We start from the raw sequence: 115,343 nt of genomic DNA on the forward strand, positions 1-115,343 counted from the left end.
CCCATTCGTGCTCAATATTGGCGATAGCCTTTGTTACAGCTTGGATGAGCTCATCGGTATTTATCGGCTTCAGCAGATAATTAGCAGCCTGATACTGAATTGCTTTTTGGGCATATTCAAACTCATCGTGACCAGACAAAATAATACATCTAATTTTACTGGAGAATCGCCGAATCTCCAAAATAAGCTCCAAACCATCCATCTCGGGCATACGAATATCGGTAATCATGATATCAACAGCGTATTTGGAAGCGATATCGAGAGCCTCCGCAGCCGAGTAAGCTCTATGCACTTCCTGGATGCCATAATCTTCCCAGGGAATTGTCAGCGCGAGACTATCAACAACCGATTTCTCGTCATCCACTATTAATAAACCGTACAAGCTAATTCCCCCTCTATAGACAAGCTGTTACAACACTTATTGTATTGTATGATGGCCGAACTATCATTTCAATGGATGCCGCCTTGGCTCACCTCAAATCTTAAGAAAACGATACAGATGTTCAGAAATACCTATGCGGATTACCGCTGCAAATGGCTTGCGAGGCATGAAAGCTTTCTTTGTATTCAGATTGCGTTATATCACATTAAGAAAGCGCTATTTCATGTCATTCAACGAGACAGTATTATTAAAAAGAGAACTAAAACAATATTATGCGGGACCTTACATAACCGTTTTGCATGTCAAGGATACCTGCCGATAGATGAAGGAGAGTCTGGATGATGAATCGTGATATCAAGCAAATCGTGAAACAGTTAACTTTAAACGAAAAGGCAACACTATGCTCAGGTAGCAGCTTTTGGACAACGCATGCTATAGAACGTTTGGATATTCCATCCATTATGATGACTGATGGTCCTCATGGATTACGCAAGCAAGCAGGTGATGCCGACCATTTGGGACTGAATGGAAGTGTTCCCTCCACTTGTTTTCCATCGGCGGTTGGGTTGGCCAGCTCCTGGAACCGGGATCTCGTTCAACTTGTCGGAGAAACAATTGGTAAAGAGGCGCAAGCGGAGGATGTCGCCATTCTGCTCGGCCCAGGGGCGAACATCAAGCGTTCCCCGTTATGCGGGCGCAACTTCGAATATTTCTCAGAGGACCCTTACCTGACGGGTGAACTGGCAGCATCTCATATTTCAGGTGTGCAAAGCCAGGGTGTGGGAACCTCACTTAAGCATTTTGCAGTGAACAATCAGGAGCATCGCCGAATGACTACCGATGCGGTGGTCGACGAGCGGACGTTAAGAGAAATCTATCTTACCGGGTTTGAGAAGGCGGTCAAGCAAGCGCAGCCATGGACAGTAATGTCTTCTTACAATAGAGTGAATGGAACGTATGCGTCGGAGAATGAATATTTGCTGAATACCATTCTGAAGGAAGAATGGGGACATGAGGGCTTTGTTGTGACAGACTGGTCCGCAGTGAATGAGATCGCAGCCAGCATCGCCGCGGGACTTGGACTGGAAATGCCTTCTTCCAACGGAGAAGGACCACGTAAAATTGTGGAGGCGGTGAATGGCGGCGAGTTATCCGAAGAAAAGCTTGATCAATCCGTGGAGAGGTTGTTAGCTGTTATTTTCAAGACGGCAGAGCATAAACGTCCAGAAGCAACCTTTGATTCTGAGCAGCATCATCAGATTGCCAGAGAGGTAGCAGGAGAAACAATGGTTTTGTTGAAAAACGAGGACGATATTCTTCCGCTGAGCAAGAATAGCCGCATTGCCGTTATCGGAGAGCTAGCTCAGAAGGTCAGATATCAGGGCGGCGGCAGTTCGCATATCCATCCTACTCAACTGGATAATCCTTATGAACAGATGGTTTTACTTGCTGAAGCGGATGCATCGGTGACTTATGCTGAGGGCTACAAGCTTGCTTCAGATGAAAGTGACCCGCTATTGATGAAGGAAGCCGTCGAGGCGGCCAAGGCAGCGGAAGTCGCTGTGCTGTTCATTGGTCTGCCTGACCGCTATGAATCGGAAGGATATGACCGGTCTCACATGGACATCCCCGCTAACCAATCGGCGCTAATCAAAGCCGTTGCCTCAGAGCAGCCTAACCTTGTTGTCGTATTAAGCAATGGATCACCGATTGTGATGCCATGGCTTGATGATGTGAAGGCAGTACTGGAGGCGTATCTGGGTGGTCAGGCAGCTGGAGGAGCCATGGCGGATCTGTTGTTCGGAGAAACCAACCCAAGCGGTAAGCTGGCGGAAACGTTCCCGCAATCGGTGCATCATAACCCTTCGGCTCTGTTTTTCCCCGGGGACGGAGATCGTGTGGAATACCGTGAAGGCATATATGTTGGTTATCGTTACTATGATCGTAAGGGTATTGAACCGTTGTTCCCGTTTGGTTACGGATTGAGCTATACACAGTTTGAATATACCGGTCTGAATCTGAACGATACACAGTTCAAGGATACGGATCGGGTTACGGTAACTGTTACGATTCGAAACACAGGCACTCGTTACGGTCAAGAGGTTGTGCAATTGTATGTGCGGGATCAGCAAACCGTAGTAAGTCGTCCGGACAAGGAATTGAAGGGATTTGCCAAAATCGGACTGGAGCCGGACGCTGAGGGCAGCGTTTCCTTCACACTGGATAAACGCAGCTTTGCCTATTATAATGTTGATTTGAAGGACTGGCATGTAGAGAGCGGTTCCTATGATATTTTGATTGGCTCATCCTCTCGTTCCATTCTCCTGCAACAGACGGTCAACGTGGAGTCCACAACAACCGGGCCAGTACCTACCTTTGACCGTAATACAACGCTGGGTGAGCTGCTCGCCAATCCAAAAACGATGGCTGTCATGAGTCAATTACAGGGACTGGTTCCAGAGGGAACGGAAGAGGCACAATCCGATGCGATATCCTCCGAAATGATTCAGGCAACCATGAAATACATGCCGCTTCGTTCGTTGATTCCGTTTACGGGAGGGGCTTTCACGGAGGAAACTCTTTCCCAGTTGCTTGCTGGATTAAATGCGGCTGTTCGTCAGTAAAATCAAACTTCTGCTTCAACTATAAAACGCTCAAAAACGCCTATAAGTCATGACTTATAGGCGTTTTCCATCTAAGGATGTTATAAGATGTATTCAGGATGTACACATCATCGAGAGGGCTGCTCCATCTGATCTCACAGCGGTCCTCATAGCACAGCTATCAGTTATATCTTAAAATCGGAACCGCTATTCAGGACTTGAGATGATCCAAAAATATGTTCTTGAGGATATTAAATTGCTCGGCTTCGTCCACTTTTGTTTGGAAGGCTTCAATGCCATTGAGCATCGCTGTTTTTTTGGAGAAGTTGCCAAAGACATTAATCATCGTGTTAATCGTTTCAACCACATTGGCATCGTTACGAACAGATCCATCCTTTTGACCAAGCTCAGCCAGCTCTGCACAAAGCATAATAATCTGTTGATAGTTAGAATGATACATCTCGATATCCTCCAACGGGGACTTGGACATTGCGACGTAACACTCAAACGCTTCTATTAATTTGGAGCTTTGCTGGCTTTCTACCTGCTGGAAAAAAACTAGCGAGTCGAAAAGGCGGCCAAGCTTGTCGTAGCAGGTGCCTTCACCTCTGATAATATCGGAGAATACCAGAACCTCGGACTGAACAATATCTGATGCTACGGCAACAATAAGCTGCTCTTTCCGCGGAAAGTAGCGGAAGATTGTTGCCACCCCCAGTATTGCCTCGTCCGCAATATCCTGCATGGTCGCTTGCTCGAAGCCTTTATTCAAAAAAGCAATTTTAGCTGCTTCAATTATAGCTGCTCGTCTTCTTGTTTTGAGGTCACTGCGCTCTTGTTGAAGCCTTTGACGGGGTTCTATTGTAAAAACCTCCTTGTTGGAATGAACTCAAACTATGCTATCAAACTAGACTCTTTTCTGTCAACGTAAGGATTCATTCTGCCAATTGGCGAGCGACCAGTTTAATCGGACACGCATGCCTCCAAGGGGACTCTGTTCAAACTGGATACCCGAATGGGTAGCGTCCTGAATGCGCAGACGCTCCGCAATATTCCAGAGTGCACATCCCATCGTGTCCACAGGCGGCTCGGATATTCTGGCCTTAAGTGCATTAATTTCTTCCTCCGTCATGCCTTTCCCGTCGTCGTCAACCACAATACAGAGCCCGTGTTCCGTGCGCTCAACGGTGATATGAATGGAACCGGAATCCCACTTGGCTTCTATGCCATGGATGATGCTGTTTTCCACCAAAGGCTGAATGAGTAGTTTGGGAATCGGGACAGATCTTAGCTCGTCCGGTAGCTCAATCTGATAAGAGAGACGGTCCATGCGTAAGCTCTGTATCTCAAGGTAATTGCGAACGATACCCAACTCTTTTTCCAAACAGGTCATCGGCTCGTCAAGGCGTGTGGTGTACCTGAAATATTCAGCCAAGTTCTGGGTCATGGCAGTAACCGCTTCCTCATTGCCCAATCTTGTCATATTATTAATGAAAAAGAGACAATTATATAAAAAGTGAGGATTAATCTGGGCTTGTAGCTGTTTCAGCACCGCTTCACGAGCTACGATTTTTTCCTTGTATACCTTTTCAATCAAATCCTCAATCTGTCCGGCCATGTCGTTGAATTGACCATATAAGTAATCAAATTCATTACCGCTCTGCCGCTGAATACGATAAGAGAAGTCGCCATGCTTCAAAAGACGAACACCTTTTAACAGAGCAAGTATGGGGATCTGTACCTTGCGGAAAAGAACAACAATAATCGTGACCCCCGCCATAAACAGCATGACACAGGCAGAGTAAAACCAGAATTGGGTCATTCGTATAGGCTGTAACGCTTTATCAAGAGGCATAAAATCAATTAAATACCAACCGAGCTGATGAGAGTACACATAATTGACAATGTACTGGGCTCCGTTAACCGAAACGGTTTCTGTACCGGAGGATGGTTGTAGATGACCGGTTAGCTCCTTCATGATGAGAGGGGTAATGGAATTAGCCTCTTTGCGAGTAATCAATTGCTCGTCCGGTTTATAGAATAACGTCTCATTCTCGCTCTGATGTGAGTTCTCAACTATATCCTCCAGATTGCTGCGCGGGAACTCCAACCGAATAATGATCTGTGGACTGACCTTGTATTTATAATATTTAGCTGTAGCTGCATCATAGTTCCAGCCTGATTTCAGTGAATCTACAGAGGGAGTCTTCATATCTAACTCCGAAGAAATGATCCATTGATTCAACAGAACCGAGTAGACCGATATTTTGTTATTCCATCCCTCGGACAAACTTTGCAAATTGACTCTCACAGCAACATTTTGAATCAACTGTACCTGCTCAAAGGAACTCATCACGTCAATGGATCGCAGCAGTGCAATAGAATTGTCCGTTTCCATGGAGATGGATAACATATTCAGCCGATTTATGCTCTGATCGAGTGAGTTAACGACAAACTGCACTCGATTGAGATTGTTGGTTTCAATATCCTTTTGAACGGTATCCAGACTGGATTGAACCGAGAAGGTATACATGACCAGGACGGCGACAAGCATAATCAGCGTGATGGCCACTATGTTCATAAAGGTCCTGTATTTCTTTTTCAACCCTTAACGCCTCCTGCCAACGATGTAAATTCACCTTATTGTAGGCTGGCATTGGATGAAATACAAGTGATTTGGAATGTAATATAGATGAAGGTTAAGAATGAATTATCTAATGTTGAAAAAGCGTTATTTCGACTGTATAACTGGCACGATATGATGAAGATGAATTAGATGAAGGAGTGCATTTCGCACATGAGTAGCAAAATATACCTGTTTCTTTCTGTTGCTTGTTTGATTCTGTTTACCGCCGCATGCAGTGGTAAAGCACAAGAGCCTATGCCTGTAAAAACAGGTGTGATCGTAACAACAGTCAAAATGAATGATCCAACCACCATCTACAAAAATGGCGAAACTGCTACCGATAATGTACATATCCGTTGGGCCAGAGAAACGCTTGGCGTGGATATTCGGACCCAATGGAGTGCTCCTGTCGATGACTATGATATGAAGCTTCGATTAATGCTCTCTGCTGACAATACGTTACCTGACGTGTTCTCATCCAATGTCATGGACACAGTCAATGGATTTATGATCTCAGGCAAACTGTTGGACGCTGGACAAGCCTTTGATCGATATGCATCATCCACTTGGAAAGCGGCTATGGCTGAAGTGCCAGAAGCATGGAAGCCTTTTGAGATTGACGGGAAACGGATGGCGATTCCGATCATTACGGAGCAAGCCTCGCAGTCCGTACTTTGGATTCGCAAGGATTGGCTAGATTATCTGAACCTGAAGGCACCAAGCAATCTTGACGAACTGGAAAGTGTAATGAAGGCCTTTACCTATGATGATCCAGACGGTGATGGCGTACAGAATACCTACGGTATTGATTTTGCAATCAAGGACCAGTATCTGGCCTCGCCTATCGGAGACATATCCTGGGTATTTGGTGCGTATGGAGCGATTCCAAGTATATGGAGCAAGAATGTACAGGGCAATCTCGTGTACGGAAGTATCCAGCCTCAGATCAAAACCGCACTGGCAAAACTGCAAGACTGGAAGAAAAAAGGATATGTGAGCAATAACATAGCTCTGCAGGACTTCAATCAGGTCAATAAAAATATCTTTGATGGCAAAGTTGGCATGGTAGCTGGTCCACGCTGGTTTGGAGATTATCCGCTGCAACAACTTAATGAAAAGGATCCGAAGGCTGAGTTTGTGCCTTATCCGATTCCTGCAGGAATGGACGGAACCACAGCGAGATTCAAAGGAAACTCTTACAGCGGGGCTTTAATGATCAGCGCAAACATTTCTGAAGAAGCCTTGCAGGCTTTTTTTAAGTATCAGAACTATCTGTATGAGGCTACGGTGACGAATAATCCGTTGTATCTGAGTGCCTATCAGAATGGATATGATTATGTACTGAACCCGGATGGTTCGGTGGATAGTGACAGCCGCGATATTCCCGGGGGGAAAGTGATAACGTTCAAATATACCCTCATGGGACAATATGCGAGTTACCCTTCCCGATTCAGAGCAGCTCTTCTGAAAATGGGCAAGCGAGAAGGGCTCAGCTCTCATGATCGCGCCATTTTGTTCAGTATGGGAATTGACCCTAAGGATGAGAAGCAGTATCCCATTATGAAGGCAAATGTTGTAGAGACCAGGCAGCGGCAGATTGATCGAGTCAATCTGTTTCAGGGGCCCCCGACAAAAACAATGCAAGCTCGAAACACTTATTTGCAAAAAATGGAACTGGACACCTTCAACTCCATTATTTATGGAGAGGAGCCACTCACCATTTTTGATGAGTTCGTGAAAAAATGGATGGATTCAGGCGGAAGAAAAATCACGGAAGAAGTGAATGAATGGTACCAATTGGCGCAGACTCGGCCTTAAAGCAGGATGGTTAAACGTTCCGAAAGGTAATCGACAAGGGGAGGTTTCATCGATGAACATTACTCATATGAAAACAAATCACATCACTAATCCGCTCGGTTTTGCGGTAACCAAGCCAACCTTTTCTTATACCGTTACGGATACGACAGCGACAACGCAGATCGCCGCACAGGTAGAAATTGCACTGGATGAATCTTTTACAGAACTTGTATTTGATAGTGGAATAACAGAGGATATTGATTCGCTCGCGTATTCTCCGGATCTGGAACTGGCTGCACGGACGCGTTACTTCTGGAGAGTTCGATTATGGAATGAGCTTGGGGAAAAGGCGACCAGTGAAACGGCCTGGTTTGAAACGGCTAAGCAGGATGAACCATGGACAGCAAAGTGGATTACACCTGAACTGGAACCGACGATTCATCCAGTCCTCCAGAAAACGTTCGAAGTCAAAGGTCCCATCGCCAAAGCACGGGCGTACATCTGTGGTTTGGGAGTATACGAATTGGAACTAAACGGAGTCAAGGCTGGGGATGAGTACTTGGCCCCTCATTATAATGCCTATCACAAATGGCTTCAGTATCAAACTTACGATATTACCGACCTGCTGCAAGAAGGGTCCAACGCGATAGATGTCCGTTTGGGGAATGGCTGGTATAAGGGACGGTTTGGTTTTGAAGGAGATACCACTGCCAATTTGTATGGTGATCATTTTGCATTGCTGTCCGAGCTGGTGATTACGTATACGGATGGAACAGAAGTTGTTGTCCCTTCAGATCTGTCCTGGCATGCCACCCGCTCGAATGTGGTGGATGGTAACATCTATGACGGAGAAATCTATGATGCCACGCTGGACGTGACTGAGATTTATCCAGTTCGGGAAAGTGAAATGGGGTATGAGCTTTTACAAGCAAGAAAAAGTCTTCCGGTCGTGATCAAGGAAACCTTGAAGCCGATCGAAATTTTGACCACGCCTGCGGGAGAAACGGTCATTGATATGGGCCAGAATATGGTAGGCTGGCTGCAATTCCGTACTACGGCACCAAGCGGAACGGTCATCCATTTGCAATATGGCGAAGTGTTGCAGAAAGGCAATTTCTACCGGGAGAACCTTCGCTCGGCTAAGGCGGAGTACATCTATACAGCAAACGGTGAAGAAGCTATTGTGCGTCCGTATTTCACATTTTACGGTTTCCGATATGTTAAGGTTGAAGGCTGGGCAGGCGAACTGGATCTGAATGACTTCACAGGCTGTGTGGTTTACTCGGATATGGAACGTACCGGGTATTTAGAAACCAGTCATGCTGGCGTGAATCGTTTGTTCGAAAATGCACTCTGGGGGCAAAAGGGAAACTTCCTAGATACCCCTACCGATTGTCCACAGCGCGATGAGCGCATGGGCTGGACAGGGGATGCACAGGTATTCTCCGGTACAGCAAATTACAATATGGATACGTATGCCTTTTTTAACAAGTATGGATATGATCTGTGGATGGAACAAGAGGATCGGAACGGTATGGTTCCGATGGTCATTCCGGTTGGACGTGTGCAGGGCGGAGGGTCCAGCGCCTGGGGAGATGCGGCAACCATTATTCCGTGGAACACGTATCTGCATTCCGGGGACCCATCCATTCTGGAGCAGCAGTTTGACAGCATGAAGACATGGGTAGATTACATCAAGCGTTCGGATGACGAATCCGGTAGTACACGTTTATGGGCGATAGGTTTTCACTTTGGTGACTGGCTTGCGCTAGATGGGGATGATCCGAACTCTCCAATGGGGGGAACAGATAATTACTTTATTGCCTCAGCCTACTATGCCTATTCTTCAGATATCGTAGCCAAGGCTGCCAAAGTACTTGGACATCATGATCTTGCCGCATCCTATGACCAGTTGGCGCAAGAGGTTAGAGCTGCAATTGTGAAGGAATACTTTACTGCGAATGGACGTCTGGCAGTAGATACACAGACCGCATACGCTATAGCGTTGTATATGGATCTCGTTCCTGAGCAACATAAAGCACGGATTGCAGAAGCTATTCGCTTGCGTGTACGCAAGGATCAGAACCACTTGAGAACTGGCTTTGTAGGTACGCCGTATTTGAACCGGGTTCTATCAGCATATGGAAGCAATGATATCGCCTATACGCTTCTGCTCAATGATGATTACCCAAGCTGGCTGTATGCGGTCAATATGGGAGCAACAACAATCTGGGAGCGTTGGAACTCCATTTTGCCAGATGGTACAATCAGTGAAAATGGTATGAACTCGCTTAATCACTATGCCTATGGTGCCGTTGTTGAATGGATGTATCGTCATATGGCGGGGATCAATCCAGTAGAGGATCGACCTGGCTTCCGCCATGCACTGCTGGCACCGATGCCTGATTTCAGAATCCAGTGGACTAAAGGTCGCATTGACACCGCTGCAGGAACTTATTGCAGTGAATGGAGGTTTGATGAAGCAGGTAAGCTGTATTTAAGCTTCTCTGTTCCATTTAATGCAACAGCAACGATCAAGCTGCCACGCGCCGTGGTTGATCAGGTGATGATGAACGGAATTACACTTTCGGATACAGGCCTGATTGTCGTTCAGGTTGAAGATGAAGTGATCATCGAAGTGGTGAGTGGCACGTATGATTTTATTTATGTACCATCCGTGCCATACAAACAAACGTTAAGCACCCGTACACCTCTGAATGTACTGCTTCGTAACGAGCATAGCCGGAGTATGCTGCACGAGCTTTCACCGGTGCTGGCTTCGCTGGACCCGGGGACAATTGGCCCGATGGGGGAAGCAAGCTTGCGTGATCTATCCACCTATCCTTCGTTCAGTACGCCAGAGGAAGAACTTGACCAGCTCGATCTCAAGCTGGAGACCATTCAAATCGTATAGAATAAATCATTGCTCGTAGATACGACGAAAACGAAACACGATGACGTTTCTTTAAATGCAAATCATCTCAAACCGATGGCCTGCTGAGGTGAGTAATATTCGCTGGGCTACCGAGGATGTCGAATTCGGTGGCAAGCACATCCGTAAGGGCGACATGCTCTTTGTTCCTCAGTCAACCGGGATGAGAATCAGTTCGCTGACCCGGATGCATTTGATATCACACGGAAGGCCAATAATCATAATACGAGAGGATAGCCCTACTTAACCGCGATTTCGCGGTTTTTTCTTTGTCTTTGACTAGCAATGGGCTTGAATTACGCTACACGATCTTTGTATCGCGTTATAGTCGATCGTCTCACTTGAAATCTACAATAGAAGTATCCTTTTGGCCATGTCAATCCACTCTACCTGTTGGATTCTTCACCCGAGCTGGCAAATACCAAAAAGCGGCCAGCGGTACTTGTGCTTCCAGGTGGAGGATATAGAGCTTGTTCTGATCGAGAAGCTGAACCCGTTTGCTACGGCATTTTTGGCTGAAGGTTATCAAGTCTTTATCCTGTGAAATTCACTCAATCAGCATGCTGTATTTCCAAAACCATTGAATGATACGGAGGAAGCGTTGACACTCAAGCGGGCCAACAGTGCGGACTGGATCCTCAAAAAGTAGCGGTATGCGGCTTCTCCGCAGGGGGCCATCTTGCTGCAGCTTTGGGGACGATGGGTTCCACTCGGCCTAATGCAATGATTCTTGGTTATCCTTGTATTCTGGAGGAGATGAGTGATATTTTTCCTGCGCCCGTTCCAGGCGTGGAACCTGTTAACCGAGGAAGAGCAGAAGCAGCTTAACGATGGGCTAAAGACTATTTCGGTGACATAACACTGGAGGAAACACAGCATAAACAGAATAAGTCCTTTAGCCATTTTCGGGCTCGTTCCTAATCTATTAAAATGACGAATTGCAAAAAAAGACACAAAATGATAGTATTTATATCAATATAATAGTAAAACTATCAAAATGAAATTTGGAGGAAACAACTATGACAACTTACAATGAAAACATTAAAATTTCGGAACTATTGAATAATGATGAAGCAACAACATTGCTTACCAAACATCTACCTGAATTCATTAACGAGCCATCATTCAAAATGGCTTCCCATTTTACGCTGGATCAACTCGCAGCCGTTCCACAGGTCGATCTGCCAGAAGACATTTTGTCCGCACTGAAAGCGGATCTTGCTAACGTAACCTTCGAATCTGCAGAGGCTCCTAAAGCGAGCAAAGCTGTGAATACCAACTCCGATTCGTTTGCAGGCAAAGTGATTACCATCACAGGCGCTGGTAGCGGTATTGGCCGAGCTAGTGCAGTGTTGATGGCATCGAGAGGAGCCAAGCTCGTTCTGGTGGATTACAATGTAACAACAGGGGAAGAGACACTTGCGCTTGTGAAGGAGCAGGATGGCGAGGGCATCTTTGTTCAAGCTGATGTATCCAAGGAAGAGGATGTAGAAAACTATATTCAAAAAGCAATTGAAACATTTGGTAAAATCGATGTCGCGTTCAACAATGCAGGAATCATTCAGAAGTTCCAGCCTTTCCATGAAACATCCCTGAACGATTTCTCCCGTATCATTGACGTCAACTTGAAGGGGATCTTCCTGGGGATGAAGCACGCTCTCAACGTGATGGTTCAACAAGGTTACGGTCATGTGATAAATACAGCATCAACCACGGCGCTTCGAGCTGAGCACAGTCTGGCCGCTTATACAGCGAGTAAACACGGTGTTGCCGGATTGACAAAAGCAGCAGCGATTGAGTACGTCAGAAAGGGCATTCGGGTAAATGCTATCTGCCCTGGGGGTGTAGCCACTTCGCTGACCGCAGCTGTTCCGCAAATGTTACAAGAAAGCGATTATATGCCCGAAGAATTCCCAAATATGAGAATTGGGCGTTTTGCGGAGCCAGAGGAGCTGGCTGAACTCGTAGCATTCCTGGCATCGGACGGCTCCAGTTATATGACAGGCTCTATCCTTGTAGCAGACGGTGGATTGACACTTTAAGGAGTAACAGCAAGTCTTTCGAACATGGTTCTAGCGATTTTAAAGCCGATTCCTGATCTATTTCGGTTCATTTTATTCATAAGAATCGTGCATAAAACAGATGGACCAAAAACTGATTCAGTATACCTGAGTCAGTTTTTTTGTCGTTCAAACAGCAGGAATACCTTCTGTTTGGATTGCGTTATTTGATCTTAACAATGCGCTATATCTGTTATATATGCCAGGACATAAAATGAAAGTATAGAAGAGGAAGAGAAATTCAACATGAAGAGTAACGGAGGCGAGTGTTATGGGAGTTGCAGTGAACGAGCAGCATATTAAAGTAGATAATACGCCGGCTCAGCCACCCCGGGAAATACCAACGAAAAAGTTAATTGGCGATTCAATGGGACAGTTCGGGTTAAACATTTCAAGTGGATTGTTGGGTTTGATCACGTATTATTATACGGATGTCGTTGGCGTGTCTGCCGCTGTAGTCGGTACGGTAATGCTGCTTACCAAAGTTTTGGATGCGTTTGCAGACATCGGTATGGGTGTACTGGTGGATCGGACCAAAACCAAGTATGGGCAAGCTCGTCCCTGGTTGTTATGGATGACCATTCCAATGTTCATCTCATTATTCTTAATGTTTTCCGTGCCGGATATAAGTTCTACAGGCAAAATTATATATGCGATTATTACGAATCTTGTATTCTACATTTTGGTGTTTACTCCAACCTCGATTCCATATAACAGTTTGATGGCGTTAACAACGCGTAACAGTTACGAGCGTTCCTTAATGGGTATTATCCGTTCAAGCAGCGGGTATCTGGCAGGTATGGTTGTTGCCGTTGCATTTGTTCCAATCGTTACAGCCATGGGCAATAGCAGAAGTGACTGGACGTTGCTCGCATCAATTTTTGCTGGTGTTGCAGCAATCGGGATTTTCATTTCATTCCTGTCCAATAGGGAAAAGTACAACAATGTTCAATTGGATGAGCTTGGCATGTTTCAGGATAAAACGCCGATTCGTGAAGGACTGAAATTACTCTTTGCCAATAAATACTGGGTATATATGTTCTTCGTAATGGCTCTCGCTAGCATTTTGTTTGCTCTGGGCGTGGCAGCAGGAAGTTATTATGCCAAATATATTTGGGGCAATGTAAGCCTGATCGGCATTATGGGTGCTATTGGTTTGATTCCGGTTATTATCGGATTTGCCTTGTCCGGACCATTCATCAAACGTTATGGCAAGCGAAATACAGCCCTCGGCGGTATATTAATCGGACTCCTCGGAGCAGCCGTTCGGTTAGTCGCTCCCGAGAGCATTACATTGGGTCTGATCTGTTCTATCTTCCAAACGCTTGGTACAATTCCGCTAATGGCAGTAGGTGGAGCAATGGTCACAGACACGATTGAATACGGCGAATGGAAATTTAACAAAAGACTTGTTGGTTTAACGAATAGTGTCATCGGTTTCGGTTCAAAAGTAGGCACAGCCATTGGCACAGCAATGATTGGATGGTTCCTCGCGCTAGGAGGATATGTCGAACAAGCTACAACCCAAGGAGAAGGAGCAAAGCAGGCCATCATCGCGTTGAATATATACGTCCCCATTGTTGTATTCATTCTTCTTGTAGTATTCCTTTACAAAAACAAGCTGGACAAGGAATATCCAACGATTATTAGAGAGCTTGAAGGTAGAAGAAAGGCATAACAAGATTTAAGTGTCCTTACACACAGCCAATCGCTTGTGTGTAAGGGCACTTTTAATTTGATGAAATTAGTTCAAAAAAGCTTGGTTGTTACGATGGCTGGCAGGTTTTGAAGAGTCTGTGTACCCGGGTAGAGCTGGCTTGCCGCTTCAAATTTGATTTTTGCAGTAATATTGGAAAAGTGATTCGTGAACCCTCTCAGCACCAGTTGGCCCTCTAGCCTGGCTAATGGAGCGCCCAGACAAAAGTGAGGTCCTTTGCCAAACGAGAGATGACGATTGCTGTTGGAGCGGGAAGGTTCGGGAAAATGTCTAGGGTCATTGTTGGCTGCACCCAGCCAGGTTAATATAACATCTCCTTTTTTCATAGGCACGCCAAGGATGTCTGTATCCTCTACTACCACACGATCAAGTGTCGTGGGAAAACGATACCTTAACGATTCTTCAACAGTATTCTCTATCAGTTCTGGATCTGCGGCAATATCCTGATAGATTCCGGGTTGATCATACATAAAACTGTAGAACAGGCTGTTTATCATGTTAGTCGTTGTTTCGTTCCCAGCAGCAAGGAGGCCCAAGCTAAAGGTAACAACCTCTTCATCGGTTAGTTGATCCCCATCCAGCTCGGCAAGTGTGAGATCGGAAATAATGTCCTCGGCAGGATGCTTTCTCTTCTGCTGAACAATGGGGAGCAAAAATTCGTTAAATTCTTGCATAGCCGCATACTTCGCATTCATCTGCTCCTGCTCATTACCTGTGGCATTGGGGAAAAATAACATGTCAGACCAGGCTTTGATCTGTGCCCGGTGTTGCCTCTCTACCCCAAGTAGATCGGCAATGACAGTAACAGGAAGTGGAACCCCTAGGTCTCGAACAATGTCCACATCATCTTTCGTCTTCATCTCAAGCATTAACTCATCAACGATAGCCGCGATTTGAGGCTCCCAGGTTTTTAACTGACGTGGGGTGAAGGCACTAGAGACTAACTTTCTAATATCACGTTGAACAGGGGGATCAACAGAATTGATGTTCACTCGGGTAATTACCGGTGGAACCGGGGATACACTCCGTTTACGAACACTGGAGAACCGTTTCCAGTCTGTTAGAACGGAATTGACATCATCATAACGATACAGATTCCATACTTGCTGCTTCTCGTCAAAATAGATGGGATGATTCTCCAGCATGTACTCATAATAAGCATATGGATTCCAAAGTTCTTCAGGTGTCTCTAAATTAGATACCTGATGAATAACGATCGATCTGTTATCAGTCTGCATGTCTCCTCGCCATCCTTTAATGTAGTTTGTGGAAATCTCCAAATAATGATAGCCAAACTATCATTATTTGTTTTAAAGGTACCATAAATCACACTTATTTAGCAATTAAATGAAATGTTTTACTGAATATCAATTATTTAGAGATACTCTTAGGGTCACAGATGAAGAAACATTTTCATATCAAAATGCAGAAAAATGTCGAATAAAGTGATTGCTAACAAATTTATTGTGTGATATTATGATCCAGTAAACGTTTACATCTACAACGAATTAAATATTAGCAGTGTTTGGCTGTTACTGGTAAAGCAGGCATGACCAAAATGATTTGCATTTTCCTTATGTGAGTAGGGGAAGGCATATCGTTTTGGTCTTTTTTATATCCAAATTCAGAAATGAGGCATTGGTATGGATTATCGCAAGTTGGGACAAGAGATTACGGAATTGGTTGGGAAGAAGGATAATATCGCTCGGCTTACGCACTGCGCAACCCGACTACGATTCGAACTGCACGATATCTCCAAAGCGGAGACAGAAAAACTCAAAGCACTTCCAGGTGTCATTACCGTTGTGAACAATGGTGGACAATATCAGGTCGTTGTGGGCAATGAGGTGCAGCAGGTCTACCGAGTTATCACTCAGCAGATGGGTTCTGCTACCCGAAGTGCGGAATCCAAATCGGATTCTGGCAAAAATAACGGACCAAAACAAAAACAGAGCTGGATCTCCAGATTCATCAGCGTGATCTCAACAACATTTACTCCGGTAATTCCGGCAATCATTGGCGCGGGTATGATCAAAGCGATATTAGCCGTACTTGTGCTGACAGGCCTTGTAACGACGGAAAGCCAAAACTACTATATTCTTAATACCATTGCGGACGCGGCTTTTTATTTCATGCCTATTCTGCTGGCTTATGGAGCTTCCATTAAATTTGAAACTAGTCCCATTCTGGCGATGACAGTTGCCGGCGTGTTGTTACACCCGGGATGGAGCGCCATGATGGCGGAAGGAAAAGATGTGTTTTTCATCGGTGTTCCAGTTCGACTAACCGATTACGCGGGCTCCGTGCTGCCGATTATTATCGTCGTTTGGCTCATGTCCTATATTGAACGTTTCGCGGATCGGGTATCGCCTTCAATGATCAAATTTTTCACGAAACCAATGCTTGTACTATTGATTACAGCACCACTTGCATTGGTGGCGATTGGACCTTTCGGAACGTACCTGAATGATCTGGTTGCCATGGGTGCAGAAGCGATTAATGCCAGAGCCAGTTGGCTGATTCCTTTGTTAATGGGAACTTTGCAACCATTCCTGATCGTAACAGGCACTGCATGGGCGATGACACCGATTGCAACTAGCCAACTAACCAAAAATGGATATGAAATGATCAACGGCCCGGGAATGCTCGCGTCCAATATTGCTCAAGGTGGGGCCACCCTTGCTGTAGCATTAAAAACAAAAAACAAAAAACTGAAACAGCTCGCTGCTTCATCCGGTTTCACCGCCGTACTGGGCATCACGGAACCATCCTTGTACGGAGTAACTTTGAAACTGAAGAAACCCTTAATTGCCGCAATGATTGGTGGTGGTGTAGCAGGGATATATGCTGGTCTGACCGGATTAGTACGTTATGCCTTCGTTTCTCCGGGTCTTGCCGCGTTACCTGCCTTCATTGGAAGCAATCCGATGAACATCGTTCATGCCATTGTGACTTGTCTGATCGCTTTTATCGTTACTTTTGCTCTGACATGGATCATTGGTTTTGAGGATCCAGTGGATGATGAAGAAGAAGGCAATACCAACGTTAACGATGACAAGACACTTTCCGGGCTGTCTTTTCAAGACAACACTCTAAGCACGCAGTCAGTTGCAACAACAAATGCGAATGGACCAACCCAAAATGAATTACGCCCACTTACGATCGCAAGTCCGATGCAAGGGGAATTAGTCCATCTAGACCGTGTACCAGACGATGTCTTCTCTTTGGGATTACTGGGTAAGGGCGCTGCTATCATTCCTGCCAAAGGAGAACTGTATGCTCCGATCGCAGGTGAAGTTACGGCTTTCATGGACTCCAAACATGCGGTGAAATTAAATGGTTACGATGGAGAAGAGGTGCTCATTCATATTGGAGTGGATACCGTAAACCTGAAGGGGCGACACTTCGACTCTTCCATTAAAGTAGGGGATCGCGTAAAACGGGGGGACTTGTTGATCCGCTTTGATATCGACGCCATCAAGGCAGAAGGCTACGAAGTCATAACCCCGATCATTATCGCCAATTCGGATCGTTTCCCGGACATTAAGCTGGAGAAGCAGAGTCCTGTGGAGGTTGGAGCGACGATTATCCACCTTTCGTAACAAGCTTAATATGGTCCGTCATATATCTTAATCAACATTAAAATGAAGGAGTGTTTGAGATGTTATATCAACACACCAAACCATTCCCCAATGAATTTCTGTGGGGAGGCTCTACCTCGGCCTACCAAGTCGAGGGAGCCTGGAACGAAGATGGCAAAGGCCTGTCCGTCATCGATATGTGTGATCATCCGGCTGGAACCGCCGATTTCACGGTTGCGAGCGATCACTATCACCGATTCAGAGAAGACGTGAAGCTTTTTGCAGAGCTGGGCCTCAAAGCATATCGTTTTTCGATTGCATGGACTCGAATCTTGCCTTCAGGCACAGGGCCTGTTAATGAAAAGGGACTCGATTTTTATCACCAATTAATTGACGAATTGCTGCTCCATGGTATTGAGCCCATTGTGACCATGTATCATTTCGACTTACCCTACGAGCTTGAGAAAACCGGAGGATGGAACAACCGGGGGACGATTGATGCCTTTGTGGAGTACGGGCGTATCTTGTTTGAGCATTACGGGCATAAAGTGAAATATTGGTTGACCATTAATGAGCAGAATACAATGATTCTCCATCCCGGTGCTATTGGTACACCAAAAGGCGGACGTCTGCCTTCCAGTAAGGAACTGTATCAGCAAAATCATCACATGTTTGTGGCTCAAGGCAGAACGATGCGACTATTTCATGATATGCTCCCGCAAGGCAAGATTGGTCCTGCATTAAACATGACCTCCATGTACCAGGCAACCTCCAGACCAGCAGATGCAATCGCTGCACATAACTGGGAGACAATTCGTGGATGGGGTTTTCTCGACTTATCGGTGTGGGGACGGTATAATCCATTATTCTGGAGTTATGTACAGGAACGCGGCATCGAGCCGGTTATTGAGCAGGGTGACATGGAAGATATCCAGTCTGGCAGCCCCGATCTGGTAGCAATCAACTACTACTCGACGGCAACCATTGCCGCCAGTATGGGAGATGCGTCGGATGTTACAGCTCGTGCGGGTGATCAGCAAATTATGCTTGGTGAGCAGGGAGTCTACCGAGCCGCGGAGAATCCTTATACCGAAAAAACAAAATATGGCTGGGTCATCGATCCGATTGGCCTAAGGTTAACATTGCGTAAGGTATGTGAACGATATGGTCTCCCGATTCTAATTACGGAAAATGGTATAGGAGCCCCAGATATACTCGAGGCAGATTACACGATTAACGACACGTACCGGATTGATTTTATTGAGAAACATCTGGAACAGATCAGACTGGCTCTGACGGATGGTGTGGATGTGATTGGTTATTGCCCTTGGTCCGTTATTGACGTGGTAAGCACCCATCAGGGTTATGGGAAACGCTACGGCATGATCTATGTAAACCGTGGTGAACAGGATCTGAAAGACTTGAAGCGTTTGAAGAAGAAAAGCTTCTCGTGGTATCAAGAGGTCATTAAACAAAATGGCAGATGTATCGGAAATTCGGATCAGGCGGTCACGAAAGAATAAAGGATCGTGATGAATGCATGAAAGTAATCAAAATATTAAATAACAGCTTGCTTCTGACCAAAGATGAACAGGGGCAAGAGATGATTGTCATGGGAAAAGGGTTGGCGTTCAAAGGCAAAGTTGGCGAGCGACTGGATGAAGAACACATCCAAAAACGATTCATTCTGCAAAATAATCCGTCTGCGCAGGCTTACGTACGAACCATCGAAAACATGCCGGAAAAACATGTGAATGTCATAAATAAACTGATTACCAATGCAAAAGAAAAGTTGTCTCTTGACGACCAAATCTTCTTTACGCTTATGGATCACTTGTCATTTGCCATTGAACGATGGAAAAAAGGTGTAGCACTACAGAATCGCATGTTATGGGAGATCCAGAGGTTTCACCCTGTTGAATTCGAACTTGGCCTTGAAGCCGTTCAGTTGCTGAATCTAGAACTGGGGGTTGAACTGCCGGAAGAAGAAGCAGGGAATATCGCTTTTCATTTCGTGAATGCCCAAACGCATGAACAGAATATGGAGCGCACGATGCAATCCGTTAAGATGTTAAAAGATATTTTTAATCTGATACAATACACCCTTGATATGCAATTGAACAAAAATTCCATCCATTATGTGAGACTTGTCACACACCTGCAATTCTTCATCCAGCGTTTACAAGAAGGGCGTCTGGGCAATTCGGCGAAAGATTTTATATTTCAGCACATGGTGAAGGAGCATCCGCTTGAATACAAATGCGCGGAGATGATCAAAACCTACGTGCAGAATATGCTGGACATCTCCATATCGAACGAGGAATTATTATATTTGATGATTCACATTGCTCGAATTGTCCAGGAGGAACAGGGTGATGATGGACGATTATAAAGCAAAGTTAAAGTTGTATTCCCTTAACTCTTTTTCGGGAAAGATATTTTCTAACTATGACCGTTTTCTCGTATTTTATCGGGAAACGGTCTTTTATTTTTGCAAATATGTAGCGGCTTTTTGATATTCCATGATTAACGAACTTCTGATTCCTAAAATCATAATTACCAATTGATAACATTTTATTATAATTATTGTAAATTCGTTATATGTAAGCGCTATCTAAAGAGCTATAATCTATTTATCTGGATGTTAATCCGTTCAGAAATACTTAGACCAGATCAAGAGGAGGAATTGTATGAAACGGTTAGGTCAATGGAATATAACAGCCTTGGTTCTTGTGCTCGTACTTGCCATGCTTCCATTTTCGAATGTCTCACATGCAGCCAAGGCAGTTACGGAAGTGGAAGGAGGCCATTTGAGTACAAACTTTGAAGACGGTACACTTCAGGGATGGACTCCACGTACAGGTAACGAAAGGCTGACAGTGACACAGCAGGAGGCACACGAAGGTCAGTCCAGTATGCTGATCGCCAACCGTGAGCGTTCCTATCATGGACCGATGTTATCCATGAAGGATCTGCTTGAGCGTAACCAAGAGTACGAAATTACGGCATATGTAAGACTTACCCAGGAGCCCATCACGGATCAAACACTACAGCTCACCACATATAAAAAAACAACTGCTGAAAGCTGGAACCCGATCGGTAGCGTGAAAATTGCCAAAGCAGAGTGGAATACATGGCACAAGATCACCGGAAAATTTCAGTATAGCGATGATCCCACTGAATTGAATTTGTTCATCGAAACACCCTACATCTCTGAAGGTAGCGTAGATACGTTATCGTTCTATGTGGATGATGTATCATTTACTCTGGCCGAGCAACTGGAGATTGAAGAAGGTATTCGGTCTCTGGAGGACCTGTATCAAGATGATTTCCCCATTGGTGCAGCGGTGTATCGCTGGCAGTTGGAAGGCGCATATGGACAACTTCTCACAAAGCACTTTAACAGCTTGACCGCAACCTATGAGATGAAACCGAAGTACATGTCTCCTTCCGAGGGTGTTTATGAGTTCGAGGCAGCCGATCAATATGTTCAGTTCGCCGAGGAGCATGGTATGGGCGTACGCGCACATGCGTTGTTGTGGCATATTGATGCAGCAGAGTGGATGTTCAAAGATCCTCAGGGTAACCCTGCGAGTCGAGAATTACTGCTTGCCCGGATTCAGGATTACGTTGAAACCGTCATGACCCGATACAAAGGTAAGATCTATGCCTGGGATGTGGTAAACGAGGCGATTGCGGATAGCAATGGTGATGCCAACGGTTTACGTAAAAGTCCCTTTTATGAACTAATCGGTCCGGATTACATTGAGAAAACCTATGAATTCGCTCGTGCAGCAGATCCGAATGCCAAATTATATTACAACGAATACTTCACGGAAGTCCCTGAGAAAAGAGAGCATATGTTTCAGTTGGTCAAACGACTGAAAGATAAGGGGCTTATCGATGGTGTGGGTTTGCAATCCCACTATAACCTGGAATCCCCTCCCATCAAGGAAATTGAAAAAACGATCAACATGTTCGCCGAACTTGGATTGGATATTCAGATCACGGAACTGGATGTGGATAGCGGAATTCCATTTGGTGAAGAGATGTCGGATGAAGTTGCGGTAAAACAGGCGTATCGATATAAGGAACTGTTGGATTTGTACCAAAAACACAAAGATCACATCTCTTCAGTTACCTTATGGGGACTCCAAGATGAGAAGTCTTACAACAACCAGGCTATGCTGTTTGATTCAGCCCTGAAGGCCAAAAAAGCATACTGGGGGCTCGTGGATGAATCAGGCTTGCCTGTTTTGACACAGAGAGCCGTCTCACTTTCGGGTAAACCGGATATCAAAAAACATTCACAAGATCCACTCTGGAACAAAGCGGTGTCTACTCCACTGAAGGGCGACTCTTCGGGATCAGCCAGTTTCCGCACCTTATGGGATCAAAGTAACCTGTATATCCTTGTGGATGTTCAGGATGCGAAGGCAGATGTGAACGACAGAGTAGATATCTTTGTTGATCTCAATAATGGCAAGACCACTTCATATGAAGCAGATGACCGACACGTAATCATTAAGCGGTCGGGCAAAGCTGAGGGCGTGGAGCAGCGTTCATATCGTGTACGCGAGACCAAAGCAGGATATCAGGTTGAATTGTCCATTCCGTGGGGTGGTATCCAAGTCGGATCAGAATATGAAGCCGGATTGGATATCCGTGTGACTGATGGCGGTTCAAGTGGGACACAACCTTATAATCCAATGTACTGGAATGATCGAACACAATCTCAGGAACAGGATACAAGCAAATACGGCGTGATTCAGCTTGCCCCTATGCCCAAATCTGCACAAGCTGTACAAGGGATTGTTCAGATTGATGGGAAGAAAGACACATCATGGAATAAGGCTGTACCATTTGAAGTAAAACGGTTGAATGAGAACGAAGGTGCAGAGGCAGTCGCTCGGGCAATGTGGACAGGTGAGTATCTATACCTGCTGATCGACGTCACTGATCCAAACATCATCACAGATAACATCAACCCATGGGATCAGGATTCGGTTGAGATTTTCCTGGACGAGAATCACCAGCGCACACCGTATTTTCAATATGATGATGCCCAGTTCAGAATCAGTGCAGACAATGTGGGAACCTTTGCAGGGGGTGCCTCACCCGGACGCCTTGTAAGTGCTGTGAAGAAAACAAATAAAGGATATCTCGTAGAAGCCAGAATCCAGTTGCAATCACTGACGCCCAAAGCAGGAAATGTTCTCGGTTTCGATCTTCAAATTAACGACAACCAGGGCGGAGGTAAACAGAACGTAGCCAAATGGAATGATACGACCAATGAGAGCTGGAGAAACACTTCGCAGTACGGAATACTCACTTTTGTCGGAAAGAACAAGCTCGGTCATTAAACCATCGACAATAATTGTAAGAATAGAAACCATCATAACAGTGGATAAAACTCAACCATTGTTGTGATGGTTTTCATCATTTAAAGACGTCACTCAAGCTGATGAGGCGTGATACAATCTGTCTTGACTGTATTAAACAGCCCTTGATATACTAAATGGATGTTATTTTATTCTTTTATGCGGATAAGAAAGTAATCAACTACATACAACCGTTTGCGAGGGAGCCTTAACCGGCTGAGAGGGTGTTAAACCGACCTTACCTGATTTGGATAATGCCAACGTAGGGATGCAACGATGAAACACTGTACTTGGGTAGCTCATGCGAACCCTCTTGTTTTAGTGTATTTGTCTGCGAAACATCCTATGGATGTTTCGTTTTTTTGTTTTTAAATACGTACATTATGAATTGGAGGAACATATGTTGACTATTTCAGAGAGACTATATCGGGCGGCACAGCCTGTGTGGAAGGAATGTCTTGAGCATCCCTTTGTGAAAGGGATCGGAGATGGTTCCTTACCGGTTGAACAATTTCGTTATTATTTGTTGCAAGACTACTTGTACCTGTTCGATTATGCCCGCGTATTTGCACTAGGTATCGTCAAGTCGCACGACCCCAAATTGATGCAGTTTTTTAGTAAAAATGTAGATAACATCCTGAATGGCGAAATGAAAATTCATCGATCTTATATGGAACGACTAGAGATTACAGAGGATCATGTTTTTCAGGTAAAACCTGCACTGAAAAATGCAGCCTATACTAACTATATGCTCTCTGTTTCCCATGCGGGTGGTATAGCAGAAGTACTTGTATCCATTCTGGCCTGTTCATGGAGCTATGCAGAGATTGGTCAAGTCCTTGCTCAAAAGCCAGGTGCAGCTGATCATCCTTTTTATGGAGATTGGATCACAGGATATGCTTCCTCTGAATACAACAGCAACAATCAATCCCTTGTGACGTTAACGGATAAGTTATTAGAAGGCTGTAGCGAGGGAACGTACCAACGGATGGAAGATATTTTCGTGATGTGCAGTCGCTTTGAGCTTGATTTTTGGGAGATGTCATGGAGGCTGGAGCTTTGAGTTCAATGGTAGTTAATTCAATTTAGAGAGCAGCGTCCATAAACAATAAGAGGGCATAAAAGTTCGTATTGAAGAGGGAGGTTATCCCCCCTTGCTTCATACGAGCTTTCGTTTGTTACCTTTTGTTTCTCTCGTGGAGCTGCAACGATACCGAAAAAAGGGCGTCAGGACGGAATGTTCATAGCAGTTTGAATATTTTTCAGATCGAGCTGAATTTGCTCTGCAATATGGTAAGGGTGGTATAAGCCATGCTGCACCATGTAATTTGATATCTTTTCATGAGAGTCTATGGCTTCATCGAGCTGTTTCATCAAAATTTGTTTGATTTCGGGGGTGGCACATTCGGTCACAGCCATGGCGTAGTTTCTGACGCTGCTCTTGGCGTTCATCAAAAAATCCATTGCAATCACGTCATCGGTCAGCGTATTAAGACCAGTCATGTGTTCTAATATTGGGTTCATTTTTTTATCTCCTATACAGTCGCTTTAGACAGCACTCCACCGAGCTCCTGAAGCTGCTGTTGTGATAATATCGCATCTTGTTTCAAAATTTGTTTGAGCTCCGGGTCGGTTACCAGAGCTTGCATCGTCTTACATTTAGTCATGCAAACCGTCTTGAACGCAGCTATTTCATGCACCTCGAGCATCTCATGCAAAGCGTAAGTGGAATTCATTCAGATTGTCCTCCCGTGTATCTACTCATATTTAAGGCTTTAAGATGACTTTAATGCAATCGTCCGTTTTTGTATCGAACACTTCATAGCCCCGCTTGGCCTCGCTGAGCGGAATGACGTGCGTAACAATGTCCCCAGGGTTCACTTTGCCAGACGTCACCAACTCGTACATGTATGGCATGTAGTGAATGACCGGAGCTTGTCCGGAACGGATATTCACGTTTCGCTGCATGATGTCACCGAGTGGGAATCCGTTATAACGTCCGCCGTATACCCCAGTGACTTGAATGGTACCACCTTTGCGGACAGCCTGAGATGCAATGATAAATGCGCTCATGGTGCCGCCTTGCAGTTTCATACCGCTGGCTAGAAATTCAAGATCGCTCATCTTGCCGTCCATTCCTACCGCATCAATCACAACATCGGCGCCGCCTTTGGTCATTTCTTTGAGAGTGTTCCCAATATTCTTATCCTGTTCGAAGTTTACGATTTCCACATTGTTCGTTCGCTTTGCATGCTTTAAGCGGTAATCGACATAGTCGACGGCTATGACCCGCTTAGCACCTTTCAGCCAGCAGAACTTCTGGGCCAGGAGTCCGACCGGACCGCAGCCGAGCACGATGACTGTATCACCATTCTTAACGCCGGCGTTATCTACGCTCCAGAATGCTGTCGTCATGGCATCGGCGATCAAACTTAGCTTTTCGTCCGGTTGTTCGCAGTTCTCAGGGATCTTAAAATGGGTAAAATTAGCAAATGGGACCCGTAAATACTCGGCTTGCCCGCCGGGATATCCGCCGGTCGTTCCGGAGTAGCCGAAATAAGCGCCCATATCCCCGTGCTCGTTGGAATTGTCACATTGGCTTTCCAGCTGATTTTTGCAAAAAAAGCATTCTCCGCATGCGATGTTAAACGGAATGATCACACGGTCGCCTTTTTTTACCTTGGTCACGCCAGGACCTACTTCTTCTACGATCCCCATCGGCTCATGTCCGATGACATAGTTCTCCTGAAGGTTAGGGATCATCCCGTGAATCAGATGAAGGTCAGAACCGCAAATGGCGGTACTGGTGATCTTTACGATCATATCGTCCGGTTTCACAATCTTCGCATCCGGCACCTCTTTGACCACAACATTTTTAACCCCTTGATACGTTACCGCCTTCATGCTTTATGTCCTCCAATATGCTCATCTGGGGTCCGATCAAACATCCCTTTACGTGACGTATCTCCCGGGAACAGATTCATCTGCCCGATCATCACCGTATTTTTCGCCGAAAGCTGATCGAGTTGGTACTGTTCGTTCAGCTCATAAGGATGAAACCATTTTTTGCGAATCATGAGCTCCGAGATTTCTTGGTGCATTGCAATCCCCTGCTTAAGATGAGTATGCAGCAGGGCTCTTACATCCGGTGAAGCCGTTTCCGTCAGGGCGATGGACATATTACGTACCCCCTCCTTGGCACGAAGAAGGAAGTCCATGGCAAAAGTCATATCTGCCATTTCCGGCATATTCAATGAATTAATCGGATCTAAATAATCGGTATTCATCTGAGTTCCCCTTAATGTGTTATAGGTGTCGGATTATTCGGAACGGGTGCTTGAAAAGGAGCTCTTGCGTAGATTGCTTGCAGCTCAGCGATCTGTTGTATGGATTGAATTACGTCTTTCTGCATTAATGCTTTTAGCTCTTGGTCAAAGACCAGGCCTTGCATAAGTTTCGACTTAGCGATGCAGAGCGTTTTGAAGTTTAACGCTTCATGCAGTTCCATCGATTCGTGCGGCGCTAGCGTTGGATTAGCCATTCAGAAATGATCCCCTCCTTTTTCATCAAGATTAGATTTTCCAATGCATCGGATCTTATACTAATATGGATCACCGGAGAGGTAAGTTCCGAATATTCCCATCAGTCGCAGGGATATAAACAAAATCTCAATCCCATACTTATTTCTGTCTAAATGAATGATTTTACTGAAGGAAGGAGAAGTCACGGTGCCCAATAAAAACAAAATTGATCTAGCAACCGAAAACGCAAGAAAACCGGCAGAAGATGCACTTAACTCGAGTGGTAGTAATACGCTAGAGCAGCATGCATCTAACGCGGTTTCTGAGGTGCAGACGGCTTTAAATCAGGCAATAAGCTTGTTAAGTGAATCTAATGCAACAAATTCACAAGCGTTGGAGATCGCCAGGCAGCAATTGACCCGAGCAGAGGAATTTTTAGATCAAGCGCTAACTTCAGCAAACGCATTACGTCTGCCGGACCAACAATAAAACGGTTTTGGTACAGATAAGCTTGGCAGAGTTTTGGAAGCATTTTTCCTAGAACACATATAGTTAACGTCAACATGCTTCGGCTTACGCCGAAGTTTTTTAGTATTTTTAGATGTATCGGACAATTTCAAAATCGAGGTTAAAAAAGAATGATTAAGGGCCAGGCATTAGAAAAAGTCTTGAACATAGTTATAGGTAATATCTATTCAACTATGTTGAGGAGGACATCATACAGCCTATGTTACCTATGGAAGAATATTTTGGTAAGTTGGAACTCGTTCATTCCTTTTACGGGGCTATGCCTACAGGCGTTAGTGTATCCGAAACCGGGCGTATCTTTATTTGCTTTCCGAAATGGGGAGATGACGTAAGATTTACGGTAGCGGAAATTGTTGAGGGTGAGATGCAACCTTATCCTAATGTAGAAACAAATTTGATCAACCCATTAAATATTGTTATGTCCTTCATCAGTGTTCAAAGTGTTGTTGCAGATGGAAGGGGGACCCTGTGGGTACTGGACACGGCTGCACCAAATTTTTCTGAGCCAATTAAAGGAGGGGCAAAATTAGTCGCGGTAGATTTAGAAACAAATACAATAAGAAAAGTATATACATTTGCAGATGATGTCGTCTTGCCGACAACGTATCTGAATGATGTCCGATTTGACTTTCGTGTAGGAGAAGCAGGTTACGCATATATAACGGATTCTTCTTCCAATGGTCCAGGTGCTATTATCGTCGTAAATTTAGAAAACGGAAATGCGTATAGACGGTTGCATGGAGCAAGCTCAACCTCACCCGATCCATATTTTGTGCCAAAAGTGGAAGGTAAAATTTTGATGAATCGAAACGCGGATGGTTCGACATCTCCGTTTCGATTGGCCTCTGATGGTATAGCCATTTCCCCAGATGGAAAAATGTTATTCTATTGTCCATTAACCAGTCGCCAGCTATACTCGATCTCAACAGAATCGTTAAGAGACAGAACGATACCGGATTTTAAGTTAAGTGATCTTGTGCAGTATTGGGGAGAGAAGGGTGCATCTGATGGGATGATCACGGACGCAAAAGGAAACGTTTATGCTGGAGATTATGAAAACGATAGTATTCGAAAGATATTGCCAAATGGAATCATGGAAACCATCGCTCATGATCCCCGAGTTTTATGGCCAGATACGTTTTCTATTGGTCCGGATCAATACTTATATGTAATTGTGAACCAATTACATAGGCAGGCGAGATTTCATTATGGAAGAGACCTGCGACAAAAACCTTATAGTTTACTACGTATAAAAGTTGATGAATTACCGGCTCCTACCTTTTGATATACATCCCACTTTACGCGTACAATCGTGTCAGCCCCAAAAGACATAATTAAACAATTTAACAACAAGCCCTGATATAATAAGCAAATAGCAACTATCTATTTTCTATGGAGGTGAGGCTATTGAAAACAATCGGGGTAGGATTCTTACATGCACGGCTCTATGCAAAGCCAGTGAAGGATATGGCAATGCTTTGCATAGAGCCCAGGAATAATCACATTGCCAACGACGAATCGTAATATTCTACGAACTGGCTTTGCACCTTATTGATCTATTAAATAAGGAGTGAGGCCCATGAAATATTCAAAAGCCGAGTCTATTTTTCCGGAAGAATTGTTACGGATCATTCAAAAATACGTTCAAGGGGAATTGGTTTATATCCCAAAGCCCAAAGAGGCACACCTAAAATGGGGCGAGAAAACAGAGAGCAAGAGCAGGGTCTCTGCTCGAAACGCTGAGATTAAATCCTTATTCCACAATGGAGTCAGAATAGAGGAGTTGGCGGGTCGGTATTTCTTGTCCTGCGAAAGCATAAAGAAAATAGTCTATACAAAGAACTAATGAAATCCGCTAACTCGTCGTTTCGACGGTTTAGCGGATTTTGTGCAAAGATGACTTAAATCAACTTATGCATAGTAACCGTACCTCTAAGTCGATAGACTCAAGTTAAGGTTGTTGTGATGAAGGACGGCCGGATCATACAAAGAGGTGTAACGAATGAACGAAATCATAAAGAAGAAGCTGCTGGACAAAAATGAACTGCTCATTAACATGGTGATTGAACGCGTAAAAAGAGATTTTCTAGAGGATATCGCCATTATTGGGCTTACTGGTTCATTTAGCACCGGTGACTTTCACGAGAAGAGCGATCTTGATTTAATTATCATTAATAATACAGAAAAGGGATGGGAAATATCCGACTGCTTCATCTTGGACGACGTTGGATATGACATCTATTGCACGCCATGGGATTCAAGACTGCAAGAGCAATCCACCTTGGAGAGTCCCAACGTATCAAGCCTAACCGAGCTCAAAGTACTCTACTATGCTAAGCCTGAGGATTTGGAGAAATTGAACAACTTCCAGCAAAAAGCTCTTGATGCACTTGCAAAACCGATAGGAGAAGCGTGTCTTAATCGAGCAAATAAATGGATCGACCTGGCTAAGCAAGCATACAGCGATACGATGCTTAGTGAAGATATCGGTTCAGTGCGATATGCATCTGCTGAGGTTCTGTATAATCTAGTCAATGCCTTGGTGAGTATGAATAACACGTGCATCAAACGAGGGATCAAGCGATATTTGGAAGAGATACGTTCGTTTCGCTATGTTCCGGATAATCTCGAATCCTTATACATGTCAATCATCGAAGCTCATACCATTGAAGATATTCGAATAACATCTTTTAATATGTTGAATAGCGTTACGAGGTTACATAGCACAATGTGTGATAACTTCATTGTTAAACCGGCTCCGACCTTTGATAATCTGAGGGGAACATATGAAGAATTGTGGTGCAACTACCGCAATAAAATTTTGAACAGTGTTATAACGAACAATGCTTCCTACGTCTTTCTTTCGGCCTTTGGAGCACATGGGTATCTTGATGAAATGGCTGTAGAGAAAGGAACTCAGAAATTTGATCTTATGCAGTACTTTGATGCAAGCAATCTACCAGTTATAAAAGAGAAGTTCCTTGAAGTGATGGACGAATATCTAGACGAGTATAATAAGGTCGGCAGAGAAGTCGAACGTTTTACAACCTACGAGCAACTATATGCCCATTATATGAATCACTGACCTTACATTCATTTATAAGTCCGCGGAGACGGGACTGTAATTGAAGGTAAAACAACGTTAGAGGTTGCGAAGTCAGCAGGGGATAAAGAGGTTGAAATTATTAAATGAAGAAGTTAGGTGCAACTCTAGTAGTTCCAATCAGGGTATTCGAAGCACCTAATGCGAAAGCCAACAGAATTAAAACCAACAGTTGTAGCAACTAAAAAAATATTAATCGTTAATTTATTGACCTCAGCTCGCTTTACCGGCTGAGGTTTTTTCATATGCATTGAAAAAAAAAACAGATTACCACATGCATTCTCACCGAATAAAAGAATCCCGATCCCGATTTACCCTCATTCTCAAACATGATGAGGCTTAGTATACACATTGCCGGTCGTATGATTTTTCGATTACAGGACAAGATATTAACCTTATCACCATTTTATTACTTTGATAAAGGAGAAGACCATGGTTGAAAAATACGAGCCTCAAATGAAAAATCATCAAAAGTCTACATGGCTTGATGATTTAAAACAGATATTAAACCATATGGAAGATGCCGAAATCATTGAGCACAAAATAGGTACGAGTGCTTCAGTCCATCTTTTATTTATAAAAACGTTAATAGATCAAGAGCGTTTAAACGAGGCGATTATTCAGCCACTTCATCAATCAGGCGGAAATTCGCTTTCTTCATGCATAATCAATTCTGATGTTTCAGAAGTTATATCGATCGAAGATGCTGGGCAAAAAATAATGCAAGGATATATTCTTCTATACGATTCAGTCAACGATCAATGGCTAGGCATACAGTTGGAAAATCCTCTTGGCCGGGCAATTGAACCTTCCCAAACGGAAACTGTTATATATGGAGCGAAAGATAGCTTCAGCGAACAAATCGATAATAACATTACAATGTTGCGCAGACGTTTGCCTATAACGACATTAAAAACGGAAAGCTTCACTATCGGATCACTGAGTAAAACAAAAGTTGTGTTAATGTACATAGACGGAATAATTAATCCGGAATTTGTTTCGATTGCAAGAGAGAAAATTGAAAGTGTGGATTTCGATCAGTTTTTAGACTCCGCACAGCTTGCAGCTTTTATTGAAGATCATAACCATACGGTCTTTCCCCAGTTTCTACAAACGGATCGGCCGGATGCCTGCGCCTTCGCCTTAGGTGAGGGTAAGCTGACTTTATTAGTCTCCAATTCACCGTTTGCTTTAATTTGTCCCATTACATTATTCCATCTATTCCAATCACCAGAAGACTACTTCCTTCGTTGGCCGGTAGCCAGTTTTTTACGTTTAATGAGGTATGGAAGTTTTATTATTTCTTTGACGATGATTCCTTTTTATGTTGCGTTAACGACATTTCATTACCAAATGGTTCCGCTGCCGATTCTCTTCGTATTATTGGAATCGAGAAGCAAATTGCCCTTTACTCCGTTTGTGGAAGGAATTTTCATGATCGTAACGCTGGAAATCATCAAAGAAGCAAGTTTGCGAATGCCGACCAAAACCAGTCAAACTCTAGGGGTTATCGGTGGTATTGTCATTGGACAAGCGGCTGTAGAGGCAGGCTTTGCAAGTAAAGTATTAATTGTTTTGATGGGTATATCCGCTATTGCTTTCTTTTTAGTTCCCAACTATCAAATGACAAAATCCATGGTTCTGTTGCAAGTGTTTCTTCTTATCCTTGCATCGGTTCTTGGGCTGCCAGGAATCGTGGTCGGGCTAATCGGGATTCTTGCGCATCTCCATGCACTAACGTCATTAGGTCAACCTTATCTGGCACCTCTTTCTCCTTTTTACGGGAAGGATTGGATTGACCTCTTTATTCGCGGGCCTTTGATTTGGATGAAAACGCGTCCGAGTAATCTAAAACCATTACAGAAATGGCGACAGGAGAAGATGAAGAAATGAAGACTCTATCCTTATTCAAGCAAACCTCCACCCTTGGTAGCATCCATTTCCTTTTATTGGTTAATCGTACGCAAATGCATTATTTTGTTCTAATCATGCCCGTTTATTTGGTCCATTCCTATATGGTTTGGGGTATTGTCGCCTTGGGGCTGCTGTCTCAACTTAATTTGATGATGCTGTCCAGATGGTTTTCTTCCAGTTATGCAGCCAAAGGCTATCAAGGATTTGTACAGCTTTTTGGAAAACGAACGGTTCACATTTTCGCGATACTTGGTTTTTTGATAATACTGTTGAAAATTTCAATCATCACTCTGGGTTACGTTGAAATGCTCCATAGTTTTATTTATCCATCAATGAATAAAACGTGGCTGATCCTCGTTATTCTATCAATCAGTTTATTTGTGGCTTCACATGGCATGGAGAAAACATTGCGTTTTGTCGTTATCGCCTTTCTATGCGGGGCGTGGATCTTACTCATGTTTATTCCTTTTTTCTTTTCATCGATTTCAGATTACCGCGATTTGTATCCTCTAATCCCCACCGAATGGTCAGGGCAATCATGGCAGAGTTTGTTGTTTATATGGTCGGCATTTTCCGGTCCAGTGTATTTGGCCTTTATTGTTCCATGGATAAGCTCCAACACAAAAATAACCAAATATCTTGTCATGGGCAACATGCTGACGATTTTGGAATTTTCATTATTGTTCATAGCTTCGGTATTGTTCTATGGTTCCAACTTCTTAAGCAAGATCAACTTTCCGGTAGCATACATGGGGAGCTATCTTCAAACGAGCGGTTTAGAACGAATCGAGTACATTCTTATCTCTTTCCATATGTTTAATTACGTATTTGACATTTCAATTCTGTTGTTGTGTTTTTATGGAGCTGGAAGAGTTTTTATGAAAAAAATGAATTCAAGTACAACCCTGACTGGATTATTGTCGAGTTGGTTCGTCATTTTGATAAGTATCATCATAATGGATCAATGGTTATGGCAAACGGTTCCGGGTCAAACGATGTTACTGAACCTTCAAATCTGGCTAGGAGCATTCATTTATTTGCTTGTTCCTGCGATCCTTTTCACTGTGGTTAAACGAAAGGAGAGTATGCAGGCATGATACCATACAAGTATTATGGTTTATTGGCAATTGTAAGCCTTATGTGGATAACCGGCTGCTCTGCTCCATATGTCGAAAACAATCTGATCGAAGAGATCGCTCCGGTCGTTTTCTGGTCGGTTGACAAGGGGACGGAGGGAAAGTTTAAAATCAGCACTTTAGTACCACCACTCATCAAAGAAAAAAAACGATTTCTCTCCAAGGAAGTTGATCTGATAAAGCAGGGAGGCAAGGAGTTTAATTTAATTTATTATCGGGAACTAAAACAGGGGCAGCTGCGAATATTATTAATCAATGAGAAACTGGCAAAAGAAGAAGGTATTGAAAAGCTGATCAATACGATATTGGTAGATCCCGATATTTCAATGCGTGTCTATTTAGTGGTTGTTAGAGGGGATTTTGATGAATACATAAAAAATCAATTGACGAAGCAAGAAAACCAAGATTATTTTCTTTATCGGATGTTAAGGCATTACGAGAAGCATAACCAGGGTGAAATGAGCATTGTCAATATTCATCAATTTATGAAGAAGTTATATTCTCCTCTTAAGGATCCGATTCTTCCCGTTTTTCAAGCGGATAAGAACAATTTCAATTACGTTGGAACGGCCTTGTTCCGAAATGACAAAGAAACAATGGTCACTCAAGACGTAAGCGATGAAATTTTTCAACTTCTGGATAACGATCATTTCTTAAAAGTCTTGGCCATTCCAAAGTTATCGATCAGTTTAGGACGTGTTCGATCCAATATTCGCATGAAACTATCGAGTGACTATTCATCCTTGTCTTTACATGTGGGACTGAAAGGAAGAATTGAGGAATATCAGGGAGATAAGAATATTCAAAACGAGGAAGAATTGGAACATTTAATTCATGAGATTGAGGTATACCTTGAGGAACAAACGTCAGAATTATTAAAAAGTATGCAACGGTTGAAAGTGGATCCCTTAGAGGTCGGAACACATTCACTTAAGCCTTTTTCTAAACCAATAACGGAAGAGCAATGGTTGAAATATTGGGAAAATATGAAGATTAATGTTGACTTCGACATCAAAATACAGCCTTTGATTAATGTTGAACGGCTGTCGTGATTCAAAAGATGCCCCCCAGATGATCAAATACATCATTGTGGGGGCATCTTTTTTGTTCAAATCATGTACAAAGAGAGCTTATTACTGCAGCCCGTGGCGGACAAGCCATTTGGATATCTTTAGAAAATGGAAAGTCTGACGATTTTATCGTCAACAATAACAAAATGATAATTCAATAATAGTGGATCGGGTAGACCAGTCTTATCGTAGGTACCATCCAACTCGCATGTTAACACAATTTCATCACCTATTTTTTTGGCTTTTGTTGGCTTTAACGTTACATTCGCCGCGAAATGGTTTTGATCACTCCATTCCCGAATCGCCTGTTTCCCATTTCGCTTTTTCCCTTCATCCAACACGACAGCATTTTCTGAGAAACAATCTATAAATACTACCGGGTCTGGCTTGTTAGATGCAGTAATGTATTTGCCAATTACAGACGGTAAATGATTGAGGTCCATATTGTTCTCTCCCTTTATTCATTAATTTTTAGACGGTAGGGATAGTTCCCCCATCAATGACATATTCACTACCTGTAATAGATGCTGCTCGGTCTGAGACCAGAAATGCGAGCAGTTCAGCGACTTCTTCAGGAAATCCTGGCCGGCCAATTGGAATACCTCCGAGTGAAGTCATAAGTTGTTCGAGCGCACTTTCTCGACTTCCGGTTTCCATTGCGATCCGATCAATTAATGCGTCAGCTGCTTCTGTCTGAATAAACCCGGGAGACAATGTATTGATGCGAATTCCTTGAGGGGAAAATTCATTCGATAATCCCTTGCTATAATTAGTCAGCGCGGCTTTGGCAGATGCATAAGCCAGTGTAGTTTCATATAAAGGCAAACGTCTCTGAATGGAAGTAAAATGAAGAATAACGCCTGAATTATTTTCTAACATAAGTGGAATTAAACCACGATCTAGTCGAACTGCTGCGAGTAAATTCCAATTTAATGTATGAAGCCAATCCTCATCACTCAATACAAGTGCGCCTCCTGGTGGTGTCGTTGATCCACCTACGCAATGGACAATAATATCGATACCTCCAAGTTGCTCTTTTACTGCTGTAATTATGTGCTCTACACCTTCAGGTGTGGCGACATCTGCTTGAACAAATTTGACCGAATTGGGTAAGTCAGCAGATAGGGAACGGGCAGTAGTAAGAACTGTAGCTCCGCCGTTTGCAAGTCTTTTTACAACTGCTTGCCCCATTCCCTTTGTTCCTCCGGTTACAAGCACCCTTTTACCTTTAAATTCTGATAGAGAGAACTCAAATTCTTTATGCATAACTATTCCTCCTAGTGATGGTATTTAATGATTAATTTGAAATTGCTCTGTCTCTAAACCATAATGTGTTGTTCGAGAGGAGCTAGAACTAATACTACACTTGCTACTTTCATAACGTCCAATTTATTATAATAATAAAAATGATGAATATTATTTATATATAGAGGGGTGTCTCAATGGAACTTACACAATTAGAATACTTTATGACCGTTGCACGGCTTGAACATATGACCTTGGCTTCCAAAAAACTCGGTATCACTCAGCCCGCTTTAAGTCATGCAATTGCCAAGCTTGAAAACGAAATAGGAGCTCCTTTATTTGAACGAAATGGACGAAATATTAAGCTGAACCGAAACGGTACTATGTTCTCTAAATGGATTGGTAGAGCCCTACATAATATTGAAAATGGTCTAAAGGAAATCGAAGAGTGGTCCAACCCGGATACTGGTGTGATTACGTTGTCTTATCTAAACATTCTCGGTGTTGAATTAATCCCTAGCCTAATTCGAAGTTATCAATTGAAGTATCCCAAAGTTCGGTTCGAATTGACACAAGGGAACTTAGGAGATATTGATGCACATCTGGAGCAAGGATTTTCGGATATTATGATTACATCGAGGGAATCTACTTTGGATAATCATCACTGGAAGACGATTCAAAATGTTCCTTTATACATTGTTGTTCCCTCTCAACATCGTTATGCAGATTGTAGCGCTCTTAGTTTGGCAGAGCTATCTGGCGAGCCTTTTATTGGATTGAAAAACAACTGTGGATTAAAAGCAACGATTTTATCCCGGTTCCAACATACCGGATTTTTTCTTGCTTCTGCTTATGAAGCGGAGGACCTAATCACTGTAGCCGGTTTTATTAAGTCAGGTCTAGGTGTATCAGTACTGCCTAAGACGCTGGGGTTGATGTTAGATGAATTGGTCTGGATCCCTATCATTGATGAAGGATGGTACTGGGAAATAGGATTAAAGTGGAGAGATGATCATAATATTTCCCCAGCTGCGAAAAGGTTTATTGAATATGTGGATACTTTATATCAAGGAGAATGACCGCCAAATTTTTTAGTTTTGAAAAGAAATTCTTCTGAGAAAACAATCATACTTTATTGTATTTGAACACAAGGAAAAATGATTGGCAGTACGTTATAATACAATCAACAGGTAGATTACCCAACAAAAAAGTGAAATATTGTAATATCTAGTCACACTCGGCTCATCATAGTTCTTTGAGCCGCTTATTACAACATAATAGATATCGGAGGTATGATTATGGTTAAGAAGAAAATTTCCACAGCCCTCAGCGCAGCTTTAATCGTTTCTATGCTGGCTACCGGCGTAATAATCACTATCCAAAGTAACACAACGTTAGAGGTGGCGAAGTCAGCAGGGGATAAAAAGGTTGAAGTTGTTAAAGCATAAAGAGACGTTAAATTTATTTAGAACATGTCATGAATAAAAATATACTCCTATTGAAGTCGCTATTTTAGCGGCTTTTTTGTTTTATCGGTAAAATTGGGTTTAATACTAACGATATTTTGTTGAACAAGTAAAGAGAAGTTTAGATATAACCATTTTTACATTTGTAAACCATTAGGTTTAAAGCATTAAAAAAATGATTAGATCAACTTAAATAAAAATTTTTATTTTCTATAATCAGTCATAAATTGTGCAAATGTAAACTAAAACAGATATATACATAAAAAATAGTGTTCATTTAAACAAAAATACTTTGACAAATGAAAACGAGTGGATTATTTTGTTAATAAGGAATGCATATTTCTTCTTTTAGATTCTAAGTAGCTTAAGGGAGCGTGAATAAAATTAAAAAAGTACATCTATCAGGTGAAAATAGTATCAGCAAAGATCCAGAACACTTTATTTATAAAAATGAATACAGACCGCAAATACATTATTCCCCTAAGGGAAATTGGATTAACGATCCTAACGGAATGGTTTATTACGAAGGAGAATATCACCTTTTCTACCAATATACTCCTCATGATACGCAGCCTGACTTCGGCAGAATGCATTGGGGGCATGCAGTAAGTAATGATTTAATACATTGGGATGAACTTCCACCAGCCATCTCGCCTGGGGAAGATGGCGCGATCTTTTCGGGAAGTGCGGTAGTCGATAAGAACAATACCAGTGGATTCTTCAACGAAGCAGGATCAGGATTGGTAGCTATTTATACTAATAACGATAACAGCGCTCAACCCGGTAAACCGCAGGTTCAAAGCATCGCTTACAGCAAGGACAAAGGTAGAACCTGGACAAAATATGAAGGTAACCCTGTTTTATTCCCCACGGATACGCTAGACTTTCGAGACCCAAAAGTATTCTGGCATGAAGAATCTTCAAACTGGGTAATGGTTCTGGCTGTAAGCGACCGTGTAGAATTTTACACATCTTCAAATCTTAAGGATTGGTCTTTTGCAAGCGGTTTCGGTTCTGATATTCCTGGCATCCATCGTGGAATATTTGAATGTCCTGATGTTTTTAAAATCCAAGTGGATGAGAACCCCAATACCACGAAATGGATTCTGACACTAAGTGTCGGAGATAGAAATGGCGTAAATCCAAACGATTCAGAACCACCCGCAGGCGGTTCTGGCATGATGTATTTTATAGGTCACTTTGATGGTAAGGTTTTTACACTAGATGAAACATTGGAATCATTCGAAACAATCCAATGGATAGATTACGGATCTGACTTTTACGCGGCCGTGACCTGGGATGGTATCCCGAATGAGGATGGGCGAAAGATTTGGGTCGGCTGGATGAATAATTGGCGTTACGCTTCCACTCTTCCTTCTAAAGAATGGCGTGGCCATATGTCAATTCCAAGAGAGATTCAACTTAGGACGTATTCGGAAGGACTTCGCTTAATTCAAGCACCCATAACTGAGTTAAATCAACTTAGAAGATCAATTCTGTCTCTACAAGACATTACAATTAAACCGGATATGAACGTTTTGTCTGCTGTTTCTGCTGCAAAGATGGAAATTATTGCGGAATTCGAAATTGGTAATGCAATAGAATTTGGGTTCAAGGTGCGAAAGTCTACCTCTTCCAACCAAGAGACAGTCATCGGATATAATGTCTTGAATGAGGAGTTGTTTGTCGATCGGACGAAGTCAAACACTGTTGATTTTCATCCCGATTTTGCTGCAAAACACAAGGCCCTCATGAAGCCAGAGCATAAACGGATACGATTGAGCATCTATGTTGATTGGTCAAGCATAGAGATCTTTGGCAACAACGGGACAACTATCATTTCAGACACGATTTTCCCCGACTTGGAAAGTAGAGGACTGGAACTCTATGCCATTGGTGGAGAACTAAAAGTCATGTCGCTTCAAATCAATGATCTCGTAAGCATTTGGGAAAATCAACCGGACTGAACTGGGTGTCCAAAACCAATTTAGGGCTAAGTGGACTTTTACCCGTTTCCGCGGGGCAATAACTTTACAATATTATTAGAAAAGAGGGTATGGAATGAAAGATAAATCTAAATATGCAATATGTCTTCTGATGGCAACCGGATTAGCTCTGACTTCAAACGGTATTTTTACATCTAAATCAATTGCGGCTAGTGCTGTACTCGCTGATCAGGAAACAAATAAACAGGCAAAGGAGGAGCTTGATATTTTTGAAAGCGCATCCAAATTAAATACCAATTTGATAGGCTGGCAAGTGAAAGGAAAAGGGGGATTAGAGGATACTTCAGAAGGAATCCTGCTAACTTCACAGCCTAAAGAAAATGTAATGGCCATCTCAGAGACGGTGTCCGAAGATTTTATCTATGAAGCTGATGTCATGATCAGGGATACGAAGGCAGACGCAACATTGTTGTTTCGTTCTAATGAGGATGGCTTTAGCTCGTACATGTTGCAAATTGTTCCGGACGCAGGTCTGATTCGGTTAAGAGATGCAAGAAATGGAGATGGGAAATTAAAGGAGGAGCGTAAAGTTTCTGTTGAAATGGGGCCAATCTATCATCTCAAAGTGAAAGCAGTGGGTTCCTCGCTAAAAGTATATTGGGGCAATCAATACAAACCATTAATTGATGTTCAAGACATTTCGTATCAAAGCGGAAAGCTTGGACTCCATGTATGGGATGGATCCGCCTTGTTTTCGAACATCGTGGTGAGCGATCTGAAAGGTAATTTGGGTACGGTGCTTTCTAGCAAGGGAACATGGCAGCCTGATATCAACGGAAAAAGAGGGGCGGTAGAACAGGAGAGCAAAGCACAGCAAGTCTATAATAAAAATGCGACTGATATGGTCTATGAAGGGAATATTACCCTTCGTCCTGATTCTATTGCAGCTCTCGCATTTCGATCTTCAAGCGATGGAGCTGAAGGATATGAAGCTACTCTTACGAAGGAAGGAGATCAGGTCCGTGTAAGTTTGACGAATACAAAAGGGACCGTAATTGCAAGTTCGCAACGTACTTATCCGAGTCAGATGGGAGCCAAACATCATGTGGAAATCAAGGCAAAGGGAGATCGAATTCAGGTCTTCCTGGACGGATACACTACGGCCGCGATTGACGTGAAAGATTCAACCTACAGGAGTGGAAGTACTGGAATCGTCGTAAAAAAGGGGACGGCTTACTTCCAGGATACTTATGTGACGGAACTGAGCCAATATTACAATGAGATATATCGTCCACAATATCACTACACGCCAATACGTGGTTCAGCGAGTGATCCGAATGGACTTGTCTACTTCGAAGGAGAATATCATCTCTTCCATCAGGATGGAGGAACATGGGCGCATGCGGTAAGTAAAGATATGCTGAACTGGAAACGACTTCCGATTGCACTTCCCTGGAATGATCACGGACATGTCTGGTCTGGGTCGGCTGTTGCGGATATGACAAATGCATCTGGTTTATTCGGAGATTCAGGAGGTAAGGGCCTTATTGCATACTATACTTCCTTTAATCCGGATAGCCCGAATGGGAACCAGCGTATAGGTCTGGCATACAGTAAAGACCAAGGTCGTACTTGGGAGTATTCGAAGGAACGCCCGATTGTGATTGAGAACCCGGGTAAGAGCGGAAATGAAGCTGGGAATTGGGATTTCCGAGATCCGAAAGTGATCCGTGATGATGAGAATAACCGCTGGGTTATGGTTGTATCCGGAGGAGATCATATTCGTTTCTACACGTCAACGAATTTACTTGACTGGACATTGACAGATAATTGGGGATATGGGGATTACGTCCGCGGAGGAGTATGGGAATGCCCTGATCTGTTCCAGCTTCCGGTAGACGGAACATCACAGAAGAAGTGGGTTATGATGATCAGTACAGGAGCGAATCCCAAAACAGGCGGATCAGATGCCGAGTATTTTATCGGTCATTTAACAGCTGATGGTAAATTCGTGAACGATAATCCGGCAGGTAAGGTGTTAAGAACAGATTTTGGTAAAGAATTTTACGCTTCGATGTCTTTCGCTAATATGCCTGATCATCGCACAGTGATGATGGCGTGGATGACGAATTGGGACTATCCGTTCGCTTTCCCAACGTCCAATTGGAAAGGTGAACTAACCATTCCGAGAGAAGTATCATTGGTAACAACCAAAGATGGAATTCGGATGGCGCAAAGTCCAATCAAAGAATTGGAATCACTGCGAAAACCGTTGTACTCTGCTTCTAACAAGTCGGTGAGTCCTTCTTCCGGGAATCTGCTAAAAGGTATTATTTCAGGTGCTTACGAAATTGAAGCTGAAATTGAAATCCCTGAAACCAGTACAGCGACCGAGTTTGGCTTTAACATTCGTGAGGGTGCAAATCAGAAGACAGTCGTGGGTTATAAGGCAAGCGATAGTCGTATGTTTGTGGACCGAACTGCATCCGGTGAAACGGATTTTTCTAACCTTTTCAGCAAGAAACATGAAGCGGCTACGCAAATGGAGAATAATCGGATCAAGATGCGTATTCTTGTGGATGAGTCTTCTGTTGAAGCCTTTGGTAACGACGGCAAAGTTGTCTTCTCAGATGTTATATTTCCGGATCCTGCGAGTAGAGCGATGAGTTTTTACGTGAAAGGTGGGAATGTGAACGTTATTTCCCTGAAAGTGCATCAACTTGACTCTGTCTGGAATGGGGACATTCCTTCAAAAGCTCAAATAAAGATGGATACAACCGTTCGGGAATTGGGGGTAGGCGAGTCGGATACACTGCAGGCGATGGTCGAGTATGGTCCGGGTTTAGGCGTTCAACCGCTGAAGTGGAATTCCAGTAATAACGAAGTAATAGCCATAGACTTGGTAGATAATTCACAAGCAGTTATTAAGGCAAAAAAAGAAGGGGAGTCCACAGTCACCGTATCTACTCCGAATGGCAAAACTTCCACTAGTGTACTCGTTAAAGTCTCAGGTGGCGAGTTCCGGACAAACCTGAGTGGATGGGCTAAAGATCTGTCTGCTGCTTCATGGTTAGTTAGTGAACATGGGATTCGTGGTAAATATTTTAGCGATGCGAATTATATTGCCAAAGAGAAGGCTGGGAATTTTACGTATGAAGCAGACATGATGCTCGGTGAAACAGGGGGGGCAGGTTCTATTTTGTTCAGGGCTAGCGAAGATGGTCGAAGTGGTTATTATCTGAATCTAGACCCTAACATGAAGGCAATCCGTCTGTTCTACAAAATCAATGGAGCATTTGAAGAACGGCAGGTTCTTGCAAAAGTACCAACGTTCATTCAGCCAGGTCATACGTATAAGGTGAAAATAGAAGCGAATGGTCCGCATATTATAGTTCACGTGGACAGTCAAAAAGTCATAGATATCATGGATGGTACTTTTGCAGAAGGTCACTTTGGACTCCATGTATTTGGCGGCTCCGCATCTTATCAGAACGTCAATGTGAGCAACGGTGAACCTGCAAACCTCACCAAGTCCAGCCTTGTAAATGCCGCAACGCAGAAATCCATTTACACAGCTAACCTTGTCAACGGGGAGCCGGTTACCTTGCAAGATGCAAGTGCAGCCTCCACCCAGAAGTGGGTATTTGTTCCGACAGGCGACGAAGCAGGATCGTATTCGATTCGTACTACGGCCGGTCAGACGCTTGATCTGGATATAGGGCAAAACAAACTTCAGCTGTATCATTACTTAGGATATAACAACCAGCGTTGGGTCCTTCACCAGAACAAAGACGGATCCGTTCATATTACTTCAGCTCATCATCAAGTAGCATTAGAAGTATCGGAAGATGGGACCGAACTCTTCCTGAGTGAACTGAATCCATCACTTGATCGACAAAAATGGATATTAGCGAAATAATCAAGATATATTCCATGATGGCGTATCTCATAGATATTCCAATTATATTGGTTGGGATAGACTCAAAGGGGACGACAACTGGAGGTTTTTATCAAAGCACACACGGCCATCCAACAAAGGATGGCCTTTTGGGTTTGAAAGACAGACTCATTCTATACGTACAAAAAGATGTACTATGTTCATTTAAATTGCCCTCTTTGCAAACGAAACGATTACGCTTAAGATTGGCTCACAACCAAATATTTTCACTCCTATAGTTAGCAAGCTAAATAATAAACTTAAGAGGGCAAGGAGTAACGGAGCGCTGACTTCTATCCGAATCAAGAGAGTCGGAAGAAAGGGCATAAATTATTGGCTAAGGAATTAGGTGTTCTACAAGGAAAGTAAGTGAACTCGTGAAAAGGAGATCATTCAATTATGGAAGAAAGAAAGCTTAAACTAGGAGGAATTATTGATGGCGTGGGATGGAATTACACGGGTTGGAGACACCCTCATATTCCAGCAGATGCCAGTGAAAATATTGAGTATTACGTACAGAAAGCCATACAACTTGAACAAGGAAAGTTCGATCTGATCTTTTTGGCAGACGTAAGTCATATCGGACCTGGCATGATCCCGCACTATCTAAGCATGTTTGAGGGTGTATCCATTCTATCTGCATTGAGTATGGTGACTCATTCCATTGGTTTAACCGCAACGATAGCGACTTCATACGCTGATCCCTTTACGGTTGCTAGGCAAATCGCTTCCCTTGATAAGATTAGCAAAGGCAGAGCAGGGTGGAATGCAATTACCTCCAATCCTGGAGGATTAGCCAATTACAGTCAGTCCCATCTGAAGAAAGCAGATCTTTATCCCATGAAAAAAGAGTTTTTGGAGATTGTTGAAGGACTTTGGGACTCGTATGAAGATGATGCCTTTATACGTGATAAGGAACGTGGGATATTTTATGACCCGCTTAAAATGCATCCGCTAGATTATACCGGGAATTACTTTTCCGTGGAGGGTCCCTTAAACATCAGTCGATCGAGGCAAGGAAGACCAGTGGTCTTTCAAGCGGGCACCTCACCGGAGTTCATGGATATTGCTGCACAGCATGCCGAAGTCATCATGGCACCAGGACATGATTTGGAATATCTCAAGGCATTCACTAATGAACTTAAACGTAAAGTTCAAAATCAAGGGCGTTCACCATATGACCTGTTGATGATGCCTTCTCACAACCCGATCGTTGGTAGAACGGAACAAGAAGCCCTGGAAAAGCTAAGGGAAATTGAATCATGGATGCCTAAAAGTTATCGAATGCCGAAACCTGGATTGATAGGATCGGCAGAGCAGGTTGCCGAACAAATCGAACATTGGTATCGAGAAGGCATCATGGATATCTTGCTGATTAGACAAGATCATCCGGCAGGATTTAAGGACTTTATCCAATTGGTTGTTCCTATCTTGCAAGATAGAGGCATATTCCGTAAGGAATATGAGGACGACACACTTCGGGGAAATTTAGGTCTACCTTACCCAGAAAATAAATACACGAAGTAATAATATAAAATTCGTTTAACAAGAGGAGAACAGATAAAATGACTAACAGAGTATGTGAAATATTAGATATTAAAAAGCCAATTATACAAGGACCAATGTCTTGGGTTACTAATGCCGAATTGGTTGCAGCAATAAGCAATGCAGGTGGATTAGGATTTCTAGGTCCAAATGCCGGTCAGGTTGATATAACCCGCTCACCCGAAATAAGTGCGGAAAGAATGAGAACTGAAATACAAAAAACCAAATCTTTAACGAATAAGCCATTTGGCATTCCATTGATCGTGAATCGTGATTTAGCTTACACATGGCCACTTATAGAAACAGTTATTGACGAGAAAGTTCCTGTTGTTCTGGTGAATGATATACTGGATGAAAGAATCTTTAAACCATTAAAAGAAAACAATATTAAAATTGTTTATAGACCCCTTACGCCTACTATTGAAAATGCAAAAGCTGCAGAACAATTTGGAATCGATGTTTATGTAGCGACTGGATTTGATGAAGGGGGTACGGTTCCAGAACGAGTTATTGGAACATTTTCGATTGTTCCCATGATTGTAGATGCTATAAATATTCCTGTAATGGCAGCTGGTGGTATTGGAGACGTTAGAGGAGTGCGTGCCGCATTTGCTTTAGGCGCTGAAGGTGTGTTTGCTGGCAGTGTGTTTATTCCAACAAAAGAAAATCCAGCAGCAGAAAAGGTGAAACAAATGATTGTAGATGCTACAGCAGAAGATTTACTAATGTTCCGTACTTTACCAGCATACTATCGTTCTTTACCTACTAAATTGGCGAATAAACTAGTCGATATGGATAAACAAGGTGCCAGTCGTGAAGAAACAGCAAAATTGATGCGTGGATCAATTGGAATGCGGATCGGAATGCTAGAAGGCAATACAGACGATGGCTATATTACTGTCGGCACAGGAATTACACCAATTAAAGAGATTAGAACTGTAAAAGCAGTCATCGATGATTTAATGCAAGATTTTAAATAATTGCCTTGATAGACTTACCCTCACCAAGCAGCCGATCATATGATCGGTTGCTTGGTTTATTATTAGTTAGAAAAACTCGATATGAAATAACTCTGACCTACTACGAACCAATCGGACCCTCTCGATCCCATATAAAATGTTTCATTGACTATTCAAAAAGAGAAGAGTAGATTTGGCTTTATGTAAAAAGGAAATAGTACAATATTAATCATATGTGAATTTCATCCATCATTATCGGAACTACATATAGGAAAGAGGCCCGTGCTATGCGCTTTATCCGAGTACTAAATGACATCAGACTTAAAAGTAAGCTATCATTGATCTTTATAACCGTGGCCGTACTCCCACTTTTAATAAGTGGTATCTATCTAACAAGCAAGCTGAAGGAAGTCATGATCCTGAATGCCGCTGAACAAGCAACCAATAACGTGGAGCGTGTACAGAAAAGGACCGAGGAAGTTATCAATGTAGCTATTGATATTTCCTATCAACTCTCCAATGATAACCGAATGAAGTCCATAGCAAGCCGCAATTATGAAAGTTATAACGAAGTTATCCAAACCTATCGTCAATATACTGACATTCGGGATTATATGCGGCTGTATAAGGAAATAAAATCAATTCGGTTATATACGTCTAATTCAACAATGCTTAATAATTGGGAATTTATGCAGCCAGACGACCAAACGAAACAGTCTGAGTGGTATAGAGCCGCCTTGAGTCAAAAGGGGCTTGCAGGTTGGGACTATATTCAGGATGAGCGTGATCATAGACATTATCTAAGTCTGGTTCGAAAAATCAATCTGGATGAGTTGAAAAATGAAAGTGTTTTGGTGATTAATGTGAATTCTGATTTGCTAAACTCTATCCTATCCCAAGAGACTTTCTCAACGATGATCGTGGATGACAACAACAATATTGTGGCAGCCAACCGCCCTGATCTCTACGGTAAAAACCTTGCCTCTGTGCATGCCGGGAGTAATATGTTGTCTCAAACGGAGGGTAGCTACGAAGCTGTTATGGATGGGAAAAATTCGAAGGTGGTTATAGCAAACATAACTCCACAGAATAGTTGGAATGGACTACGTATCATTTCCGTTTTTACCGTGTCTGAGATTCTACATGATGCAAACGCTATCATACGATTGGCTACATTTGTTATAGGTGGATGTCTAATCATCGCAGTTTTGCTTGTTTATGTTTCGGCATCATTTATTGCGAGAAGATTGCTTCGACTTAGTAAGCACATGTCCCGAGTAGGTACGGTGTCCTGGGATACTTATCTTGACCTCGATGGAAAAGATGAAATCGGCCAACTCTCCAGACAATTCAATGATCTGGTTCATCGAATCAGTGAACTAATGTTGGAAGTGGAAGAGAGTAACCAGCAGAAACAGACACTATTACAAAAACAAAATGATATTAAATTTAAGATGTTAGCGAGCCAGGTCAATCCCCACTTCCTGTTTAATACACTTGAGTCCATTCGAATGGAAGCACATCTTCGCCGGGAAGAGGGTTTAGCCCAAGCTGTATGGCAGCTTAGCGTGTTGATCCGAAATAGTTTAGAGGTCGGAAGTCGCCAGATCCCACTTTCAGATGAGTTAAACATGGTTCGTTGTTACTTGGAACTTCAAAAATTCCGGTACGAAGACCGACTTCAATACATTATGGAAATCGACCCAGCAAGCGAACACATTGAAATCCCCCCACTTATCATTCAACCTTTGGTTGAGAACTCGATACTCCATGGGTTGGATCGCAAAGAGGGTCCAACGTTGATCACTGTTCGAACGAAGGTTAACGATCAGGGGACGTTATTTGTAGAAATCCATGATGATGGTGCGGGTATACCTCCAAAGAAAATGAATGAGATAAAAAAACAGTTAATGAACTCCGATGAAGCCGGGGATCGTATTGGGCTACGTAACGTGAACGACCGATTAGAACTTACCTACGGTACACGTTCAAGGCTTTCAATTGAAAGCACAGAGGGCAGAGGCACCTGCTTCACATTTTGTATTCCGAAGGAAGGAGGGGAACCTGATGTTCTCCGTGATCATTGTTGATGATGAACCCAAACTACGTTTGGGGTTACAAACGTTAATACCTTGGAGGGAATTGGGATTTGAAGTGATTGGAACGGCAGCTGGTGGAAATGAGGCTCTCCGAATATTCGAAGAAACGATTCCCGACGTATTGTTGGTTGATATACGTATGCCAGGCATGGACGGATTGGAACTCCTTCAGCAGATCCGTCACCGTGGCTGGATCAGTCATGTCATTATACTCAGTGGTTACGCCGATTTTGAGTACGCGCGGCAAGCTCTTCAATTCGGTGTTGAAGCATATCTGCTCAAACCTGTAAACAAGGAAGAACTATCAGCATCACTTCAAAAGATTCATGAACAGCTCTCAAACGTGCAGAAAAAAAATATGTTACAAAAAACGAATACACCGGAATGGATACTTTATTCTCTACTAACCGGTAATCATGCTTCAGAGGATTCCATTTTGAGTAAGTGGTCAGACTCATTTGAAATCAGCTGGACTACGTATCAGATCGTTTTAATCGGGTTCTCAGGTTCAGATCCAGAAGAAAGCGAACAAATTCAGAATTTCAAAAATGTAGTCAGCAGAACCTACACTTCGGAACGTCAAGGGTTCGTTTTATATTTTGCACCATACATTGTTTTATTGCTAAGTAACTCTCCTGTTAGCGAATTGGGATGGACCGAGCTTCACAAGAATCTCCAGCTCTTATCAGGTGAGCTTCGATTTGAAATGGACATAGCAGTAGGGCAGCCCGTGCGGTCTCTTGAGGAAGTTGTTCATTCGTTTAGAACAGCAAAATCCCTTTTGGAGCGTAGTTTTTTCTATGACAGAGGAAGGCTTCTCACTGAGGAAACACCAGAAAGCTATCGACAGGAAACTGTCCATTCTTCAGTATTATCTATGTCAAATAAGGAGGAAGAAGCTTTCAGGTTGCATTATCTGGTCGATGTTGGGCATGCAAGTGCAATCTCGTCATTTTTGAACGAAATAGCATTACAACAAGTAGCTAATCAGGCTGATGAAAAGGAGATCCGTGACCGTTTCTTCTATCTTGCTAATGAAACAGTTCGAAAAATTCATTCCCGTGTCTGGTCTTTAAGCGATTATCCAGGAGACCCGGCCCAATTCCTTGCTGAAGTATATCATTCCCGATATATTCAGGATCTCGTCGACCGTATTTCTGTTGTTATGGAGAGGCTCGCTCGATGCGCAGATTACAATAGTAAAGACAATGAAATGAAGCGATTGCTGGATTATATAGATCGGCACTATGGGGATAACCTAAGATTAGAAATGCTTGCCGTATTGTTTAACTACAGTAGTTCCTATCTGGGCCAACTCTTCAAAAGTTACACAGGGGAATATTTCAACGCCTATCTTGATCGGATACGGATTCAGAAAGCGAAAGAATTACTGGCTCAGGATATGAAGGTTTACGAAGTGGCTGAAAGGGTAGGATATTCAAACGTCAATTATTTCTACACCAAATTCAAGAAACTAGAAGGGGAGTCACCTTCTTTTTATCAAAAAAAAGAATAACCTTAAACCATGCTCCTCTACGAACGGAAGTAACGAACAGTAGGGGAGTTTTTTAATTCCCTTATGAAAAGGTATGTATTTTCTGAAAATACAAAGGATTTTAGAATGAAAGGATTTAAGATTTGTGATATGTCCCAGAGCCTCCTCAGCCAATATAGTTGATACGAAAGGAGGGACCATAACAATTGAAAGCGATAACAGGAATGTAATGAATGGAGGGGAGGCATAAAATGAAGACTAAATCAGGTTCAATGATAAGGTATGCAGCGTCAAATAAAACCTATTTAATGTTAGGATCGGCCTTTTTCTTTTTGGGCATCATCATGTCGAGTTTCACTCATTCCAGGGTGGAAGCAGCCATTACGGTACCCGGATTTGTTGTTGAACCTAATCAAACACAAGCATTAATAGTAACATTTAAAGATGCTCAGCTAGAAGGGTACGGGATTGAGAAACGGGACGGGACAACTGCCAAAGCAATGGACAAGTTATATGATGGCAAAGGTTACATTTCTTATTTTTTTGAAGAAGATAATTCAGCTAAAGGAAGCGCTGCATTCAAGGTTGAAGCACCGGAAGATGGCCTGTATGAGTTGAGCTTGGGATATTACATTCCAGAAGGAAATGGGGACAAAACAACCTCTATTCAAGTGAATGGTTCAGGTGCTGGTGAATTGATGCTTAATGCTCCCAACCCAGGGCAGGTCCGTGCTGAAAAAAAGGTGACCAAAGTGCTTCTGAACCAAGGCAGTAACTCCATCCAAATCTTACGGGGGTGGGGATACTATGGTATTGAGTACATCAAGCTCAAACGTATAGAGCCCAACGTATCCAAACAGGATATAAAGATGGATACCTTAAGTAATTCCAAAGCAACTCCCCAAGCCAAAGCACTCTTGGATTTTATGACCAGCCAATATGGAAAGAAGATAATTTCAGGACAGCAGACACTGGAAGATGCGAAGTGGATCTACAAGCAGACAGGAAAATCCCCTGCGCTGGTTTCCAGTGATTTGATGGATTATTCTCCATCCCGTGTTGAAAATGGAAGTACCTCAAACGAGGTGGAGAAGATGATTGAATGGTACGAACGCGGAGGAATAGTATCATTAAGCTGGCATTGGAATGCGCCGAAGGGAATAGGCGGCAACGAACCGGGCCACGAATGGTGGCGAGGTTTTAATACCGAGTTTACAACCTTCGATGTAGAATATGCCCTGAATCATCCGGAATCGGAAGATTACAAGCTTTTAATTCGAGACATTGATGCCATCGCTGTTCAGTTGAAGCGGCTACAGGATCATAACATTCCCGTACTTTGGAGACCACTGCACGAAGCAGAGGGCGGCTGGTTTTGGTGGGGAGCCAAAGGGCCCGAACCTGCCAAAAAATTATATAGACTAATGTACCAACGCTTGACCGATCACCATCAGTTAAACAATCTCATTTGGGTTTGGAACTCTGTGAAGGAGGAGTGGTACCCGGGCGATGATATGGTCGACATTGTAAGTATCGACGTTTACAATCCAGCGGGCGATCATAGCCCTAACATTGCCATGTATGATGAACTCTTGTTTTTGGGCAAGCACAAAAAGCTTGTAGCGCTTGCAGAAAACGGGCCTATTCCGGATCCTGATCTGCTCCAGACTTACGGCGCACATTGGAACTTTTTCAATACCTGGACTGGAGATTATCTGCGCGACGGAAAAACGAATACAAAGGAATATTTGAAAAAGGTATACAATCATGACAACGTAATCACGCTAGATGAACTTCCCGAAGGATTGTATGGTAGTCCCTAAATCGAAAAGGGATACATTTTATTATTGAGCAGGAACAATCTAGTTTAACAGGAGTGAATCATGTAATGGCTATTTATATTAACGAGTCACAGCATATTTTTCATCTGCAATCCCGCGTAACCAGTTATGTTATTCAAATCATAGACGGCTATCCTTTACTGGTATATTGGGGACAAAGATTGTCCGAGAAAGGAAACCTTGAAAAACTTGTACCAGGTCTGGAAAAAACGGAGCTAGGCTCCATGCCTCATGAATATCCGCAATATGGAACAGGTGACTTCAGATCGCCTGCCTATCAAGTTCTACTTGAAGACGGGAGCCGCATTACAGAGCTACGCTTCAAAGGGTACTCAACCGGCGCTGGTAAACCAGCACTTGATGGTCTGCCGTATGTGTATACGGAAACAGACCATGAAGCAGATACCTTGGAGCTGGAACTGGAGGATGCGTACGCAGGAATCACCGTTCTTCTGAAATATTGTATCTTCAGGGATGGTGCTATTACCAGGTCAGTTCACTTTAAGAACAACGGTCACAGCACGATCAAACTTTTACGTGCGCTTAGTGCCAATGTTGATTTGTATGGCAAGAGCCATTATGAATTGTTATACCTCGCGGGTCATTGGGCTCGAGAGGCGCATCTTCAACGCAGGCCCCTGGGCCCAGGAGGTACTAGTCTTGGGAGCAAACGTGGAATGAGCAGTCATCAGCACAATCCTTTTGCGGCTGTCGTTAGCCCGGGAGCCGATGAGGATCATGGGGAGGTTTTTGCTGTAAATCTGGTGTATAGCGGTAATTTCCATGCCGAAGCGGAAGTGGATGCTTTTGGTGTTGTTCGTTTGGGCATTGGCCTGAATCCATTTGATTTTGGTTGGCTACTTCCTCCTGGCGAATCCTTCCAAACTCCTGAGGCTGTATTGGTATATTCAAATGAAGGGATCGGAGGCATGTCCCGAATCTATCATCGACTCTACCGGAACCGTTTATGCCGCGGCGTGCATAGGGACAAGGAGCGACCGATTCTTGTGAACAATTGGGAGGCAACTTATTTTAATTTCACTGCAGAAAAGATTGAAGCGATTGCCGAGACAGGCTCTCATCTGGGGATTGAACTGTTGGTGCTTGATGACGGCTGGTTCGGCAAACGTGACAGCGACAATAGTTCGCTCGGAGACTGGGTTGAAGATCGGAGAAAGCTTCCTAACGGCTTGCGTGATTTGGCAGAGCGGATTGAACGCCAAGGCTTGCAATTCGGATTATGGTTTGAACCTGAAATGATCTCACCCGAAAGTGATCTGTACCGGAAGCACCCCGACTGGTGCCTGCACGTTGAAGGCCGTCGCCGGACGGAAGCCCGCTGGCAATTGGTATTGGATCTTTCACGGCCGGAAGTCCGTGATTATTTGTATGATGCACTGGCTGAAATCTTCACCAACGTACCTGTTTCTTACGTAAAATGGGACATGAACCGCGCGTTGACCGAAATTGGTTCCGCAACGGCTTTACCCGAGAATCAACAGGAGATTGCACATCGGTACGTGCTTGGGCTCTATGAACTTTTAAATAAACTGACGACTGCATTTCCGGAAATCTTATTCGAAAGTTGTTCCAGCGGTGGAGGTCGGTTTGATCCCGGAATGCTCTACTACATGCCGCAGACTTGGACAAGTGACAACACGGATGCCGTGGAACGCTTAAAAATACAATACGGGACCAGTTTGGTATATCCCGTCAGTACCATCGGAGCTCATGTCTCCGCCGTGCCGAACCATCAAGTTCACCGCGATACCTCGCTTAAATTCAGAGGGGACGTTGCGATGTCGGGAAACTTTGGCTATGAACTTGATCTGACCAAATTCACGGATGCCGAAAAAATCCAGGTGAAAGAACAGGTTGCCATGTACAAAGAACATCGTTCTCTCATACAACAGGGGGATCTATTTAGACTTCGGAGCCCTTTCCAAGGCAATGAAACTTCCTGGATGTTCGTTTCGGACAATCGATGCGAAGCTATCGTATTTTACTTTCGAGTTTTAGCCAAGCCCAATCCTGCTGCTGATGTACTTCAGCTCAAAGGATTGGATCATTCGTATACTTATGAAGTGACTGGAGAGAGTGGAGAGAGTGGATACATGGGAACTTTCGGCGGGGATCGTTTAATGCAAGCAGGCTTGATCATCCCTCCCCTTACAGGAGATTATACCAGTGCATGGTTCAAGTTGAGCGCCACTCAATAAATATGGCGATAATAAAAATCCCCTGCATTGGTTTAATGCAGGGGATTTTTATTATACCAACTTATGAAAACAAAATTGTCTTTTCTGAAAATAGTATAGATTATTGAATGAAATCCTACTGGATCTCCGATATGTCGCCAATATAACAATCGTTTTATGATGAAAGAGGAAAGGGGGGGATGAAATGAAAGCGATAACAGAAGAGAGAAGGTTCCGCACACGCAAACACAAAAATTCGCAAAAGTGGAAAGTCTTTAAGAATCAAAAATATCTGTACATGATGTCATTTCCGTTTGTGATTTGGGTGTTTGTATTTCAGTATTTGCCTCTGTGGGGATGGACGATGGCATTTCAAAACTACAGACCAGGCAAAGGTTTTTTCGATCAAAAATGGGTTGGATTCGATCATTTCCAAGCACTGTTTCAGGATGAGCATTTCTATTTGGTGCTAAGAAATACACTGGCAATGAGCCTTATGGGGCTTGTGGCTGGGTTCGTGTTTCCTGTATTGTTCGCAGTGGTTCTAAACGAGGTACGGGTTCAGTTTATGAAGCGTTTCGTACAGACTGTTTCTTACCTGCCTCACTTCGTGTCTTGGGTCGTGGCCGCCGGGATCGTCATCAAAATGCTGTCAACTGACGGAGGCGCGATAAACGACTTGCTCTTGGGGCTGAATTTGATTGACCAACCGATACAATTTATGGCCAAGGGTCAACTGTTCTGGGGAATAGTGACCGGAGCCGATGTTTGGAAGGAGACAGGGTGGAACGCCATTATCTATTTGGCTGCCATTTCGGGGATTGGTCCTGAACTGTATGAGGCAGCAAGGGTAGACGGCGCCAGTCGTATGAGACAAATATGGCATATTACACTCCCAGGCATCAGGCCAACAATCATCGTACTGTTTATTATGTCGATTGGCCACCTCGTAGGAATCGGATTTGAAAAGCAATTCTTGCTTGGTAATCACATGGTTAGCGATTATTCCGAAGTGTTGGATCTGTATGCGTTGAACTACGGTTTATCCATGGGGAGATATTCTTTTGGTACCGCTATTAGTATCTTTAACTCGGTCATCAGCGTGATTTTGCTGTTCGTCGTGAATGGACTCTTTAAAAAATTCGCTAACGAAAGCATTATGTAAGGAGGAGGAACAGACATGGAAGCATCCGAGCCGACAACTTCTTCCGTCACACCCAAACGACCGAAGATAGGCGCAAAATCTCCCCAAGACTTGATATTTGACACCTTTGTTTATGTTTTCATTGGAGTCGTTACGATTGCGACGCTATATCCCTTTTTGAATGTGCTCGCCATTTCATTCAACGATTCCGTAGATACTGTTCGAGGCGGTATTTCTATTTTCCCTAGACAATTCACTCTTGAAAATTATAAGCTCATCTTTAGTTATGAGGGGTTGATCACGGGATTCAAAATATCGGTGCTTCGTACTCTAATAGGAACCCTGGCAGGTCTAGTAAGCGGTTCGATGGTTGCTTATACACTTGCTCGTAGAGAGTTTCAGGGAAGACGATTTGTTTCCGTATTTCTGGCGATCACAATGTATGTGTCGGGCGGTTTGATTCCTAGTTTTATCTTGATCAAGAATCTGGATCTGATCAATACGTTCGCAGTGTATATTTTGCCAGGACTCGTAAGCGCCTTCAATATATTCATCATCCGTTCGTTCATTGATGGAATTCCTTATGCTTTGCAAGAATCGGCCAAGCTTGATGGGGCAAACGATTTCACCATTTACTGGCGTGTCATACTACCGCTCACCAAGCCTGCTCTTGCAACCGTAGCCTTGTTCCTTGCTGTCGGGCAATGGAATTCCTGGTTTGATACGTACCTTTATAATGGTTCCAATGACTCCCTGACCACCTTGCAGTATGAGCTCATGAAAGTGCTTCAGAGTACCACCACAAACTCGAACAATATACGTGGGGAAAACATGTCTCAATTGATGTCGCAAGTGTCTCCTGACGCTGTCAAAATGGCGATTACCATCATCGCAACTGTGCCTATTCTCATTGTGTACCCATTCTTGCAAAAGTACTTTGTAAAAGGCATGACACTAGGTGCGGTCAAAAGCTGATGAGACTCTAACCGTAAATGACTTTGTATCCTTAAATTATCTGAAACATGGGGAGTGTTGTTTTTATGAGAAAGCGAACCCGAAAAACAGCAGTAACACTACTTTCAGCTGGTCTGTTGCTCAGTCAGCTCGCAGCCTGCAGTGGAAGTGGTGGTGGGGAATCAGCAAGTCAAGATGGCTCAAATCCTATCACACTTACTTATTTTTCAGAGGATGGAAGTCCTAACTGGAACAATATGAATGACCGTATAGGAAAAGTCATCACAGAGAAAACAGGTGTCGTTTTGGATGCTGAATTCGCAGTGGGGGACCCTGTGCAAAAGGTATCCATCATGGCTGCCACTGGTGAAGTTCCCGATCTCATAGCTGCAAAGGCTGATCTTGGCAAGTTAGTGGATGTAGGTGCAGTTCTCGATCTGACGGACCTGATTGAAGAACATGCGCCTAATATTAAAAAGATGCTTGGCGATAAGATTGTTCGTGCCAAATATAGTTTGGAGGATCAAGCCATCTATGCCATTCCAACTTGGTCTGCTATCGATGAACGTAAATTCAAAGCCGACGGTGGCTTCCAACTTCAACATCGTGTTGTAAAAGAAGCTGGTTATCCTGAAATTCGTACGGTAAAGGACTACGAGAAGGTCCTTACAGACTATATAGCTAAACACCCAACAGATGATAACGGTAACAAAAATATCGGACTAACCATTAATGCGGATGACTGGCATATGTATCAAGTGACGAACATGGGATTTTTTACGACAGGTGCACCGGATGATGGAGAGTACTATGTGGACCAAGAAACTTTTGATGTAACTTATCATTTCCGCCGTCCAGAGGAAAGAGAATATTTCCGCTGGCTGAACCATATGAACGATATAGGTTTATTGGATAAGGAAAGCTTTGTCCAAAAGACGGATCAATTCAAATCCAAGGTTTCATCTGGACGTGTGCTTGGCCTGATCGACCCTGCATGGGACTATGGTGATGCTCAACAGGCATTGAAGGCTGCAGGGAAATTTGACCAGACTTACGGTCATTATCCAGTAACGTTGTCTAAAGAGTACAAGGATACTAATTTCTGGTCCGCTGGGTTTGACGGAGGATATGGGATCGCGATTTCCAGTGAGTGCAAAGATCCTGTGGCTGCAATCAAATTTTTGGATTACCTGGCTTCGGAAGAAGGACAGATTCTGATGAACTGGGGGATCGAAGGACAAGATTACGTTGTAGAGAATGGAAAAAGAACTGTACCGAAGGATGTTCAAGAAAAGATGGACAACGAAGGTAGTGCTTACATGAAGGAATCGGGTCTCGGCCTGTATTGGAACCTATCGGTTCATTATGGTGACGGAATTAAGGACTCAACAGGCAATTATTATACGAAAACGAACAGTGACCTTTTAACGGCGACCTACAGTGCACCCGAAAAAGATGCTTTGGCCGCTTACAAAGTCGAGCACTGGAGAGATCTTTTTCCAAAAGAAGAAGAGTTTCCTGAAAGAAAAGCCGGGGCGGTTTACAATATTGCTTTGCCAAGCGATAGCCAGGCGACAATATTAATGGCCAAAATGAAGGATATCACATGGAAACGAATTCCCGAAGCTGTAATGGCCAATCCAGAAAATTTTGATAAAGTCTGGGATGAGTACATGGCGGAATTGGAAAAGGCTGGAGTGGAAGAGATGGAAGAGGCTTTTGGTCAATATGTGAAAGACCGTGTTAAACTGTGGAGCGGTCAATAAGCATTCAATTGAGAATAGACAGAAAGGCAGGATACGATGAAATCGATACCTTGCAATCCTAATGCATCGGAAGAAGTACGTTCTGTGCTCAACTATTTCCACGAGATTCAAGGGACTGGCATCATTACGGGACAGCACACACAAACCATGGCGCAAGAGGAATTAAACTACATCTATCAAGTAACAGGGAAGTGGCCGGCACTATGCGGATTCGAGCTTCTTGGGTATTCTCCAAACATTAATTATGAGGATAGCGGCGAAGAGTGTTTGCTGGAAGTCGCTGAAAACCAGGATACGCTGCAAAAAGCCTGGGAGTGGACGGAGAACAACAGAGGCTTGCTTACGTTCACATGGCATTGGTTTTCACCGCTTGGCGGACGGGATAAAAGCTTCTATTCGGAGCATACAAATTTTAACGTAAGTAAAGCGATTACGGAAGGAACCAAAGAATATGAAGCCCTGTTGTCCGATATGGACCATATGGCCAATATTCTCCGGGAATTTTGCAACAAACGCATTCCGATCTTGTGGAGACCATTTCATGAAGCGGAAGGCACTTGGTTCTGGTGGGGCAGTAAAGGCCCGGAAATCGCAAAACAATTGTACCGTATCATGTATGAGAGGTATACCCATTATCATAATCTAAATAATTTAATTTGGGTGTGGAACTCACCGTTGGTCGAAGGTTACGTTGGGGATGACGTGGTTGACATTATTTCCAGGGATATGTACCCCCCAGCTCACAAACATACGGATTTACGGAAGGAATATGAGGAACTGGTTGGTGTTACACGAACTCCAAAACTTGCTGCTATCGGGGAGATTGGTCCAATTCCGAGTATTAGAAGCTTGTCCACCTCGCGCATCCCGTGGCTGTGGTTTATGACTTGGTCCCAGGACTTTGGTAGGACGGAGAAGTTTACGACAAAAGAGGAGCTGCGCAGTGCATATCACTGTAACTATGCTATAACATTGGACAAACTACCAAAGCTATATTAAATATTCAAAAACACCTCTTGGCAGCCGATCAGGCGTGAAACGAAGGAAAAGGACCGCATGTTTAAGTGTGTGTCGTGAGACTAACGAAAAATAAGGGCGGAGTATATCCGCCCTTATTTTATTTTTACGGCTTTAGCCAGTTGGCAAACAAGAGCTACAGCCTGGACACACAAAGTGGATGTGCAAATACCACATTGTATTCACCCCGAAGTATAGACAGAAAGAAATCTATAATCAAGTCAGAAAAGATTTAATCGAAATTTTCAAAACGTTTATGCAAGTACAAGGGAGTAGAAATTATAGAAGGTCATATGATGCCCGATCATGTCCACATGCTGGTAGCGATTCCAACGAAGATTGCAGTCTCAATAAAAGATATTCAGTTCAACGCAGGTCTCTGTCTTTGTTTGTAGAGTTGTTGCAATGCCAGAGAATAAAGTTGATAAGCATTATCATTCATGATATATTGTTCACTAGTAAACTAAATATAAGGGTTTATTTAGAAAAACCCTACTATTTAAATGATATTTTTGTTTACAAGTAAATAAGGAGCGATCAAAGAATGATCTCAAAAGATCGAACAAAACAGTTGCTTTATGACCAATTTATCCGTTTTTTACATGTGTATGAGAACCACAAGGATACAGAAATCGAGCATTTCCTAAGTATCGCCCAGCGAGAAAGTATCGAGAAAATCCCTCAGCATTTGACCGCGGTTCATATGATAGATTGCATAGGCAAGCATGAGCCTATTAACAACACGGGTATTGCCGAGGCGATGAATTTGTCCAAAGCAAGTATCACCAAAATTGGCAACAAACTGCTGGAGGAAGGATTCGTCAAACGGACGAAAATGAACGACAACAAAAAGGAAAGTTATTTCCGGTTGTCACCGCAGGGCAAAAAAATCTTTGAACTGCATGAACGTCTTCATATACATGAGGCTGAGCGCTTCTATCGTACTCTCGACAAATACTCGGAAACGGAGCTAAAAGTAATCCATCAATTTCTTCAAGACAGCAGTATGAATATTGAATCCAGATAGAACAAAGGAGAGTGAAGCATTTGAGTCTGGCGGAATTGATCAGGGAGCGCAGGAGTATTCGTAAATGTAACTCTACGCCGGTGGACCAGGAGTTAATTGTAGCATTACTGCGTAAGGCTATAAGGCTTCAACCGTCTGTTGAGTCTGGCTCGTGGCGTGTAGTATATGCCGGAACTCCAGAAGCACGCAAACGGTTGGTAGACTGCATGCTGGAACAGATGTCACAAAGCAAGCTCGGCAAGTTGATTCCAGGGAAACTTCTGGATGTTTTTAAAAAGAGATTTACCGATATTCCTGCGCACGTCATTGTTATGTCGACTGTAGGACCGGATCGTCTGACCAATGACCGCAATTATGCGGCTGCCTGCTGGGTGATGCAGAGCTTCCAACTGTTGGGCTGGGAACGAGGGTTAGGAATGTTATGGGATACAGAGTCCATGATTCAGCATGAAGCGTTCTTCAATGGAATTGGCTTACGTGAGGATGAACGATTTGTTGGTATTCTTCATATAGGATATTACGACAAAGCGCCAAGAAGTCGGAAAAGAACACCAGCCGAGCAGAAATGGACCGTATTGCGAGGACAGTCTACATAGAAGAGGAGGGTATAAAATGAAATTGTCAGATCTGGAAGGAGTCATGGGCGGTCCGAGTGAGTTTTTGGAACAACCGGTATCGCACGACCTCATCCTTGAATTGCTTAATCATGCCGTATGGGCGCCAAATGATGGACTCCGAGAGCCGTGGCGATTTATCTTTGCCGATAACCGGTATGGGGACATCATGCAGGGATTACAGGAGCCTGCCCCTGCATATCTTCTGGTCTTGGTGAAGGAAGAGGCGGATCAATATAAGCGGGAAGAGGACTTTGCAGCTGTCTGCTGCCTAATTCAGAATTTCCGCTTGCTGGCTCATGAGCAAAGTCTGGGTGTGCGCTGTACCTTGCATGACTGGATGTACGACCCAAGCCGTACTGAAATGTTTGGTGTACTGAATAACGAGCGCATTGCTGCGGTTCTGGAATTGGGATACGGTGCAAATCAGTGGAAAGGGAATACAGAGTTGCCTGAGACTCAACTTCATTTTGAACTGCTGTAGGGTGGCGATCAATTTTTATTGCACCAAAACATCATAACTGATTGAGCTTGCTTTCAGGCTCCTCACCATTTTCTACACGTTTTATATTCTTTATAAAGAAATCATATCTTGTTTTATGAAATTTCCGACCATCAGGCATTCCCGCTGTATGTGGAGTAAGTATCACATTACCCTGATTCCGGAGCTCACTGTCAATAGGAAGCGGTTCAGATTCAAACACATCCAGGCATGCGCCTGAAATATCCCCGTTTTTTAATGCATCAATCAAATCTCTTTCGTTGACAATGCCGCCGCGGGCTGTATTGATAAAAAGAGCAGTATTTTTCATTTTTTTGAATGCCGCTTTGTTAATTAGCTGTTTGGTTTGTTCATTCAAGGGTACATGTACACTAACTATGTCCGATGTGCTTACAAGAGTATCAAAATCCGTCTTTTTCACAAAATCGTCCGATTGTACAGTGGCATTTCTCGCATACGCCAGTACATTCATATCAAAAACCCTGCAAAACGCAGCTACTTTTTTTCCAATTGCACCCAAACCGATAATTCCAATCGTTTTTCCCTTCAATTCACTCCCTGTATAGTCCAATTGATTTTCATCCATCTTATTTTTCATGAAAGTATCAAGAGACGGTATGTTTTTATAATAAGACAATAACAGTGCCATGACGTGCTCGGCCACTGCCTGTGCATTCACTCCTGCAGCATTGGCCACCCAAATGCCGAGCTGTGTACAGGCAGGGACATCCACATTATCAAATCCTGCACCCGTCTGTACCAATTTCAATTTTTTTGCGTTAGAAAGCAGGCTATGGTCCACTTTAATATGTTCAGGAATGATTACCTGGCAATCTTCAATATGATGCAGCATTTCTTTTCCGGGCGGAACAATTACAACGTTCCAGTCTTGCGGAAAACTCCCTGCAATATTGGATTTTGAGGTCTCGCTAAAATTGCCAACGATGAGAATTTTCATTGCTAAACCACCTTTCATAAGCTACCATTCTTCAAATAAAACCGTTGATGCTCGTCATTTTATCCTTTTAATACAATTTTATCAAGAAGATTTCATTACGTTCTATTGAACCGGAATGGAAAAGAATCTTGATAAACAATATACTAGCTATATAGTTTTTTTGTTGAGGAGAATATCAAATGGATGAAATCGATGAGTCAAAACAAATTGTATTACAAATCGGCGGTGCATTAAAAAAGTATAGAAAAGAAAAAAACATGACCTTAGACGACTTATCAGAATTAACGGGTGTAAGCAAACTTACTCTGGGGAATATCGAACGTGGTGAGACAAATCCAACTTTGGCTATCATATGGAAAATTTCAAAAGGAATATCTTTACCGCTATTGGCTTTGTTCACATCAGAGAAACCCGTTAGTTTGTATCGAGCAGGGGAGGGACTGCGGTTTTCTAATGATGAAAAAAATTGGGTCATTGAACCCGTCTTTAAAAGCAACGATATTGAAATGTGTCGGGCATACTTACAGCCTAATAGCTCGTATTACCCTGAAGGTCATCATGTGAATACAACTGAAATTGCGACAGTAATGACGGGTTCCATCGAGTTACAAGTTAATGGAGAGATGTACACATTGAATCAATATGATACGATCAGTTTTCGTGCAGATTATCCCCACGCTTATACCAATCATACGAATAACGAAACAGTGCTCCATATATCCTTAAAATATGGTTTCTAGTCGTCGAAAATCCACTTATTAAATGCAACTCCGAATTCCATGACGGGAATTCAGAGTTGTATTTTTTTATTCAATTTTAGTATGTTATAAAATAATTATTGTTTATAAAAGTATCTTATACTATACTTTCATTATTCGCGCGGATGTTATAACAAAGTTTTTCAGCCAACAAGAAGCAAATATAAGACGTAGGAATTCAGGAAGGAGAAATGAAGAATGCCGAATAAACAAAATAAAAAATTCGTGCCATCCTCTGTAGCGCTGATCATTCTCGGCATTATTGTTATTGCAGCTAATTTACGTACTCCCTTAACCTCAGTTGGTCCTTTAGTAGGTTTTATAAGGGATGACGTTCATATTTCAAATACATTAGCAGGCCTGATCACAACGGTACCCTTGCTTGCCTTTGCTGTGTTATCACCTCTTGTACCAAAATTAGGACGGAGGTATGGGGTTGAGCGTATCATTTTGATTGCCCTAATCTTTCTGACTGTTGGTATTGTAATACGATCTTTATCTGGCGCAGTTAATCTGTTTATTGGAACAGCAGTTCTTGGATTCGCCATTGCCATATGTAATGTATTATTGCCAAGTATAATCAAAAGGGATTTTCCAAATAAAATTGGTTCCATGACAGGGGTTTACTCCATTTCAATGAATTTATGTGGAGCAATCGCATCGGGAATCAGTGTACCGCTAGCCATGAACGCAGGGCTAAAATGGCAGGGAGCATTGGGAATATGGGGGATTCTAAGCTTTGTATCAATCCTCTGTTGGTTACCCCAATTAAGAAATCAAACAAAACAAACCGCCAAGACGAGTCAACAAATGGCAAGCAACGATGTGAATGTTTGGCGATCCCCGCTTGCTTGGCAAGTAACCTTGTTCATGGGTATACAGTCTATGGTTTTCTATGTATTGATCGCATGGTTGCCTGAAATTTTAAAGCAGCAAGGAATTGACTCCAACCAATCTGGATGGTACCTCTCGATCATGCAGTTAGCGATGCTTCCATTTACCTTTATTGTCCCTGTTATTGCCGGGCGTATGTCTAACCAACGTTTGTTAGTGGTTATCACAACCATTTTGCTTTTGACGGGGACGCTCGGACTTCTTTACGGAAGTTCTAATGTCATTCTGTTGTGGATCGTCATACTCGGAATTGGTGGAGGTTTCGCCTTTAGTTTGGCCATGATGTTTTTCGGGTTACGCACTGATAATGCGCATCAAGCAGCGGAACTATCTGGCATGGCCCAATCGATCGGATATCTTCTTGCCGCAATCGGTCCAGCCCTTATAGGATATCTGCACGATGCAACAAATAGTTGGAACCTGCCACTTTTCATTCTTCTTGGGGCTTCCGTGTTACTATTTATAGTTGGTATAGGAGCAGCAAGTAATCGTGTTGTAGGTAGTCGAAATGGTTACGAATTGCCACGGAAAGGATGATAACTATGTTTGACAAAATTATGGTGGCCATTGATAAATCTGAAATAACGAACAAACTCCTTGATGCAACCGTTGAAATAACCCAAAATAAACAAACTCAAGTTACCTTGGTTAATGTCAGCCAGGATTATGTGTCAAATGGCATGACATATGTACCAGAGAATTTTTTGGAAGACATACTGAACGAAATGGAGAAAGCCAGTTTGGAACAGTTGCATCAAGCCAAATCTAAATTAAAGTCTGCGGGGATTAACCCGGAAACTGTTCATCTTAAGGGAGATCCTGGGCATGAAATATTGAATTATGCAAAGGATACCGAGCAGCAACTTATTATTATCGGAAGCCGTGGGCTTAGGGGCGTTAAGGAAATGATGCTTGGAAGTGTCAGCCACAAGGTTTCACAGCTATCAAGTTGTCCAGTCCTCATTGTACATTAACTCCTTCGGGAACTGGGGAACGTTCATAGTATGAATAAGTGTTAGAAATCATTCCGCCTGGGGTTCAAACAGAATTCATGACAGATCCCAAAAACTCAATACATGAAACAAACAAAAACCCGCAACGACGCGGGCTTTTGTTTGTTTTTAACATCAAGTATACATTACCTGCCGGGAATTTCATTCAGCGAGTGTTCTTGTTCCTCCAGCAGTCGTTTCAGTTTTTGGCGCTGCCGTTTTTCTTTCTGACGGCGCTCTCTGTCCTCAGCTTGCAGAGCCTTGAGCAGGGAGAAACACATACCAATAAGAACAACAGCGAACGGCAGTGCGGCCACAATGGAGGCCGTCTGTAGACCGTTCAACCCCCCGCTGATCAGTAGGACTACCGCGATGGCGGACTGCATGATTCCCCAGGTTAATTTCACTCTCGTACTCGGGTCCAGCTTGCCATCTGAAGACAGCATACCCAGCACAAAGGTAGCCGAATCAGCCGACGTAATAAAGAAGGTTATGATCAGGAGTGTAGCGATAAATGCTATGATCGTACCCAAAGGAAGCTGCTCCAGTGTAAGGAATAAAGCGGTTGTTGTATCTTGTTTGACGGCCTCCGCCAAATGGGCGGCATTAAACAATTCGAGGTGAAGTCCTGTTCCACCGAAAACGGAGAACCAGATAAATCCGAACAGGCTTGGAAAAACCATGACGTAAATTACAAACTCCTTTATGGTTCTTCCTCGGGATACCCTTGCGATAAACGTGCCAACAAAGGGAGCCCATGCGATCCACCATGCCCAGTAAAATAACGTCCATGCTCCAATCCAGGTTTCTCTTGAGAACGGTGTCAGTCTCAAACTCATGTTAATAATATTCTGCATGTAACTGCCCAATGTTGTCGTGAATGTGTCAAATATAAAAGAAGTCGGTCCAGTCACCAATACAAACACCATCAATAGCACAGCTATAACCAGATTGGTGTTGCTCAGAATCTTAATACCTTTATCCAGACCGGAGGTTGCCGAGATCAAAAACAGTACGGTAACAATTGAGATAATGACAATCTGGGACAGCGTCGAGTTTGGAATACCGAATAAGTAATTCAGACCCCCACCGATCTGAAGCGCACCCAATCCAAGAGAGGTTGCAACACCGAAGATCGTTGCAATGACTGCAAGAATATCAATGATCTTACCAAGCCAGCCTGCAGCAAGACGTTCACCGATCAGCGGAATAAAGGTGGAACTGATCAGTCCTTTGTAGCCTTTCCGGAACTGGAAGTAAGCGAGCGCCAAGCCGATGACGGTATAGATAGCCCAAGGATGAAGCCCCCAGTGGAAAAAGGAATAACGCATTGAAAGTCTTGCTGCTTGCGTTGTTTCGGGTACCGCGCCCTCCGGTGCAGATAAATAGTGGGACAGCGGTTCAGCAACTCCCCAGAAAACCAGCCCAATGCCCATACCAGCGCTAAACAGCATGGACAGCCAGGAAACCGTAGAATATTCCGGCTCATCATCGTCATCCCCCAGCCTAATACCGCCAAATCGGCTGAACGCAAGATAGAAAGCAAAGATCAGGAAGAACAGTGTCGCTAGCAAATAAAACCAGCCAAAATTCTGAATAGAGAAGTTGTAGGCAACATTAGCCACATCCGCCAGCTGAGCAGGAGCGACGGCTCCCCATATTGCAAACAGTACAACGATGATAATTGTGATTGTAAATACCATGATGAGACCCTCCGTTATGTAAGCTTAGCCAACTGTTCCTTAGTATGTGCTAGTCCGACTTGTAATATTTCGGAAAGCTAGCTGTTGATAAATTAAAACAAACCGCCGTGTAATGAAACACCCGTCGGTTTATTCGTTCCCTTTTTAGATGGGGCATTGTGATAAGCCGCTGATGCGCTATCCATTTTTTCTGTTAAGATTTAGAAGTATATTAAGCATACATCTAAAGTTAGGTTCTTGTTTAGCTATGCTCATTTTAGAGTAAAATGAGAGGGGGATTCCAACGAGAATTCAACTCCAAAATAAGGTTATTATAATGAAAAAGATTCTGTAGATATGATAGGGTGATAGGGATGACATTGGAGAATGCTACGTTTATCGACTGTACTTTTTATAAATGTAGATTCAATGACCGGGTTTTACAAGCGGCGAATATCGTCAATTGCTCCTTTACCGGCAAGCTAGTGGATATTACGTTTGAGGGAAATGGCCAACAAAAGTTAATTGCCAATTTTGAAAACTGCATCCTTGACGATGTTCGTTTTGTGAACTGTGACCTGACGCAATGTATTCCGCCAAAATCCAAAAACCATGTGTATGTTGAACAGGTATCCGCACGTGTGAAAAATGCTCTGACGAAGATAGATGATGACCCTAATCTATCTGACGATGATCGGAAAGTACTGGTACGCAGTCTCCGCAAGCTTGAGCCTATGGAACAATATATTTTTAACACAGCGCATATGAAGAAACTATATGGTGATGTTTTTGTTGAACGATTTTTCAGTAGTCTGGATTGTAACATTGCGTAAATTTAAAAATGGATTGAAGTGAAAGGAAGGGGGCCGCTTTTGGTGACAAAAGTTGCCCTCTTTAATTTCCTCTTGATTAATCTTATTTCCCGCTGGCCCTATCCAAATCAGTTGCCAGATAAATGGAATTCCAGTAATTCAAAATCGATGAAATATCATCAATGGAGGTACGCATTGCAATGTAACCGTCGGGACGAATCAATATGAGTTCTTTATTTGTTACATCGTAAATTCGATAGGCATTACCTGCTGTGTCTATTATACCTTCCGCCGCCCCCTCCACGTGGGATGGCAGGATATAATGCATATGGAGTTCATTGTTGGTGAAGTTCTTCAGCGAAGGATCGATGCTGCTTGCAAAAGCCAAAAGCGTCCAGTGTGGGCCTCGCAATAGGTCAAAGAGACTTCCTGCAAATCCGGTGCCTTGCAGGCCCGTAGCATTAGGAGCACGATCCCCAGGAAATGAACGGGTAGCATTTGTTCGAGCAGAACGACGGATAAGCGAACTTGAGCGATAGGAAATGAGTAGCCCGCTCGTCAGATCGTCGGATATGGTGCTCAAAGTTTGGGACAACCCTCCGCCTTCAGTCGCCGTTCCTATGACCACTCCCATCTTCTTCGTGCTGTCCTCAAGAACAGATTGAGCCACTGGGCGGCGCTCCTCATCGTACGTGTCGAGTAAGGCGGTGTCCGCTCCCCGCATCACAGCCGCCAGCTTCCAGCCAAGATTGTACGCGTCCTGCATCCCCGTATTCATGCCTTGACCACCGGCCGGCGAATGAACATGAGCAGCATCGCCGGCAAGGAAGACCCGGCCGTTGCGGTAACATTCGACCATACGAACGTTGACCCGATAGATGGACAGCCAGGAAGCATCCGTGAGCCGAACACGGGCTGCCCCGGCGCGACGGTCAAACATGGCTTGATACGCCTCTAGCGACGGCTGCTCTGGTTCTTCGATGTCTTCCGGAATTGTAGCCTGCAGTTGCCAAATATCGGATTTTGGCAGCGGCGTCACCCCGACCATCCCCTCCGAAGAAGTCCAGATATGGATATGGTCACGATCTAACCCTTCCAATCGTACATCGCCAAGATACCATCGCTCATGATCGTGTGTTTCCCCAACCAACGGTAAGTGAATAAATTTGCGGATATTGCTTTTGCCTCCGTCAGCGCCGACTACATAACGAGCGCGAATTTGCTCTTCTCCTTGTGGTGTATTCACGGTTATCGTTACACCATCCTCATCCTGAACAAGACTTATGGCTTCCATGCCCAACTCAACTTGACCGTCAAGCACTGCATATCGGTCGCGCAATGCTTTTTCCACATCATATTGAGCAATCCAGACCGGATCACGATAGGGTGTTTCAAGTTCGGGGCTGGCTGCAACGGTAATAGCCGGCTTGTCCACACTCCTGCCATCTGCGGTATAATAACGAACAGGCAGATCCACAACACCTGTGTCCATAATGTAGTGGACGGCCTCCAAATCATCGACGACTTCAAGCGAGCGAGGCTGTATTCCTTTGGCGCGAGAAGCAACGTTAAATAAGGAGCTTCGTTCAATAATACGATGGTTGATGTTTCGACGGGCCAGATCACAGGCAAGTGTAAGCCCTGTAGGTCCTGCCCCGACAATAAGAACATCAACAAAAGACGGCTTGCTATTCATGAATAGAATCCTCCTTGTTCATTGATTTGATATGCTACATTTGCTATACTACACCGTGCAGTGTAGTTTGTAAACAGAACGGAACTCTAATTAATTTCTGATGGTATACCTATAAGGGGGCAACGTAAGAATGGATCATACGGAAAACAAGAAAATCCGCAAAGGCTCTTCAGACAAAAGAGCTAAAATTATGGCGGCAGCACGAGACCTGTTTCTTTCCGATGGGTTTGATCGATCCAGCGTTGATGCGGTCGCAGCTAAAGCGGGAGTTTCCAAACGGACAGTTTATGATTATTATGGCGACAAACAAAATCTACTGCTTGCCGTTGTTGAAGAATCCAGTTTGGCGGTTCTGGACATGATTGAGCAAGGGATTTCAGATCACCTCTTGGAATTCGAGGATATGAAGCAGGCGCTCATCTTATTTTGCGAACAAATCGTAGCTTCTGCGAACGGTTCGTCCGATTACATGGCTTTGATCCGTCTGGTTACGGTGGAAGCCGCTAACCTGCCAGACTCGTTTTTTGAAAGGCTGGATAACGCAACTGAAGAGGGGATTATCAGGAGGTTTACAGAGTTTGGACAAACCGGATTGCTCCATGTGCCCGATCCTGAAATGGCTACAAAGCACTTCGCTGCATTAACGTTTTTATTGGTATTTAATCAACCTAGAAAAACAGAGGCATTCGAAGAGGAACAAACCAAACGTATCATCACTGAAGGCGTACGCGTCTTTCTTAGTGCTTATGGACCTCGTACCGTTTAAAACGAAAATCAACCATCATACTGATTGCGATTTTGTTCAAAAAATAAAAAAGGACCGTAAATGTTCATCTTCCATCGATGAATGCTTTCGGTCCTTTTGTGTTTATCCTTAATGAACGACGGTATAGTTCCCGTCTCTCTTGGTTAACGTCTTCGGAAGGCTCCGCCGCGTGCCAGAGCGAAGAAGATGAGCAGAGCAATAATCGAGCCAACGATGGCGGGAATAATATGAAATCCGCCAATCACCGGCCCCCTTGGTCCCAGCAATTCCGTTCCTAACCAGGAACCGATAAAACCCGCAATAATGTTTCCAAGTACACCGCCCGGTACGTCCCGCCCAATCAAGTTGCCGCTTAACCAGCCAATAAGTCCACCAACAATGAGTACCCAGAGCAGATCCATGGATTGTTCTTCTTTCTTCGGGGTTATTACAGGTTATGTAGGGTTCGTTTGAATATACCTCATCTTCCTGCGGGTGGAGGAATCTAAATCGCCTGTGCTAAGATGGGTTAATAGTTGATTAAAGCTGGTGAAAACAGGGCTAGATAGGGGTGTACAGTTGAAGAAAATCCTAGTCATTGATGATGAAATCGCAATTCGAGATTTAATTGAGCTGGTGCTAAGGCGAGAAAACTACGATGTGCAGACCGCAGAGGACGGCAAAACGGGCTTGCAGCTGCTCGACTCTTTTCAACCCGATATAGTGGTACTTGATCTGATGCTGCCAGACTGCTCCGGATATGACTTGTGTAAGGAAATTACCGGGAAACGTGCCGTTCCTGTGATCATGCTCTCTGCCAAAAACGAGGTGATTGACAAGGTATTGGGACTCGAGCTAGGGGCGGAAGATTACATGACCAAACCCTTTGACAACCGTGAATTGCTCGCTCGGATCAAGGTCATTCTGAGAAGAAACGAGAGCAAGGAAGAATCAAGTGAAGGAACAGAGGTGAAATCTACACGCATCATTCATGAAGAGCTGACATTTGATCTGGAAAGCCGCAGGGTGCTGAAAAACGGTGTACCCGTGTCTTTAACGGCTAAAGAGTTTAAAATTCTGGAAACGTTACTCAAAAGGCCAGACAAAATCTTTACCCGGGATGAGCTGTTGCAGATCGGATGGGGATATGATTTTATGGGAGACAGTCGCAGTGTGGATATGACCATCATGCGGTTACGGAAGAAGCTGGAGGATAACGCGGACGAACCGAAGTATGTCAGGACGATCTATGGATTTGGCTATCAACTTGGAGGTGGCGAGGCCTGAAGTATGCAACCCGGTTACTGCTGAATTATTTATTTTTCTCCGTGCTGTCCTTTGGCATCATCATTTTTGCGGTGAATAAAGCCATCGATTACTACAGCTTCATTACCATTGAGAAACAGATGATGGAGAAAGCGGATCTGTCCGAGTTGTCCTTCCGTGAGGTGTTGTCGCAACATAGGTCATCTTCAGGAGAGCCCCAGACCAAGGAAATTGTCAGACTTGCTCTAGAGAAGCTGAAAGCTTCAGGCAAGGAAGTACGTATCTATGACAGCTCCAAGCAGTTGCTGGGCCTGGCTGTGGATGGCATCATCATTAATGATGCCAAACCGCTTATTTTTGACAAAAATATAGAGAAAGCCCTGAGCGGCAGTTATACCTACACCGTCACGGAAGATCATCTGCTTTATTTTGCGACGCCCATTCAGGATCAATTCTACGAAAACGCTTATGTGTATGAGTTCGTGGAGGATATTTCCTACTTTTATGCGATTATGGATCAAATCCGTTATATCCTGTTTGTCGGCGCAGGCGGATTTATTATACTGATTACGTTATCCAGTCTGTGGATTGCCCGCAACACAACCAAGCCGATTAAACTGTTGCTTAGCGCTGCGCAAAGTTTCTCTAGACAGGAGTTTCGTAGAGTTCATCTAAACCGGAAGGATGAGCTGGGCATGCTGGCAGATGGGCTGGATTCCATGGGGCGGCAGCTTCATGATTACATTCAGTATCAGAAACAATTTGTCTCCAACGTATCTCACGAGTTAAAAACACCCTTGGCAGCCATTCGTGGTTTCTCTCAATACTTGGTTGAAGGGGAGACTGAGAACAAGGAGCTGCAAAAAATCTATGCTCATCTGCTGCAGGAATCGGATCGGCTGACACGCTTGATTAATGAACTGTTGTTGTTATCCCGATTCGACAAGGCTGGTTCTAACGAACTGGAAGTCGAGACAACGGAAATGAATGAACTTATTCAGGAAGTCACAATGAATATGGGAGCCAAGGCTAAGGATAAAGGTATCGAGATCAGAGTCAGTCAAGTGGAGGAAGAACCAGATGATGAGGGTACGACAAAAGTTTACGCCAACGTGAATCCAATGCTGATGTCCCATGCGATCGCGAACCTTGTGGACAATGCCATCAAATATTCAGGCAGTCCATCGCTAATCGAATTGAAGTTGGAACATACGCCAAGTGAGGTAGTTATACGGATACGTGATCAAGGGATCGGTATCTCGGGCGAGGAGCTGGAGCGAGTGCAGGAACGTTTTTACCGGGCCAAAAATGCTAGCACAGCGAACGGTTCAGGTCTTGGGCTTTCTATTTGCAAGGAGATTGTCGAGCGGTTTAATGGTTATATTGACATGGAAAGTCAAATCGGGGAAGGAACAACCGTTACGATTGTGTTGCCCCGTGCGGAAACACAATCGTAAATAATTAACGTTACAAGATTGGTACATTTCTGTTATGAGACTAACAAATGTTTTATTTATAATCACTTCATAAGAACAAATCACACATTTATGGAGGGATCATGATGAAATTGATAAACAAAGCAACAGGTGTTATCGTACTAGGTGCTCTACTAACGGTGGCATTAGCGGGCTGTCAGTCCAATGATGCTACGCCCCCAGCAACCGGACAGAACACAGCGAATGAACAGAGCAAAGGCGAAGGAGCAACCAATTCTCCTGCGCCTGCTTCCGAAAGTTCGGAAGAAAAGGGTACTGAAGCTATTAAAGAAGGTTCGATGGAGAAGGAAGGTAATGTGGTGCTGAAGGAGCTTGCTTTTGTCTATAATGAGCACACCATCGCGATTTCGGATACAGCGAATGAAGATCAGATGGAACAGATGCTGGGCAAACCGGATAACCTGAAATCTCATACGTACAGTGCCGACGATGGAACCAACATGGATACGTTAATCGGCTTTACAGAAAAGGTCTATACGTATCCTGGTCTGGAGATTAAAACAATCAGTATACCGGAGGGGAAACAAGACTCCATCTTTCATATCGAAATCACAGATCCTAAGTACACGACAGTGCGAAACATTAAAACAGGAGATAGTCTGGATACACTCAAAAACGCCTACCCTGAGGGGAAACTACTTGGTGATGGAGCCCCTAATGAGGAAGATGACTACCGTTACGAACCATCCAATTATGTGGATGTAATGTCGTTTCATATCAAGGATGCCAAGGTGGAGAGCATTCAGATCTACAGCCTTCTGGACTAATATTTAGTCGAAGGACAAGAACATAGTTCTATTGAAGTCGCTAATTTAGCGGCTTTTTTATTTTATCGGTACAATAGGATGCCATGGCATACACAGGGTAGGATCTGATACCAGTAAAGAAAACGTAACGATTGTCCTAAGTATACGATTGTATAACAAAGCGAAAGGGTCATCCCTCATAGGATGGCTCTAAAACTTGCTGTTACAGACAACACGGAGGACAGTATCATAAACGAAGAAGGTCGGTTGAACAAAAGGGAAACAATAGTTCCATGAAACCAAAGGAGACCGCCGATCAACAGGAGCGGTGGCTTTATTCGACTACAGGGCAGTAAAGTTTAGTTATAATCAACTTTTATCACCATAAAATAAAGTTCATTTGGTAAAATTGTGAAGTAAAAATCACATTAACTGGAGTGGATACTATGCTTTCTGAAGAAGATTATGCGAAGGTGGCGAAAGAAGCTTTACATCAATACCCAATCTATTGGGAAAAACTTGTGTATCTCGGAAAGAGTGATAATGTTACATTTCAAGTTCAGACCAACGATGATCATCAAAAGTTTCTTATCAAAATCCATATCTCAACAATTTCCATTCAATCAAAAGGGAATATCGCATCAGAGCTTATTTGGCTTGAAGCTTTGGTTAAAGATACAAATCTCGTCGTACCTGCACCTGTTAGAAATCTTCAAGGTGATCTGGTAACAGAAATCTCAACTGATCTTAGCGAAAATACAATCATGGTGACTATCCATCATTGGATTCATGGAAGCGTACTCCAAAGAGAGCCAACAAGTAATGAAACTGAAAATTTAGCTCTCTTAATGGCGGCTCTACATAAACATTCTATGCATTGGAATGCACCTGAAGGCTTTAATAGACCAATATACAATTCTGATCATTTATATTCATCACTTAATCAATTAAAACGGTTAGTAAATTTAGAGCTTATCTCAAGTGAAGTGTTTGTTCATGTGGAAGAGTCAGCACATAAAATAGCAAATGTGATACAAAATTATAAACGTTTGCCAAGTAACTGGGGAGTTATTCATTCTGACCTTCATGAGAGTAACTATGTATTTTATGACGATACTCCTCAACCTATAGATTTTCGAATTGTGGCTATGGCTTTTATTTATTTGATATGGCTGAAACATTTTTGCATCTTTCATCTGATAATAGGAAAGTATTTATTTCATCGTATAGCAAAGTAAATCAACTGGAAGAGAATTATGTCGAGTTATTAGAAGCATTTTTTATTTGGTCAATCATTAGGACTTTCGCATTCCATTCTCTAAATCCAAATGAACAACAATCCTTAGCGGCAAATTTTCCATCAGTTATTGAAAACTATTTTAGGAAATATCTTAAAGGAGAAAAATTTTTGTTAAACTAAGGAGCAGGAATACAATAAATGGAGGGGTAGGATTGAACAAGTATGTGTTACATATAGTAGCAAGTGTAATTTGCATATTGTTACCTGCTGTTGGTCTCTTATATGTTTTGTGGGATAGCCACCAAATCAAAATAGGTCCTGTAGGAGACGGAAAACCGAATTATCCTTCAATATCTCAATGGATATCTATTGGCTCTTCTTTTATTCTTGGAGTAGTTAATTTGCCTCTTTCCATAATTCGATATAGACAAAAGGCTGAAGAAGATATTAAAAGTTAACGCTTGTTGCGCTAACGTAGAAATTATAATTGAATATACGACGAAAATGAAGCTGCCTGTGTCGGCAGCTTTCATTACGTTAACGAGTAGGGTAGATGAATTTTGTGAGTATACTTCAGGTATGCGAACGATAAAAACATAAATATTTTTCAAATAGGATGTAAAATGTATCAGTTCTTGACTGCATGGTCAATAACTGATACATTATTCCCATGAGCAGACCAAGAGAATTTGATGTCGATCGTGTATTACACCAGTCTATGGAAGTGTTCTGGAATCAAGGCTTCAAAGCAACTTCTTATGAGGACCTTACGCGTACTACAGGAGTCAAAAAACAAAGTTTGTACTGTGTTTTTAAAGACAAGCGATCGTTGTTCCTGAAGGCGCTGGCACTTTACCGTGAACAGGTTATAGCGAAACTGAAACAGATTGAAGCCCTGGATTCGTCTCCCGTTGATAAACTGGATACCTTACGATATTCCCTTTTAGACGATGAAACTAGCTGCCAAGGATGTCTAATTGTGAATGCATCACTCGAATTCGGAACAGATGACGAGCAGGTCACACGCGAAGCTGAGCTCATGGCAGAAGAGATTCAACTGGTATTAGAGAAGATCATAAGTAGTGGCCAGAATCAACAGTTAATTTCCAACCGGTATACGAGTATAGAGCTTGCATCTTATCTAAATAACACCATTCTTGGTGTGAGAGTTATGGAGAAATCAGGTTCATCCCGTGAACAGATCGAGACGGTTCTGCGTACTTCATTTGGCATGATCATGTCTTGATCTTTTTTTTGTGAAATTCTTGACTACGAAGTCAAAAATAATTGAAGGCGGATTAATACACCACGAAACCTTGAAGGAGGTGGGGCTTTTCGATAAAAATCGTGTATTGATTCATTTGGAAATAACGTCTAGTTGTTAACCAGGCTGGTTGCTGTTTAACATCCCCTAGGTCAATTTATATAAAACGAAATATGTGGAGGTTATTATGAATTATTCTCAATCCGTAGAAGCATTGTTCCAACCTATAGAGTTAGGTCACTTGAAGTTATCCAATCGGATCGTGATGGCGCCGATGACGCGTCAATTTTCTCCGGACGGTATCCCGGGTTCGAATGTTGCGGGCTATTACCGCCGTAGAGCAGAGAACGCAGTGGGACTTATTGTAACAGAAGGGACAATAATTAATCATCCGGATGCATCCAATCAAGCCAATGTGCCGCACTTTTATGGCGAAGCTGCAATGAATGGTTGGGCACATGTTGTATCTGAAGTACATGAAGCTGGCGGTCGAATTATTCCACAGATTTGGCATATGGGAGCCAAAGGTCATGTTAATGATTATTCGGAAGCTGAGATTGCTACAATCGTTCAGGAATTCGCAAAAGCAGCCTCAGAAGCGAAACGCGTTGGGTTCGATGGTGTTGAAATCCATGGAGCACACGGCTATCTGATCGACCAATTCCTGTATGAGAAAACCAACTCTCGTACAGATCGTTACGGTGGAGATATGATGGCTCGCACACGTTTTGCAGTTGAAGTGATTGAGGCTTGCCGTAAAGTAGTGGGATCGGAATTCCCTATTGTACTGCGTTTGTCTCAGTGGAAGACAGATGATTATCAGGCTAAATTGGCTGAAACACCGGAATTACTAGAGCAGCTTCTTGCACCGTTGGTTCAAGCTGGAGTCGATATTTTCCACTGTTCCACACGCCGTTTCTGGGAGCCGGAATTCGAAGGGTCTGATCTGAATTTTGCTGGATGGACCAAAAAATTGACTGGTAAACCGACAATTACTGTTGGATCGATTGGTCTTGATGGTGACTTTACAAGTCTGTTCACAGAAGGTAAAGGCGCAAGTAACGTCGGTATCGAGGGATTGGTACAACGACTTCAGAATGATGAGTTTGATCTGGTTGCTGTAGGCCGTGCTCTTCTAGTCGACCCTGAATGGGTTAAGAAAATTCAAGAAGGACGTATTGATGATCTGGTTCCATTCACAAGAGAGGCGATGACTGTACTTACTTAATTGCAGTTATAATCATTAAGAATATGTATTAATTAAACACACCTTCAAGAGAATGAAACCTTGTCGTAAGATAGGGAGATCATCTTGGAGGTGTGTTTGTAATGCCAACCAGAGTAAGTTATCCGGTGGAATTAAAGATGAAAGACATAGAAATGAGACTGGCAGAGGTACCGGTATCGAAATGGAGAATTGCACTGCTTAGAGCAGAACAGGGAATCTTGATAGGCCTGACAGACATCCAATGCAAGTGACGATCTATTCATTAGTGCTAAGCGACAACAAGTGTTTTAGATTGTCATCAATCAATTGATTATCGGCACTGTTGATTCCACGACCGGCAAAATGGCCCCAGATCGATTGGATTGGTTTCAAGACAGCATTAGGTATACGCTTAGCTTCATATTCATTATCGTCCGCTGTGCAGAAGAGATCCGTGCTTCCCGGCATGATACAGGCAAGTGCTTTTATGCTCTGAAGTGCTTTATCAAAGTCTCCGTTATAGGAGGGGTTTGCACTGATATCAGCATGTTGACCTGTCCATAACATGGCCAGAACATTATGCGGATCCATATTCATAAAGCTATTTTCCCAGACACCAGCTACAAAATCCTCCAATGTGTCAAATCCCATCTCACGGTAAAGCTCTTCTCTATAAAATGCATGTGATAGTCCCCATCCCGCATAGACCCGACCAACGGCACGCATGTCTGTAGGACTTAGTTGGTTTAATTTACTTGAGTCAAAACCGACTGCAGATAGCAGTGAAGCTTTCACGCCTTCCAGGACCACAAATGTGTGTGGCCAAGGTTTGGCGATGCCTCCGAAAGGCGCGATTCGTTCGACCATCTCCGGGTAACTTGCCCCACATTGAAATGCCTGAATGCCGCCCATTGACCACCCGACGACGAGAGCAATCTTTTCAATACCGAATTTTTCGGTCAGCAGTTGGTGCTGGAATCGAACGTTGTCATAGATGGTTACCTGTGGAAAGTTAGCCCGATCGAATGGAGGAGGCGTGTTACTGGGAGAGGAAGAGAGTCCATTGCCCAGCAAATTGGGAACGATAATAAAATATTTCTCTGGATCCAGTGCCATCCCACTGCCAATGAGCCATTCATTTTGAACATGCTGATCTCCAAAAGCCGTTGGATACACAACAACATTATCTTTCTGTTCATTTAATTTTCCGTAAGTTTGATAAGCGAGATAAGCGTTTGGTAACGTCATTCCTGATTGTAAGATGACATCACCCAAGTTAAAAATTTCATAATCCATCGTATAATTGCTCCCTTCAAAATGAAAAACCACATGTTCACTGTGATCTCTTGTACTCAGTATAGAGCTGTGATACTCTCAATAAAAGTGAATAGAATTCAAGATAGTATTCAATAAAATTGAAAGATGAAGGAGGGATCATCGGATGGAATTGCGTCAACTGAATACGTTTTGCACCGTTGCAACAACATTGAATTTCACGCGGGCAGCAGAAGCGCTGAGCTACGTTCCTTCCAACGTCACGATGCAAATCAAAGCATTGGAAGACGAGCTAGGTGTTCGCCTCTTCGATCGGTTAGGCAAGCAACTCGCGCTCACAACTGCGGGTAAACGCTTTTTAACACACGCCCAAGGCGTTCTTGAAAAAATGGACGAAGCTCGCAGTGCTGTCCTTGATAATGAAAAACTAAGTGGTACCTTAACGATAAGTGCAAATGAGGTTATTTGCTCCTATCGGCTTCCACCTGTCTTCCAACGGTTTCGTTCGCAGCATCCGGGAGTTCGTTTAATCTTCCGCTCAGTTCCGAATCAAGAGCTCAAGCAAGCGCTCTTTGAGGGAACCACAGATATGGTTTATATGTTGGATGAACCCATTCGCTCGAGTGGACTTTCCGTGGAACCTTTGCTGGAAGAACATTTCCGATTGTTAGCTGCTCCAGATCACCCACTCGCCAAACGAACTGTGCTGCAATTGGAAGATTTTCATGATGAAGTGTTCCTGACAAATGAGAAGGGTTGTCCCTATCGAACGATGTTTGATCGATCATTTGAGAAAGAGGGCATTGATAGTATTACATATTTAGAGTTTCAAAGTGCTGAAGCCATTAAACAATGTGCAATTTCAGGCATCGGTATTGCCTTTCTTCCTGAGATCGTCGTGGAATCTGAAGTTGAACGTGGAGAACTTGTTGTCCTCCCATGGCAAATTCCGGACTTGCAGGTATATACACAGATGTTGTGGCATAAAGACAAGTGGCTTTCACCAATCATGTTATCTTTTATAGAAGCAACCAGGAAAGTTTTTGGTTCACAGAATGAGACTAAAACCGTATAGCTTATGTATGAGACATCAAACTGTTGAGCACAGTAAAACGCTGTTGAAAGTGGGTAGACATTATATGATTCCATTAGTATACGACCAGATTAACCATTGGGGAAAAGATGATGAATTTTTCCTTGCATTGTTAAAGAGATTACAAGTAGAATCTATAGCTGACCTGGGCTGTGGAACAGGAAGATGGACTACTCATCTTGTTCCGTGCGGTTATAAAATTACCGCTATAGATCCCAATGAAGAAGCGATTGAAATGGCGCGAGGTAAAGATAATTCCGGAAATGTGAATTGGATTATAGGTGATAGTGCGGATTTGCAAACCAATACCTATGATGCGGTAATTATGACAGCTAATGTTGCACAGGTATTTCTTACAGATGACAGTTGGAAACGAGTAATCTCAGACGTATTCCGATCCCTAAAAATCGGGGGTCACTTTATTTTTGATACAAGAAACCCTTTGGTAAAAGTATGGGAAGAATGGGAGAAGGACAAAACTCCTGACTTCGCTAAAGATAGACTAAGCGGAGATCCTTTAGAAATTTATACAGAATATGAAGGGTTTGAGGGAGATATTTACACTTTCTATGAAATAGTAAAAAATACCAAAACAGAAAAAGTGTTAGTTCATGAAAAAATGCAGCTGAGGTTTCGAAATCAAGAAGAACTTGATGAGTCACTGAAACAAATTGGTTTTTCAAAAATTAAAACATATGGTGATTGGGAATTTAAACAAGCAAATTCTGAGAATAGATCGTTTATTTTTCATTGTGTAAAATAGCACTTAGTAAAAAAATGTCGAGGGACCAGAACAGATTGAACACAATTCTTATTCCTAAAATAACTACAAACATTGTTCATTCAAATCCATTCAGTGAAATTTGTTCATATATGATGAACTGCAGTATGATGGGGGAAGGCAATGCTGATAATTACCATATAATCAATGCCATGTATAGAGTGTAATTTTATATAGGTCTAAAGCTTTTGGACCCGGCTATACAACATCATACTTCCTTGAAGGGGGACATCTGTTTTGGATGAGCAGTTTCTAGATTTATTGGCCGAGAAATATGATACGGAAGAAAAAATCATAACAGAGATCATCAACCTTGAAGCGATCTCCAATCTCCCAAAGGGAACCGAACATTTTGTCAGTGATTTGCATGGGGAGTTCCACGCTTTTCAGCATGTACTAAGAAACGGTTCGGGTACCGTCAAAGAGAAAATCAAAGAATTATTCCGGGAGGTTTGGACAGATCAAGAAATCAATGATTTTGCGGCGTTAGTTTATTACCCGGAAGAAAAAATACAGCTGGTTATAGGGGAACTGAGCAATAAACAGGCTTTGAACCAGTGGTATAGACTAACAATTGAACACATGCTTAAGCTTATTTCTTATGCCTCTTCCAAGTATACACGCTCAAAATTGCGTAAAGCTCTGCCGGAGCAATATGTATATATTGTAGAAGAGCTTTTATACAAGACGGATTCGACCAACAATAAGAATCCTTATTACGAGGAAATATATCGGCAAGTTATATCCTTGGGCCAGGCGGACAATCTCATTATCGGACTTGCTTATACGACACAGCGCCTGGTCGTTGACCATCTTCATGTGGTTGGAGATATCTATGACCGTGGGCCGTACCCCGATAAAATTATGGATACGCTGATCAACTACCATTCTGTAGACATACAGTGGGGGAACCATGATGTCCTCTGGATCGGAGCCTACGCAGGTTCCCTGGTCTGCCTTGCGAATATTATTCGGATCTGCGCCAGATACGATAATCTGGACATCATTGAAGATGTATACGGAATCAATCTGCGCCCACTGCTAAACCTGGCGGAGAAATATTATGAAGACAATCCATCCTTCAGACCTAAGCTACAGGCTGGCCATAATGTATCGGAGCAGGAAATTCTGCAGATTACCAAAATTCACCAAGCCATTGCCATGATTCAGTTTAAACTTGAAATCCCGATTATCAAGAGACGCCCATACTTTAATATGTCTGAAAGACTTTTGCTGGAGCAGATTGATTACGACAACAATGAAATCAACATCTGCGGTAAAACGTACCACCTGGAAAACACCTGTTTCGCAACCGTAAATCCGCAGAAACCTGAACAATTGCTTGAGGAAGAACGCCAGGTGATGGAAAAGCTGCTGTTTTCCGTTCAGCATTCCGAAAAGATGGCCAGACATATGAATTTTCTCATGAAAAAGGGCAGCCTTTATTTAAAATACAACGGGAATTTGTTAATCCACGGCTGTATTCCTTTGGATGAAGAAGGAAATATGGAAGAACTGCAGATTGAAGACAAGACATATGCGGGCCGTCAATTGCTTGATGTTTTTGAAGATTATCTACGTTACGCCTTTGCGCATCCGGAAGAGACAGAAGATCTGGCGACGGATATGGTATGGTACATCTGGACAGGGGAATGCTCCTCGCTCTTTGGAAAGAGAGAAATGACCACTTTTGAACGGTATTTTATCCAAGATAAAGAAGCACATAAGGAGAGAAAGAATCCGTACTACCATTTACGTGAAAATGAAGTGATCTGTCGAAAAATCTTGCAGGAGTTTGATTTGAATCCAGATCATGGACATGTCATTAACGGGCACACGCCAGTCAAAGAAATTAGTGGAGAGAACCCTGTAAAAGCAAACGGAAAAATGATCGTAATTGACGGCGGTTTTTCCAAAGCCTATCAATCCACAACGGGCATTGCCGGATATACCTTGTTGTACAATTCCTTTGGCATGCAACTTGTCGCCCATAAGAAATTTAACTCAAAAGAAGATGTCTTATGTAACGGAACGGACGTGTTATCTCTAAAAAGATTGGTGGACAAAGAACTGGCACGGAAACTGGTGAGGGAAACCAATGTCGGTGATCAGCTGTTACAGAAAATCTCAAATTTGAAGGATCTATTAGACTATCGCGACATGAAATGAAACGATTGCTAAAAATACACATCTGGATCAACCGTTTGAGTGCAATATGACGTAGACGCTCGTATTGGGCAGGGAAGTAATAATACCCAGCCTGTACGAGCCTTTCTTTTGTAGCAGTGCGATCTAACAACGTAGAGGAAATGTAAATTTGCCTTCAATTTGTGGAGAGGAGGAAGATATGGACTACAATTCACCGAAGGAAACAGTGTTTGAGACGAAACGGTTCCGTAACTGTACCATAACGGCAGGTCGTCGTCATACCGTTGCTCTTAAATCTGACGGAACAGTAATAGCTGTGGGTGATCATAAATACGGTCAATGTAAGGTAAACGATTGGTGCCATATTGTCGCAGTTGCTGCTGGTAATGTTCATATGGCTACGAACACCGGTAATGCACATACCGTTGGTCTTAAATCTGATGGTACGGTAACAGCTATAGGTTGGAATAAGCATGACCAATGCAATGTAAGCGAATGGCGCGATATAGTAGCCATTTCGGCAGGTTGGTGCCGTACGGTTGGGGTTAAATCAGATGGCACCGTGGTTGCGGTGGGGCGAAATAATGAAGGGGAATGCAACGTGAGCAGCTGGCATAATATTGTATCGGTCACGGCGGGTGACTGGCATACAGTCGGTCTAAAATTAGACGGAACGGTAACAGCCGTTGGGAACAATAAGTATAACCAATGTAGCGTAAACGACTGGAGCGACATATTGGCTGTTTCGGCGGGATGTGCCCATACGATTGGACTGAAATCGGATGGTACGGTGGTTGCTGTGGGTGATAATGATTGTGGACAATGTGATGTAAATGGATGGAGTAGCATCCAACAATAAATAAGGGAATTTTATATCGAGAGACAAGATCATGACCCCATTGAAGTCGCTATTTTAGCGGCTTTTTTATTTTATCGGTACAAGTTTTCCCAAGTCGAGGACATGAACATGGTCCGATTACCGATCAGCATACAGATAATCGGTTCTTCTCTCCATAAATTCATTGAGCTAACGAGAAAGATAGTTCATATAGGGTGGAGGGGTATAAAAAGATGTTGACTAAATATAGGGTAGGGGGGTATATTATTTAACAAGAGGTCAACGAGACCTGAGGAACTGGCCTCGAGAGTACAGCCCATCGTTTAGGTCAAACTAAACCAAAAAATTACCCACAAGAAGGGACGAAATAAGATGAAAAACATTGTATTGAACGTACAAGGTATGAGCTACCAACATTGTGTAAACTCCATCGAAGGTGCTCTGAAAGAAATTGGAGTGAGTGGCAAGGTGAATCTCAGTGATGATTCGGTTGAAGCGACGTATGATGAAAATCAAGTTTCCTTGGAGCAAATTAAAGAAGTTATTGAAGAACAAGGCTACGAAGTAGCGTAAGTAATGGACGATGAGAGGAGTGAGTTATTGTGGCAACAACAGCGGCTCAGACGAAACAGTCGAGTATACAAATTACAGGTATGACCTGTGCAGCTTGTGCAAACAAAATCGAAAAAGGCCTCGGCAAAATGGACGGGGTAACATCAGCGAATGTTAACTTCGCTTTGGAAAAAGCAAGTGTAACGTATGATCCCACGAAAGTGGAAATGAAAGAACTTGAGGAAAAAATCAAAAAACTTGGATATGGTTCCGTTTCAGAGGTTGCGCAATTCAATCTTGAAGGCATGACCTGTGCAGCATGTGCGAACAAAATTGAAAAAGGGCTGAATAAGCTGCCCGGCGTGACTAACGCTACAGTAAACTTCGCCATGGAAACGGCCCGAGTTGAATTTTCTCCTGGTGAAGTTTCCATCGAAGACATGAAAAACAGGGTGAATAAACTGGGTTATACGGCGATCGTCAAACAAGACGGTACCAGTAATGGTGCAAGTGACCATCGTGCTAAAGAACTGAGTAATCAAAAACGAAAATTACTGATTTCGGCGATTCTTTCCTTGCCTCTGTTGTGGACTATGGTAGGTCACTTCTCGTTCACTTCATGGATCTATGTGCCGGAATTGTTTATGAATCCGTGGTTCCAACTAATCCTGGCTACACCAGTACAATTTTATATTGGTAGACAGTTCTATATGGGTGCGTATAAGGCTCTCCGAAACAGGAGTGCCAACATGGATGTGTTGGTATCACTTGGTACCTCTGCAGCCTACTTCTATAGTTTGTATTTAACCATTCAATGGTCGAGTATGGTTGAAGGGATGCCTCATGGTCCATCCCTCTATTATGAAACGAGTGCGGTACTTATTACATTGGTTCTTATGGGTAAATTGTTTGAATCACTTGCGAAAGGCCGAACATCAGAGGCAATTAAATCACTGATGAGTCTGCAGGCGAAGACGGCATTAGTAGTTCGGGATGGCAAAGAACTTACCATTCCAGTGGATGAAGTCATTGTAGGAGATGTTGTCCTTATTCGCCCAGGCGATAAAGTTCCTGTAGACGGAGAGGTGTTGGAAGGGAGCTCATCTGTAGATGAATCCATGCTTACGGGTGAAAGCCTTCCAGTAGAGAAAAAAGTCGGAGATGCTGTGATTGGAGCTACGATTAATAAAAACGGTATTCTTCGGATCAAAGCAACCAAAGTAGGTAAAGAAACTGCTCTTGCACAAATTATTAAGGTTGTTGAAGAAGCTCAGGGATCAAAAGCACCAATTCAGCGGGTAGCCGATGTGATCTCGGGCATATTCGTCCCGATCGTTGTAGGGATTGCAATAGTTGCTTTTGTGGTTTGGTACTTCTGGGTTACACCAGGTGATTTTGCAGGTTCGTTAGAAAAAGCAATTGCGATTCTTGTTATCGCATGTCCTTGTGCGCTTGGACTTGCAACCCCAACATCCATTATGGCAGGGTCTGGTCGTTCGGCTGAACTAGGGGTGTTGTTCAAAGGCGGGGAGCATCTGGAGCAGACGCATAAAATTGATGCGATCCTTCTGGATAAAACGGGTACTGTTACAAAAGGTAAACCTGAAATGACTGACGTCGTTGCTCTTGGCAATGAGAATGAATTCCTGAAACTTGTTGGAGCTGCAGAGAAAAACTCTGAGCATCCACTTGCAGAAGCAATCGTTGTGGGCATCCAGGAACGAAATATCGAACTACCAGGAACTCAATCCTTTGAAGCATTTCCGGGTTTCGGAATCCAGGCAATGGTTGAAGGTAAACAACTGCTCGTGGGTACACGTCGACTGATGGAAAAGTATAATATCGATGCAAAAGCAGCTTATCATTCGATGTCACGTTTGGAAGAAGCGGGCAAAACTGCGATGCTGGTTGCCATTGATGGGCAGTATGCAGGTATGGTCGCTGTAGCAGACACGATTAAAGAAACTTCGAAAGCTGCAGTGAGCCGTCTGAAAGAAATGGGCATTCAGGTCATTATGATTACAGGTGACAATGAACGGACGGCAAAAGCCATCGCTGCTCAAGTAGGTATTGACCACGTTCGTGCAGAGGTCTTACCTGAAGGAAAAGCGGAAGAAGTGAAAAAACTGCAATCACAAGGTAAAAAAGTGGCCATGGTTGGCGATGGTATCAATGATGCACCCGCTTTGGCAACTGCAGATATTGGTATGGCGATTGGTACGGGGACAGATGTAGCCATGGAAGCAGCTGATGTAACACTCATGCGCGGCGATCTATCCAGTATTCCTGATGCTATCTACATGAGTCGCAAGACCATGCGCAACATTAAGCAAAACTTGTTCTGGGCACTTGGTTACAACACCTTAGGCATTCCTATTGCAGCTATCGGTCTGTTAGCACCATGGGTTGCAGGCGCAGCGATGGCCTTGAGTTCGGTATCGGTCGTTCTGAACGCCCTGCGATTGCAACGCGTAAAAGTACGTCACTAGTCAGGAACTAGAATAGGAGCGAACATAATGATGATGAGGAGTAAAAAAATCATGCTAATGTTAACCGGTGTTTTAGCTTTTGGTGTGTTGTCTGCTTGCGGAACCCCTAAAGAAAGTGCACATACAGATGGACATGGTGGTATGAATCATACTGAGATGAATTCTGAAACTGAAGGTGCAAGTCATGATCATGCAGGGCCTCATGCTGATTCAACAGCAAGTACCCTTAAAGCCTCGTTCTCCTTTGCATCAGATGTGAAGGCCAATGAAAATTCGCTTCTGACAATCCAAATCACGGACGTTGATGGCAATCCGGTTAATGAATTTGAAATGGGTCACGAAAAACGAATGCACCTTATCGTGGTGAGTAAAGATCTTTCTTACTTTAATCACATTCATCCAGATTTTAAAGGCGATGGAACGTTTGTGATTGAAACTTCATTTCCAGCTGGCGGAGAATACAAAATCCTTGCCGACTTTGTACCAAAAGGTGGAGCGAGTACTACACCCAGTGAATGGGTGAACGTTGGGGGTCCAGAAAAAGCCCAAGAGCCTGTTCAAGCGGATTCCAACCTTGTAAAAGAAGTGGATGGTAAAAAAATCGAACTTTCATTGAGTACCAAAAAGGCCAGCGAAAACGTAAATCTGACCTTTAATATCATGGATGCGAAAACGGACGAAGGGATTAATAATCTGGAACAATACCTCGGTGCTGTAGGTCATGTTGTTATCCTTTCTGAGGATGCAGAGCAATATCTGCATGTTCATCCAACAGAGGAAAAGGCAACAGGTCCAAAAGCGGAATTTATGACCTCCTTCCCGCATAGCGGAATCTATAAAATCTGGGGCCAATTCCAACATGATGGGGAAGTCTTTACAGTACCTTTCGTCGTAGATGTAAAGTGAGTAGAGAGGTATGAGCATGGGAGATAAAATTAAAATAGCGATTAGTCCAGCAATCCAACTTGGTGGAAGCTTATTCACTCCGGAGCAACTAGTTAAAATTGGCGAGATTATTGGTCCAGATTCAAAAGTGGAAATGACACCCTTTAAGCAACTCTACGCAGAAGTATCGATTGAACAACGAGATCAGATCAAAAATGAACTTGAAGATCACGGTCTTGAAATAAACCCTGCAGGATTTGTAACCAAAAGTCTAATCGCTTGCAACTTTTGTAGAGGTGCAGAAGAAGCAGGCTTGGAAACAGCCAAAAATTTAAATCAAGCCATTTCCGGTATCGATACGCCTACACCACTCAAGATTGGATATGCAGGATGCGCCTTAGGCACTAGTGAACCGTTGATTAAGGATATTGGGGTCGTCAAGATGCGCGATAAGTTCGATATTTATGTTGGTGGCGAGTCGAAGGGGCTTAAAACCTCCTTTGCCACGCTGTTAAGTTCCGGACTAACGGAGGATCAGCTTATTCCTTTCGTTACCGCAATTATTGATTATTATAAGAACCATGCGAAAGGCAAAGAAAAGTTCAGCAAATTCGTTAATCGAATGACACTGGAAAACTTGAAGTCTATGACGCTTGAAAGGGGGTGAAAACAGTGAAAGAAGCAACTGTAAAAATTCAAGGTATGTCTTGCCGTTCTTGTGTATCTAAAATTGAAGGTGCAATTAGCGCTCTTGGCGCTGAAGGCCACGTAAATTTTGAACAGGGAACAGTAGAAGTTCGATTTGACGATTCTAAAGTTCAAATCGCTGAAATTGAAGAAGCGATCCGTAGAAAAGGATATAACGTCGGAGCGTAATATATATTGAAATACAAGGGAGAGTAATTGGGCATGACGGAATCCATTCAGATTTATTCAATCCCAACCTGTAGCGATTGCAATTATGCTAAACGTTACTTTAAAGAGCGTGAGCTTCCCTATAAGGATTACAATTGTGAAGAAGATGTCAAGTACGCTGAGGAAGTCTGGAAGTTGACTGGTAAACAGGTTGTTCCAACCATTGTCATTGGAGATAAGGTCTTTGTAGGCTTTGCCGAAAATCTCACTGAAATCAGTGAGTTAGTGAAGTAACTCTGATGACCCCGGTCAACATTCGACCGGGGTTATTCTTAATCCTTTGACTGATGTATCGTTGTAGGAGGGTAGGGTATAATATGTCTAATATACTGCATAGATAAAGATACTTGCATCGCTTATGGGCATGTGGAGCAGTGACGCCTGACAAGCCGTTCTCTTAGCACGTACCATGATACTTCTTGCTCCCTTTACATAGGGTAGGGGGGGATGGTAATGTGTTAATAAAGGAGTTGATCTACTTGGATGATACGATACTTGAGGCCGCCTCATGTGACCATACATCTTCAAACGAGCGAAAAAGCCATCATTCGGAGAGTACGAAGCGAAAATTAATTAGCCGGTTGAATCGGATTGAAGGGCAAGTGCGTGGAGTAAAAGGAATGATTGAGAAGGATACGTATTGTGATGACGTCTTGCACCAAATTGCCTCCATTCAATCCGCGTTGAATGGAGTAGGAAAGCAGCTTTTGGAACATCATATGAAAAGCTGTGTCATTGAACGCATTTCAGAAGGCGATCACAAAGTTTTGGATGAACTGATGATAACTGTAAATAAGTTAATTAAATAAGCTAGAATCAGGGAGATACCCTCTTGTTTTATTCAGGCAAATGGCCCATCAAGGTTGTTTATTATGGCTAGTGATGAAAAAATGTCGAGAACAAGAACATGTTCCGTTGAAGTCGCTATTTTAGCGGCTTTTTTGTTTTATCGGTACAAGTTCGTATACCGATCCAAGGACAAGAACTTGTACCGTCACATTAATTGACAAGCCAAACAGGAGAATCAAGATTGTTGGGCAGAAGAGGATTACAGTTGGCCTAAATAAAGGGAAAAGTTGATCCTCAATTAACTCATAGCTATTAATCATCGGAATACAGTGCCCCCCTGAAGATTTCCATTCGAATAGTAGAGGGCAACGAAGATAAACTGGCCACTGAGAATCGATAGCTCCCATTAAACTGAGTACGGATGAGCGGTCCTGGATTAACAATGTTGAGTCCCACGATCCCAAGCAGGGTAGGTGTGTTTGATGGAAGTGGAATGTTGAGTGGAGTAATGCCCGTGGAGGCGAGAGAAGTACGAGCGTCAAGTGTACGAACCATTTTCATTCCTCCAATCTATTATACTGAAATATCGTATGTTACTGATTCGAAAGAGTTTTCCGCTTATTGGAAAGAAGTTACAGTCCTAAAGTAACAACAGTTATTTTTGTTACAGCTCCTGAATCAACTCCAATGAGTCCTCAAAACAAAAGACCTATTTCTCAAACACAAATATCTCAAATAAAAATAATTTATGGAGACCTATTCAACGTATTAACTTTGATAGTTAAAAGTAAGTGTCTTTCCCAGTGAAATCAAGTGATTTTGATCAGCCCATAGAATGAAATATGAATACGTATATCCTTGAATCACAACGGGAGCAGGATATTTTACAATAAGTGCCGCCTGATTTCTCATTTCCACGGGTTGGTCTTCCGAAGGAAATATGAAACAGGCTTCTTGTGCTTGAATAACAGCAGGGAAAATTCGGGGGTTTGCCCCATAGGGTTTCAACATATGAAAAGCTTCCGCTCTGCATACCTCGTGAATTCCTTCCTCAGAAGAGATAGCGGATATCTGAAAAAAACCGTCCGCTCCTTCGAATCGTTCTTCGGTAACTTTGTGCCAGCTTCGCGGATAATAGAAAGATACCTTGTATACCTGATTGAGATATAATCCATACGGATGAACATCATGCACTCGTGGTGACCATCTAAGAGCTGTAATCCACCGTGCTTCAACAATTTTGATCGGATTATTAGGGTTTCTTATATCAATAATCCACATTTCGGTTGCTTGTTCTTGATTATTGCACCCTGATAAGTAAGCGATTCGGTTCCCATCCGGCGACCAACTTAAAGGGGTAGAGAAGCAGGTGGAGACCGCCCATGTTTTTTGTTGCCCTCCAACTCGGCTGTCGGTCTGGATTAAAGAAACATATTGATTATCCACGAAGTCGGTGGCACTGTATGCGATGAGTGAAGAGTCCGGGGACCATTCGGGGAAATAGTTTTTGGCCTGAGGGCCACCATTAAGTTGGTAGCTCGCTCCTGTTGTCAGGTTCACCGTAGTGATCAACGAAATGCTGGCTCCCGGGGATGTATATAGGGCAAACTCTCCGTTAGGTGATATTCTGACATTGTGGAGAGGACCCTCCGTATTTTGAGTTAATTGCTGTTTGTTCATGCCATCTCGGTTGATTTTATATAGTTGGGTATTGCCTGCTTCATCCGGAGCTGCAAACAGGAGAGCCTCTCCTGAAGGAAACCACTGGACATCGGTGGCTCCTTGTTGAGCGATTGAACCGCTGGCATGGGAGTAGATATTGTAGATCACAATTCGTCCGTTTTTTACATAACTCAAGTATAGACTATCCGGCGACCAGCTCAGTAAAGTATAAGGGTCAATCTGATCAATATGTGCCCATGCCCTACTGTTTAGATTGAATACATACACGATATTTTTCTTGCCGATAAAGGCAATGTTCCGGACATCTGGCGACCAATATGGAATTGTAAATGTCTCACCAAGATCCTGAGTTAGCTTAATGGTCTGACCTGTTAAAGGTTGATAAAGCCAAATGTCGTACGAACCACCCCCAACATTTGAAGTAAAAAGGATCGCTTCACGATAAGCAAAATTCATATTTGATGCCGCCCTTCAGGTTTGATTTCACTACAATGTATTCAAGAAAAGGAGATAGGCGAATTATTCGTAAAATTCCTATCAGAAAGTATTTATTCAGCCGATAATGAAGGAGCATATATTTTTTTACTGCAGGAGGAATCGTCAATGAAAAAAACAGTCATCTTGCTAACCAGTCTGGCGCTAATGCTGTGTACCGCCGCAGGCACAACCTCAGCCAAACCGGGAAACACTCCAGCCGGACAATCAGGTAAAGAGGTATCGTCAAAAGCACCCAAAGACAAAGAAACTCAAATTGAGGAGAAACAGACCGAGGAAGTCGAGTCTGCTGACACGGTCAGCACTGAAGAAGACAACGTTAAGGATCCCTCAACATCGGAGACAGAGAATACAACCAACAATACAACCAAACCAACCGAATCCAAGAAAAAAGGCTCCAAAGGATACAAAGGTTTGCTAAATGCTATTCAACATGTGGAAGATAAACCGGCAGGTGCTGTACTAGCCGATATTTTGCTTACAAAATATGCGACTGAGCTGACGGACGAACAAATCAAAGAACTTGAAGCCATCATTGAAAAGGACAAGGCGTTGGAAACTGCAGCAGAAATGCTCGAAAAAAACGGTAGTGTGACTGACGCGATGTATTTGCAGGAAGAGGCCATTAAAGCCAATTTTAAAAACCTGGACCTGTACAAAACAATGGGGAAACTCAATGAAAAGGCGGGCAAAAAGAATGGGGTGAAGCTGTATGTGAACGGGGAAGCTTCTGACTCCGAACCATTTGTCAAAAAAGGCAACACGTTTGTTCCTTTTCGCGCCATAGCTGAGTCTTTGAAAGCCGAAGTGACATGGAATCCCGAAGAACGCTCCATCATTGTCACGAAGGATGGGGTGAGCATTAAACTTGTGGTTGACAGTAAGACTGCAACAGTTAATGGCAAAAACGTCTCTTTGGATGCGCCAGCAACTATCACAAAAGGCAGTACTTATGTAACCGTACGTTTCATAAGTGAGGCATTGGATGCAACCGTGCAATGGGAAGAAGAAAGTAAAACCGTCGTTGTTTATGAAGAAGTATAATATCGGAATGCATAGCAGCTGATATTAACCAGTTGCTTCGACTTTTAACTTCAGCATCAGTGGGTGTATTGGAATGGTGGATTATCCGTTCGATGCCGTATCCGCCATCCGTCATGGTTGAACAATTTTGGAATTTGCTGAACCCGGTTGTCGAAGGACACGAACATCGTTCCATTGGAAGTCGCTAATTTTGCGGCTTCTTTTGTGTTTTCTAATGTTTGAGAAGATAGGAGGTGATAATTGATATGATCTGCATATCATTTAAATGATGTGACAATAATGTCACACTGAAATGAATATTGTTATGCTAATCGATGGGAAAATATAGTCATTTACTCTTATACTTGAACTTGCTAAGCGAGTTTATTTTCGTAAAGGGGATATCTCCTAATGACTGATGTAATAAAAGCAATAATACTTGGCATAATAGAAGGCTTAACTGAATTCTTACCCGTATCGTCTACTGGACATCTTATTTTAGCAGGCAATTTACTTAACTTTGAGGGAGACGCGGCAATAACCTTTAAAATTGTTATACAGTTGGGTGCAGTGATGGCAGTTCTAATTCTTTATTGGAAAAGGTATATGGAGATTGGGTCAAACTTAATTAAAATGGATTTTTCAAAAAGTAAAGGATTAAACGTAATACATATGATTTTGGCTATGTTACCAGCATTAATCGTATATCTTCTTCTAAAGGACACTATAAAAAGTCAATTATTCGGCCCTACACCTGTCTTAATTGGTTTAGTTGCTGGTGGTTTGTTAATGATCATCGCAGCACAGAGTAAGAGAACTACCAGCGTTGATACAATTGATATGATTAGTTACAAACAAGCTTTTGGAATTGGCTTATTCCAATGTCTGGCCTTGTGGCCGGGTTTTTCAAGATCGGGTTCGACGATTTCAGGTGGCCTTTTGCTCGGTACTAGCCAAAAAGCTGCTGCAGATTTTACATTCATTATTTCTGTACCTGTTATGTTTGGTGCTACCTTGTTGGACTTATATGATAGCCGCGATTTACTTAGTTTAGACGATTTTTATCTAATGTTAATTGGCTTTATGACATCCTTTCTTGTGGCTATGATTGCGGTAGTAACGTTTATTAGACTGATCAAGCGACTTCGATTGGAGTGGTTTGCTCTATACCGTTTTGGATTAGCAGCCCTTTTCTATTTAATCGTCATACTGTAACTGTAAACTATAATTTATAAACTCTCAGTTTCGGAGATATGTAAGTTTCTCATCTGATCGAGATACGGTAGGGATGTCCTCGCGAACGTTCTCAAACGCTGAATTTGTTCTAATTGATCCGGGTTGAGCGAAATTCCCTTCTGGCTCGCGGGGGATGACAAGTAGCGGCTGCAGTCCGTGATAAATGACTCATACGAGGACCAATGTCGTCACGCAAAGCAAACCAATGATGGATTTGGTGAGAACGTTCATTTCTATTAAAACTTCTGTTTTTGTCTTCATAATGCTTATCCACAAAGATGAGAACAAAGTTTAATGAGTAAAATATTGCCAATGCAAATCGCTAGCGCGTTAGGCAATCCTGCACACATGAGACTTATGAAAAGTGCATTTGAGGTGGAGAGATAGTAGCATCAGGACATTAGATTATTCACCTTAATTTTTGATTTAATCTTTTACGACTACTTATGCTAGGATATTGAACTAACGGGCTGGATAGTTGAAGGAGGTAACGGGTAGGAATATGATAAAAAATGATGATGAGTTCGAGAGTTTATTATCAAAGAGGAATTCAGGTAAAGTTACATACGGTATAGAATTAAAAAATAATATTGAGAAAGGAAGTATATTGGAGGCATATTTGAAGCGAATGGGCCATAATGCAGATAAGCTAGAGGGTAACTGGATAATGGTTGATAAAGATTATGCTAAAGAATTTTTAATATATGTTCTTCCAAAAAACATGACCCAAGATATTGATTTGAATACAAAACCGATGGCAGATGAATTAAGTGAATATTTTTTAGATCAATTTCAGAAAAAAGCCATTTTCTATCCAAACGCAAGGTTTGACTCGAAATCTGGTTACTTTAAGCTCTACTCATAGACAACAAAAAAATAAAACTATAGGAATTTAAAACTGTTACCTGAATAGGTAAACTGATAAGCTCAGCCACAACCATACAGCCCCATTTTAGTCGCTATTTTAGCGACTTTTTTTATATTATCGGTACGGTTATGATATTGCGGATGAATGCTTCGTCAGCCGTGCAAATGTTAGATGTTTGGCACAAAGTTTGGGATATACTCAATCTCTGACATCACCCCTCAGGGGGTCTTTCTTTTGTCTTAAGTAATCGTTTTCAATGCTAATATGACCTTATCTCGGATGAATATAAATATTTACCTCTTGCATAAAGAACATGCGTTCGGTTTATAATATACAAACATACGTTCTTAAAAGTACAGGAGTGATTTCAGTGTTGGCTAAGCAGCGAACCATTATGCTCATCGATATGCAGTCGTTTTATGCTTCAGTCGAAAAGGCAAAAATGCCTCAATACAAAAATAGACCACTCGCCGTCGCTGGCGATCCAGCAAGACGTTCTGGCATTATCCTTGCTGCTTGTCCACTAGCCAAAGCGAAGGGTGTATCTACCGCGGAACCACTCTGGCAGTCTCTTCAGAAGTGCCCTGAACTGATCATTGTGAGACCACACATGCAAGAATACATCGAAGTATCCACTCAAATCATGTCCATTATTGAGGAGTTCACCGATCTGGTCGAACCATACAGTATAGACGAATTATTCGCTGATTTTACAGGGTCTATGCATCTATTCGGTAATGATCCAGTCGATTTGGCCAAGCAAATTCAAGACAAAATCTATAATGAAACAGGCGTTTACGCGAGAGCTGGCATTGGTGAAAACAAAATCATCAGTAAATTATGCTGCGATATGATCGCTAAAAAAGCAGAGGGGGGCATTTTCCACTTAAAGAAAGAGGAATTACACCTCCACATTGGAGAAAAGCCCATCCGCGATATGTGGGGGATAGGCTCCAGAATGGAAAAACATTTGTGGAAGATGGGCATCCGAACCATTAGAGACCTGGCGAATACGCCTCTTTCCAAACTAAGAAGTAAGTGGGGGGTTAATGGAGAAGTCATCTGGAGAGTCGCAAATGGAATCGACAATTCACCGGTAACCGTAAACACGCACAGTACACAAAAGGATATCGGAAACGGAATGACCCTGCCAAGAGATTTCATAGAGGCTTGGGAGATCGAAGTAGTTATCCTCGATATCTGTACAGAAGTGTGCAGAAGAGCCCGTAAAAAGGGACTGATGGGTAGTGTAGTTTCCGTGAGTATATCTGGAGCGGATTTCGACCACCCAACTGGTTTTCACAGGCAGGTTAAACTGTCTGATCCTACAAACATAACCGTTGATGTATGCAAGATAGCTAAACGCATATTCCATCAACACTGGGATGGGCAACCCGTGCGCCGTGTAGGCGTATCCCTATCTCAATTATCTAACGCGGATACATATCAACTATCTTTTTTTGATGATCAAGAGCAGAAACGGGCCATTGATCAAGTGATGGACGACATTAAGGATCGATTTGGCGACATTGCCATTCTACGAGCGAGCTCCATTACGGCTGCGGGTCAAGCGATCGATCGAGCATCTAAAATTGGGGGGCATTATAAATGAGCAAAAAACTGGAGGCCAATGGATTATGGGAATCGAGCCGCATGATGCTTCCACAACATAAAGAACGAATTATACAGCATCGAACTCAAATTCATTATCAAACGAAACCACTGATCCATGAAGATGAGTGGGAGATTATTACTCAGAATATAGATATGTCGCTCAATTATATATTGCAAGCCACCTTTGAAATATTTACTGAGTCAGGCAATCGCTATATACACGGGATCGTCACTTCAGTCAGTACCTTTGGAAAGAAAATCAAAATTGAAATGGAGAATGGATTTGAATGGGTCGATTTTGATCAATTGGTCTCTGTGAAACTTGAAGAAGGAGGCGTGTAACGTGCGACAGACTTTCGAGGAACTTTCACTCGTGAAGAGAGTGGTAGAGCTCCCTTATCTTTTAGGTGCTCTGGAGGTAGATAAGCATAAAATATACGCTTCAAACTTCAAAATGAAATCTGTGTATGTTGACTACCTGGACGGTACCCAAAAGAAAATTGCTTTAGAAATGTACAAATCAAAACAAACGCTAAAGGAACATCATATAAAAATCATAGATGAAGTGAGATCTGAGCTGAGTTTAACGGTAGATTATTCGGTGAGAGGTTACATTCATAAAATGACATTATTATGGAGCAAAGTGAAAGTGGATGTAACCTTAATGCTTACTGAACATATGAACGTTGATATTACTGATTTGCTCAAATGAACATAGAAATTAAGAGTCTAATTCATGGATGCGGCAACAAATACGAGCAGATCTTTCGGCAAACCGGGAATCACAAAAAAGATAAATAAAAAGGCAGAGTAAACTATGTTTGGATGTCAAAGATAAAAAGCTCCATTATTATATATCTGCCCCTGTATTCAGTAAAGACATTCAAAAGAAAAGCCACGAAGGAGGAGGAATAGCAGAAGGTTTAAGACAGTCTAAAAATCAGCAGGATGTCCAATTTCCGGGTTCGCTTGCGGGACGTAATTATCAAGTCATCATTGTAGGGAAACAATTGCTCCAATATAAGGATTGGTTTAAAGTACTTGGTGTCACGTTCCGCGATCCTCGCAATACGATTACTGACCGCATCATTGCTTTTGACGGTCCTGTTGCGGATATTTTCAATTTTCAAGCCAAAGATAAGCCGCCGTTACCTTTATTTATAAAAGCGGTTGTTTTGTTGTTAACACCCAATAGTTACATTCTGGTTCCTATCTAATAAAAAGGTGCCTACTTTTCAAGTAGCATGAGAAATTTTAAGATAAAACGCAAGAGGAGAAGTGGGCATAAAAGTAATTGAGGGGATGGTAGCGTCATGCCAATTGAAATCAAAGACATTGTGTCTAAGAAAATAATAAGTGAAGTAACAGGTTATCTAGATATTGGTTTTACTCATTCACTAAATCCCTATACGGGTTGTGCATTTGCTTGCGAATACTGTTACGTCAGAGAAATGCCTATTCAAAAGTTTAAGGATATTCCTTGGGGATCGTGGGTGGATGTCAAGAAAAATGCAGCAGAAAACTATCTAAAGGAAGTCTCTCTTCTAAGACGAAAAAATAAACCCATAAGTATATTCATGTCATCAGCCACAGATCCTTATCAACCTGTAGAGCAGAAGGCAAACATTACAAGAAGCCTATTGGAAGAAATGGATAAAAACCCACCAGATTCACTTCAAATTCAAACTAGAAGCCCCCTGGTTGCCAGAGACCTTGATATACTGCTGAAACTAAAGGAAAAATGTCGAATTCTGGTTTCAATGACTATCGAGACAGATCGCGAAGATGTGAAACGAATTTTTTCCCCCCTATGCTCCTGGAATAGATTTAAGAGTTAAAGCCTTGAGAAAGATAAAGGATGCAGGGATACATACACAAGTATCAATCTCCCCTGTGCTACCTTTTTCACCTAATTTCGCTAACATGCTACAAGGCATAACTGATCGAATTTGGATTGATACGCTATTGATTGGTGATGGTCAAATGGGGATGAGATCTGAGCGTTTAGGGATGCCAAAATTATTTGATGCGAACGGCTGGGACAGATGGTACGAGAAAAACATTCATCTGAAAGTGGAAAAATATTTTAAGGCAAGGTTCCCATCTGAAATAATTCATGTATCTAAAAACAGCGCATATCCATTTTGATTTTAAATAGCCAATTATTTAATGAGGATCTTGTCCGTTTTTTCTTCATGCAATAGAAATATTGCAGAAACTGGTGTTGGAAGATCAACTCTCTGATACGAATTAATGGAGGACGTATGAGTCCTCCATTGACTTAACTTGAAGATGTAGAGGGATTTATTCTATTTTGAAATGACCGTGGAGTAACAATATGACATCATTCACTCTGATGAATATCGTTTGGAAGTTCATCATTGAGTTTCTGGTACCCGAGTCCCCATGTTTCCATAGAGAATATAATTGGCTTCAGTGAATTTCCTAAATCACTTAAGCTGTATTCGACTCTCGGAGGGACTTCTGCAAAAACAGTACGTATGACAATTCCATCCTCTTCCATTGAGCGTAAATTTTCAGTGAGAACCTTTTGACTGATCTCAGGTATACTTTTACGAAGTTCTCCGAATCGATGAGTTCCCTTCAAAAGATCCCTCATAACCAATAACTTCCACTTGTTACCTATCAATCCAACTGTCGTTGCGACGGGACACAACGGCAACTCTTTTTTTGAAATCACTGCATTATCGCCTCCAATAGTTACTATTAGTTTTCTATATAACAAAAAGGTGCCTACTTTCAAATCAATACATTGCTTATATTATAATTCTGTCGATGAAAAATCAAATGAAAATGAATGAAAGGAGGAGGGGGTTTGCAAAATAGTTTATGGATACAACTGAGTGACTATTTTTCGAATCATATGTTAACGTTCTTGAATTCTTGGGGACAGCATTTAGAGATCAGTTTATTGGCTCTGCAACCTAAAGATAAAATAATAGTTACAAAAAGGTTCCTATGCAACATTAAAGTGCCTACTTACCAATTGTCTAAAGTAGAGATAAAATTTAAGTGAAGGCATATGCTCACGAAAATAGAAAGGGGTTTAAATATGACGATTACAGAAAATAAACAATTGATGCATCGTTTCACGAACTTCATTAATACGGCAAGCAAGGAACTTGCTGAAGAATTGATTTCTCCAGATGCTGTTTTTTATGTACCTATGCAAAAAGAACCAATGAATGGTCCCAGTGGTTATCTCTCCATAATTCATATGATGAGATCTGGCTTTTCCAATATACAGTGGACTGTTAAGGAGCTAGTAGCAGAAGAGGATCTAATAGCAGCTCATTTTGTCATGAAGGGCACACAAGACGGAGAGTTTCTCGGGTTTCCACCAACGAGCAAAAAAATCGAAGTAAATGCAATGAATTTTTATCGGATCTCCAATGGCCAAATTATTGAAGAGTATGGTCAACCCGATATGCTTGGCTTGCTTCAACAAATAGGGGCAATTCCAAAAGCATAATTACATCTCATTGATCTGGGCATCGTTCCAAAAAATTAGTAGTATGATAAATAGATTAAAGTCGAAGAGGGACTGCATTTTGCACTCCCTCTTCTTAGTGATTTTACAATTAGGAAATATAAACTACTAGTTTTTGCGAACCATTGAACCACACGGATTTGATTGACAAGGTATCTGAAATATTAGTGATTGGATCACCGTTTATGAGAATAAGATCAGCACGTGCACCTTCGGTAATCCGGCCACGATCATGTAGACCAAAGCAACGGGCTGGTTTGGAAGTAGCCGCCTGAAGAGCTTCGATCGGAGTGAACCCAGCCTTCACCAGCAGCTGCATTTCGTGGTGAACACTGGCCCCATGAGCAAGGCCACCAAGGTTCGGAACGGGAACCGGTGCGACATCCGTCCCTACAAGAATATCAACTCCGGCACGGTGAAGATCCATCACATTTTTAAAGCTGTTCTCCATATTGCCTTGTGGGAACGTATTGAAGCTTGAGTTCAAGATATCGATCCAATCCGGACTTAATTTGGAATGAACTCGTGGATCATTAGCCAATTCCGATGCCGGATTACCAATAATCGATGAATTTAACACCAAGCACGGTGTAACAAAAGCTCCAGAATTAGCTATGGATTTGACCAATTCGGACGTGTACTCTGGTCTGTCGATAAACAAGTGCCCCAAACCGTCGACTCCAAAATCGATGGCTGCTTTCGATGAAAGAGCCGTCAAAACGTGGGCAATGACCAACTTATCGAACTTGTGGGCTTCAGTAACGGCTGTTTTTAGAATCTCATCACTTAGAACAGGCAGGCCGGGTGCACCCATAACCGTTCCCTCTTCAATCATGATCTTAATATAGTCGGATCCATTCTCCACTTGGGTATGCACATGTTTGATTGCTTCTTCAACCGTTGTCACTTGAGGTATTTCGTCGTGATCGTGAGCGTAGGCGGCCAACATTGCTTCCCGGTCTTCCTCCGATAACTTCTCTAGTTCCTTTAATACGAATTCAGGTATTTCATCTCCATCTGGCAGCAATTCATCTGGGTGCCCACCAGGAGCGGTAATCGCTGTCCCAGCAGATCGAACGTCGGCGATGTCATCCACATTTTTTAGCTGAATTTCGCGCCCTCTTTCCGTAAAATCGCCGTTCATTTCAAGTTCTGTTGTAACACCGAATTTTAAGGCATCTCGTAATCCGCCAATTGAGGTATGGACATGTGCATCAATCAGACCAGGCATTAATGTCGCATTTTCTCCATCGATAATTGTTGCATCGCTTGGGATGTCTCCGCCCACTGAAATAATGGACACCCCTTTAATGACAATATGTCTGGGAACAATAATTTGATATCCATCAAAGATTCGTACATTTGTAATCGCCGTGATTTCATCTAACCGAGCATTCTGATTTAATTTCTCCATCATAACTCCTCCTAATGTGTTTGTGATTCAACACTTCGGAGTATAACTGTTAGATGTCTAACAGTCAATAGTCTAACTTTCGTTTGACAAGTCTACTGGGATCACTGTATATTTTAGCTACTTACAATTAGATTCCTAACAATTACAGAGGGGACGATGGACGGTCATGCATTCCCGAGAAGATACGCCTTATATGGAGTTGTTTCAAATTATCGGTCTTAAGTTAAAGAAAAGAGCGGATGAGAGTATAAAAGAGCTAGGATTAAGTTCTCAACAAGGAAAAGTAATCGATTATATTTATGAGAATCAAGATAACCATATTATTCAAAAGGATCTTGCAGATCGGTTTCACCTGCGTGGGGCAAGCGTTACAAGCATGCTTCAAGGTCTAGAGCAAAAAGGTTTCATCGAACGGAAAATCCCGGCCAATAATGAACGGCAAAAAAATATTTACGTATTACCAAAAGCGGTTGACTTGATTGAAGACTTTAATAACTCATTTCAAAAAGTGGAGGATGAAATCGTTCAAGCCCTTAATGACGAGGAGAAACAAATCTTAAAGAAATTACTGATCAGAATTAATGAACGCATATAACAGATGGGCAGGCAGAGGTGCCTGAGGGCGCGTGACAAGATCATGTTCCCATTCCCGATTAGAAACCAAAGGAGGCCGCCGATCAACAGGATCGGCGGCTTTATTCGACTACCGGGTGGAAACTACGCTTTGTGAAGAAGATGATGCAACGGTGGCGAAAGAAGCTTAACGTCAATACCCAATCAATTGGGTAAAACTTGTCGTCTCCGCCTGTTAACGTCTTCGGAACGCTCCACCGCGCGCCAGAGCATAGAAAATCAAGAGAGCAATGATTGACCCGACGATCGCGGGTATGATATGAAATCCACCCACCACCGGCCCCCTCGGTCCCAACAGTTCATACCCTAACCACGATCCAACAAAGCCAGCAATGATATTTCCAAGTACGCCTCCCGGCACGTCCCGTCCAATCAGATTTCCACTTAACCAGCCAATTAGCCCACCGACAATAAGTATCCAGATTAAATACACGAATTGGTCTCCCTTCCATTGATTTATTACAAGTTATGTTTCGTTAGGGGGAATGTTGCGGATCATCTGCGAATCGACCAATAAACCATTTCCATTTTAATCCAAGGGTAGTAAAATCGGTTGTACCACCACTAGTATGAATGCTGTTGCAGATGGGGATGGAGATGGCCAGTATAGAAAGGAGGCGCTCAAGTGTTTATGTTTCGAAGTCCTTTTATTACAGCCTTGTTGATGATGTTTCTGATGTCAGGCTTGACTGCTTGTTCTGAGTCAGAGCAAGCGGAAGATAAGGGTGCTTCGACAAAGGCTGACTTCACGGAGCAGATACAGAGCCTTAATCTGAATCTGGAAGAACCGTCATGGAAGCTGGATACCACCCCCGTGAATCTAACGTGGTTCGTTGGAGCCGAATGGTACGGGCACACTTGGGGTGAGAGCCTGACTTCCAAATATGTCACCCAAAAAACAGGGGTCAATGTCGAATTTGAAGTATCAACTGGTGAACCAAGCGAGATGTTATCACGAATGTTGACGACCGGTAGTCTGCCGGATCTGATAACCATCGGCTCCTGGGAGAGTGCGGTTAACAAACTTCGGGAGAGTAATCTCGTCTATGCCCTGGATGAGCTAGCCGACCAGTATGATCCTTACTTTTACAAGGTAGCAGGTGATGGTGCTCTACAATGGTATCGGCAGGAAGACGGCCATACCTATGTCATTCCCAATGATGCGTACAGTCCCGAACAGATGCGTTCAACCGGCTTGACGGGAGCGAACCAAACCTTTCTCGTACGTAAAGATCTGTATGAGTCGATGGGCAAACCGGACCTTACCACACCGAAAGGTTTTCTAAATGCATTGCAATTGCTGAAGAATCAATATTCTGTTTATAAAGGTCAGCTGATCAGTCCGTTTTGGGCACAGGGGAATGCATCCTATGGGATGACCGAATATTTGCAAAATCTGCTTGCGATCCCCCATGAACAGAACGGTAAAGTATACGACCGAATGACAGATCCGGATTATATGGAGTGGCTGAAAACATTTCGTATCGCTTACGAGCAGGGCCTGATTAATGTTGATTTTCTGGTCGACTCCAGTGCACAGGTGCAGGAAAAAACCAACCAAGCCCAATATTTTATGATGATTCGGGAATGGACAGACATATCGGACCTCAATTCGAAATTGGAAGTCCTTACGAATCAGAGTTCATACTATATTGCTGTAGATGGACCCCGGAGCAGCAGGGGGGAATCCGCCAAACTGTTTCCCGGCAGCATGGATGGCTGGATGGTTACGATGATTAGCAAATCCACGGAAAACCCTGAACGAGCCATCCGATTTTTGACCTATCTGGCCAGCGAAGAAGGCCAAAGGGATTTATTTTTGGGCAAAGAAGGTGAAACCTGGGCGATGAAAAACGGCAAACCGCAGTTGACTGCGGCGATGGTTCAGTTGCATGACACGGATAGGGAGCGGCTGGAAAAGGAATATGGCATTATGGATACCTACTGGATGCTGCGAAACCCTGCTTTCGTTAACAAGTGGAGACCAGAGAATGCCCCATCCATTAAGCAAATGGAGGAGTTCGCCAACCAACAGGCCGATCTGGACAGCGGCATCTATAAGGGACTAGATCCTATAGGGGATTCCGATATCGCGTTAGCTTGGTCACGTATTTCTCAGAATTGGGAAGAAGTGCTGCCAGAACTGATTACAGCGAAGGATGAAGCTGCCTTTGACAAAATTTTTGAAAATTTTCTGATACGTCGTGTGAACTACCGCTTTAACCAGGTGATGGAATATCGCCAGGCTGAACTGGAACTGAGAAAAGCCAAGATAGCCAGATAACCATTCCCTACTACATTGTTAACGATCAGCTAACTAGTAATATATGGTATAACAAAGGTGGTGAATACATCAGAATGAAATACCTGCTAACGAGATTGAGGAAGCTTTATCGCAATGCCCGTATATCCCAAAAGCTGTTTCTGGCATTTAGCCTGATGATTGCCATACCTGTTATTTTGATCTCCTTCGTGTATATCCGCATGCAAGAAACCCAGCTATATAAGGATGCTATGGCAACGGGTAACAGTCACGTTTCATGGCTGAATGAACAATTGCGCAGAAGAATGGATATGATTGAGAACGCTTCCAATACAGCCCTTACTCAAAAGTCTTTTGTGGATTTTATTCATTCCAATATGCTTGTGGATGGACTGCGTCTGGTGAAGTTTAAGCAAAACCAGTTTGAGCAAATGCTTAATATCATTCAGAGCAATGCGATGATCAGTGAGCTTAGCTTTTACGTCGATAACCCGAACTTGTATGAAATCTGGCCTGAAATCTATCATTATAAGAAATTTTGGCCGCAGGATTATTGGATAAAGCTACGGGACGAAGGTGGTGCGGCTTACCGTTTATTTTCTTTTAGGGATGGTGAAGACACTTTATCCTACTATCGTCTGGTTCGCCTTCAAGGGCAGGAGCAAAAACGCCCTAGTATTATGGAAGTGCGAGTCCCGCACAGCATGTTTTTCAGCGACCTGCTCCAAGAGAGCAAGGGGGACTTCTTTTCGGTGTTGATGAACGCAAGCGATCCTCCCCAGTATGTTTACAATCCCCAGCATGAGTTTTCTGAGAAGTACGGGCAGGGGATGGAGGAGATCCTTGGCAGTATTCATCGCCAGCTGGATATATTGCCGCAGGAAAACCCGCTCCAGGTTAAGGTGGGAGATCAGAGCTTCTATGCATTGTATCGATACATCGCTCCGTTGAACACTTATGTGGTTGATATTGCTTCCCATCAGGCTTTGATGAAGGGGCCTCGCAGTTGGTATGTATTTGTGGTAACGATTACATTATGTGTATTGCTGCTGATTATGCTACTTGTATCCCAAACGACGCGGCGTATTTTCCGACGGTTGGACAGCGTACTGGAATCCATGCGTCAGGTACGGAAAGGCGAGCTGGATTCAATGATTGATACAGGCCTTGATGAGAACGAAAGAGGGGATGAAATCGATGAGGTGGCAGTGAATTACAATAAAATGTTACATGAGGTCAAACGTCTAATGACACAAGTCGTGGATAAACAGTTAATTGCCAAAAACGCACAGTTGCACTCCTTGCATTCGCAGATTAATTCTCATTTTTTATATAACGCCCTGGAATCGATCCGTATGGTGGCAGAGGTACAGAGACAGCCTGCTATAGCCAATTCATTGGTGTCATTGGGCTCCCAGCTTCGTTACAGCATGCAGTGGCGTAGCGATACCGTTGCTTTTCGTGAGGAGCTTGCCAATATCCAAAGTTATATTGAATTTATCAACTTTATGGAAGGCGGCAGTATCGTTATGACGGCGGATCTTCCTCAGGAGATACTTCGCTACGCCATTCCCAAGATGTGTATGAAGCCCATCGTTGAAAATGTAGTTCATCACGGGGCACCTTCAGGCGGCAGGGTAACTATAGAGATTACCTTTTCTGTGGAGAATGACAGTCTGCTTTTCATTAACATAAGAGATGACGGAAAGGGGCTAGAGCCTGAAATGTTACACCGTCTTCAGGCAGTACTGCGGAGCGAATCGGATACACCGATGGTTACTAGCAGGAGCGGACTTGGTTTGGAAAACGTGAATAAGCGATTGCAGCTTCATTATGGCAAGAATTGCGGTCTTTGGATTGATAGTGTGCAAGGTGCATATACCTGCGTAACGATACGTTTGCCTTGGGAAAATGTAAATCTTGGAGGGTGGTAGAGCATGCTTAATATCCTGATTGTGGACGATCAAAAACACATTCGTGACGGCCTGCAGGCCATGCTGCATCAATTTCCTCTGGAGCTGAACAACATATACTGTGCCGCCAGCGGGATTGAGGCGCTGTCCCTATTGCGGCAACATTGCATTCACATCGTTATTACCGATATTATGATGCCGGATATGGATGGGTTGGCACTCATGACTCAAACCAAAGAGGAATACATGGATGTGGAATACCTCATTATCAGCGGTTACAGTGATTTTACATATGCCCAAAAAGCGATCGGGCTTGGGGCAAAGGGCTACTTGCTCAAACCTTTGAAGCGAGAGGATCTGCAACATTCCCTGGAGCATGTATGGCAAGAGATCCGGACACGGCAAGCACTTACGCATAATATGCAGCGTGTATCCCGTCTCGCCCAAGAAACCGATCGTAAAGAATTAAGAATGTTTATGCAAGGTGCGTTATGTGATGACGCATGGATTCTTCAGATTGAGGAACAACATTATGCGTTATGGCGTAATTATCGCCTAGCCCTGCTGCGGGAAGAAGTTTGCATGAACCAGCCCGGAGCCAGTAGCGCCCATAGCATGGAAGCCATCGCGTATAGTGTGTTTGGCAGACAAGGTTATATTTGCCTGCAACATCGCCCATACCTGATCCTTGCGGTGGATGCGTCCATAGATCCAAGTGTTTTGTCTGCAGCGCTCAAGGAAGCAAAGATCGATGCCATAACGGCCACGACTAACCCGATTCAGGGGTTAAAAGAACTACCTGACAGCTATACCCAAGTGCTTGAGCTCTATCGCCACAGTTACCTGTTTCCTGATCAGCACAGTATCTTCCCAGCACATATTGAGCATATGGAACAGCAGTGGCAACTTCCCTATGAAGACTTATATGAACTGTTCCAGTCGATTGGAACGGATAACAGCGGAACAATTACTCAGGGTATTTCTGCAATATTTCACAAAAAGGTGCTGCAACGTTATCCTATTCGCTATACCCAACAGCTCTGCGCCGCCACCGTTCAGATGATGGAGGAATACGAACGAGTTATCCACCCTTATATGGGGGAAGAAGTGCTGGACCTTGAATCATTGCATAATCTCTTTGATTATCAAGGGATGCGTGATTATATACAAGCACTGCAACAGCAGCTGCTTCGGCTGAATCAGTTATATTATGACTATAAGTGCAGCTATCGCCATTCGCAGGATCTAAATGAAGCCATTCGTTTTATACATGAGAGTTACCACAAACCGCTGGACCTCGCGATGGTATCCAATCATGTATCGCTTAATTATGCTTATTTTTCAAATCTGTTTAAGAAGAATATTGGTAAAGGTTTTGCTGAATACCTACGAGATGTGCGTCTGGATAAAGCGCGGCGGCTTCTCGCCGAAACCGATTATAAAATTGTTGAGGTGGCTGCTATGGTTGGATATGAAAGCTACAAAAGCTTTACACGCGCGTTCCGACTTGTGATGCAGATCCAACCCACAGAGTACCGACAGATGATGCGGCAGAAGGCAGATTGAATCAAAAGCCAAAAAAATGGGATACCACAAAAACAATTGTACCTTTTCAACAAATTAACCTATTGGATAGAATAAAGATATTCCCATATGTAAGCGATTTCCTTAATGCGCATGGATTGGGAGAAGCTATTATTCTATTAAAGGAGGGCAATTATGAAACCATCTCACTTTACGGCGAAACGGTTTATGAAAAAGGTACTCGGTATGTTCCTTGTGGTTGTGATGCTGGCTAGTATTGGCATACTGCCAACTTCAAAGGTTCAGGCAGCGGGAACTACCGTAACCTCAATGGAGTACTTCTCACCAGCAGACGGGCCTGTTATTTCAAAATCAGGGGTTGGCAAGGCCAGCTACGGATTTGTTATGCCTAAATTCAATGGAGGCTCCGCGACATGGAATGATGTTCACAGTGATGTGGGCGTTAATGTAAAAGTGGGCAACAACTGGGTAGATATCGACCAGGCAGGCGGTTATATCTATAACCAAAACTGGGGGCACTGGAGCGATGGCGGCTTCAATGGCTATTGGTTCACCCTCTCCGCAACAACCGAGATTCAACTGTACTCCAAAGCGAATGGTGTTAAGCTGGAGTATCAACTTGTATTCCAAAACATCAACAAAACAACCATTACAGCGATGAATCCGACACAAGGTCCACAAATCACAGCAAGTTTCACAGGCGGTGCAGGCTTTACATATCCAACGTTCAACAATAATCCTGCGGTCACTTATGAAGCTGTTGCGGATGATTTGAAGGTGTATCTCAAACCTGTAAACAGCAGCACCTGGATTGATATTGACAATAACGCAGCCAGCGGCTGGATCTACGATCACAATTTTGGCCAATTCACGGATGGCGGCGGTGGGTACTGGTTTAACGTAACGGAGTCGATCAATGTCAAATTAGAATCAAAGACTTCTTCGGCTAATCTTGTTTATACCATTACGTTTAATGAACCTACAAGAAATTCTTATGTCATTACGCCATACGAAGGAATAACCTTCACAGCAGATGCGAATGGTTCCATTGGGGTTCCGCTTCCCAAAATTGATGGGGGTGCGCCAATCGCCAAGGAACTGGGTAATTTTGTATACCAAATTAACATGAATGGGCAATGGGTTGATATGAGTAACTCCAGCCAGAGCAAATTTGCATACTCCGCTAATGGGTATAACAATATGTCCGATGCCAACCAGTGGGGTTACTGGGCCGATCATATCTATGGTCTTTGGTTCCAGCCAATCCAAGAAAATATGCAGATCCGTATCGGATATCCGCTGAACGGACAGGCGGGTGGAAATATTGGCAACAACTTCGTGAACTATACTTTCATCGGCAATCCAAATGCTCCGCGTCCGGATGTATCCGATCAAGAGGATATCTCAATTGGAACGCCAACCGATCCGGCAATCGCGGGCATGAACCTCATTTGGCAGGATGAATTCAACGGAACTACGCTGGATACAAGTAAATGGAACTATGAAACAGGATATTATCTCAATAACGATCCCGGTACTTGGGGATGGGGAAATGCAGAACTGCAGCACTACACAAACAGCACCCAAAATGTATATGTACAGGACGGGAAGCTGAATATCAAAGCCATGAACGACAGCAAATCTTTCCCACAAGACCCGAATCGGTATGCACAGTATTCTTCGGGAAAGATTAACACCAAGGATAAACTGTCCTTGAAGTACGGCAGAGTAGATTTTCGTGCCAAGCTTCCTACAGGTGATGGTGTATGGCCAGCACTGTGGATGCTTCCAAAAGATTCGGTATATGGCACTTGGGCTGCATCAGGTGAAATTGATGTTATGGAAGCGAGAGGCCGTCTGCCTCGATCAGTAAGCGGTACCATACACTTTGGTGGACAATGGCCCGGGAACCAGTATTCGGGCGGCGATTATCACTTCCCGGCGGGGCAAACTTTTGCCAATGATTATCATGTATACTCGGTAGTCTGGGAAGAGGACAATATTAAATGGTATGTAGACGGCAAGTTTTACTATAAAGTCACTAACCAGCAGTGGTATTCTGCAGCTGCACCGAATAATCCGAATGCACCTTTCGATGAGCCGTTCTACCTCATTATGAACTTGGCAGTCGGCGGAAACTTTGACGGCGGCCGTACTCCGAACGCCTCCGATATCCCGGCGACGATGCAAGTGGATTATGTACGCGTGTATAAAGAACAGTAATTTGCGATTTCGGATAGAGCAAATGAAGATCAGATGGAACAGATGCTGGGCAAACCAGAGAACCTGAAATCTCATACTCTAAAATAGGCTTACGACCGATTCCCAATATTTCTACCTGGGAATCGGTCGTTTAAATTTAGACTTGATAATGTAGTTCATCGGCTGCAACTCTTGTCGAAGGACAAGGACATAGGTAACATACTGGTTACCTGAATAACCAGAAAATGATTCCTATCACGTGGTTTCGAGGCAGGGAAGGGTTACGGTTACGAGCACAGTATTTTAAATATTACAAAAACCCATAAGACGAAACATAGATACGATAATAATGGAAAAATAAGATACATCATTAGGAGGAAATATGAATCAGAAAGAATTTGACTCAGTCATCAATCTCCCTTCAAATATTCGTTATGAATATTTCATCAAAAAAGTAGTAGATTCAGAAGAAGTGTGGGGGCTTTATGAGAATGGTTGGTCAGTTACTGAAGATGATGAAGGTAATAAATTACTTCCATTTTGGCCTAAGAAAGAATTCGCGGAACATTGTGCAACTGATGGTTGGGAAATTTACTCAAGTAAAAGTATGGATTTGTACGAGTTCATAGACGATTTTCTACCCAATTTAAAAAAAGAGGGTTTAAAACCTTCAATATTCTTAAATAATGCTGATTCTGCTGTATTAGAAGTCGATATACTAATTGAGGATTTAAAGACAGAACTTGAAAAATACTAACAGGATTGATAATCGCTATTCCCAGTGAGAAAAATGCTATACGTGAAAGAGAACAGCAAATGATCATAAAAAATGGCGGGGCGGCGCCAAATCTCAAAATGGTACTTCAGGGAATGCGATCAATGGCATTTCTCCGAAAAATAAGAAGTACAGTAAGTTAATCAAATCCGCAACGAAGGAGTTTGGAAAACCGTGAAAAATACGAAACGTAAACGAATAAAATTGGGTGATATCTACGCTATCCCCTTGCCTAACGGTAAGTTTGCCTTTGGGAGAAGGCTTAAAGATGCCAGCATTGCAATCTATAATCTTATAAGTGACTCTATAGAAGAGATACCTCAAGAAGAAGAATACCAATTTATCGTGGGTGTATATGATGATGTACTGAAATCAGGCGATTGGCCGGTCATTGAGAATCGTCCATTCCCGGATGAAGAAGAGGCTTGGCCCCCACCTGCCTGTATCATTGATAAGATATCAGGAGAATATTTGATTTATCATATGGGAGAGATTAGACCTTCTAATAGCGAAGAAAGCGAAGGATTAGAGATTGCGGCTGTTTGGGAAGCCCATCATATTGTTGATAGAATAATGGGAGATGATAAGTGGCACCGTTACCCGAATAAATAGTGTACGAGTATACCATCTATGGTTCCAGAGATCAGGTGTAGCGGTTTGAACCGCTTTTTCACTTTCCAATACAAACATTAAGTCACGGCCTACATACGTTTCTATAGGGGTAACACCAAGCGCTTCAACCATTTGCTCTGTTAAAGTGAACTCTTCTGGCATCTTATATAAACAAAACCAAGCCAAGCCAAGCCCTCCTTTTACAAAGAGGTGCTTGGCTTGGCTTGGTTTGCATTCAGAGGCAAATAACAATGCAAAGTAAACATTGCAAGGACGTGATCACTTGAAGACAAAAATTGCAGAACTGCGTAAGCAGCATAAGCTGTCACAGGAAGAGCTGGGACGAATTGTTGGTGTTACCCGGCAAACCATCACCTCCCTTGAAAGGGGAAAGTATACGGCTTCCCTTATACTTGCTTACAAAATTGCCAATTTTTTCGGACTCGCCATTGAAGATGTTTTTGATTTCAGCGAAGTGGAGGAAATGTAAATGGACAAGTACAAGATTAAAGTAAAAACTCGCAAAAACGTACTGTCACTGGTAGCTGCTGCTACACTATTGATTTATGTAGGACTTATATTTTACCGAGGTGGGCTACCCGATTTGCCTAGTTTTATAAAGGGATTTCACACAGGCGCTTTTATCGGGGTTGAAGTGGCCGTCGCTTTTTTCCTCGTCAGGTATATAAAAGCGATTTTTGTATCAGGAATTGGTTTTTCCGACCTAAGACAAGAACTTAGTACCGTTGTTGAAATGGTTAAGAACATGGTACCGATGTCGATTAGAAGATTTAAACTAACGGGCAGATCAGTTTCGGTATGTGGTATTATTTGTTTGATATAGCAAACTATATTAATATACAGCATCCCTATTTACGACAAATTCAGCTTAAGCGGCAAAAAGTACCAACCTATAATCGTTACCCCTTTGATTTGGCAGTTATTCGAAACCTAAACACTCTTGATTTCCACCCCAAAGTAACCTACATCGTAGGTGAAAATGGGATGGGCAAATCAACACTGATGGAGTCCATTGCTGTCGGATTGAAGTCCAAGTATTGGAAGAAACGGACCATTATATGATTATGAAAGAGTTTGTAAATAACAAGGATCGGATGCTCAGAGAATTATTCGAAGAAGCTCAAGATTAAGCTAACGGGAAACGTTAGCCCAATAAAACCAAGGAGACAGCCGGCCATAGTGTTCGGCTTCTTTTGTTCAAATAACGGTAACGGGCAGGTTAGTTCAATTATGTCGACAGTATCTTTTGGAAATTTACAAAGGCAGAAAAGTCTAGGAATCATGTGGTCATTTAGGTGATGAGTCTGGAAATCAAACTTATGACGATTTGAAAAACTGGAACCCTTTTTGCATCTACAAGTATAAACAAAGTTCTTTTCCTAAATAAGGATTAGGACTTTTTACTGCAACCAATCTAGGACCCTTCTTATGAAGAATGATGTTGCCAGCATCACTGTTTGTCGGTCAAGATTTAATTTTTTCTTCTATTATACTTGTTGTTCACTAGAAGGGAATCAAACAGTTCATCTTCGTTACTAGTGCAACTCGCGCAAATTCCACACAGCGTGTGAATGCTTCAAGTCTTGTTCTGAATCATTATTTCATCAATTCCTTGAGTTTTGGATTTTGATATATGTGTAACGATAGCAGCACTTAAAACTTTCTTCTTCATACATCGCTGAGTCTAAAGAGATGTATATTCCTTCATTGAAGATTGTGTTCTTGAACCTTTTTGTCTTATGCTGCTAAATCCGATACCGCATAAAATAATGATAACTCCAACCCATTGAGACCAACCTACAAATTCCCCCAGTACAAGAGAAGACATAATAACGGCCATGGGTAGTTCAGATGCGGTCATAATTGTACCCATTCCTGAACCGATATGTGGCATACCTATAGAGTACAAAAGTGGAGGTAATACTACACCAAAAACTCCGAGAACTAATCCATACGGGCTCAATCCTGCCAGCACATCCAGGTTAAATAAGAAGGTTGGAGGGAAGACCACAAAGACAGTAATAACAGCTCCAGTTGAAAGAAGTGCGCTTTTCATTAAGGGCGATGTATCTTTCGCAACAGAACCACTGAGGAAAACAAATAAAGCAAAGGTTGAAGCAGCCAGTAGTCCCCAAATGGTTCCTTGCCATGATAACGAGAGATCTCCTTGAGAAAAAACATTTGCAGCCAGTACGGAACCAAAGAGCAGGACTCCAATCGAGATTAGTTTACCTCGGGTTGGTTTTTTCTTTTGAAGAACCCATTCGTATAATGTCCCAATCCAAACAAACTGAAATAGTAAGACAATAGCTAGAGAAGCATTTAGGGTCTGTAATGATTGGTAATAAAACATACCTGTCAGTCCAAAGGGAATTCCGGATAATAGAAGTTTTGTAATTTGCCTTAGAGTGAGGCTTTTCTTCTTGACAAAAATTACAAAAAACCAACTTAAAACCGTACCAAAGAAATATTGCGCACCAGTGACTTCTGGCGTAGAAAAACCTGCACTATATGCCAGCTTAACAAATGTGGAAAGTATACCGTAACAACAGCCTCCCAAGAAAACAATAAGTGCGTAATGCCATAATTTCATAAATAATCCTCCTTTTTTGCATACAAAAAAGCCACACAAATGCGCAAAGGCATTCGTGTGGCGAAAATAGAGATCACTCTCTAGAAAAATCCACATCCATCGGGTTTTAGTATTTCGTTCATTTCGGTATCAGTATAAAAGCAAAGGTTTGCTCTTGTCAATAACTTGTGACAGAGAGTATGAGGATAAAAGTTTAAAGTAAGTGAGATTCACAGAAACAGTTGAGTAAGAAGCAATGTACTTATATAGCAATCATGCTCAAAATGCTATGGAATATTTGGACTAAATTTTCTTTCATATATGAAATGTAAGGATGCTCAGTTGAATACCTCTTTATAAGTCAAGTTCTAGTAAAAAAAACTTGCATTTTTTTAAAAAAGTGTTTTATTATTGTCCGCAAAGAGAGCTTGTACATTAACTGGGTTGTGACTGTTCAATCAGGCAATACCACTTCTGGCCAGAAAAGACGTACTATTTGCTAACTTTTCACAAAATTCGAAGCCTGACCAATTTAAAATTACTAAAATAGCCTTGCAGAATTGAGCATCCTTGTGTAAGTAAACAGAACGCTGAACTTCAGCATGGAAATGATGTTTAGAGTCTATCCACTGGGCAGCCATGTTGACAGTGTTGAAAACGTTAACAGCATGGTTCATTGTATAACACGATTGCGCTTTCAATTTAAAGAAGGAGATAATTGGATATGTTTAATAAAATCACTACATTTCCGGAGGGTTTTCTGTGGGGTGGTGCTACGGCTGCCAATCAAATTGAAGGGGCTTACTTGGCCGATGGTAAGGGACTAACGACCATCGATCTGATGCCGAAGGGACCTAAGCGTAATGAGGTCTCCATGGGTAATTTAAATTCATTTTTACCAGAGGAAGGCGAAATGTATCCTTCACACGAAGCTATCGATTTTTATCATCGTTATAAAGAGGATATCGCTCTTTTTGCAGAAATGGGCTTCAAATCATATCGGATGTCGATTTCCTGGGCTCGCATCTTTCCAAACGGTGACGATGTAACTCCTAATGAAGCTGGATTGCAATTCTATGATGACGTATTTGATGAACTTCTGAAGTATAATATTGAGCCTGTCGTAACCATTTGTCATTTTGATTTACCTGTAAACTTGGTGAAAACGTATGGAGGCTGGAAAAATCGAATCGTAATTGATCTATTTGAAAAATACTCCAGAACATTGTTTGGACGCTATAAGACTAAAGTGAAATACTGGATGACATTTAACGAGATTAATATGTTGTTGCATCTGCCTTATACAGGAGCTGGTATTATTTTTGAAGAAGGAGAGAACAAACAACAAGTTATGTATCAAGCAGTGCATCATGAACTGGTTGCAAGTGCTCTGGCAGTTAAGGCTTGTCATGAAATTATGCCTAACGCCATGATCGGTTGTATGTTGGCAGCTGGAAATGTGTATCCGTACAGTAGTAATCCAGAAGATTACTGGGAAGTGATGGAAATGGAACGAGAGTCCTACCTCTTGATTGATGTACAATCTAAAGGGGATTATCCCGGATATGCAAAACGATTTTTCATCGAGAATGGAATTCAACTTCAGTTTGAGCCTGGAGATTTGGAAATTTTGAAGAAATATACAGTGGATTACATTGGTTTTAGTTATTATTCGAGCCGTTGTACCAGTGCTGATCCTGAAATATTAAAGAATTACACAGATGGGAATGTATTTGGTTCTGTAATCAATCCTTATTTAGAAACCTCAGAATGGGGGTGGACAATCGATCCGAAGGGTATGCGGATTACTTGTAACCAGTTGCATGAAAGATACAATAAACCATTATTTATCGTAGAGAACGGACTTGGTGCGCAAGATACTCTTTTGGATAATGATACCGTTGATGATGATTACCGTATTAAATATCTAGATCTTCACTTTGCAGAGATTGCTGAAGCAATAAAAGACGGGGTTAATATTATAGGATATACAAGTTGGGGACCGATCGATCTTGTCAGTAACGGTACCGGCGAGATGAAAAAACGCTATGGATTCATTTATGTCGACAAAAACAATGATGGCTCTGGCACGCTCCGAAGAATCAAAAAGAAAAGTTTTCATTGGTACAAAGAGATTATCGATACTAATGGAGCAAAGTATTTTCATGAATAATTGATGGATCGATATTGGCATTTGCTTTCTATAACCATTAAAACCAATTAATCATTTCCCTCTAACTTTGAAATGTATAATCAAATTGTATAAGAAAATCACCAATATACTCCGCTTCAAAAGCTGGGGTTTATTGGTGATGTCATGAGTTTAAGTGTTTCGCAACTCATCCATGGCTACGGAACCTTTTAAAAAGCGTACGAGTCTCCCTCTTCGGGTACAAACACGTTATCTGATATACCTCTTTCATCCACAAACTTTTTCAATTCTTCTCTGGATAGTCCCCAGTGGTTTACAGCTTCCATGTGCACAGAAATAATCTTAGCGTTAGGGGCGGCTTTGCAGACCTCATAAATATCATCTTTCCCCATAACAAGTGAGCCCATTTCAATGAATTGATTGTCTCCGCCATTAACAACAATGACATCCGGTTTGTACGTAGTTAGTACTCTATGAATAGCTTCATACCATACTGTATCGCCAGCTACGTACAAAGTTTTCTCACTGGAATGCTTAAAAACAACTCCGCAAACTAATCCAGCCATTTTCAAGATTTCTCCTCTTCCGTGTTCGCCTGGAGTCTTTATCATCCGGATCCCATTGAATTCAGTGTCTTCTTGAAGTACCTCAACATTAGTGAAACCATCTTTTTGCACAAGATCAGCATCTTCTTGATTTTGAACGAACATTTTAATGTCTTTAGGTATGACTTTCTTGGCTACATCATCATAGTGGTCCAAATGAAGGTGAGTAAGAATAACAGCGTCTAGATTATTTAACAGGCTTTCTGTAGGTACCGGAAGATCGACCAATGGATTGCGGTCTTCTCTTATAGAATTAGGAAATGGAGGATATGCTCCTTTTTCAGCTAAAAATGGATCAACTAAAAATTTGTATCCTGCATATTCAATCACAATTGTTGCATTTCGAATTTGTTGTATCTTCATTGTTTTGTAGCTCCCTTTTCTAGATATTTCTTTTATAGTCTACACACTTAATTCAGACGAATACATAAATTAATTCAAGTGTTTTTGATGTTTTAGTTTATTTATGAAAGCATGTTTGACCGTTAGGTATTCTTCTACGGTGACTATGCAAAATCTATTTTTATATAAAACTTTCATCTTTAAAGCAAAAGCGCGAAATTACTTTATTTTCTCTAT

Annotated in this window: 98 protein-coding genes, 7 pseudogenes and 1 riboswitch (1 of these 106 cut by a window edge); of the genes and pseudogenes, 81 read left to right on the top strand and 24 right to left on the bottom strand. The window is 42.7% G+C overall.

All coding sequences use genetic code 11. From position 1 onward, the window contains the following. Positions 1-382, bottom strand: partial view of a response regulator gene (locus MKZ13_RS16240; RefSeq protein ID WP_047843166.1) — the 5' portion only. 1,220 nt of this gene lie to the left of the window's left edge; only the first 382 of its 1,602 coding nucleotides appear in the window; the start codon lies at positions 380-382; its stop codon lies off the left edge, out of view. A 341-nt stretch (positions 383-723) separates the two neighbouring features. On the opposite strand from MKZ13_RS16240, the gene MKZ13_RS16245 reads away from it, so the two are divergent. Beyond that, positions 724-3,006 carry a glycoside hydrolase family 3 C-terminal domain-containing protein gene (locus MKZ13_RS16245; protein WP_339185405.1) on the top strand — a complete coding sequence of 761 codons (2,283 nt, stop codon included), beginning with the start codon at positions 724-726 and terminating at the stop codon, positions 3,004-3,006. A 190-nt stretch (positions 3,007-3,196) separates the two neighbouring features. Here the strand turns inward: MKZ13_RS16245 and MKZ13_RS16250 are convergent, their stop codons facing one another. Further along, positions 3,197-3,847 carry a TetR/AcrR family transcriptional regulator gene (locus MKZ13_RS16250; RefSeq protein WP_313771462.1) on the bottom strand — a complete coding sequence of 217 codons (651 nt, stop codon included), beginning with the start codon at positions 3,845-3,847 and terminating at the stop codon, positions 3,197-3,199. A 60-nt stretch (positions 3,848-3,907) separates the two neighbouring features. Further along, on the bottom strand, positions 3,908-5,590 hold the full coding sequence (locus MKZ13_RS16255; RefSeq protein ID WP_047843168.1) for a histidine kinase: 1,683 nt from the start codon (positions 5,588-5,590) through the stop codon (positions 3,908-3,910). A gap of 192 nt (positions 5,591-5,782) precedes the next feature. On the opposite strand from MKZ13_RS16255, the gene MKZ13_RS16260 reads away from it, so the two are divergent. The 5 genes and pseudogenes from MKZ13_RS16260 (at position 5,783) to MKZ13_RS16280 (ending at position 14,078) form a co-directional block, all read left to right on the top strand. Beyond that, positions 5,783-7,429, top strand: a complete 1,647-nt coding sequence (locus MKZ13_RS16260) for an extracellular solute-binding protein (protein ID WP_221821355.1) — start codon at positions 5,783-5,785, stop codon at positions 7,427-7,429. Between the two features lie 52 nt (positions 7,430-7,481). After that, the gene (locus MKZ13_RS16265) at positions 7,482-10,322 is read left to right on the top strand and encodes an alpha-L-rhamnosidase (RefSeq protein ID WP_221821356.1); all 2,841 of its coding nucleotides are present in this window, start codon (positions 7,482-7,484) and stop codon (positions 10,320-10,322) included. A gap of 639 nt (positions 10,323-10,961) precedes the next feature. Continuing rightward, positions 10,962-11,075 (top strand): annotated as a pseudogene (locus MKZ13_RS16270) (alpha/beta hydrolase); the annotation flags it as partial. A gap of 533 nt (positions 11,076-11,608) precedes the next feature. Then, positions 11,609-12,382 carry a glucose 1-dehydrogenase gene (locus tag MKZ13_RS16275; RefSeq protein WP_313771463.1) on the top strand — a complete coding sequence of 258 codons (774 nt, stop codon included), beginning with the start codon at positions 11,609-11,611 and terminating at the stop codon, positions 12,380-12,382. 289 nt (positions 12,383-12,671) lie between these two features. Further along, positions 12,672-14,078 (top strand): glycoside-pentoside-hexuronide (GPH):cation symporter, encoded by a 1,407-nt coding sequence (locus tag MKZ13_RS16280; protein ID WP_221821358.1) that lies wholly within the window; start codon positions 12,672-12,674, stop codon positions 14,076-14,078. Positions 14,079-14,149: 71 nt separating this feature from the next. On the opposite strand, the gene MKZ13_RS16285 is transcribed toward MKZ13_RS16280, so the two are convergent. After that, positions 14,150-15,355 carry a cytochrome P450 gene (locus MKZ13_RS16285; RefSeq protein WP_339176764.1) on the bottom strand — a complete coding sequence of 402 codons (1,206 nt, stop codon included), beginning with the start codon at positions 15,353-15,355 and terminating at the stop codon, positions 14,150-14,152. Positions 15,356-15,760: 405 nt separating this feature from the next. Between MKZ13_RS16285 and MKZ13_RS16290 the strand changes: the two genes are divergently transcribed. From MKZ13_RS16290 to tenA, 5 genes are all read left to right on the top strand, one after another. Then, positions 15,761-17,719 carry a beta-glucoside-specific PTS transporter subunit IIABC gene (locus tag MKZ13_RS16290; protein WP_221821361.1) on the top strand — a complete coding sequence of 653 codons (1,959 nt, stop codon included), beginning with the start codon at positions 15,761-15,763 and terminating at the stop codon, positions 17,717-17,719. A gap of 59 nt (positions 17,720-17,778) precedes the next feature. After that, positions 17,779-19,221, top strand: a complete 1,443-nt coding sequence (locus MKZ13_RS16295; RefSeq protein WP_221821362.1) for a glycoside hydrolase family 1 protein — start codon at positions 17,779-17,781, stop codon at positions 19,219-19,221. Positions 19,222-19,238: 17 nt separating this feature from the next. After that, positions 19,239-20,090 (top strand): PRD domain-containing protein, encoded by an 852-nt coding sequence (locus MKZ13_RS16300; protein ID WP_221821364.1) that lies wholly within the window; start codon positions 19,239-19,241, stop codon positions 20,088-20,090. Between the two features lie 298 nt (positions 20,091-20,388). Continuing rightward, entirely contained in the window at positions 20,389-23,061 is a 2,673-nt protein-coding gene (locus MKZ13_RS16305) for an endo-1,4-beta-xylanase (RefSeq protein ID WP_221821367.1), read from the top strand. Positions 23,062-23,268: 207 nt separating this feature from the next. Next, positions 23,269-23,366: riboswitch (TPP riboswitch) on the top strand. Between the two features lie 113 nt (positions 23,367-23,479). Next, the gene (tenA, locus tag MKZ13_RS16310) at positions 23,480-24,142 is read left to right on the top strand and encodes a thiaminase II (protein ID WP_221821368.1); all 663 of its coding nucleotides are present in this window, start codon (positions 23,480-23,482) and stop codon (positions 24,140-24,142) included. Positions 24,143-24,306: 164 nt separating this feature from the next. Here the strand turns inward: tenA and MKZ13_RS16315 are convergent, their stop codons facing one another. The 5 genes from MKZ13_RS16315 to MKZ13_RS16335 are packed head-to-tail and all read right to left on the bottom strand — an operon-like array spanning position 24,307 to position 26,620. Further along, the gene (locus MKZ13_RS16315; RefSeq protein ID WP_047843175.1) at positions 24,307-24,603 is read right to left on the bottom strand and encodes a spore coat protein; all 297 of its coding nucleotides are present in this window, start codon (positions 24,601-24,603) and stop codon (positions 24,307-24,309) included. 11 nt (positions 24,604-24,614) lie between these two features. After that, positions 24,615-24,815, bottom strand: coding sequence for a hypothetical protein (locus MKZ13_RS16320; protein ID WP_221821370.1), 201 nt, complete (start codon positions 24,813-24,815; stop codon positions 24,615-24,617). A 31-nt stretch (positions 24,816-24,846) separates the two neighbouring features. Next, positions 24,847-25,983 (bottom strand): zinc-dependent alcohol dehydrogenase, encoded by a 1,137-nt coding sequence (locus MKZ13_RS16325; protein WP_221821372.1) that lies wholly within the window; start codon positions 25,981-25,983, stop codon positions 24,847-24,849. Further along, positions 25,980-26,366, bottom strand: a complete 387-nt coding sequence (locus MKZ13_RS16330; RefSeq protein WP_221821374.1) for a spore coat protein — start codon at positions 26,364-26,366, stop codon at positions 25,980-25,982. The genes MKZ13_RS16325 and MKZ13_RS16330 overlap by 4 nt, the downstream gene beginning before the upstream one ends. 11 nt (positions 26,367-26,377) lie before the next feature. After that, positions 26,378-26,620: a hypothetical protein gene (locus tag MKZ13_RS16335; protein WP_036615405.1), complete on the bottom strand. Its 243-nt coding sequence runs from the start codon at positions 26,618-26,620 to the stop codon at positions 26,378-26,380. Between the two features lie 157 nt (positions 26,621-26,777). On the opposite strand from MKZ13_RS16335, the gene MKZ13_RS16340 reads away from it, so the two are divergent. The 7 genes from MKZ13_RS16340 to MKZ13_RS16370 all read left to right on the top strand — a co-directional run bounded on the left by MKZ13_RS16340 (position 26,778) and on the right by MKZ13_RS16370 (position 34,333). Further along, entirely contained in the window at positions 26,778-27,089 is a 312-nt protein-coding gene (locus MKZ13_RS16340; RefSeq protein ID WP_221821376.1) for a hypothetical protein, read from the top strand. A gap of 238 nt (positions 27,090-27,327) precedes the next feature. Beyond that, entirely contained in the window at positions 27,328-28,413 is a 1,086-nt protein-coding gene (locus tag MKZ13_RS16345; protein ID WP_221821378.1) for an L-dopachrome tautomerase-related protein, read from the top strand. 294 nt (positions 28,414-28,707) lie between these two features. After that, the gene (locus MKZ13_RS16350; RefSeq protein WP_221821380.1) at positions 28,708-28,974 is read left to right on the top strand and encodes a CD3324 family protein; all 267 of its coding nucleotides are present in this window, start codon (positions 28,708-28,710) and stop codon (positions 28,972-28,974) included. 156 nt (positions 28,975-29,130) lie between these two features. Next, complete coding sequence (locus tag MKZ13_RS16355) at positions 29,131-30,213, top strand: nucleotidyltransferase domain-containing protein (protein WP_221821382.1); 1,083 nt, start codon at positions 29,131-29,133, stop codon at positions 30,211-30,213. Between the two features lie 450 nt (positions 30,214-30,663). Then, positions 30,664-32,124, top strand: a complete 1,461-nt coding sequence (locus MKZ13_RS16360; protein WP_221821383.1) for a spore germination protein — start codon at positions 30,664-30,666, stop codon at positions 32,122-32,124. Then, entirely contained in the window at positions 32,097-33,242 is a 1,146-nt protein-coding gene (locus tag MKZ13_RS16365; protein ID WP_260632757.1) for a spore germination protein, read from the top strand. Before MKZ13_RS16360 ends, MKZ13_RS16365 begins: the two co-directional genes overlap by 28 nt. Beyond that, on the top strand, positions 33,239-34,333 hold the full coding sequence (locus tag MKZ13_RS16370; RefSeq protein ID WP_221821384.1) for a Ger(x)C family spore germination protein: 1,095 nt from the start codon (positions 33,239-33,241) through the stop codon (positions 34,331-34,333). The genes MKZ13_RS16365 and MKZ13_RS16370 overlap by 4 nt, the downstream gene beginning before the upstream one ends. 119 nt (positions 34,334-34,452) lie before the next feature. Here MKZ13_RS16370 and MKZ13_RS16375 read toward each other — a convergent pair whose 3' ends face one another. Next, complete coding sequence (locus MKZ13_RS16375; RefSeq protein ID WP_221821385.1) at positions 34,453-34,794, bottom strand: nuclear transport factor 2 family protein; 342 nt, start codon at positions 34,792-34,794, stop codon at positions 34,453-34,455. 28 nt (positions 34,795-34,822) lie between these two features. Then, entirely contained in the window at positions 34,823-35,617 is a 795-nt protein-coding gene (locus MKZ13_RS16380) for an SDR family oxidoreductase (protein ID WP_221821386.1), read from the bottom strand. 176 nt (positions 35,618-35,793) lie between these two features. Here MKZ13_RS16380 and MKZ13_RS16385 point away from each other — a divergent pair, with 176 nt between their 5' ends. From MKZ13_RS16385 to MKZ13_RS16470, 18 genes and pseudogenes are all read left to right on the top strand, one after another. Beyond that, positions 35,794-36,675 (top strand): LysR family transcriptional regulator, encoded by an 882-nt coding sequence (locus MKZ13_RS16385; RefSeq protein ID WP_221821387.1) that lies wholly within the window; start codon positions 35,794-35,796, stop codon positions 36,673-36,675. Positions 36,676-36,894: 219 nt separating this feature from the next. Further along, on the top strand, positions 36,895-37,044 hold the full coding sequence (locus tag MKZ13_RS16390; protein ID WP_221821389.1) for a hypothetical protein: 150 nt from the start codon (positions 36,895-36,897) through the stop codon (positions 37,042-37,044). A gap of 392 nt (positions 37,045-37,436) precedes the next feature. After that, positions 37,437-39,029 carry a glycoside hydrolase family 32 protein gene (locus MKZ13_RS16395; RefSeq protein ID WP_221821392.1) on the top strand — a complete coding sequence of 531 codons (1,593 nt, stop codon included), beginning with the start codon at positions 37,437-37,439 and terminating at the stop codon, positions 39,027-39,029. A 94-nt stretch (positions 39,030-39,123) separates the two neighbouring features. Continuing rightward, positions 39,124-42,927 carry a GH32 C-terminal domain-containing protein gene (locus MKZ13_RS16400; protein ID WP_221821395.1) on the top strand — a complete coding sequence of 1,268 codons (3,804 nt, stop codon included), beginning with the start codon at positions 39,124-39,126 and terminating at the stop codon, positions 42,925-42,927. A gap of 417 nt (positions 42,928-43,344) precedes the next feature. After that, on the top strand, positions 43,345-44,472 hold the full coding sequence (locus tag MKZ13_RS16405; protein ID WP_221821396.1) for an NtaA/DmoA family FMN-dependent monooxygenase: 1,128 nt from the start codon (positions 43,345-43,347) through the stop codon (positions 44,470-44,472). 38 nt (positions 44,473-44,510) lie between these two features. Continuing rightward, on the top strand, positions 44,511-45,470 hold the full coding sequence (locus MKZ13_RS16410; RefSeq protein ID WP_221821398.1) for a nitronate monooxygenase: 960 nt from the start codon (positions 44,511-44,513) through the stop codon (positions 45,468-45,470). A 266-nt stretch (positions 45,471-45,736) separates the two neighbouring features. Continuing rightward, entirely contained in the window at positions 45,737-47,539 is a 1,803-nt protein-coding gene (locus tag MKZ13_RS16415) for a sensor histidine kinase (RefSeq protein WP_221821400.1), read from the top strand. After that, positions 47,517-49,064, top strand: a complete 1,548-nt coding sequence (locus tag MKZ13_RS16420) for a response regulator transcription factor (protein ID WP_221821401.1) — start codon at positions 47,517-47,519, stop codon at positions 49,062-49,064. The genes MKZ13_RS16415 and MKZ13_RS16420 overlap by 23 nt, the downstream gene beginning before the upstream one ends. Positions 49,065-49,294: 230 nt before the next feature. Next, the gene (locus MKZ13_RS16425) at positions 49,295-50,866 is read left to right on the top strand and encodes a glycosyl hydrolase (RefSeq protein ID WP_260632758.1); all 1,572 of its coding nucleotides are present in this window, start codon (positions 49,295-49,297) and stop codon (positions 50,864-50,866) included. Positions 50,867-50,931: 65 nt separating this feature from the next. Next, entirely contained in the window at positions 50,932-53,103 is a 2,172-nt protein-coding gene (locus tag MKZ13_RS16430; RefSeq protein WP_221821402.1) for an alpha-galactosidase, read from the top strand. A gap of 184 nt (positions 53,104-53,287) precedes the next feature. Then, entirely contained in the window at positions 53,288-54,247 is a 960-nt protein-coding gene (locus MKZ13_RS16435; protein WP_221821403.1) for a sugar ABC transporter permease, read from the top strand. 15 nt (positions 54,248-54,262) lie between these two features. After that, the gene (locus MKZ13_RS16440) at positions 54,263-55,201 is read left to right on the top strand and encodes a carbohydrate ABC transporter permease (protein WP_076210480.1); all 939 of its coding nucleotides are present in this window, start codon (positions 54,263-54,265) and stop codon (positions 55,199-55,201) included. A 65-nt stretch (positions 55,202-55,266) separates the two neighbouring features. After that, complete coding sequence (locus tag MKZ13_RS16445; protein WP_339176774.1) at positions 55,267-56,946, top strand: ABC transporter substrate-binding protein; 1,680 nt, start codon at positions 55,267-55,269, stop codon at positions 56,944-56,946. 36 nt (positions 56,947-56,982) lie between these two features. Continuing rightward, positions 56,983-57,945 (top strand): glycosyl hydrolase, encoded by a 963-nt coding sequence (locus tag MKZ13_RS16450; protein WP_339176775.1) that lies wholly within the window; start codon positions 56,983-56,985, stop codon positions 57,943-57,945. A gap of 178 nt (positions 57,946-58,123) precedes the next feature. Beyond that, positions 58,124-58,313, top strand: a pseudogene (tnpA, locus tag MKZ13_RS16455) (IS200/IS605 family transposase); the annotation flags it as partial. A 194-nt stretch (positions 58,314-58,507) separates the two neighbouring features. After that, positions 58,508-58,990 (top strand): MarR family transcriptional regulator, encoded by a 483-nt coding sequence (locus tag MKZ13_RS16460; protein ID WP_221821406.1) that lies wholly within the window; start codon positions 58,508-58,510, stop codon positions 58,988-58,990. Between the two features lie 11 nt (positions 58,991-59,001). After that, complete coding sequence (locus MKZ13_RS16465) at positions 59,002-59,586, top strand: nitroreductase (protein WP_313771457.1); 585 nt, start codon at positions 59,002-59,004, stop codon at positions 59,584-59,586. Positions 59,587-59,602: 16 nt separating this feature from the next. Further along, positions 59,603-60,088 carry a nitroreductase family protein gene (locus MKZ13_RS16470; protein ID WP_221821408.1) on the top strand — a complete coding sequence of 162 codons (486 nt, stop codon included), beginning with the start codon at positions 59,603-59,605 and terminating at the stop codon, positions 60,086-60,088. Positions 60,089-60,119: 31 nt separating this feature from the next. Here the strand turns inward: MKZ13_RS16470 and MKZ13_RS16475 are convergent, their stop codons facing one another. Then, positions 60,120-61,064, bottom strand: coding sequence for an NAD(P)-dependent oxidoreductase (locus MKZ13_RS16475; RefSeq protein WP_221821759.1), 945 nt, complete (start codon positions 61,062-61,064; stop codon positions 60,120-60,122). A gap of 179 nt (positions 61,065-61,243) precedes the next feature. On the opposite strand from MKZ13_RS16475, the gene MKZ13_RS16480 reads away from it, so the two are divergent. The 3 genes from MKZ13_RS16480 to MKZ13_RS16490 all read left to right on the top strand — a co-directional run bounded on the left by MKZ13_RS16480 (position 61,244) and on the right by MKZ13_RS16490 (position 63,690). Continuing rightward, complete coding sequence (locus MKZ13_RS16480; RefSeq protein ID WP_221821410.1) at positions 61,244-61,804, top strand: XRE family transcriptional regulator; 561 nt, start codon at positions 61,244-61,246, stop codon at positions 61,802-61,804. A 216-nt stretch (positions 61,805-62,020) separates the two neighbouring features. Then, the gene (locus tag MKZ13_RS16485; protein WP_221821411.1) at positions 62,021-63,253 is read left to right on the top strand and encodes an MFS transporter; all 1,233 of its coding nucleotides are present in this window, start codon (positions 62,021-62,023) and stop codon (positions 63,251-63,253) included. A 5-nt stretch (positions 63,254-63,258) separates the two neighbouring features. Beyond that, on the top strand, positions 63,259-63,690 hold the full coding sequence (locus MKZ13_RS16490) for a universal stress protein (protein ID WP_221821412.1): 432 nt from the start codon (positions 63,259-63,261) through the stop codon (positions 63,688-63,690). A 164-nt stretch (positions 63,691-63,854) separates the two neighbouring features. Here the strand turns inward: MKZ13_RS16490 and MKZ13_RS16495 are convergent, their stop codons facing one another. Further along, the gene (locus MKZ13_RS16495) at positions 63,855-65,411 is read right to left on the bottom strand and encodes a BCCT family transporter (RefSeq protein WP_339176780.1); all 1,557 of its coding nucleotides are present in this window, start codon (positions 65,409-65,411) and stop codon (positions 63,855-63,857) included. A gap of 353 nt (positions 65,412-65,764) precedes the next feature. On the opposite strand from MKZ13_RS16495, the gene MKZ13_RS16500 reads away from it, so the two are divergent. Further along, a complete protein-coding gene (locus MKZ13_RS16500; protein ID WP_339176782.1) occupies positions 65,765-66,223 on the top strand; it encodes a pentapeptide repeat-containing protein in 459 nt (152 codons plus the stop codon). Between the two features lie 82 nt (positions 66,224-66,305). Here the strand turns inward: MKZ13_RS16500 and MKZ13_RS16505 are convergent, their stop codons facing one another. After that, a complete protein-coding gene (locus MKZ13_RS16505; protein WP_339176783.1) occupies positions 66,306-67,898 on the bottom strand; it encodes an FAD-dependent monooxygenase in 1,593 nt (530 codons plus the stop codon). A gap of 130 nt (positions 67,899-68,028) precedes the next feature. Here MKZ13_RS16505 and MKZ13_RS16510 point away from each other — a divergent pair, with 130 nt between their 5' ends. Next, entirely contained in the window at positions 68,029-68,664 is a 636-nt protein-coding gene (locus tag MKZ13_RS16510; protein WP_339176785.1) for a TetR/AcrR family transcriptional regulator, read from the top strand. 143 nt (positions 68,665-68,807) lie between these two features. Here MKZ13_RS16510 and MKZ13_RS16515 read toward each other — a convergent pair whose 3' ends face one another. Continuing rightward, a complete protein-coding gene (locus tag MKZ13_RS16515) occupies positions 68,808-69,065 on the bottom strand; it encodes a GlsB/YeaQ/YmgE family stress response membrane protein (protein ID WP_024630063.1) in 258 nt (85 codons plus the stop codon). A gap of 157 nt (positions 69,066-69,222) precedes the next feature. Between MKZ13_RS16515 and MKZ13_RS16520 the strand changes: the two genes are divergently transcribed. From MKZ13_RS16520 to MKZ13_RS16555, 8 genes are all read left to right on the top strand, one after another. Then, positions 69,223-69,930 carry a response regulator transcription factor gene (locus MKZ13_RS16520; protein WP_127549319.1) on the top strand — a complete coding sequence of 236 codons (708 nt, stop codon included), beginning with the start codon at positions 69,223-69,225 and terminating at the stop codon, positions 69,928-69,930. A gap of 41 nt (positions 69,931-69,971) precedes the next feature. Next, complete coding sequence (locus MKZ13_RS16525) at positions 69,972-71,366, top strand: HAMP domain-containing sensor histidine kinase (RefSeq protein WP_221821417.1); 1,395 nt, start codon at positions 69,972-69,974, stop codon at positions 71,364-71,366. 101 nt (positions 71,367-71,467) lie between these two features. Further along, positions 71,468-72,172 carry a hypothetical protein gene (locus MKZ13_RS16530; protein WP_339176788.1) on the top strand — a complete coding sequence of 235 codons (705 nt, stop codon included), beginning with the start codon at positions 71,468-71,470 and terminating at the stop codon, positions 72,170-72,172. A 425-nt stretch (positions 72,173-72,597) separates the two neighbouring features. Continuing rightward, the gene (locus MKZ13_RS16535; RefSeq protein ID WP_339176789.1) at positions 72,598-73,389 is read left to right on the top strand and encodes a phosphotransferase; all 792 of its coding nucleotides are present in this window, start codon (positions 72,598-72,600) and stop codon (positions 73,387-73,389) included. Between the two features lie 214 nt (positions 73,390-73,603). Further along, on the top strand, positions 73,604-73,849 hold the full coding sequence (locus MKZ13_RS16540) for a hypothetical protein (protein ID WP_339176790.1): 246 nt from the start codon (positions 73,604-73,606) through the stop codon (positions 73,847-73,849). A 212-nt stretch (positions 73,850-74,061) separates the two neighbouring features. Next, a complete protein-coding gene (locus tag MKZ13_RS16545) occupies positions 74,062-74,637 on the top strand; it encodes a TetR/AcrR family transcriptional regulator (protein ID WP_339176791.1) in 576 nt (191 codons plus the stop codon). Positions 74,638-74,842: 205 nt separating this feature from the next. Then, the gene (locus tag MKZ13_RS16550; RefSeq protein ID WP_339176792.1) at positions 74,843-75,883 is read left to right on the top strand and encodes an NADH:flavin oxidoreductase; all 1,041 of its coding nucleotides are present in this window, start codon (positions 74,843-74,845) and stop codon (positions 75,881-75,883) included. A gap of 101 nt (positions 75,884-75,984) precedes the next feature. Next, positions 75,985-76,134: a hypothetical protein gene (locus MKZ13_RS16555; protein WP_339176793.1), complete on the top strand. Its 150-nt coding sequence runs from the start codon at positions 75,985-75,987 to the stop codon at positions 76,132-76,134. 4 nt (positions 76,135-76,138) lie between these two features. Here MKZ13_RS16555 and MKZ13_RS16560 read toward each other — a convergent pair whose 3' ends face one another. After that, positions 76,139-77,158 (bottom strand): alpha/beta fold hydrolase, encoded by a 1,020-nt coding sequence (locus MKZ13_RS16560; protein ID WP_339176794.1) that lies wholly within the window; start codon positions 77,156-77,158, stop codon positions 76,139-76,141. Between the two features lie 145 nt (positions 77,159-77,303). Here MKZ13_RS16560 and MKZ13_RS16565 point away from each other — a divergent pair, with 145 nt between their 5' ends. The 11 genes and pseudogenes from MKZ13_RS16565 (at position 77,304) to MKZ13_RS16615 (ending at position 87,647) form a co-directional block, all read left to right on the top strand. Continuing rightward, positions 77,304-78,212 (top strand): LysR family transcriptional regulator, encoded by a 909-nt coding sequence (locus tag MKZ13_RS16565; RefSeq protein ID WP_339176796.1) that lies wholly within the window; start codon positions 77,304-77,306, stop codon positions 78,210-78,212. A 7-nt stretch (positions 78,213-78,219) separates the two neighbouring features. After that, the gene (locus MKZ13_RS16570) at positions 78,220-78,993 is read left to right on the top strand and encodes a class I SAM-dependent methyltransferase (protein WP_339176797.1); all 774 of its coding nucleotides are present in this window, start codon (positions 78,220-78,222) and stop codon (positions 78,991-78,993) included. A 255-nt stretch (positions 78,994-79,248) separates the two neighbouring features. Then, positions 79,249-81,180 (top strand): fructose-1,6-bisphosphatase, encoded by a 1,932-nt coding sequence (locus tag MKZ13_RS16575; RefSeq protein WP_339176798.1) that lies wholly within the window; start codon positions 79,249-79,251, stop codon positions 81,178-81,180. A 178-nt stretch (positions 81,181-81,358) separates the two neighbouring features. Then, positions 81,359-82,000 (top strand): annotated as a pseudogene (locus MKZ13_RS16580) (chromosome condensation regulator); the annotation flags it as partial. Positions 82,001-82,369: 369 nt separating this feature from the next. Next, positions 82,370-82,570, top strand: coding sequence for a cation transporter (locus tag MKZ13_RS16585; RefSeq protein ID WP_339176799.1), 201 nt, complete (start codon positions 82,370-82,372; stop codon positions 82,568-82,570). 29 nt (positions 82,571-82,599) lie between these two features. Next, positions 82,600-85,038 (top strand): heavy metal translocating P-type ATPase, encoded by a 2,439-nt coding sequence (locus MKZ13_RS16590; RefSeq protein WP_339176800.1) that lies wholly within the window; start codon positions 82,600-82,602, stop codon positions 85,036-85,038. A gap of 27 nt (positions 85,039-85,065) precedes the next feature. Continuing rightward, the gene (locus MKZ13_RS16595; protein ID WP_339176802.1) at positions 85,066-85,944 is read left to right on the top strand and encodes a hypothetical protein; all 879 of its coding nucleotides are present in this window, start codon (positions 85,066-85,068) and stop codon (positions 85,942-85,944) included. A 16-nt stretch (positions 85,945-85,960) separates the two neighbouring features. Beyond that, on the top strand, positions 85,961-86,590 hold the full coding sequence (locus MKZ13_RS16600) for a nitrite reductase (protein ID WP_339176804.1): 630 nt from the start codon (positions 85,961-85,963) through the stop codon (positions 86,588-86,590). 5 nt (positions 86,591-86,595) lie between these two features. Next, positions 86,596-86,799 carry a heavy metal-associated domain-containing protein gene (locus MKZ13_RS16605; RefSeq protein ID WP_307412308.1) on the top strand — a complete coding sequence of 68 codons (204 nt, stop codon included), beginning with the start codon at positions 86,596-86,598 and terminating at the stop codon, positions 86,797-86,799. Positions 86,800-86,832: 33 nt separating this feature from the next. Then, positions 86,833-87,072 (top strand): glutaredoxin family protein, encoded by a 240-nt coding sequence (locus MKZ13_RS16610; RefSeq protein ID WP_339176806.1) that lies wholly within the window; start codon positions 86,833-86,835, stop codon positions 87,070-87,072. A gap of 245 nt (positions 87,073-87,317) precedes the next feature. Then, positions 87,318-87,647 carry a metal-sensitive transcriptional regulator gene (locus MKZ13_RS16615; protein WP_047843212.1) on the top strand — a complete coding sequence of 110 codons (330 nt, stop codon included), beginning with the start codon at positions 87,318-87,320 and terminating at the stop codon, positions 87,645-87,647. A 292-nt stretch (positions 87,648-87,939) separates the two neighbouring features. Here the strand turns inward: MKZ13_RS16615 and MKZ13_RS16620 are convergent, their stop codons facing one another. After that, positions 87,940-88,182, bottom strand: a complete 243-nt coding sequence (locus MKZ13_RS16620; RefSeq protein WP_339176808.1) for a hypothetical protein — start codon at positions 88,180-88,182, stop codon at positions 87,940-87,942. A gap of 213 nt (positions 88,183-88,395) precedes the next feature. Further along, on the bottom strand, positions 88,396-89,766 hold the full coding sequence (locus MKZ13_RS16625; protein WP_339176809.1) for a hypothetical protein: 1,371 nt from the start codon (positions 89,764-89,766) through the stop codon (positions 88,396-88,398). 147 nt (positions 89,767-89,913) lie between these two features. Here MKZ13_RS16625 and MKZ13_RS16630 point away from each other — a divergent pair, with 147 nt between their 5' ends. From MKZ13_RS16630 to MKZ13_RS16670, 9 genes and pseudogenes are all read left to right on the top strand, one after another. Next, positions 89,914-90,849 (top strand): copper amine oxidase N-terminal domain-containing protein, encoded by a 936-nt coding sequence (locus MKZ13_RS16630; RefSeq protein WP_339176811.1) that lies wholly within the window; start codon positions 89,914-89,916, stop codon positions 90,847-90,849. A 20-nt stretch (positions 90,850-90,869) separates the two neighbouring features. Further along, positions 90,870-91,037, top strand: a pseudogene (locus tag MKZ13_RS16635) (TetR-like C-terminal domain-containing protein); the annotation flags it as partial. A gap of 202 nt (positions 91,038-91,239) precedes the next feature. Continuing rightward, entirely contained in the window at positions 91,240-92,043 is an 804-nt protein-coding gene (locus MKZ13_RS16640; RefSeq protein WP_145325319.1) for an undecaprenyl-diphosphate phosphatase, read from the top strand. 523 nt (positions 92,044-92,566) lie between these two features. Next, complete coding sequence (locus MKZ13_RS16645) at positions 92,567-92,929, top strand: hypothetical protein (protein ID WP_339176814.1); 363 nt, start codon at positions 92,567-92,569, stop codon at positions 92,927-92,929. A gap of 376 nt (positions 92,930-93,305) precedes the next feature. Then, positions 93,306-94,544: a DNA polymerase IV gene (locus MKZ13_RS16650; protein WP_339176816.1), complete on the top strand. Its 1,239-nt coding sequence runs from the start codon at positions 93,306-93,308 to the stop codon at positions 94,542-94,544. Then, positions 94,541-94,888: a YolD-like family protein gene (locus tag MKZ13_RS16655; protein WP_339176818.1), complete on the top strand. Its 348-nt coding sequence runs from the start codon at positions 94,541-94,543 to the stop codon at positions 94,886-94,888. The genes MKZ13_RS16650 and MKZ13_RS16655 overlap by 4 nt, the downstream gene beginning before the upstream one ends. 1 nt (position 94,889) lies before the next feature. Further along, positions 94,890-95,258, top strand: coding sequence for a hypothetical protein (locus MKZ13_RS16660; RefSeq protein ID WP_289389280.1), 369 nt, complete (start codon positions 94,890-94,892; stop codon positions 95,256-95,258). A gap of 109 nt (positions 95,259-95,367) precedes the next feature. Beyond that, positions 95,368-95,763, top strand: coding sequence for a hypothetical protein (locus MKZ13_RS16665; RefSeq protein ID WP_339176820.1), 396 nt, complete (start codon positions 95,368-95,370; stop codon positions 95,761-95,763). Positions 95,764-95,859: 96 nt separating this feature from the next. Beyond that, positions 95,860-96,694, top strand: a pseudogene (locus MKZ13_RS16670) (radical SAM protein). A gap of 196 nt (positions 96,695-96,890) precedes the next feature. Here MKZ13_RS16670 and MKZ13_RS16675 read toward each other — a convergent pair. Continuing rightward, positions 96,891-97,247, bottom strand: coding sequence for a helix-turn-helix domain-containing protein (locus tag MKZ13_RS16675; protein ID WP_036613919.1), 357 nt, complete (start codon positions 97,245-97,247; stop codon positions 96,891-96,893). 372 nt (positions 97,248-97,619) lie between these two features. On the opposite strand from MKZ13_RS16675, the gene MKZ13_RS16680 reads away from it, so the two are divergent. Beyond that, the gene (locus tag MKZ13_RS16680; protein ID WP_339176821.1) at positions 97,620-98,039 is read left to right on the top strand and encodes an ester cyclase; all 420 of its coding nucleotides are present in this window, start codon (positions 97,620-97,622) and stop codon (positions 98,037-98,039) included. Positions 98,040-98,148: 109 nt separating this feature from the next. Here MKZ13_RS16680 and MKZ13_RS16685 read toward each other — a convergent pair whose 3' ends face one another. Beyond that, complete coding sequence (locus MKZ13_RS16685) at positions 98,149-99,471, bottom strand: amidohydrolase family protein (RefSeq protein WP_339176823.1); 1,323 nt, start codon at positions 99,469-99,471, stop codon at positions 98,149-98,151. Between the two features lie 166 nt (positions 99,472-99,637). Between MKZ13_RS16685 and MKZ13_RS16690 the strand changes: the two genes are divergently transcribed. Beyond that, positions 99,638-100,066 (top strand): MarR family transcriptional regulator, encoded by a 429-nt coding sequence (locus MKZ13_RS16690; protein ID WP_047843226.1) that lies wholly within the window; start codon positions 99,638-99,640, stop codon positions 100,064-100,066. Positions 100,067-100,279: 213 nt separating this feature from the next. Here MKZ13_RS16690 and MKZ13_RS16695 read toward each other — a convergent pair whose 3' ends face one another. Beyond that, positions 100,280-100,537, bottom strand: coding sequence for a GlsB/YeaQ/YmgE family stress response membrane protein (locus MKZ13_RS16695; protein WP_074095306.1), 258 nt, complete (start codon positions 100,535-100,537; stop codon positions 100,280-100,282). 198 nt (positions 100,538-100,735) lie between these two features. Here MKZ13_RS16695 and MKZ13_RS16700 point away from each other — a divergent pair, with 198 nt between their 5' ends. From MKZ13_RS16700 to MKZ13_RS16725, 6 genes are all read left to right on the top strand, one after another. After that, positions 100,736-102,388, top strand: a complete 1,653-nt coding sequence (locus MKZ13_RS16700; RefSeq protein WP_339185406.1) for an extracellular solute-binding protein — start codon at positions 100,736-100,738, stop codon at positions 102,386-102,388. 74 nt (positions 102,389-102,462) lie between these two features. Next, positions 102,463-104,301: a histidine kinase gene (locus tag MKZ13_RS16705; RefSeq protein WP_339176826.1), complete on the top strand. Its 1,839-nt coding sequence runs from the start codon at positions 102,463-102,465 to the stop codon at positions 104,299-104,301. Positions 104,302-104,304: 3 nt separating this feature from the next. Next, on the top strand, positions 104,305-105,846 hold the full coding sequence (locus MKZ13_RS16710) for a response regulator (RefSeq protein WP_339176827.1): 1,542 nt from the start codon (positions 104,305-104,307) through the stop codon (positions 105,844-105,846). Between the two features lie 153 nt (positions 105,847-105,999). Continuing rightward, complete coding sequence (locus tag MKZ13_RS16715) at positions 106,000-108,048, top strand: glycoside hydrolase family 16 protein (protein WP_339176829.1); 2,049 nt, start codon at positions 106,000-106,002, stop codon at positions 108,046-108,048. Positions 108,049-108,409: 361 nt separating this feature from the next. After that, positions 108,410-108,784, top strand: a complete 375-nt coding sequence (locus MKZ13_RS16720; RefSeq protein ID WP_339176830.1) for a DUF2750 domain-containing protein — start codon at positions 108,410-108,412, stop codon at positions 108,782-108,784. Positions 108,785-108,976: 192 nt separating this feature from the next. Then, positions 108,977-109,414: an Imm26 family immunity protein gene (locus MKZ13_RS16725; RefSeq protein ID WP_339176831.1), complete on the top strand. Its 438-nt coding sequence runs from the start codon at positions 108,977-108,979 to the stop codon at positions 109,412-109,414. Positions 109,415-109,444: 30 nt separating this feature from the next. On the opposite strand, the pseudogene MKZ13_RS16730 reads toward MKZ13_RS16725, so the two are convergent. Next, positions 109,445-109,579: pseudogene (locus MKZ13_RS16730) on the bottom strand (phenazine biosynthesis protein); the annotation flags it as partial. A gap of 118 nt (positions 109,580-109,697) precedes the next feature. Here MKZ13_RS16730 and MKZ13_RS16735 point away from each other — a divergent pair. The 3 genes and pseudogenes from MKZ13_RS16735 to MKZ13_RS16745 all read left to right on the top strand — a co-directional run. Continuing rightward, positions 109,698-109,904, top strand: coding sequence for a helix-turn-helix transcriptional regulator (locus tag MKZ13_RS16735; RefSeq protein WP_076215179.1), 207 nt, complete (start codon positions 109,698-109,700; stop codon positions 109,902-109,904). Further along, positions 109,905-110,258, top strand: coding sequence for a hypothetical protein (locus tag MKZ13_RS16740; RefSeq protein WP_339176833.1), 354 nt, complete (start codon positions 109,905-109,907; stop codon positions 110,256-110,258). Next, positions 110,234-110,455, top strand: a pseudogene (locus tag MKZ13_RS16745) (AAA family ATPase); the annotation flags it as partial. The gene MKZ13_RS16740 and the pseudogene MKZ13_RS16745, both read left to right, overlap by 25 nt. Before the next feature lie 664 nt (positions 110,456-111,119). On the opposite strand, the gene MKZ13_RS16750 reads toward MKZ13_RS16745, so the two are convergent. Then, positions 111,120-112,028, bottom strand: coding sequence for a DMT family transporter (locus tag MKZ13_RS16750; protein ID WP_339176834.1), 909 nt, complete (start codon positions 112,026-112,028; stop codon positions 111,120-111,122). A 703-nt stretch (positions 112,029-112,731) separates the two neighbouring features. Here MKZ13_RS16750 and MKZ13_RS16755 point away from each other — a divergent pair. Beyond that, positions 112,732-114,180, top strand: a complete 1,449-nt coding sequence (locus MKZ13_RS16755; RefSeq protein WP_339176835.1) for a 6-phospho-beta-glucosidase — start codon at positions 112,732-112,734, stop codon at positions 114,178-114,180. A 188-nt stretch (positions 114,181-114,368) separates the two neighbouring features. Here the strand turns inward: MKZ13_RS16755 and MKZ13_RS16760 are convergent, their stop codons facing one another. Further along, positions 114,369-115,127 (bottom strand): MBL fold metallo-hydrolase, encoded by a 759-nt coding sequence (locus MKZ13_RS16760; RefSeq protein WP_339176836.1) that lies wholly within the window; start codon positions 115,125-115,127, stop codon positions 114,369-114,371. Between the last annotated feature and the right edge of the window lie 216 nt (positions 115,128-115,343).

It is taken from the genome of Paenibacillus sp. FSL R5-0701 (assembly GCF_037973995.1).
GTDB lineage: Bacteria > Bacillota > Bacilli > Paenibacillales > Paenibacillaceae > Paenibacillus.

Bases quoted from the DNA above. Each gene is read 5' to 3' on its own strand.
- MKZ13_RS16385 (WP_221821387.1), top strand. From the start codon at position 35,794: ATGGAACTTACACAATTAGAATACTTTATGACCGTTGCACGGCTTGAA.
- MKZ13_RS16515 (WP_024630063.1), bottom strand. From the start codon at position 69,065: ATGGATCTGCTCTGGGTACTCATTGTTGGTGGACTTATTGGCTGGTTA.
- MKZ13_RS16410 (WP_221821398.1), top strand. From the start codon at position 44,511: ATGACTAACAGAGTATGTGAAATATTAGATATTAAAAAGCCAATTATA.
- MKZ13_RS16370 (WP_221821384.1), top strand. From the start codon at position 33,239: ATGATACCATACAAGTATTATGGTTTATTGGCAATTGTAAGCCTTATG.
- MKZ13_RS16555 (WP_339176793.1), top strand. From the start codon at position 75,985: ATGCCAACCAGAGTAAGTTATCCGGTGGAATTAAAGATGAAAGACATA.
- MKZ13_RS16690 (WP_047843226.1), top strand. From the start codon at position 99,638: ATGCATTCCCGAGAAGATACGCCTTATATGGAGTTGTTTCAAATTATC.
- MKZ13_RS16300 (WP_221821364.1), top strand. From the start codon at position 19,239: ATGAAAGTAATCAAAATATTAAATAACAGCTTGCTTCTGACCAAAGAT.
- MKZ13_RS16330 (WP_221821374.1), bottom strand. From the start codon at position 26,366: ATGAATACCGATTATTTAGATCCGATTAATTCATTGAATATGCCGGAA.
- MKZ13_RS16245 (WP_339185405.1), top strand. From the start codon at position 724: ATGAATCGTGATATCAAGCAAATCGTGAAACAGTTAACTTTAAACGAA.
- MKZ13_RS16290 (WP_221821361.1), top strand. From the start codon at position 15,761: ATGGATTATCGCAAGTTGGGACAAGAGATTACGGAATTGGTTGGGAAG.
- MKZ13_RS16285 (WP_339176764.1), bottom strand. From the start codon at position 15,355: ATGCAGACTGATAACAGATCGATCGTTATTCATCAGGTATCTAATTTA.
- MKZ13_RS16560 (WP_339176794.1), bottom strand. From the start codon at position 77,158: ATGGATTATGAAATTTTTAACTTGGGTGATGTCATCTTACAATCAGGA.
- MKZ13_RS16350 (WP_221821380.1), top strand. From the start codon at position 28,708: ATGAAATATTCAAAAGCCGAGTCTATTTTTCCGGAAGAATTGTTACGG.
- MKZ13_RS16700 (WP_339185406.1), top strand. From the start codon at position 100,736: ATGTTTCGAAGTCCTTTTATTACAGCCTTGTTGATGATGTTTCTGATG.
- MKZ13_RS16550 (WP_339176792.1), top strand. From the start codon at position 74,843: ATGAATTATTCTCAATCCGTAGAAGCATTGTTCCAACCTATAGAGTTA.
- MKZ13_RS16365 (WP_260632757.1), top strand. From the start codon at position 32,097: ATGGCGACAGGAGAAGATGAAGAAATGAAGACTCTATCCTTATTCAAG.
- MKZ13_RS16470 (WP_221821408.1), top strand. From the start codon at position 59,603: ATGAAATTGTCAGATCTGGAAGGAGTCATGGGCGGTCCGAGTGAGTTT.
- MKZ13_RS16355 (WP_221821382.1), top strand. From the start codon at position 29,131: ATGAACGAAATCATAAAGAAGAAGCTGCTGGACAAAAATGAACTGCTC.
- MKZ13_RS16505 (WP_339176783.1), bottom strand. From the start codon at position 67,898: ATGAATAGCAAGCCGTCTTTTGTTGATGTTCTTATTGTCGGGGCAGGA.
- MKZ13_RS16335 (WP_036615405.1), bottom strand. From the start codon at position 26,620: ATGGCTAATCCAACGCTAGCGCCGCACGAATCGATGGAACTGCATGAA.
- MKZ13_RS16325 (WP_221821372.1), bottom strand. From the start codon at position 25,983: ATGAAGGCGGTAACGTATCAAGGGGTTAAAAATGTTGTGGTCAAAGAG.
- MKZ13_RS16565 (WP_339176796.1), top strand. From the start codon at position 77,304: ATGGAATTGCGTCAACTGAATACGTTTTGCACCGTTGCAACAACATTG.
- MKZ13_RS16530 (WP_339176788.1), top strand. From the start codon at position 71,468: ATGATGAAATTGATAAACAAAGCAACAGGTGTTATCGTACTAGGTGCT.
- MKZ13_RS16420 (WP_221821401.1), top strand. From the start codon at position 47,517: ATGTTCTCCGTGATCATTGTTGATGATGAACCCAAACTACGTTTGGGG.
- MKZ13_RS16315 (WP_047843175.1), bottom strand. From the start codon at position 24,603: ATGAACCCAATATTAGAACACATGACTGGTCTTAATACGCTGACCGAT.
- MKZ13_RS16375 (WP_221821385.1), bottom strand. From the start codon at position 34,794: ATGGACCTCAATCATTTACCGTCTGTAATTGGCAAATACATTACTGCA.
- MKZ13_RS16570 (WP_339176797.1), top strand. From the start codon at position 78,220: ATGAGACATCAAACTGTTGAGCACAGTAAAACGCTGTTGAAAGTGGGT.
- MKZ13_RS16715 (WP_339176829.1), top strand. From the start codon at position 106,000: ATGAAACCATCTCACTTTACGGCGAAACGGTTTATGAAAAAGGTACTC.
- MKZ13_RS16720 (WP_339176830.1), top strand. From the start codon at position 108,410: ATGAATCAGAAAGAATTTGACTCAGTCATCAATCTCCCTTCAAATATT.
- MKZ13_RS16595 (WP_339176802.1), top strand. From the start codon at position 85,066: ATGATGATGAGGAGTAAAAAAATCATGCTAATGTTAACCGGTGTTTTA.
- MKZ13_RS16485 (WP_221821411.1), top strand. From the start codon at position 62,021: ATGCCGAATAAACAAAATAAAAAATTCGTGCCATCCTCTGTAGCGCTG.
- MKZ13_RS16510 (WP_339176785.1), top strand. From the start codon at position 68,029: ATGGATCATACGGAAAACAAGAAAATCCGCAAAGGCTCTTCAGACAAA.
- MKZ13_RS16415 (WP_221821400.1), top strand. From the start codon at position 45,737: ATGCGCTTTATCCGAGTACTAAATGACATCAGACTTAAAAGTAAGCTA.
- MKZ13_RS16545 (WP_339176791.1), top strand. From the start codon at position 74,062: ATGAGCAGACCAAGAGAATTTGATGTCGATCGTGTATTACACCAGTCT.
- MKZ13_RS16345 (WP_221821378.1), top strand. From the start codon at position 27,328: ATGTTACCTATGGAAGAATATTTTGGTAAGTTGGAACTCGTTCATTCC.
- MKZ13_RS16380 (WP_221821386.1), bottom strand. From the start codon at position 35,617: ATGCATAAAGAATTTGAGTTCTCTCTATCAGAATTTAAAGGTAAAAGG.
- MKZ13_RS16645 (WP_339176814.1), top strand. From the start codon at position 92,567: ATGATAAAAAATGATGATGAGTTCGAGAGTTTATTATCAAAGAGGAAT.
- MKZ13_RS16535 (WP_339176789.1), top strand. From the start codon at position 72,598: ATGCTTTCTGAAGAAGATTATGCGAAGGTGGCGAAAGAAGCTTTACAT.
- MKZ13_RS16360 (WP_221821383.1), top strand. From the start codon at position 30,664: ATGGTTGAAAAATACGAGCCTCAAATGAAAAATCATCAAAAGTCTACA.
- MKZ13_RS16630 (WP_339176811.1), top strand. From the start codon at position 89,914: ATGAAAAAAACAGTCATCTTGCTAACCAGTCTGGCGCTAATGCTGTGT.
- MKZ13_RS16610 (WP_339176806.1), top strand. From the start codon at position 86,833: ATGACGGAATCCATTCAGATTTATTCAATCCCAACCTGTAGCGATTGC.
- MKZ13_RS16640 (WP_145325319.1), top strand. From the start codon at position 91,240: ATGACTGATGTAATAAAAGCAATAATACTTGGCATAATAGAAGGCTTA.
- MKZ13_RS16280 (WP_221821358.1), top strand. From the start codon at position 12,672: ATGGGAGTTGCAGTGAACGAGCAGCATATTAAAGTAGATAATACGCCG.
- MKZ13_RS16500 (WP_339176782.1), top strand. From the start codon at position 65,765: ATGACATTGGAGAATGCTACGTTTATCGACTGTACTTTTTATAAATGT.
- MKZ13_RS16445 (WP_339176774.1), top strand. From the start codon at position 55,267: ATGAGAAAGCGAACCCGAAAAACAGCAGTAACACTACTTTCAGCTGGT.
- MKZ13_RS16475 (WP_221821759.1), bottom strand. From the start codon at position 61,064: ATGAAAATTCTCATCGTTGGCAATTTTAGCGAGACCTCAAAATCCAAT.
- MKZ13_RS16480 (WP_221821410.1), top strand. From the start codon at position 61,244: ATGGATGAAATCGATGAGTCAAAACAAATTGTATTACAAATCGGCGGT.
- MKZ13_RS16450 (WP_339176775.1), top strand. From the start codon at position 56,983: ATGAAATCGATACCTTGCAATCCTAATGCATCGGAAGAAGTACGTTCT.
- MKZ13_RS16490 (WP_221821412.1), top strand. From the start codon at position 63,259: ATGTTTGACAAAATTATGGTGGCCATTGATAAATCTGAAATAACGAAC.
- MKZ13_RS16390 (WP_221821389.1), top strand. From the start codon at position 36,895: ATGGTTAAGAAGAAAATTTCCACAGCCCTCAGCGCAGCTTTAATCGTT.
- MKZ13_RS16435 (WP_221821403.1), top strand. From the start codon at position 53,288: ATGAAAGCGATAACAGAAGAGAGAAGGTTCCGCACACGCAAACACAAA.
- MKZ13_RS16600 (WP_339176804.1), top strand. From the start codon at position 85,961: ATGGGAGATAAAATTAAAATAGCGATTAGTCCAGCAATCCAACTTGGT.
- MKZ13_RS16340 (WP_221821376.1), top strand. From the start codon at position 26,778: ATGATTTTACTGAAGGAAGGAGAAGTCACGGTGCCCAATAAAAACAAA.
- MKZ13_RS16655 (WP_339176818.1), top strand. From the start codon at position 94,541: ATGAGCAAAAAACTGGAGGCCAATGGATTATGGGAATCGAGCCGCATG.
- MKZ13_RS16620 (WP_339176808.1), bottom strand. From the start codon at position 88,182: ATGGTTCGTACACTTGACGCTCGTACTTCTCTCGCCTCCACGGGCATT.
- MKZ13_RS16400 (WP_221821395.1), top strand. From the start codon at position 39,124: ATGAAAGATAAATCTAAATATGCAATATGTCTTCTGATGGCAACCGGA.
- MKZ13_RS16750 (WP_339176834.1), bottom strand. From the start codon at position 112,028: ATGAAATTATGGCATTACGCACTTATTGTTTTCTTGGGAGGCTGTTGT.
- MKZ13_RS16495 (WP_339176780.1), bottom strand. From the start codon at position 65,411: ATGGTATTTACAATCACAATTATCATCGTTGTACTGTTTGCAATATGG.
- MKZ13_RS16685 (WP_339176823.1), bottom strand. From the start codon at position 99,471: ATGGAGAAATTAAATCAGAATGCTCGGTTAGATGAAATCACGGCGATT.
- MKZ13_RS16405 (WP_221821396.1), top strand. From the start codon at position 43,345: ATGGAAGAAAGAAAGCTTAAACTAGGAGGAATTATTGATGGCGTGGGA.
- MKZ13_RS16680 (WP_339176821.1), top strand. From the start codon at position 97,620: ATGACGATTACAGAAAATAAACAATTGATGCATCGTTTCACGAACTTC.
- MKZ13_RS16740 (WP_339176833.1), top strand. From the start codon at position 109,905: ATGGACAAGTACAAGATTAAAGTAAAAACTCGCAAAAACGTACTGTCA.
- MKZ13_RS16585 (WP_339176799.1), top strand. From the start codon at position 82,370: ATGAAAAACATTGTATTGAACGTACAAGGTATGAGCTACCAACATTGT.
- MKZ13_RS16440 (WP_076210480.1), top strand. From the start codon at position 54,263: ATGGAAGCATCCGAGCCGACAACTTCTTCCGTCACACCCAAACGACCG.
- MKZ13_RS16755 (WP_339176835.1), top strand. From the start codon at position 112,732: ATGTTTAATAAAATCACTACATTTCCGGAGGGTTTTCTGTGGGGTGGT.
- MKZ13_RS16710 (WP_339176827.1), top strand. From the start codon at position 104,305: ATGCTTAATATCCTGATTGTGGACGATCAAAAACACATTCGTGACGGC.
- tenA (WP_221821368.1), top strand. From the start codon at position 23,480: ATGTTGACTATTTCAGAGAGACTATATCGGGCGGCACAGCCTGTGTGG.
- MKZ13_RS16425 (WP_260632758.1), top strand. From the start codon at position 49,295: ATGAAGACTAAATCAGGTTCAATGATAAGGTATGCAGCGTCAAATAAA.
- MKZ13_RS16460 (WP_221821406.1), top strand. From the start codon at position 58,508: ATGATCTCAAAAGATCGAACAAAACAGTTGCTTTATGACCAATTTATC.
- MKZ13_RS16295 (WP_221821362.1), top strand. From the start codon at position 17,779: ATGTTATATCAACACACCAAACCATTCCCCAATGAATTTCTGTGGGGA.
- MKZ13_RS16760 (WP_339176836.1), bottom strand. From the start codon at position 115,127: ATGAAGATACAACAAATTCGAAATGCAACAATTGTGATTGAATATGCA.
- MKZ13_RS16260 (WP_221821355.1), top strand. From the start codon at position 5,783: ATGAGTAGCAAAATATACCTGTTTCTTTCTGTTGCTTGTTTGATTCTG.
- MKZ13_RS16705 (WP_339176826.1), top strand. From the start codon at position 102,463: ATGAAATACCTGCTAACGAGATTGAGGAAGCTTTATCGCAATGCCCGT.
- MKZ13_RS16430 (WP_221821402.1), top strand. From the start codon at position 50,932: ATGGCTATTTATATTAACGAGTCACAGCATATTTTTCATCTGCAATCC.
- MKZ13_RS16625 (WP_339176809.1), bottom strand. From the start codon at position 89,766: ATGAATTTTGCTTATCGTGAAGCGATCCTTTTTACTTCAAATGTTGGG.
- MKZ13_RS16265 (WP_221821356.1), top strand. From the start codon at position 7,482: ATGAACATTACTCATATGAAAACAAATCACATCACTAATCCGCTCGGT.
- MKZ13_RS16320 (WP_221821370.1), bottom strand. From the start codon at position 24,815: ATGAATTCCACTTACGCTTTGCATGAGATGCTCGAGGTGCATGAAATA.
- MKZ13_RS16305 (WP_221821367.1), top strand. From the start codon at position 20,389: ATGAAACGGTTAGGTCAATGGAATATAACAGCCTTGGTTCTTGTGCTC.